This window comes from Nocardia sp. NPDC055050, from assembly GCF_053608345.1.
Genome location: NZ_JBSGVG010000024.1, coordinates 1 through 110,980, shown reverse-complemented (window position 1 = coordinate 110,980; position 110,980 = coordinate 1). Strand labels below are relative to the sequence as shown.

Sequence of the window (110,980 nt, the reverse complement as noted above, 5' to 3'; positions counted from 1 at the left end):
TGGCGCCGCGATACCCGCGGCGCCACCGGTTCGTCGACAAGCCCTAGGTGGGGGTTGCGTCCGGTGTCTCGGAGTCGACCATCGCCGGCACCCGACGCGTCCTGGTGGATCCGGCGGTCAGCAGGCGCAGCGCGTCCGCCGAGCTCGCATCGCGCGCGGTGTAGACCTCGAGCCGGTGGTCAGGACTGTCGGGCTGCAACCACACCTGATAGTCGACGTCGACACGGCCGACCGTCGGATGACGCAGATCCATCGGCCCGACGGTGCAATCGGCTACCTCCGCGCCGGCCCACAGTGTCGCGAAAGTCGTACTGCGCATGGTGAGCTCGCCGATCAGTTCGGCCAGACGCGCGTCGGTGGGGTAGCGCCCCGCGGTCAGCCGGAGGTAGCCCACGTGAATGCGGGCGAGCTCGTCCCAGTTCCGGTACAGATCTCTGGCGAGTGGATCGAGGAAGAACAGTCGCGGAATCGACGGACGTCGTGCGGGGTCGTCGGGCGCGGTGAAGTCGAGGTGCTCGCCGACGAGCGCGTGCCCGGCGTGATTCCAGGCGAGCACATCGCCACGGCGTCCGAGCACGACCGCGGGCATGGTGTCGCCGAGCGAGGTGAGCAGCCTGAGAACCCGCGGATGTGGTTGTTCCGGTTCGGCCCGGACCAGATGCGGCACGGCCGGTTGACCTGCGAGGTTGTGCAGGTGGGCCGTTTCGGCGGGATCGAGCTGGAGCACCCGGGCGATGGCGTCGATGACCTGCGCGGAAACGGTCCCGGCCTGATCTTGTTCGAGGCGCGTGTAGTAACCGGCGCTGACTCCGGCGAGCTGAGCGAGTTCTTCGCGGCGAAGTCCGGGGACGCGGCGGGTGACGCCGAAGGTGCGTAGGCCGATCCGCTCAGGGGTAGTTCGGTCGCGGCGGGACTTGAGGAACGTTCCGAGGCTTTCCAACTCCATCGTTCCGATCGTAGGCACCGCCGGGCTGTCCTGCCTATCCCGGCCGGGTGTACCCACGTCAGGGGTCTGGTTACCACTCGCGCGCGATCGCAGGGTGGGGACATGAATCGAATCGATATCGAGCTGCGATCCTGGCTGGGCCTGCTGGTGGTGCTCGGCCCCGTCCTGCTCGTCGCCATGGACGGCTCGGTGCTGTTCCTGGCCATGCCCGCCATCACCGAGGCGCTCTCACCCTCGGCCGACGAAGCCCTCTGGATCCTGGACAGCTACGGCTTCGCGGTCGGCGCCCTGCTGATCGCGTTCGGCACCATCGGTGACCGATACGGCCGCAAACGCCTGCTGATGATCGGCGCGGCGATGTTCGGCCTCGGCTCGGTGGGGGCGGCCTTCGCCACGAGCCCCGCACTGCTGATCGCCTTCCGTGTCCTGATGGGGGTGGCAGGCGCGACGCTGTTGCCGTCGGCGCTCGCCGTGCTCGGCACACTGTTCACCGACCCGCGCCGACGGGCGCAGGCCATCGGCATCTTCGCCGCCACCTTCGCCGCGGGTTTCGCGATCGGCCCGATCGTCGCCGGGCAGCTGCTGACCCGGTTCTGGTGGGGATCGGTGCTACTGATCAATGTGCCCGTGGTGCTGGTGTTCCTGGTGCTGGCGCCGATCCTGCTCGGTGAGGTGCGCGCGACCGGCCTCAGCCGCATCGACGTGGCGAGTGTGCTCACCTCGGCATCCGGACTTCTGGCTGCCATGTACGCGGTGAAACACGGCGCTGCGCAGGGCATATCCATTTCCTCGGTGACTGTGGGCCTGGTCGGTGTGGCGCTGCTCGCGTGGTTCGGCCGCAGGCAGGGGCGCATCGACAACCCGCTCATCGACTTCACCCTGTTCCGCAACCGGGTCTTCACGATCGCGATCGTGACCGGGTTCCTGCCGCTGGCGGCCTGGTCGGCGACCGCGTATCTGGCGGCGATGTACCTACAATCCGTGCTCGGCAGGTCCATCGCCGACGCCGCGCTGCTCGCGGTCCCCGGCGCGCTCGTGCTCACCGCGGCCGCCGTCGTCACCCCGGCCGTCGTGGCCCGCATCGGCCGGTCGGCAGCGTTGATCACCGCCCACTTCACGATCGCGATCGGACTGTCGTTGCTGTTGCCGACCAGCACCGGCAGCGGGGTCGGCTGGTATATCGCCGCGACGGCGGTTGCGGGCATCGGCTACGGCATCTCGTTCAGCGTGGTCGCCGAGATCGCCGTCGCCGCGGTGCCGGCCGAACGGGCGGGCGCGGCGGCCGCGCTGGCCGAGACCGGCAACGAACTCGGCAACGCGCTCGGTATCGCCCTGTTCGGTTCGCTGGCCGCCGTCTTGTTCCGCGTCCACGGTCCGGACCTAGCCCCGACCCTCGGCGAGACTCTGCACCTGCCCGGCCTCGCCCCCGCCGTACTCGACGACGCCCGCAGCGCCTTCGTCAGTGGACTGCACGTCGTCGCCGCCACCGCGGCCGTCCTGCACGGGGTCCTCGGCTCGGTGGCCCTCCGCGTTCTCCGTGGCGGGGCGCTCACCGCGGCGGATGCGGCGCCGACCGGATCGGCATCTCGTCGACGACGCCCGGCGGACAGCCGAAGCTGACGGATCTACGCTGCCGTCAGCCGAGGTGGGTCATGCCCGCCGCGACCACCTGGGCGACGTTCAACAGGTCGTCGGCAGTCGGGACGGGTAGGTCGTCGAGGGCGTGGAGGCGGTCGGTGCTGGCGATCGCGAACATGGCGGACACCCAGGCAGCGGCGCAGGCGTGGAGGGTGCCGGGGCGGACGGGGACGGGGGTGCTGGCTTGCAGAACCCTGGTGGTGACATCGAGGAGCTGATCGCGCAGGGCGCGGAGTTTGCGGCGCACGTCGGGGTGGGTGTCGGCTTCGCGCCACATGATCACCCGCAGGACCGAAGAGTGATGGTCGCGCAGGTTGATCGCGGTGTCGAGGTTGATCAGGCTGGCGGCCGGATCGCCGGGGGTCACCACGGCGGCGAGGTCGTCGATCGGGTGTTCGGGGACGCGTTCGCGCATGAGCGCGGACAGGATCGCGTTCTTGGTGGGGAAGTAGTAGAAGACCAGTCCTTTCGGCACATCGGCGGCCGCGGCGACGGCCGCGGTCGGCGTCGCGTCGAATCCCTGTGCGGCGAACAGGGTCTCGGCAGCATCCAGGATGAGTTGCCGGGCGTCGCCATCGCGTTTCGCGTTGCGGCGCCCGACTCGTCGGCCCGGCATCAGTGATGTGGAGCCATGTTGTGCAGGCGCTGGTTCATGGCAGGCACCGCGGCGACCGCCACCACCGCCGTCACCACTCCGACCACCCATGCGGTCCAGGACGCGCCGCGGAACGCGGTGAAGTCCATGGCCCACGGCGAGATGAACAGCAGCACGCCGAACACGCCCATCGCGTAGTCCGCGACCGTCAGATCGTCCCTGGCCATCTGGATCAGACCGGTCGCGGCGATGAGTACGCCGAGCACGATCAGGGTCCAGCGGGCGTTGTCGTTGGTGTCGAGCCACAGGGGCGACAGTGCGGTGAATGCGCCGAGCACAACGGCCAGAAAGTCCTGTGCGCGACTGTTGGTGAACATGGGAAATGCCTCCTCGTTGAGACGAAAATACCTCTGACCTCGGTCTACTCCTGATTGACCGCCCGGTCGACATCGGAAGCGGCACGGTTGTGTTGCGACGTGGGTGTCACAGGTGACCCGGCGCACTGGTACAAACATCTGGGGGCCGTAGTGGTCCGCGACACAGCAGAAACATGGCACGAGCGGTCAGCGACCGAGCATGCCGAGAGGACACAATATGAGCGCGCCCATCGTGATCGTCGGAGCGGGTCTGGCAGGCCTGCGCACGGCCGAGGAACTGCGCCGGGCCGGATACGAGGGCGGTGTGCTGCTGCTCGGCGACGAGACGCGCGCGCCGTACGACCGCCCGCCGCTGTCTAAGCAGTTCGTGCGCGGCGAGACCGACGACACCACCCTTCGCCCGCCGGAGTTCTTCGCGGACAAGAACATCGAGCTGCGCCTCGGTACCGCCGTCACCGGTGTCGACACCGCCGCGCGCACCGTCACCCTGGCCGACGGCGCCACCATCGCCTACGACCAGCTGATCATCGCGACCGGTCTGCGCCCGCGCAGGCTCCCCGGTCTTCCCCAGGTCGGGGGCGTACATGTGCTGCGTGCCCATGAGGACGCCGAATCCCTGCGCGCCGAACTGGACGGTGCGAACCGGGCATTGATCATCGGCGCCGGTTTCATCGGCTGCGAACTCGCCGCCAGCTTCCGCGCCGCCGGAGTCGAGGTCAGCCTCGTCGAACCCCAGCCGACCCCGCTGGCCTCGGTCCTGGGCGAGCAGATCGGTGGCCTGGTGGCGCGCCTGCATCGCGACGAAGGCGTCGACCTGCGCTGCGGTGTCGGCGTCGACACCCTGCGCGCCGACGATTCCGGCCGGGTGTGTGGCGCGGTCCTCACCGACGGCACCGACATCGACACCGACCTGGTCGTGGTCGGCGTGGGCTCGGTCCCCGTCACCGACTGGCTGGCCGACTCCGGTATCGAGCTGGCCGACAGGTCCGCGGGCGGTGGCGTGCTCGCCGACGAGGTCGGCCGTACCTCCGCCGACGCCGTCTGGGCGGTCGGTGATGTCGCCGCCTGGCAGCACGACTCCGGCGTCCGCAAGCGGGTCGAACACTGGACGAGCGCCGGTGAGCAGGCAAAATTGCTGGTCACCGCCCTCCTCGGCGGTACTCCGCCCACCATGGCCCGCGTCCCGTACTTCTGGAGCGACCAGTACGACATCAAGATCCAGGCCCTCGGCACCCCCTCGGCCGGCGACGACGTCACCGTGGTCACCGACGACGGCCGCAAGTTCCTCGCCTACTACTCCCGCGACGGCATCCTCACGGCCGTGCTCGGTGCGGGCCTGACCAGCCAGGTGATGAAACTGCGCGCCAAACTGGCCACCCCCACGCCGGTGGCGGACCTCCTCGCCGCGGCAGGCTGAGCCCGCTCGGGCCGGTGCGTCCATGGTCGCGATCGGCCGGGCTCGCCGCTGTAATACGGTGTAGCGGTGATCGTCGCGCTCATCGATTCCGGCCTCGGCCTGCTGCCTACGGCTTCGTGGTTGCGCAAGCTGCGGCCCGACGTCGACTTGCTGCTGCTGCTCGACCCCGATGGTGCGCCCTGGGGGCCCAAGCCGGAGCAGTGGGTGGTCGAGCGGGTCGTCGGCACGGCACGGCAGGCGATCGAGGCGGGGGCCGAGGTGATCGTGCTGCCGTGCAATACCGCGAGCGTCACCGCGTTGGCGCATGTGCGGGCGGAGGTGGGGGATTCGGTGCCGGTGATCGGCACGGTTCCCGCGATCAAACCTGCTGCCGCACAATGTAATTCGGTGGCCGTGTGGGCGACGGCGGCGACCACTGCCAGCCGCTACCAGGCCGATCTGATCGCCAGGTTCGGCGGTGACGCGAAGGTCGTCGGAGTCGCCTGCCACGGTCTGGCCGATGCGATCGACCGCGGTGACATCGTGGCGATCCGTGAGTCGATCGCCGACTCGGCCGCGCGCACCCCGGCCGACGTCGAGGGCGTTGTCCTCGGCTGCACCCACTACCCGCTGGTCATCGACGCCATCATCGCCGCACTGCCCGACGGAGTGCGCCTGTTCGACAGCGCCCAAGCTGTCGCCGCCCAGACCGTGCGCAAGATGGACGAACTCGGCCGCCCCACCACCGGCTCCGGCACCGTCACCGTCCGCACGAGCGGTCGGCCGGGCGAGTTGCCCTCCGGTGCAGCGACATTCGAGTCGGGCCGCCTCCTCGGCGCACTACCGGCCTGATCGGACGACGGGGAGCCTGCTCCGGCATGTCACCGCACCAGTGTTGAATGCGGAGGGAATCCGCCGACCCGGAGGTGCGTGTGTCCGAGCTTCCCACCGCTGCACAGGTGCGTAAGGCCCTCGCCGACCTGGCGAACCCCACTGACGCGCATCACCTGCAACGCTTCTTCAAGACCGGCCCCGGCGAATACGGCGAGGGCGACATCTTTCTCGGCATCCGAGTCCCCGTCACCAGAAAAGTGGCGAAACAGTTCCCCGCACTGCCGCTTTCGCAGATCGACGAACTCCTCGACAGTCCCCTCCACGAGGAACGCCTGGCTGCCCTGTTCATCCTCAACGCCCGCTTCGCGGCGGCATCGAAACCGCGTGCCCTCGACGACACGGCCCGCAAGGAGATGGTCGATCTCTACCTGGCGGCCGTCCGGCGCGGCCGGGTCAACAACTGGGATCTGGTCGACGCCTCCGCCGAGAACATCATCGGCCCCTGGCTACTCGACAAAGACCGCACGCTGTTGTTCGAACTGGCCGAACAGGATTCCCTGTGGGAGCGCCGGGTCGCGCTGTTGTCGACGTTCGCGTTCATCAAGGCGGGCGACCCGAGCACCACCTTGGAACTCGCCGAAATCCTTCGGACGGACCGCCGAGATCTGATCCAGAAGGCGCTGGGGTGGATGTTGCGCGAAATCGGCAAGCGCGTCGACCAGACCGCACTCACCGATTTCCTGAACCGGAACGCACCCGAACTGGGCCGCACCGCGTTGAGCTACGCGACCGAACACCTCGACCCCGAGCAACGCGCCGCCTACCGCGCCATGCGTTAGAACTGGATCCGCAGCCGATCGGTCACCGGCCGCGCCTGGCAGCCGAGGATGTACCCGTTCTCGATGTCCTCGGGATCGAGGATCTCCGAATTGGCCATCTCCACTTTGCCTTCCAGCACGGTGCAGGCACACGACCCGCACTCGCCCTCCTGGCAGGAGTAGGGCACGTCGAGGCCCTTGTCGAGCATGATGTCGACCAGCGTCTGCTTGCGGGGCCACGACATCTCGTGCACCTGGCCGTCGAGTTCCACCTCGACCGTCGCCGCGTCGGCCGCTTCGGCCTCGGACACCTCGGCGGGCGCGTGGTCGGCGAACGGATCTCCGGCGAGGGAGTTGAACACCTCGGCGTGGGTGCGGTTGCGCGGGACCTCGAGCGAGGCCAGCGCGTCGTGCACCAGGTCCATGAACGGCTTGGGCCCGCACATGAACGCCTCGTAGGCGGTGTAGGGCCGGACCAGGGTGGCCAGCATGTCGGCGGTCGGCAGACCGAGCAGCGGTTCGAGCCAGTGGATGACGGTGAGTCGCTGAGGATGCTTACCGACGAGATCGCGGAGTTCGTCCGCGAAGATCACCGAGGTCGCGTCGCGATTGGCGTAAACCAGCACGACCTTGCCCGAACCCTGCGACAGCGCCGACTTCAGGATCGACATCACCGGCGTGATTCCGCTGCCCGCGCCGAACAGCAGCATGTCCTCGTCGAGATCCTTGGGCGTGAACACACCTGACGGCGGCAGCACCTCGACCTCGTCGCCCGCGGCGATGTTGTCGCACAGCCAGTTCGAGCCGTATCCGTCCACGGTGCGCTTGACGGTCACCTTCGGCAGGTCATCGGTGAACGGCGAACTGGCCAGCGAATAGCAGCGGGCGACCGATCCGGTCTGCTCGCTCGGGATGCGCAGCGTCAGGAACTGGCCGGGGGAGTAGGCGAAGCGCTCGCGGAGTTCGGCGGGTACCTCGAAGACCACGGAGTGGGTGTCGGCCGTTTCGGCGATCACCGCGGCTACTCGCAGCACCACCGAGCGCGAGCCGTGCGGAACCTCGACTGTGGTCATGTCGTCCTCTCGGGCAAAACTAGAACGTGTTTCAGTTTCATGCTAGGCCGGGACGCGCCTGCAGGGCAAGCTGCGCCTCGAGTCCGGCGACCAGCACCTCCATCCCGAAGTCGTAGGAGTACTTGCCGCGCAGGTCGGACATGTACTTCGTGGCTCGGGCCACTGCCTCGGGCAGCAGCACGTCGGCGGGCGCGGAACGGTCGCGCGGGTTCACTCTGCTGCGGCCGAACAGGTAGGTGTGGATGGTCGCGTAGGCGGCCAGCACGTTGCGGTCGCTGAAGCCCGCGTCGAACAGGATCTCCATCACGGCGTCGATCAGGTCGAGCTGCTTGCCGAGCATCTGCTCGAGCAAGATGTCGCCCAGGCCGGGATGCGTGCGCAGTTTATCGTCTATCTGATCGATCAGATCGCGCAGGCGCACCTGCCACGGACCGGACTCGCGCGGCGGCTTGCGCACCCCGACCAGGGCCGCGCTGGCAACCAGATCGAGTAGCTCGCGCTTGTCGGCCACGTAGTAGTACGGCGCCATCGGTGACACCCCGAGCTCGCGCGAGAGCCGCCGCATCGAAAGCTTCTCGACCCCGTCCTCGCGCACCACTTTCAGTGCCGCGTCGACGATCTCTGCCTCCGACAGTGTCGAACCAGCACCCGCCCCGCCATGGTTACGCAAGCCTCTGCCTCACCTCTGCTGCCACCGGGCCATCAGCCCTTTCCCGTCCCTGCCTCCGGAAGTCTAGAGGGGTTCGCAGCCGAGGGGGGCGGGGTGTGCTCAGAGAAAGATTTTCCGATTCCGCCCTTTATGGCAGTCACTGACGTTAAGGTGCGAGGTGACCGGCAACACAATGGAGGTAGTCATGCCTGAGAACACCACGCCTGCGACCGTCGAATCCGACGAGGACCTGGTCACCGAGACGCTGATCGAAGAGGTCAGCATCGACGGCATGTGCGGCGTGTACTGACCATGCTGGACCTCGACACCCGTTGGACGCTGCACCCTCGGGTCTCGTTGCGCCCGGAATCCTTCGGCGCGCTGCTGTACCACTTCGGCACCCGCAAGCTCTCGTTCCTCAAGAGCCGCGATCTCGTCGATGTGGTCCGGTCGCTGCCCGCGCACCCCTCCGTGCGCGACGCACTGCGTGCCAAGGGCATAGACGCCTCCGACGCGCACGTCAAAGCGCTCGCGCAGCTGGCCGACACCGACATGATCGTGGCATCGCCCGGCCCGGTCACCGCCGCGCCGACAGCCTTGGCGGCGGGTGACGCCACCCAGGGCGGCAGGCTGATCGACCGTTTCGAATCGGGCCTCGCCGCACCGATCTGCCTCACCTGGGAACTCACCTACGCCTGCAACCTGTCGTGCGTGCACTGCCTGTCCTCGTCGGGTCGCCGCGACCCGAACGAACTGAGCACCGAGCAGTGCAAGGCGCTGATCGACGAGTTCGAGCGCATGCAGATCTTCTACGTCAACATCGGCGGCGGCGAACCGACTGTGCGCCCCGACTTCTGGGAACTGGTCGACTACGCCACCGCGCACAATGTGGGGGTCAAGTTCTCCACCAACGGCGTTCGCATCAACGAAGAGGTCGCCGCGCGTTTGGCGGCCAGCGACTACGTCGACGTGCAGATCTCCCTCGACGGCGCCGATGCCGCGGTCAACGACGCCGTGCGCGGTCCCGGCTCCTACGACACCGCGATCAAGGCGCTGTCGAACCTCGCCGCGGCGGGTTTCAAGGATGCCAAGCTCTCGGTGGTCGCCACCCGGCACAACATCTCCCAGCTCGACGAGTTCAAGGCCATCGCCGACAAGTACGGCGCCACCTTGCGACTCACCCGCCTTCGTCCCTCGGGTCGCGGCGCGGACGTGTGGGACGAGCTACACCCGCTGCCCGAACAGCAGCGCGAGCTCTACGACTGGCTCGTCCGCAACGGCGAGGGCGTCCTCACCGGCGACTCGTTCTTCCACCTGTCCGCATTCGGCTCGGCGCTACCCGGTTTGAACATGTGCGGTGCGGGCCGGGTGGTCTGTCTGGTCGATCCGGTCGGTGATGTCTACGCCTGTCCGTTCGCCATCCATGACCGCTTCAAGGCCGGAAACATCGTCGCCGACGGTGGTTTCGAGGCGGTCTGGACCGATTCGGAACTCTTCGCCGAACTGCGCGAACCGGTCGACGGCGGCGCGTGCACCAAGTGCTCGCACTACGACTCGTGCCGTGGTGGTTGCATGGCCGCGAAGTTCTTCACCGGCCTGCCCGCCAACGGACCGGACCCGGAATGCGTTCAGGGCTACGGCGAAGCGGCGCTGTCAGCGCCGGGACGCACCATTCCGCGCCCCGCCGTCGACCACTCGCGCCCGGTTCGCAGCCGAACCAGGGTGTCGCTGCCACTGACCGTGAAGCGGCCACCCGCCAAGGCGTGCAACGAGAGTCCGCTCGGCTGAGCCCATCCCGGTTGCCGGAAGTGCGCTGCCGATCTTGTTGACGCGTCCGGCAACCGGTCACAGCCGTATTTCGGACAGACTTTGGTCCTTTTTTGTGGGGTGATGATGTCTGCGGGGCCAACTGCGAATAGCATGCGAGGAATGCGCCATGATCGTCTGCCCGACGGCTTCGGGGTACGGATCGATCCACGGGTACGCGCATTTTCCGGGGGTCGGATCCTGATCGGAGGATCGCCCGCACGGATGCTGCGCTTGGCCCCGGAGGCCGCCGAGTTGATCGGCGACGGATACCTGGAGGTGACCGACACCAAGTCCGCGATCGTCGCGCGCCGACTGCTCGATTCCGGCGTGGCCAACCCGCGCCCGCGGCTCGAACCATCCCTCGACGACGTCACGGTGGTCATCCCGCTCTACAACAACGCCGACGGGCTGTTACGGCTGCTGGCAGTGCTGCGTGGGCACAATGTGATCGTCGTCGACGACGGCTCCGACGAGCCGGTCCGCATCCCGCCACGGCCGGGCCGCGGTCAGGTGACGGTGCTGCGGCACGAGAGCCCGCTCGGCCCCGCCGCCGCCCGTAATGCCGGATTGCAGGCGGCGACAACGGGCTTCGTGGCGTTCCTGGACTCCGATGTGGTGCCACGCAGCGGATGGCTCGAGGTCATGCTCGGACATTTCAGCGATCCGCAGGTCGCGCTGGTCGCGCCGCGCATCGTGGCCCTGGATTCCGAATCCAACGCGCTCGCTCGCTACGAACACACTCGCTCCTCACTCGACCTCGGCCGGCGCGAATCGGCGGTGCACGCCCGCGGCATCGTGTCCTACGTGCCCAGCGCGGCGCTGCTGGCCAGGCGCGCGGCGCTGCTCGGCGAGGGTGGATTCGACGAATCGATGCAGGTGGCCGAAGACGTCGACCTGTGCTGGCGCCTCGAACGCGCGGGCTGGCGGTTGCGCTACGAGCCCGCCGCGCACGTCGCCCACGATCACCGGGTCGCCTTCCGCGCCTGGTTCGGGCGAAAGCTGTTCTACGGCACGGGCGCGGCACCGCTCGGGAAACGGCACTCGGGCTTGGTCTCGCCGCTGTCGGTGCCGACCTGGACCGTGCTGGCCAGTCTGCTGTTCGCGACACTGTCGAAATGGGGTCTGCTCGGCGGACTCGTCACTCTGGCGACGGCCCTGGTCCGCCTGCGCCGGGTCTTCACCGAACTGGACAACCCGACCCGGATCGCGGCGGTCTACCTCGCGCGCGGTTACTTCGCCGGGATGTGGCGACTGGCTTCGGCGATGTGCCGGGACTATTGGCCGGTGACGCTCCTGGCGGTGATCGCGTCGAGCCGGATCCGCAAGATCGCCATCACGATGGCACTCGCCGACGGTCTCGCCGACTGGTTCACCCATCGCGACTCGGGCGGGCTCGACCCGGTCCGCTATGTGGCCTACAAGCGTCTCGACGACGTGGCCTACGGCACGGGCCTGTGGCTCGGCGTCATCCGGGCGCGCAGTTTCGAAGCGCTCAAGCCGAGCGTGCCGCCCCGCTGAAGCCGACTGCGTGACGAGCACTCTCATCGTCGGAGCCGGGTCGGCGGGTTGCGTGCTCGCCGCGCGGCTCAGCGCCGATCCGGCGCGTTCGGTGCGCGTCATCGAAGCCGGACCGGTTTTCCCTGCGCTGGGGGAGCTGCCCGTCGAACTGCTCGACCCAGGTCATCTCCCGGTCGGCCCCGAGTCTCGACTGGTGTGGCGGTATCCGGGAAATCTGGTGCGAGGCAAGCTGATCGGTGGTTCCGGTGCGATCAACGGCAGCTACTTCATCCGCCCACCTGCCGACGACTTCGCCGCCTGGAGCGTGGTGGCGGGCCCGCGCTGGTCGTTCGAATCGGTCCTTCCGGTGTTCTGTGCTCTGGAAGACGATGCGGAATTCGGCGCTGTGCCCGGTCACGGAATCGGCGGCCCGATCCCGATTTCACGAACCAGCGACCCCACCGAGTTCAGCGTCGAATTCGCGCAACAGTGCGTGGCAGCGGGATTCACCGAAATCCCCGATCTCAACGCACCGTCCGCGGATACCGGTGCGGGATTCGGGCGCGTGCCGTTGGCGATATCGCGAGGCCGCCGCGCCGGGCCCGCGATCACCCATCTCTTTCCCGCACTCCACCGAAGCAATCTGATCCTCACCGGCGAAACAATGGTGACCCGATTATTACTGCGTGGCACTCGGGTAGTCGGTGTGGAGTGGGCCCGCGGGCGAGAACGTGGGACGACGTATGCCGACGAGGTGGTGTTGTGCGCGGGTGCGGTGGAGTCGGCCGCGCTGCTGATCAGATCCGGGATCGGCCCCGAACCGCTGCTGCGCTCGCTCGGTGTTCCGGTGCTGCGACCCGCTCCGGTGGGCGGGTGGTGCACCGATCATCCGGAGATCGGCATCGAATTCGCCGGTGCGCAACCCGCGTGGTCGACCGTCGCGCTCGAATACGTCCTCGAAATGGACGACCTGGAACTACGTCCGTACACCGCGATGTTCACGCCGGGTCTTCGCCGGGTGGGGGTCGCCCTGATGCGTCCCGAGTCGACCGGCGAGCTGACCCTGGTTTCGACTGATCCGGCTGTCGCAGCCCGCGTCGACCACCGTTATCTCCGCGCCGAGCAGGACCGAGCCCGGTTGCGCGAGGCAGTGGCACTCACGGCGGATCTCCTGGGTCGGCGAATCGGACCCGTCGACGACTCCTGGCTGCGCGCCAACCTCGGCACGTCTCAACATCTTTCCGGTACCTGTCGCATGGGCCCCGCGGGGGACGAGCGCGCGGTGGTCGACGAACAGGGGCGTGTGCACGGCATCGAGGCGCTGACGGTGGCCGATCTGTCGGTCGTCCCGGTCCCGCTGCGGCGCGGCCCACAGGCCACCACAGTGATGCTCGCCGCGTCCATAGCGGACCACATGGTCGTGTGACGAAGTGACGATTGATACCACGATGTGACCTGCGGGACAAACCCTGACTTCTGGCGGTTGGCCTGATATCTGCCCGGTACAGTTTGTAGCGGGAAAGAAAGGCAAATGGTCAGCAATCTTGCAGGTGGGAGGCCCCCACGGCAGGCATCGGAGTCGGGCGCACAGCTCGGTGCTCTGGAAGCCTATGCCGCACAGGCCCATGGATTTCTCAGTGCCGGTGGTGAACAGCTTACCCAGCTGGCCGGTCTTCTACGTCCGCTCGTTCTCGAATCATGGCTGCGCAGTGTGCGCGGCGGTGTCGACCCGACGGACGTCCTCGACGGTCGCGGGCTGCGCGGCGCCGATCTGGAGCGTTATCGCGACGCCCACCCTATCGCCGCTCTCATGCCGCTGATCGACAAACTGCTGGTCCAGGACGCGTCGCACGCAGGATTGATCGTGACCGTGGCCGACCAGTTCGGTCGGGTGCTGTCGGTGCACGGTCATCCGGAGCAGGTCGCCGCCGCCGCCGAGATCGGCGTGCGCGAGGGCGACGATCTCAGCGAGCGCCGGATCGGCACCAATGCCGTCGGCCTCGTCGTGCGCACCGGCCGCGCCACCTGGATCCACGGACCCGAACATTTCCTGCATCGCATGCACCAGATCACCGGCGCCGCGGCGCCCGTGCACGAGCCGGACGGCCGACTGATCGGCGTTCTGATGATTGCCGGCGGGATGCGGGTGGCCAAGCCCGAAATTCTCGCCTTGGTCAAAGCCGCCGCGACCGCGGCCGAGATGGATCTGGTGCTGCGAGCCATGCGCGCGAGCCACGGGATCAAGGCGCCGGCTGCGGCGAACCGCGACGGCACCGGACAGGCCAGGCTCGGTCTGGACGTCTTGGGTCTGGGTCAACCTCAGTTGAGCATCGCGGGGGAGCGGGTGCCGCTCTCGCAGCGCCACGCCGAGATCCTGCTCTTGCTCACCGAACATCCCGAAGGTCTCGGCGCCGATCACCTGGCGCTGCTGCTGGACGACACCGATCTGGACAACGGCACGATCCGCGCGGCGATGTCGCGGCTGCGGTCGGTGATCGGCGCCTCGGTGGTCGGTTCGCGCCCATACCGTCTGCGCGTGCATGTCGCAACCGATGTGGAGGAGCTCCGGGCCGCACTCGACTCCGGTGATACCGCATCCGCATTGAACTTGTACGCGGGTCCGGTGCTGCCGCGTTCCTCGGCTCCCGGCATTTGCGATATCCGCGACGAGCTGCGAGTCCGGTTGCGGACCGCCGTGCTCGCCGCCCCCGACGCCGCCGTGCTGCGCCGATGGACCTCGTGTCCGGAAGGCCGCGACGATGCTGCCGCGTGGGCCGCCTACCGGTCGACCGTCGATCGCGATTCGCCGCTGTATGCGCAGATAGAAGCCAAGATCCGGGTCCTCGATCGGCGCATCGGCGCCGATGCAACGCAGATGCAACGTTTCGGCTCATAGTGTCCCGGTCTGAAGGTGTGGTGGCTCACATATGGATGGCCGATGTGTTGGAGCCCACACTCATGCCCTGGTCGTGGGTACCCGCCGGTACGGACTGGACGTCTGACCGATTTTTTTAGCGGAAAAAGTTTCTTTTTATTAACTGAGGGCCTACTGTCGGCACTGCATGGACAGGCGCCCATGTGATGTAACTGACAAAGCCGTTGGAGGAACGATCAACAGCTAGGCACCCGCGACGGACCCAGCGTCCGTTGCCTCGGCGACCCCTCGGTCGTCGATCTCGTCCACATGATCTGTCGGGGATCTTGCGCGAGTGTGGCGGCACGCCCACCGCGTTCATATCGAATCTTTCGCTGCGCGAGGTGTATTCGTGCTGCCCGAAAACATTCGATCTGCTGTTCTTTCGCGATACGAGGAGGCTCTGGTGCACGGTACGGAGTTGGGTGGGTTCAGTGCGCGACCACAGGAAGCGCGGGTCGTCGGTCTGCCGTTTCCGCTGACCCCGGCCCAGCTGGGTGTCTGGTACGCACAGCTGCTCGACCCCGATGTACCGATCACCATCGCCCAGTACGTCGATATCGACGGCGAGCTCGATGCCGCTGTGCTGCAGCAGGTTACGGCCGAGGCCGCGCACGCCTACGGTTCACCGCTGGTGCGCATCGGCGAGTTCGACGGTGTCCCGCACCAGTACGTCGACCACACCATCGCGGTCGAGCAGGAGCTGCCGCTGATCGACCTGCGCCACCACGACGACCCCGTGGCCGCCGCGCAGGAATGGATGCGCGCGGAATTCGGCGCCCCCATCGACCTGCTCACCGACCGGCTGGTGGCGGGCGCGGTGTTGCGCGTCGGCGAGACCCGCTGGTTCTGGTACCTGCGCGGCCACCACATCGTGCTCGACGGGTACGGCGCTTTCACCAACTCTCAGCGCATCGCCGAGCTGTACACCGCGCGGATGCTCGACACCCCGGCGCGCGAGGTGGTGCCGGGTGAGCTGTCGGCGCTGGTCGAGGGCGAACAGCGCTACCGCGAGAGCACCCGTTTCGTCGGCGATCGTGAGCACTGGGCTCAGCGGATCGCGGGCTTGGACAGCCCCACCGCGCTCGACGGCCGCACCGCGCCGCGTTCGGCGATCAACCTGGTGACCGGCGGGCGCCTGTCGGAAAAGCTGGTCGACCGTCTGGAAACCATTGCCGCCAGCGATGATTCGACCATCTCCGCGGTACTGCTGGCCGCCTTCGCCGCCTACCTGGGCCGCCTCACCGACCGGCCGGACGCGGTACTGAGCCTGCCCGTCACCGCTCGCACCACCGCGGTCATGCGCCGCTCGGCGGGGATGCTGTCCAATATCGTGCCGCTGCGACTTCCCACGGGTGCGGCGGGCTCACCCGCCACCTGGGGTGAACTGTTGCGCGCGGCCCGGGTCGAGGTGGCGGGCGCGCTGCGTCATCAGCGCTACCGTGCCGAGGACATCCGCCGCGACGCCGAGGACGACGGCCGCCCCGCCCGGCGCGCGCTGTTCGGCCCGCTCGCCAACTTCATGCTCTTCCGCAGTGACCTCACCCTCGGCACCACCACCGGCCGCTACCGGGTGCTGTCCACTGGCCCGATCGAAGACTTGAGTCTCAACGTCTACTACGGCGACCGCGACCGGGTGCACGTCGATTTCGAGGCCAACCCGCATCTCTACGACGCCGACACCCTGGCCAGGCACCACGCCCGCTTCCTCGGCTTCCTCGAGCGGCTGGCCGCTACCGACCTCGACACCGCGCTCGGCGCGATCGAGGTCGCAACCGAACTGGAGCTGCAGGTCAGCACCCGGATCTGGAACTCCACCCGATTCGACATCGACGCCGCGCTGGCCGAGCGTTCGGTGCCGGTCGCGACTCTGCCCGCCGTGTTCGAGGCCCAGGTCGCGCGCACCCCCGATGACGTGGCCGTGCGGATGGCGACGTCCTCGCACGCCGACGCTGGTCGGGACAACGCCGTCGTGTCTTCGGCGGACGCGACCCTCACCTATCGCGAGCTGGCGCAGCGGGCCAACCGGCTGGCCCGGCGGCTGCGCGCGGACGGCATCGGGCCGGAATCGCTGGTGGCGCTGAGTATTCGGCGCTCGCCCGAACTGGTGGTGGCGATGTACGCGGTGCTCGCCGCCGGCGCGGCCTACGTGCCGATCGACCCGGATCATCCGGCTGAGCGCATCGCCCACATCCTCGCCACCGCCGCACCGGCGGCCGTGCTCACGACCACCCGCGATAGTGCACCTGTCGACGGACGGCCGGTGCTGGCCGTCGACGCCCTCGATCTGAGCGACTACGACGACGCCCCGCTGACCGATGCCGACCGCACCGCGCCGCTGCGCCCCGGCCATCCCGCCTACGTCATCTTCACCTCCGGCTCCACCGGTCTGCCCAAGGGCGTCGCGGTCGAGCACGCCGCGATCGTGAACCGCCTCGTCTGGATGCAGCACACCTACCGCCTGCACGGGGTCGACGTGGTGTTGCAGAAGACGCCGATGACCTTCGACGTCTCGGTGTGGGAGTTCTTCTGGCCCTTGCAGATCGGTGCGACGCTGCTGCTCGCCGAGCCGGACGGCCACCGTGACCCCGGCTATCTGCGCCGCGTGATCAGCGAATACGGCGTCACTGTCGCACATTTCGTGCCCTCGATGCTCGAAGTGTTCCTGGCCCAACAGGAAATCGCCGAGCGCACCTCGCTGCGGCTGGTCTTCGCCTCCGGCGAGGCATTGCCCGCCGCGCCTGCCCAGCGGCTGCGGCTGCTGACGGGCGCTCGCCTGCACAATCTCTACGGCCCGACCGAGGCCGCCGTCGACGTCACCTTCCACGAGGTGAACGACAGCGACCGGGTCACGGTGCCGATCGGCGCGCCGGTGTTCAACACCCGGCTCCATGTTCTCGACTCACGGCTGCGGCCCGTTCCGGTCGGGGCTCCGGGTGAGCTGTATCTGTCGGGGGTACAGCTCGCCCGGGGTTATGTCGGACGTCCCGAGCTCACCGCCGGACGGTTCGTCGCCGCGCCCGCGGTGGTCGCCGCCGATTCCGGGCGTGTGCTGCCCGACGGTGGTTCCGGCAGCACTGCCACCCATCCACTGCCGGGTGAGCGGATGTACCGCACCGGTGACCTGGTCCGCTGGACCACCAACGGCGAGCTGGAATACCTGGGGCGCACCGACTTCCAGGTGAAGCTGCGCGGGCTGCGCATCGAGCTCGGCGAGATCGAGTCCGTGTTGGAGAGCGTGGACGCCGCGGCGCGCGCGGTAGTGCTGGTCCGGGACGACGCGGGCGTCGGCGAGCAGTTGGTCGCCTATGTCGTGGAAGCCGAGCCGGGCTCGGTGTCGATCGACGATCTGCGCGAGACCGCACTGCGCGCGCTGCCCGCCTACATGGTGCCTGCGGCGTTCGTGCTGCTCGAGGCCCTTCCGGTGAACGCGTCGGGCAAGCTGGACCGTAAGGCCCTGCCCGCTCCCACCCGCACGGTCGTCACCTACGCCGAACCGGTCGGCCCGGTGGAGCAGACGGTGGCCAGGGTATTCGGCGAGGTCCTCGGCCTCGACCGCATCGGCCGCGACGACGACTTCTTCGCCCTCGGCGGCAACAGCCTGGTCGCCACCCAGGTCGCGGCCCGCCTCGGCGCCGACCTCGGCTGCCGCCTCGGCGTACGCGATCTGTTCGGCGCGACCACCGTGGCCCGCCTCGCCGCCGCCATCGCCGATCGCGACGACACCGGCGTCTCGGCCCAGCTCCCGGTGCTCACCGCGGGCCCCCGCCCGGCGCTGATCCCGCTGTCGCCCGCACAGCAACGGATCTGGTTCCTCAACCGCTTCGATCCCTCGGCGCCCGGCTACAACATGCCGTTCGTCATCCGCCTGCGCGGCACCGCCGATCTCCCGGCCCTGGTCGCGGCCCTGCACGCGGTGGTCGACCGCCACGAGGCGCTGCGGACAGTGTTCCCCGCGGTCGGCACTCCCGGTGGTGAGGTCGCCGAGCAGGTCGTCCGCGATGCCGGGCTGGTCCGTCTCGGCGACCCCGTCGAAGTGCAGGCCGCCGACCTCGACGCGGAGCTCACCCGCTTCGCGCGTACCGGGTTCGACCTCGAACGTGAAGCACCGGTGCGTGCGGGCATCTTCGTTGTTCCGGCCCCCGACACAACTGTGGACAACTCGGCACCACGGACACCGAGCGTCGCGGCGCAGGAGTGTGTCCTCGCTGTCGTGCTGCATCATATTGCGGCAGACGGTGTTTCGCTGCAGGTGCTCGTCCGCGATGTGCTCACCGCGTACCGCGCCGCCACCGACGGCGTCGCCCCCGGCTGGTCGCCGCTGAGTGTGCAGTACGCCGACTACGCCCTCTGGCAGCGCGAGCTCCTCGGTGCCGAAACCGACCCGCAGTCGCTTGCCTCCCGCGAAATCGCTTTCTGGGAGCGGACTCTGGCTGGTCTGCCCGACCAGCTCGAGCTGCCCTCGCGTCGCCGGCGGCCGATCGAGCCGAGCATGCGCGGCGCCCGCACCGCCTTCACCATCGACGCCGATCTGCACCGTCAGCTCGCCGGGCTGGCCCAGCGGGCAGGCGCCTCGCTGTTCATGGTTGTGCACACCGCGTTGTCGGTGCTCCTCGCCCGACTGTCCGGCACCACCGACATCGCCATCGGCACCGGCGTCGCGGGCCGCGGCGACCGGGCCATCGACGACCTGATCGGCATGTTCGTCAACACCCTGGTGTTGCGCACCGAGGTCGACCCCGCCGCGAGCTTCGTCGCCGCGCTCGAGCACACCCGCGAAACCGACCTGGCCGCCTTCGCGCATGCCACCGTTCCCTTCGATCGCCTGGTCGACGTGGTCAACCCGGCCCGCTCGCAGTCCCGGCACCCGCTGTTCCAGGTGGCGCTGAACTTCCAGGCCGTCCTCGACACCACCTTCGACCTGGCGGGCTCGCCGGTGACGGTGCGCGAGATCGAGCTCGACATCACCAAGTTCGACCTACAGCTCACCCTCGCCGAACGACGCGGTGCCGCAGGTGAACCCGCAGGCATCGACGCCGTCACCCTGTACGCCGCCGACCTGTTCGACGCGTCCGAGATGCAGACCCTCGGTGCGCGTTTCGTGCGGCTACTCGCCGCGGCCGTCGCCGCGCCGGACACCGCGGTCGGCGACCTACCGCTGCTGTCGGCGCCCGAACACTCCCAGCTCACCGGCATGCGCGGCACACCGGTCACCGCCACCGGTCTGCTACCCGACCTCCTGGCCGGCGCGGTCGCCGCCGACCCGGATCGCGATGCCGTCACCGACGGCGACCGCACCCTCACCTACCGCGAACTCGACCGGGCGTCGTCACGCCTGGCCAGGGTCCTCATCGACAGCGGCGCCGGCCCCGACGACGTGATCGCCGTCGGCATCCCCCGCTCCATCGAGTCGGTGCTCGCGGTGTGGGCGATCGCCAAGTCCGGTGCCGCCTGGTTGCCCGTCGACCCGAGCTACCCGCTCGATCGGATCACCCATATGGTGACCGATTCCGGGGCCCGACTAGGTCTTACAGTGTCCGAGTCGCTGTCCGCGCTGCCCGGCCCGCTCGATTGGCTGGTCCTCGACGAGCTGAAGCTGATGGCCGAATGCGCCGGGCGTTCCAGCGATCCCGTCACCGACTTCGACCGCGTGCGACCCCTGCGCGCCCAGCACCTCGCCTATGTCATCTACACCTCCGGCTCGACCGGCCTGCCCAAGGGCGTGCTCGTCACCCAGGCGGGTATCGCCGGTTTCGCCGCCGAGGAAACCGCGCGCATGTTCGGCACCGCCGACGCCCGCGTCCTCCAGGTCGGCTCCCCGTCCTTCGACATCTCGGTGATGGAACTACTGCTCGCGGTGAATTCTGCCGCGACGCTGGTGATCGCCCCGCCCGGGCGGCACGTGGGAGCAGAACTGGCCCAGCTGCTTTCGGAACAGCGCGTCACGCACGCCCTGATGACCCCGTCCGGTCTGTCCGTGCTCGACCCCACCCCGCTCGACGCCCTTCGCATGGTGATGGTCGGCGGCGAAGCCTGCCCGCCCGACCTGATCGCCCGCTGGACCGCCGGACCCGTTCCCCGCGCGTTCGTGAACGCCTACGGCCCCTCCGAGACCACCGTCGCCACCAACATCAGCGCCCCGCTCACCGCCGATTCCCCGCTGACCCTCGGCACGCCGCTGCGCGGCATCACCCAGTGGGTCCTCGACTCCCGGCTGCGGCCGGTCCCTGTCGGCGTCGCGGGCGAGCTGTACGTCGCGGGTGCCCAGCTCGCGCGCGGCTATCGCTCCCGCGCCGCACTCACCGCGACCCGCTTCGTCGCCTGCCCGTGGGCGTCGTCGGAGCGCATGTACCGCACCGGAGACCTGGTCCGCTGGACTCCGGAGGGCACCCTCGACTACCTGGGCCGCAACGACGACCAGGTCAAACTCCGGGGTTTCCGCATCGAACTCGGGGAAGTCGAATCCGCCCTGCTCGCCCAGCCCTCGGTTCGTCAGGCCGCGGTGCTGGTGCGCGCCGACCCGCACCGAGGCGATCAGCTCATCGCTTATGTCGTGCCCGCTGTTGAGACCGACGAGCTGATCGATGCGCTCGCCGCCGCCCTGCGCGGCACCCTCGCCGCGCATATGGTGCCGTCCGCGTTCGTGGTGATCGATGCCCTGCCGCTCACCCCCAACGGCAAGCTCGACCGCAAGGCCCTGCCGGAGCCGGTGTTCGCCGCGCGTTCGTTCCGCGCGCCCGCCGCAGGCACCGAGTCCGTGGTGGCCCAGGTCTTCGGCGAGGTGCTCGGTGCCGCGCCGATCGGCGCCGACGACGACTTCTTCGCCCTCGGCGGCAACTCGCTCGTCGCCACCCAGGTGGTGTCGCGTCTGGGCACCGCGCTCGGCCGCACGGTCTCGCTGAAGTCGCTGTTCGAGGCGCCGACCGTCACCGCGCTCGCCGCCCTGCTCGGCACCGCGGACGCGGTCGCGCCGAGGCCCGCGCTGGTGGCAGGCGAACGGCCGCACCGGATTCCGCTGTCCTACGCGCAGCAGCGCATGTGGTTCCTGAACCAGTTCGACGCCGAATCGGTCGCCGACAATATCGCCGCCGCCATCCGCCTCACCGGCGTCATCGACTACGCCGCGATGAACGCGGCCGTCGCCGCGGTCTTCGCCAGACACGAGGCGCTGCGGACCCGCTACCCCGCCGTCGACGGCATCCCGTTCCAGCAGGTGCTCGACGCCGACCAGCTGACAATCACCCTCGAACCGCGCGCGATCGCCCCGGTCGACCTCGGCAACCGGATCCGCGCGCTGGCCGCCGTCCCGTTCGCGGTGGACTCCGAACCCCCGGTCCGCCTGCACCTGCTGCACACCGGCACCGACGAGCACGTCCTCGTCCTCGTGCTGCACCACATCGCCGCCGACGGCTGGTCGGTCGCGCCGCTGACCCGCGATGTGATGGTCGCCTATGCCGCCCACCTGGCCGCCGCAGCACCCCAGTGGACGCCGCTGCCGGTGCAGTACGCCGACTTCGCCCTCTGGCAGCGCGATGCGCTCGGCGCCGAGGACGACGCCGAATCCGCACTGTCACGCCAGCTCACGTTCTGGACGACGGAACTGGCCGACCTGCCCGACCTGCTCTCGCTGCCGAGTGATCGACCGCGCCCGGCCGTGGCCTCGGGACGCGGTGCGCGCCAGGCGTTCACGGTGCCCGCCGAGCTCATCGACCGACTGCGCGGCATCGGTGCGCGAGCCAATGCCTCGCTGTTCATGGTGCTGCACACCGCCTTCGCCACCACCCTCGCCGAACTGTCGGGTCAGCAGGACATCTCGATCGGCACCCCGGTCGCCGGTCGCGGCGACCAGGCGCTCGACGACCTGGTCGGCATGTTCGTCAACACGCTCGTGCTGCGCACCCGGATCCGCCCCGACGCCACCTTCGCCGAACTGCTCGGCACCGTCCGCGACAGCGACCTGCGCGCCCTCGCCAACGCCGACGTCACCTTCGACCGGCTCGTGGAGGTGCTCAACCCCGAGCGATCGACCGCCCGGCACCCGCTGTTCCAGGTGATGCTCGACTTCCAGAACAACTCCCGAACCGAACTCGAACTCGCGGGCCTGACCGCCACGGAGCTCGAGATCGATACCCACACAGCCAAATTCGACCTGCACCTCACGCTGCGCGAGACCACCGACGGCCTGCTCGCCCGCTTCGAGTACGCGACCGACCTCTTCGACGCGCAGACCATCACAGATTTCGGCACCCGCTTCCTGCGGACGCTGGATACGGTGACCGCCGATCCCGACGTCGTGATCGGCGACATCGACCTCCTCGACGCCGACGAGCGTATTCGCGTGCTCGGCGCCTGGAACGCCACCGAGTACCCGGTCGACGAACGCATGACGCTGGCCTCGCTGTTCGCGGCGCAGGCCGAGCGCACCCCGAACGCGACCGCGGTGACCCTCGAGGGCGAGTCGCTGAGCTATTCCGGGTTCGCGGATGCGGTGAATCGCCTTGCCCGCCTGCTGATCTCGATCGGCGTGCGCCCCGACCGCACCGTGGCAATCGGCATGCGCCGTTCGATCGACTCGGTCGTCGCCATGTACGCCGTCATCGCCGCCGGTGGCGCCTACGTGCCCCTCGACCCGGATCACCCCGCCGAGCGCATCGCCCAGGTGATCGCCGCCGCCGACCCGGTCTGCGTACTGACCCGCCGCAGCGACGACCTCGACCTCACCGGGGTGGAGGCGACGGGAGAGCACTGCGCGGTTCTCGATCTCGAGCAGGTCGACACCACCGACTACTCGGCCGAGCCGATCACCGACGCCGACCGCCTGGCCACGCTCACCCGGGACAACGCCGCCTACCTGATCTTCACCTCGGGCTCCACCGGCACACCCAAGGGCGTCGTCGTCTCCCATGCCGCGATAGTCAACCGACTGGTGTGGATGCAGGACGCCTACCGGCTCACCCCCGACGACGCCGTGCTGCAGAAGACCCCGGCCACCTTCGACGTCTCGGTCTGGGAGTTCTTCTGGCCCTTGCAGATCGGTGCCCGGCTCGTGCTCGCCCGTCCGGACGGTCACCGCGACCCCGCCTATCTGATCCGGCTGATCACCGACGAGCGGATCACCGTCGCCCACTTCGTCCCGTCGATGCTGTCGGTCTTCGTCGCGGTGCTCGACAGTGCGCACGCCGACGAGGCGACCACGCGGACCGCCGGGGACTGCGCATCGCTGCGGCTGGTGTTCGCCTCCGGCGAGGCACTGGCGCCCGCGCCCGCCCAGCTGCTGCGCGGGCTCACGGGGACGGCTGTGCACAACCTGTACGGCCCCACCGAGGCGGCGGTGGACGTGACCTTCCATGAGGTGATCGACGCCGATACCGTCACCGTGCCGATCGGTGCGCCGGTGCACAACACCCAGGTCTACGTCCTCGACGGCCGCCTGCGCCCGGTCCCGGTCGGCGTGCCCGGCGAGCTGTATCTGGCGGGCGCCCAGCTCGCTCGCGGCTACGCGGGCCGCGCCGACCTCACCGCCGACCGCTTCGTCGCCAACCCGTTCACCACCGCCGAGCGCATGTATCGCACCGGTGACCTCGTCACCTGGACGTCGGCCGGCGAGCTGGAGTACCTGGGCCGCACCGACTTCCAGGTGAAGCTGCGTGGTCTGCGCATCGAACTCGGCGAGATCGAAGCCGTGCTCTCCGGGGTTCCCGAGATCACCCAGGCCGCGGTGATCGTGCGCGACGAGACCCTGGTCGCGTATCTCGTCGCCGCACAGCATGTCGACGTCGATGCGGTGAAGTCCACGCTCAGCCGCACCCTGCCCGCCTACATGGTCCCCGCGGCCTTCGTCGTTCTCGACGAGTTCCCGCTCAACTCGTCGGGCAAGCTCGATCGAAAGGCGCTGCCCGCACCGAGTTTCGAGGCGGCTGTCTTCCGCGCGCCGTCCACCGAGGTCGCGCGCATCGTCGCGGCCACCTTCGCCACGGTGCTCGGCTTCCCCGCCGACCGCGAAGTCGGTCTAGACGACGACTTCTTCGCCCTCGGCGGCAACTCCCTCAACGCCACCCAGGTCGCGGCCCGCCTCGGCGCCGCCCTCGACACCCAGATCCCGGTTCGGCTGCTGTTCGACGCACCGACGGTGGCCGATCTGGCCGACCGGTGCACTGCCCTGCGCGGCACCGGCGGGCGGCTCGAACTCACCACTCGGGAACGGCCCCGGCGGATTCCGTTGTCCGCGGCGCAGCGCCGGATGTGGTTCCTCAACCGCTACCTCGCCGACGTCGACGGCATCGGCGACGCTGTCGACAACATCCCCGTCGCGCTGCGGCTCACCGGCGACCTCGACCTCGCTGCCCTCGAAGCGGCTCTCGCCGATGTGGTCGCCCGGCACGAAACCTTGCGAACCAGCTACCCGGAGGGGCCGGAGGGCGCCGAACAGGTGATCTCGGACGCCACCGCAATCACTCTGCGGCCCGAGGCGATCACCGAGACGGAGTTGCCCGAACGCCTGCTGTCGTGCGCCGCGGTCCGATTCGACCTCACCGCCGAGGTCCCGCTCCGCGCGGCCTTGTTCGCGCTGAACACCGACCACGTGCTGGTTCTGGTGGTCCACCACATCGCCGCCGACGGTTTCTCGCTCGGCCCGCTGGCCGCCGATCTGATGGCCGCCTACGCCGCGCGCCGCGCGGGCGCCACCCCCACCTGGACGCCGCTGCCCGTCCAGTACGCCGACTACGCCCTCTGGCAGCACGAAAACCTGGGCGAGACAGCCGATCCCGCGTCGCTCGCGCACACCCAACTGGCGTTCTGGCGCCATGGCCTCGCCGGTCTCCCCGAGCAGCTCGACCTGCCCACCGACCGTCCCCGCCCGGCCGAGTCCACCTTCCGTGGCGCCGTCCACCGCTTCCAGATCGACTCCGATCTGCACAGTGAACTGCGCGAACTCGCGCGCAAGCACGAGGCCACCCTGTTCAGCACGGTGCACGCAGCGCTCGCGGTCCTGCTGGCCCGCCTGTCCGGGGGCAGCGACATCGCCATCGGCACACCGGTCGCGGGCCGCGGCGAGGCCGCCCTCGACGGGCTGATCGGCATGTTCGTCAACACCCTGGTACTGCGCACCCAGATCGACCCGCGCGCCGAATTCGAAACGACCCTCGACGCCGTCCGGGCCGGCGACCTCGACGCCCTCTCGCACGCCGACGTCCCGTTCGAGCAGGTCGTCGATGCCATCGACCCGGCGCGAGCCCGCAACCGGCACCCGCTGTTCCAGGTGGCGCTGGCGCTACAGAACTTCACCGTTCCCGCGCTGGAGGCCGCGGACCTGCGCGTGGAATCTCTCGATTTCGACGCCGCCGTGGCGAAGTTCGACCTGCAGTTCACCCTCGGCGAATCCGACGACATCGATGGCCGCGCGAACGGCATGTCCATCGAGATCGCCTACGCCACCGATCTGTTCGACGAGGGCAGCGTCGCCGTGCTGGCCCGGCGCTTCACTCAGGTGCTGGCCGCCGTCGTCGCCGACCCGACCGTCGTGGTGGGCGACATCCAGTTGCTCAGCGCCGAAGAACAGCAGCGCACCCTGCACGATTGGTCGTCCACCGGCGAATCGGTGGCCGCCGCCGACACCATGGTGGACCGGTTCGCCCGCGTCGCCGCCCTCGACCCCACCGCCATCGCCGTGAAAGCGGGCGAGCGCGCGCTGACCTACGGCGAGCTCGATGCCTGGTCCAACCGTCTCGCCCGCCGACTCGTCGCCGCGGGCGTCGGCCCGGAATCGCTGGTAGCGGTCACCCTGCCGCGGTCGGTGGAGCTGCCGGTCGCTCTGCTCGCCGTACTGAAGGCAGGCGGGGGCTACCTGCCGATCGACCCCAACTACCCCGCCGATCGCATCGAATACGTCCTCGACGATGCCCGCCCGCAGTGTGCGATCACCAACGACGACACCGGCCTGGCGCACGACTGGTTCGGTGGTCCGGTCATCGATCCCGGCGCGGACAACCTGTCCGACTTCGGCACCGACGCCCTGACCGACGCGGACCGGCGTAGCCCGCTGGCTCCCGCCAACGCCGCCTACGTCATCTACACCTCCGGCTCGACCGGCCGCCCCAAGGGCGTCGTCGTCCCGCACACGAATGTCATCGCGCTGCTGGACAACACCGCGCAGCGCTTCGGCTTCGGACCGTCCGACGTGTGGACGATGTTCCACTCCTACGCCTTCGACTTCTCGGTGTGGGAACTGTGGGGCGCCCTGCTCCACGGCGGCTCGATCGTTCTCGTCGACTACTTCACCTCCCGTTCGCCCGAACAGTTCCGCGAACTGCTCCGCACCGAACGCGTCACCGTTCTCAACCAGACGCCGTCCGCGTTCCACCAGCTCATCGCCGCCGACCTGGCCGCGCCCGCACCCACCGAATACGCCCTGCGCACAGTGATCTTCGGTGGCGAGGCGCTCGAACCGCAACGCCTCGCCGGCTGGTTCGCCCGCTACCCGGACTCGCCCCGCATGGTGAACATGTACGGCATCACCGAGACCACCGTCCACGCCTCCTACCGGGAGATCACCCCGCACACCGGCTCGGCCAGTGTGATCGGCGGCGCGCTCGCGGGACTCACAGTGCGCGTGCTGGATTCGCGCCTGCGTCCCGTCCCGCTCGGCGTTCCCGGCGAAATCTACGTCTCCGGACCGCAATTGGCGCGTGGCTACCTGGGTCGACCCGACCTGACCGCGAGCCGCTTCGTCGCCGACCCCTACGGTCCTGCCGGATCCGTCGCCTACCGGTCCGGTGACCTCGCCCGCTGGACGGTCGTGGCCGACGACGCCACGGGGGCGCTCGCGTCGGCGCGCGCCACGCACGTCGACCTCGAATACCTCGGCCGCGCCGACCAGCAGGTCAACCTCCGTGGCTTCCGCGTCGAGCTCGGCGAGATCGAAGCGGCGCTGCTGCACAGCTCGATCGCACCTCGCGAAGTCGCCGTGCTGGTGCGGACCGACCTCGTCGACGAGCCGCGCATCGTGGCCTACGTGGTCGGGGAGTCCGACCACCTCGACACCGCCGCCCTGCGCAAGGAGCTGGCACGCACCCTGCCCGAGCACATGCTCCCGGCAGCCGTCGTGCCGGTCGCGCGCATTCCGCTCACGGTCAACGGCAAGCTCGATCGCGCGGCCCTGCCCGCCCCCGTCTTCGAGACCACCACCTACCGCAGGCCGACCACCGTCACCGAGCAGATCATCGCCGCCGTGTACACCGAGGTGCTCGGCCGTGCCGACGATCAGCCGATCGGCGCCGACGACGACTTCTTCGCCCTCGGCGGCAGCTCGCTGCTGGCAGCAAAGGCGGTGGCCCGTATCGGCGCCGCGCTCGACCGGCGCGTGGGTGTCCGGATGCTGTTCGAGGCGCCGAGCGTCGCCGAACTGGCCGCCGCGATCGACGCCCAGTCGAAGGTCGATCGCCCCGCGCTGGTCGGCCGGGCCCGCCCCGAGTTGCTCCCGCTGTCCCCGGCCCAGCAGCGGATGTGGTTCCTCAACCGCTTCGACCGCGCCTCGGTGGCCTACAACATCCCGTTCGCGCTGCGCCTGAGTGGGGCGCTCGACGTCACCGCGCTGCGCGCCGCGATGGCCGACGTGGTCGCCCGCCACGAATCGCTGCGCACCGTGTACCCGGAAGTCGACGGCACACCCGCGCAGTCGATCGTCGCTGCCGCCGAAGCGATGCCGACGCTGGCTCCACCGGTGAACACCGAAGCGGCCGTAGGCGACACGCTCACGCCGGTGGCGACCAGCGAGGCAGCGCTTCCCGCCGCGATTCGCGAACTGGCCGAGACCACCTTCGACGTCACCACCGAGATCCCGGTGCGCATGCGGCTGTTCCGGGTGGACGACACCGAATTCGTGCTGGCCGGCGTCCTGCACCACATCGCCGCCGACGGCTCCTCCATCGCCCCGTTCGTCGCCGACCTCATGCGGGCCTATACCGCCCGGCTCGCCGACACCGCCCCCGGCTGGGCGCCGCCCGCCGTGCAATTCGCCGATTACGCGCTGTGGCAGCGTGACCTGCTCGGCGACGAAGCCGACCCGGAATCCCTCGCCGCCCAGCAGGTCGGCTACTGGCAGACCCAGCTGGCCGGACTTCCCGACCAGCTGGCCCTGCCGACCGACCGTCCCCGCCCCGCCCGCCAGACCCTGCGCGGCGACAAGGTGAGTTTCACCGTCGACGCCGACCTGCACGCCGCGCTGTCCGCGCTCGGGCGCGACAACGGCGCCACCCTGTTCATGGTGGTGCACGCGGCGTTCGCGGCCCTGCTGGCCCGCATCTCCGGTACCGCCGACATCGCCGTCGGCACCCCGAACGCGGGCCGTGGCGAAGCCGAGCTCGACGAGGTCATCGGCATGTTCGTCAACACCCTGGTCTTGCGGACCCCGGTCGTGAGCGACGCCCCGTTCACCGAACTGCTCGCCACCGCGCGGGCCGCCGACATCGCCGCGTTCTCACACGCCGATGTGCCGTTCGAGCGGTTGGTCGAGGTGCTCAACCCCGCCCGCTCCACCGCGCGACACCCGCTGTTCCAGGTCGGCTACTCGTTCCAGAACCACGACCGCGCTCAGCTCGAACTTCCCGGCCTGTCCGTCTCCGCTGTCGAATTCGATGCCGGTGTCGCGCAGTTCGACCTGCATCTGTTCGCCCTGGACAACTACACCGCGGACGGCACCCCGGCGGGGATCGAGATGGCCCTCGGCTACGCCACCGAGCTGTTCGACGCCGAAACAGCCGAACGCTTCGCCGGTCAGCTGTGCCGGATCCTCGCATCCGTCAGCGGCGCGGCGGAGACCGCCATCGGTGACCTCGACATGCTCGGTGCCGACCGCGAGCTGCTGCTCGAAACATGGAACGACACCGCCCGTCCCGTCGAGTCCACCACCCTCGCCGAACTGGTTGCGCGCCAGAGCGACCTGACCCCCGACGCGCTCGCGCTGGTAGACGATGAAACCGGCGAGTCCCTGGATTACGCCACCTTCGACGCACAGGTCAACCAGGTCGCCAGGCTCCTGATCGCCGAGGGAGTCGGCCCGGAGCGCACCGTGGTACTGGCCATGCGCCGCGGCATCGACCTCGTCATCGCCATGCACGCCGTCGTCCGGGCGGGCGGCGCGTACGTGCCGATCGACCCCGACCACCCGGCCGACCGTATCGCCTACCTCGTCACCACCGCGGCGCCCCTGTGCGTGCTCACCACCGCCGCCGACGGACTGCCGATCGCCGTGGACGTTCCGGTCTTCGAGCTGGACCACCGCGCGCTGCGCGAACTCTCGACGGAGCCGGTGACCGATGCCGAGCGCATCGCCCCGCTGCGCCCCGAGCATCCCGCGTACATCATCTTCACCTCCGGCTCCACCGGCGTGCCCAAGGGCGTCACCGTCCCACACGCCGCGATCGTCAACCAGCTCGGCTGGCTGCGCGAGCGCTTCACCATGACCACCGCCGACCGGGTGCTGCTGAAGACCCCCGCCACCTTCGACCTCTCGGTCTGGGAGTTCTGGTCACCCCTCACCTCCGGCGGTGCCCTGATCGTCACCCGCCCCGGCGACGAACGCGACCCGGACCGCCTGCGCGCCACCATGACCCGGCACGGCGTCACGGTCTTGCATGCCGTTCCCTCGCTCGTCGGCATGCTCCTGGCCACCGAAGCGACACCCGCGCTGCCTGTTTCGTTGCGCGCCGTCCTCGCGATCGGTGAAGCCCTGCCCGCGGCGACGGCCACCGCGTTCCGTGCCGTCGGCGCCACCGCAGTCCTGCACAACCTGTACGGCCCGACCGAGGCAGCCGTCTCGATCACCGAATATGAAGTGGCGCACGATCTGTCGCACGTCGTGCCGATCGGTACTCCCGTCTGGAACAGCGCGCTCTACGTTCTCGACGCCCGGTTGCATCCCGTCCCGATCGGCGTCGCGGGCGAGCTCTATCTGTCCGGTGATCAGCTCGCCCGCGGCTACCACGGGCGCCATGCCCTCACCGCCGACCGGTTCGTCGCGAATCCCTTCGCCGACACCGGCTCGCGGATGTATCGCACCGGCGACATCGTCCGTCGGCGCGCCGACGGCACGGTCGAATACCTCGAACGCGCCGACTTCCAGGTCAAGATCGGTGGCTTCCGCATCGAACTCGGCGAGGTCGAAACAGCCCTGCTGCGCTGCGCCGAAGTCCGGGCGGCAGTCGCGATCGCCACGACCGACGAGCGGGCGGGTGCCCGCCTGATCGCCTACGCGGCGGTCGCGGACCTGGCCCCGGGCGACGAGCCCGCCATCGCCGCCCGCCTGCGCGGAGAGCTCGCCGCCGACCTGCCCGCCTACATGGTTCCGGCGGCGCTGGTGGTGCTCGACGCGCTGCCCCTCAACGCCAACGGCAAAGTCGACCGGAAGGCGCTGCCCGAACCGCAGTTCGCCGAAGCGGCCTTCCGCGCTCCGGTCACCGCGGTCGAACAGCTTGTCGCCCAGACGTTCACCGAGGTGATCGGCTGCGCCGCCGCCGGACTCGACGACGACTTCTTCGCCCTCGGCGGCAACTCGCTGATGGCAACCCGCCTGGCTGCCCGCCTCGGCGCCGCGCTCGGCGTCCACGTCGCCGTGGCCGCGGTCTTCGACGCACCGACAGTCGGCGCGCTGGCCGCGCACCTCGCCACCGCCGATCGCACCATCGCCCGCCCCCCGCTGACCAAGCGCACCGGCGAAGGGCCCGCGGTCCTCTCGCCCGCGCAGCAGCGCATGTGGGTGCTGCACCAGCTCTCGCCACAGTCCTCGGCCTACCACATCCCGGCCGCCATCCGCCTGACCGGCGAGCTCGACCTACCCGCCCTGCAGGCGGCCGTCGCCGACCTGCTGGCCCGCCACGACACCCTGCGCACCCGCTACCCGGACACCACCGACGGCCCGATCCAGCAGGTGATGCCCGCCTGGTCCGCCGCCGTCGACCTCACCCCTCTCCCGGTGGCGCCCGCCGATGTCGAAACCCGGATCGCGGCGCTCGTCGCGCAGCCCTTCGACATCACCGCCGCGCCCCCGATCCGGGTCGCCCTCTACCGCCTCGGCGACAACGAGCACGTCCTCGTCGTCGTGGTGCACCACGTCAGCGCGGACGGATACTCGATCGACCCGCTCACCCGGGACCTGGTGCGCGCCTACGTGGATCGCGGCCAGGGGCGCGAACCGGGCTGGGCCCCACTGATAATCCAGTACGGCGATTTCAGTGCCTGGCAGCGCGACCTGCTCGGCTCCGAGTCCGACCCCGGCAGTGTGCTCACCCAGCAGCTCGCCTACTGGACCCGCGAGCTCGCCGGCGCACCCGAACTACTGGCGTTGCCGACAGACCGCCCGCGCGCGGCCCGTCGTGAAATGCGTGGTGCGACGATCGAATTCGACATCGATTCCGCACTCACCACCCGCCTCGACGACGTGGCCCGCGCCAACGGAACCACCCTGTTCACACTGATCCACAGCGCGCTGGCAGTGCTGCTGGCCAAGCAATCCGGCAGCGCGGACATCACCATCGGCGCACCGGTCTCCGGTCGTGGCGCCCGCGAACTCGACGACCTCGTCGGCATGTTCGTCAACACCGTCGCCCTGCGCACCGAAGTCGACGCTCGCGCACCGTTCACCGACCTGCTCACCCAGGCGAAGCGCCGCGATCTGGCCGCGCTGTCCCATGCCGATGTTCCGTTCGAGCAGGTGGTCGACGCCGTGGGTCGCACCCGTACCGGCGCCTACACCCCGCTGTTCCAGGTGATGCTGACCTTCCAGAACATGCCGCCCGGCGGTATCGAGCTCCCCGGCCTCCACGTCCAAACCTTGGACCCCGGGCTCACCGAGGCCAAATTCGACCTGCATCTCACCGCCCTGCAGCGCTATCGCGACGACGGCGCGGTGGACGGCCTCGACATTCACTTCGGCTACGCCACAGACCTGTTCGACGCGTCGACGGTCCGGACCATGGCCGAGCGATTCCGCAAGGTACTCACCACCGTCGCCGCCGACCCCACCGTGGCGGTGCGCGCGATCGACCTGCGCACCGATGCCGAAAAGACCCCGACCACCTACACCATCGCCGATCTTCCGGGCCTCGTCGGCTCGGCAGCTCGGCTCGCGCCGGCGACCGTGGCATTCACCCACGGCGAGCACGCCATCTCTTACGGAGCACTCGACGCCAAGCTCGCCGCGGTGAGCAGGGCGATGGGCGCGAAGATGAAACCTGAAGCGTTGGTGAACGTCGCGCTGGCCGGCCTCGTGCCCGGCGTGCTCGCCGCACTCGGCGCGGCCGGTCTCACTTCGACTCTGCAAACACTGGTGACCGATGCTGCCGCGGTAATCGCCGGGACAGCGTCGGTTGACGACTCGGAAGGACAACTCTGATGTCGCACACGGATTCGGTCACGACCGCTGCCACCCTCGCCGCGCTCCTGCGTGACCTGGACGGCGATCGACCACGTGACCCGGCGACTCTGCTCGCCGCCTTCTCCACCTACGCCGACCGCGAACCCGACATCCTCGCGGTCCGCGACGGCGAAATCGGTCTCACCTACGGCGAACTGGCCGAGCGAGTCGATGCGTTGGCCGCCGCGCTCCTCGAGCACGGTGTCGGCCCCGAAACCACTGTCGCGGTGTCGCTCCCGCGTTCGGTGGAATTGGTGGTCGCTGTGCACGCGGTGCTCGCCGCCGGCGGTGCGTTCGTGCTGCTCGACCCCACCGGCCCCGGTGACGTGCAGCGACGCACTGCCGCGCTGGCCGCGCCCGCCTTGATCCTCACCAGCGACGGAACACCGCACCCCGCCGGGTTCCCGGTCGTGCACACCGACGCCACGGTCGACGTCACCCCCGATGAGCTACCGGGGCCGGGCGCGGACAACCCCGCCTACCTGGTCGTCGATGTCGTTGCCGCGACCGCCGTCGTCGTCGGGCATCGCGCGGCGCAGGCCAATTCGAGCTGGCGCCAGCGACTCTGCGGTATCGGTATCGGCGATTCGGTGCTCTGGCACGCACCGCTGGCCGGCCAGGCCGCGGTGGGGGAGATGCTGCTCGCGCTGCAAACCGGTGCCACGCTGGTGGTTTCGCCGTCGGCGGTGCTCGCCGACGCGATTGCCGAAACGCAGGTGACCGCAGCATGTTTCGATCATGCCGAGCTCGCCGAGCTGGCAGCACTGCCCGATGCCGAGCAGCGTCTGGACTCGCTGCGCGTGGTGCTCGGCTCGGGTGGGCCACTGCTCGCGGAAACCGCCGCCGCCCTGCGTGCGGTGAGCGGTGCGACGCTATGGCACGTCTACGGCAGGCCCGAGACGGCGGGCGAGTTCGTCGCGCACGAGGTGACCGGCGCCGACCTGGAGGTGGTCCCGTTCGGATCGGCCGCTGACGATGTCGAACTGCTGATCCTCGACGAGCACCTGTGCCCGGTAGCCGACGGCGAAATCGGTGAACTCTATGTCTCCGGTGTGCAATTGGCGCGCGGATACGTCGGCAGACAGGCCACCGCGGCGACCTTCCTCGCGAACCCCATCGGTCCGGTGGACGACCGCATGTTCGCCACCGGCGACCTCGTGCGCCGCAGGCCGCCGGGCGACGCCTGGACGGCCGAGATCGAATTCGTCGGCCGCATCGATGACGGGCCCTACGCCCGCGCGACCGGTCTCGCCGACGAACTACTGCTCGACGAGTTCGAAGCCCAAGCCGCCGCAACCCCTTTCGACCCGGCCGTCGTCCATGCGCCGACCGACGGCCCGACCTCGATCATCACCTACGGTGACCTCGACCGGCGCACCAATCAGCTGGCCCGGCATCTGACCGCGCTCGGCATCGGCCCGGAATCGGCTGTGCTCGTGGATGTCCCAGGTTCCATCGAGTTCGTGGTCGCGGCATACGCGGTCCTCAAAGCCGGTGGGACCGTGGTACCGATCGACACCGCGAACCCCCGGCTCCCACCGATCGTCAACCCGGCCCTGGCCCTGACCATCGCCGCCCGCGAGCACCTCGGCACCTACGACATCCCGACGGTGACGGTCGATCGGGCATCTCTGTCCAACTATTCGAGCGAACCCATCGCCCGCGGCGAACATCGCGCTCCGATCCTGCCGCAGCACCCCGCCTTCGTGCTGTTCCCCCCTGGCGCAACGCACAGCGTCACCATCAGCCATGCCGCCGCCGTGCACCGGGTCACCGCCATGCAGGCCCGCCACCACCTCACCACTCGCGATGTCTATCTGCACCAATCCCATACCGGCGACGCCACCGCTTGGCACGGCTACCTGTTACCCCTGCGAGTCGGCGCGACCGTCGTCCTCACCGAACCGCCCGACCCCACCCGGTTAGCCGCCCTCATCGCCGCCTACGGCGTCACCGTCACCGACTTCACCCCCCACTTCCCGCCCGCCCGCACCAGCCACAGCGACCGCCTGTTCCGCACGAGCGAGCTCGCCCACCACGAAATCGAAGGCACCCCAGCAGCATTAGCCCACCTCGGCACCCTCCTCGGAAAGGCCACCCCATGACCAACCCGTTCGACGACGACAACGCCCAGTTCTACGTCCTGGTCAACACCGAAGGCGAACACTCCCTCTGGCCCACCTTCGCCGCCGTCCCCGGCGGCTGGTCGGTAGCCTTCGGCGCCGCCCCCCGAACCTCCTGTCTCCACTACGTGGAATCCCACTGGCTCGACATGCGCCCCAACTCCCTCATCGCCGCCATGTCCAACAAACCCTGAGGGATCAGCCCGCCGCAGATTTCTCGGGTTGGCTGGGAACGGGTGTCGTCCGGATGTTGCGGACGCCAGCAACGATCTGGTCCACGTCTTCCTCGGCGAAGAGATGGTCCGGACAGATCGGCGCATGCGATTTGAACGGTGTCTCGTAGCATTCTCATGCTTGAAGGCGGAGCGATGAACTGAATGAGCTACTGTCCCCCCACGTCGGGCAATCTGTTCCGGACTTTCGCGGCGTGCGGTCGTTCGAACGGCCAACGGAGAGCGATGATGTCGACAATGTTGCCAATGGTCGGAATATCGGCCTCCAGTGTCGGTGGGCGTGGATGGTCCAGGAAAGCATCGATATCATTGAGGACCAAACTTGCATCGAACTCACTCATCGTTGCAGCGGCATTCTTCACCGCGTCGATCTGTGACCTATCTCCGGTTCGGTAGGCGGCGAGACGAACCTGCAGTCCGAGATCGGGGTCGTTCTCGAGCTTATTGACAAGGGCTTCCATATTATTGTCGGGGTCATTGATCGGGGTCTGACCCAAAGAGTGAATCGCGTACCTGCGAACCTCGTCCAGCTCGTCGTCATCGTCCGCACATGTGAACAACGCCGCTGTCGAACTTCCCGGATAGCGTCCCAATGCTTCCGCCGCCGACGCCCGGACTATCCATGAATCGTCGGATCGAAGATGCGATGTCAGCGGTCCGACGGCAGGCGCGAACTGGATCATAGTGAGCGCTTCGGCCGCTTCGGTGCGAACGAGCTCGTCTGGATCTTCGAGCATCCCGACAAGTAATGGTCCAACGTCGTCGACGGAGGCTCCGCCAAGGAACCCTGCCGCGCGGACCGCCTCGCTTCGAACTGCAATATCCGAACTTCCGAACAGAGGGAGCACCAGATCAATCTTTGATTGATCATCTTCCTTGATCAGTTCGATCAGCGCGGCTACCTGCCTGCCGGAGCTGAGAGATTCGACAGGGTCACCCGAGTCGTCTTGCATGCTTCCTCGCCTTCGAGTTGTCCAAGCTTTCTCTGGACATGAGATCGCGCATTTCCTATTCGATACACCTATCGGCGACGAGTTGCTTCCCGCCCGTGGCCATTTCGGCGACGAAGGCGCCGACCAGGGCAATTGCTGTGAGCGATGCAATGTCGTCTAATGCTGACCGGACCCCCTAACGGATAGCTGCGTCCGCTGCCATCGTGATTCTGACGCCGAGTTGCAGGCTCTGGAAGAGTCTGACCGTAGCGGGGTGCGGGTACCTGTCAGACGGTCGGACTAGCTTCGCGGCTATGGGACTTTCAGTGGGAACCGGGGGGCTGGCGTTTGCCGTGGCAGACGGCGGCGACCCGGAGTATCTCGATGCGTTGACCGAGCAACTGCGTGCGCTCAGCGAGCTACTGGTGCGGGAGGGGCTTGCTCCGCACGATGAGCCGAGGGTTGCGGGACCGGCGGTGGACCGCGCTCGGATAGGGAGCGTGCCCTACTCTTTCGTGCATTATCTGCGGCGCGCGTATGCCCGAGCGCGTGAGTATCCCGAGCAGCCGCTGACACCCGTCGCCGACGGAGACAGCGCTTCGGATGATCCCGCCATCAACCTGGTCGGATCCACCTTCGACTCCCACCTGATCTGCCATTCGGATTGCGAAGGGTTCTACGTACCGGTCGATTTCGACGACGTGCTTTTCGTCGGCGAGGATGTCGACATCGCCGGTGGCATGGTCGGGTCGAGCAGTGCGCTGATGCGCGAACTCGTCTATGTCGCACCGTATTTGGGTGTCGAGCTGGTCGATGGGGTGCTCTCCGACGCCGAGATCGGCAGGATCCGGACGATGCTGGACAGCGATTCGTCGCACCCGTTCGACCGGGAGTTGATCACCTGGTTGCTGCTGTTCGAGGCCGCGAGGGTGTCGATCGAGAACGGCACCGTTGTCGAGTTCGGGTGATCGGACAATCCGTGCCCGACTCAGTCGACCAGGGTCATCGGCGGCGGCTCCCACTTTCCGTCGAGGGCGTTCTCGCGCGGTGCGTAGAGGCGGAGGGTGAGGGAGAAGTCGCCGGTGGCGGGGATGGGGAGCCAGTTGCCGGTGGGGACGGTGGGACGTGGGTCCTGGTGCTGGACGGCTAGTTCCACAGATCCGTCGGGGGCGGGGACAACGGCGGGGAAGTGACCTACCGAGTAGATCGTGTCGGGGTTGGGGACCAGGAAACCTTGCGTGTCGTAGGCGGTGATCGAGGTGAAGGCGTGGACAGGAGGCCATCGGCCCGGTTCGAAACGGATTCGGTAGCGCAGTGGGTTGCCCCGGTCGTCGGTGGTGGGGGCGTCGCGGTTCGCGTAGAGCACGTCACGAATGGGGGCAAGGGCGGGGGAGCGCTTGGTGGTGGCCGCGCGGCGGAGGTAGTCGGTACCGAAGGTGCCGAGGTCGACGGGGATCTCCCAGCCGTTGACGGAGCGGGCGGTGGGGTCTGTCCAGTCGGCGATGCGGCGGTGGGCCTGGCGCACCGCCTCGTCGAGGATTTCGGCGGGCTGGTCGTCGAGGACCCCGCCGGGCTGGACACCGATCGTGGCCAGTTGCGTCATCAGTGGCGCGTCGGCGGCAGCGGGGGGATCGGTGAGCATCAGCCGGCACAGGCGGTTGAGATAGGTGCGGCCGTCCAACGCGGCGATCCGCTTCGTCGGTGGCTCCGGTCCACGGTCTATCGCGTGGACGCGGCTGACCGTCCCGGCGAGTTCACCGCGATCCCACGCGCTGAGCGGGATCAGCTTCATCTTCTCCTGCCACTGGTTGACCGTCGGCGCGTCCCCGGTGCCGTTGATCTGGACCCGCGCGACGATCGTGCACATCGACGACGGCATGTGCAGCCGGGTCACGTTCGCGGGCAGTACACCGGACCACTGCGGCCCGGTGAGGACGTAGGTGAAGGGCGCGCCGTCGGCGTCCACGGTGGTTCGCGGGGTCTTGCTGGTCAGGTCGTGCACGGTGTTCGCCCACCCGTCGACCAGCTGGAACAGCCAGAACCGGTCGGGTTCCATCCCCGGGATCTGGAGCACGATCGGCTCTTCGGTGATATCGAGCCACGCCTGCGAATACACCATGTCGTGGCTGAGCCTGGCCACCCCGCGATCGTCGGGATCGGGCAGCACGCTGTGATCGAAGCCGTTGATCGGCCCGCTCGCCGCGCGCATCATGTCCAGCAGGATCATCGGATAGCCGTAGATGTAGGCGTCGATCGCCCGGGCGAGCAGATCCGGGCGACCGGTGGTGCGGATCGGCTCGGGAACCGATGCGTCACCGCATCCGGGCAACGCCGCCGCGGCGGTGGCCGCGGCGGCGAGCCCGAGCAACGATCGCCTGGTCAGCGCGCTCGCGCGAGAATCCATGCACGCTCCGTTCGAAGGCTTGATCGCCGAGCCTATGACGAGTCAGCAACACACCGCCTCATACACAACGGGTGAATTGCCTCAACCGAGCAGCACCCGCCGCATCAGGAATCCGACCCTGGCCCGGCCGGCGATCGGGTCGTCGCCGAAGCGCTGACCGAGGTCGATGACCATCGCGAACGCCGCGTGCACCAGGAAACGCGCCTCGGCCGCGGAGAGCTCCGGCCGCATATCGCGCACCAGCCGCGCCCACTCCTGCACGCTCAACCGCTGGATATTGCGCAGGACGGCACGTTCCTCGGCGGGCACGTGCCCGAATTCGGCGTAGTAGACGACGGCCAGCGCTCGCTCGTCGAAGGTGTCGGCGACGAATTGCTCGACCAGCACGTCCAGCGCGGCCCCGCTGTCGGGCGTGCTCGCCACCGCGGGGCCGATCGCCCCCGACACCCGGTCGGCCGCGCGCCGAAAGGCCGCGGCGAGGATGTCGCTCTTGCCGCGATAGAACCGGTACACCGCCGACGCCGCCGACAATCCCGCCGCCGAGGCGATGTCCTCCACGCTCACATTCGGATAGCCGCGTTTGTGGAACAGCTCCACCGCTTTGCGCAGCAGCAGTTCATGTTTGAACGAGTCGGGAATCTGGACGCGGGCACCCTGCTCCGAAACGATTGCGGCAGGCGGCAACGCGGTGTCGGTGAGCGCCAAACATGCCGAGCCGAGCAACTTGTTCAGCGTGCGAAGGGGCAGCGCGGCGTGATGATCGGCGATGCTGGTGACCACGCCGAAAATCGCCGTGGAGACCATACGCCGCTCGGCCGTGGTCAATTCGGGACGCAGGATCGCCAGCTGTTCGTCGAGCGCGACCAGCACCGAACCCTGTTGCTCGTCGAGCACCACCCGATCCGCCGGCTCGAGGTAGCGGCCCTCCCATCGCACCAGCCGCACCGTCGCCCGATTCTCGACGGTCGCGCCGATCAGCCCGGTCAGCATGTGCCGCAACCGTTGCGCCGCGGGCAGGGTGTCCTCGGCCGACACCACGATCGATGCCGTGAACGCCTGCCCGACCCGAAGTAACTCCTCCCGGAACAACGCGTACTTACTGGGGTAGTGCCGATACAGCGCGGCCGAACTGATTCCCAGCCCGGACGCGATGTCCTCCATACTCACCCCGTGATATCCGGCTGCGCCGAACGCCACCGCCGACGACGCCGCGATCTGCGCCCGGCGATTCTTCGGCCGCCGCCGAACTTCAGTCCCAGCTACCCCACGCGCCCCACGAGACTCGCTGACATTCATAGTTCAAGTGTATTAGCCCTTGTCGGGTGGGCTTATCCGGGCATACCAGTCGAGGAGTGCGGGGTCGTCGACGGCGCTGCGTTCGACGACGCGAGCGGGATCGGCGCCCTGGAAAAGCTTTTTGATGGGGACTTCCAGCTTCTTGCCGGTTCGGGTGTGGGGGATGCCGGGGGCTTCGCGGATCTCGTCGGGAACGTGGCGCGGGGAGACCTCGGTGCGGATCGCGGTGGCGAGACGGGTTTTCAGGTCTTCGGTGAGTACCGCGCCGGGGGCGAGCACGACGAACAGGGGCATCCAGTAGCCGCCGTCGGGTTGCTCGGCGCCGATCACCAGGGCCTCGGCGATCTCCGGAAACTGTTCGACGACCTGGTAGATGTCGGCGCTGCCCATGCGGATGCCGTGGCGGTTGAGCGTCGAATCGGAGCGACCGTGCACGACGATGCTGCCGTGTTCGGTGAGGGTGATCCAGTCGCCGTGGCGCCATACGCCGGGGTAGGTGTCGAAATAGGCCGCGTGGTAGCGCTTTCCGTCGTCGTCGCGCCAGAAGCTCACCGGCATCGACGGCATCGGCGCGGTGACCACCAGCTCGCCGACCTCGCCGCGCACGGGGTTGCCCCGCTCGTCGAAGGCATCGAGGGCGACGCCGAGATACGGCGCCGACAGCTCACCCGGCCATACCGGCACGGTCGGGGCGCCACCGACGAACGCCGACACCACATCGGTGCCGCCGCTGATCGAGTTCACCTGAACATGCTCTCCGGCATTCTCGTTCAGCCACAGCGCGCTCGACACCGGTAGCGACGAACCGGTGATACCCACGGAGCGCAGGGCCGAGAGGTCGTGCTCGGCGCGTGGCACCGATCCCGCCTTGACACAGCCGAGAACATAGCCGGGGCTGGTCCCGAAAACGGTGGCGCCCACCTGGGCGGCGATGCGCCACAGCGCATCCGGCCCGCCCGCGGTCGGGCTGCCGTCGTAGGTGACGACGGTGGTGCCGGTGAGCAGACCCGCTACCTGGAAGTTCCACATCATCCAGCTCGGGCTGGTGTACCAGAAGAACGTGTCCTCGGGGCCCATGTTCGATTGCAGCGCTACGGCTTTCAGATGCTCGAGCAGCACGCCGCCGTGGCCGTGGACGATGCCCTTGGGCAGCCCGGTGGTGCCGGAGGAGAACACGATCCACAGCGGATGATCGAAATCGACGGGGACGGTTTCGATCACACCGAGTCCGGCATCGGCGACCGAGTCCGTCCAGGACAGCGTGTCGGGTACCTCGCGTCCGAGTTGCGAGACGACGACGGTGGCGCGCAGGCCGGGCAGCCCGTCGCGCAGTGCCGCGATGTCGGCCCGTTTGTCGTGTTCCTTGCCGCCGAACCGGTAGCCGTCGGCGGTGACCAGCACCGTCGGGTCGAGCTGGCCGAGCCGGTCCAGCGCGGCCTTGGCCGAGTAGTCCTGACCACAGGCGCTCCACACCGCGCCGATACTGGCGGTGGCGAGGAAGGCGACGATCGCTTCCGGAATATTGGGCAGGTAGCCCACCACCCGGTCGCCCGCCTCGACGCCCTGCTCACGCAAGGTGCGCGCGAAAACCGTGACCTGCTCGATCAATTCGGCCCACGACACCTCCCGCGGCTCGGCTTCTTCGTGCAGGGCGATCACCGCGGGGCGGCCGAACTGGGCCATCCGGATGATCTGGTCGACATAGTTCAGCCGGGTGCCGGGAAACCATTGCGCGCCCGGCATCTCCCGCGAGCCGAGCACCTCGCCGGCCGTCTCGCCGAGCTCGAAGTAGTCCCACACGGCCTGCCAGAAGCCGGCGACGTCGTCCACCGACCACTGCCACAGGGCCTGGTAGTCGGGGTACGGGTCGCCGGTTCGCGTGGTGACGAAGGCGGCGAAGTCGGTGATTCGGGCCGACGCGATGTCCTGCGCGCTCGGTACCCATTGCGGTTGCACTCCGATGTCCTCCTCGAACTGGACTACTTCGTGTATCGGGGGGTGGATTACCCGATGATCAGCTGGGCACGCCTGCGCGCCGGACGATCTGTTCGGCATGCCGGAGCACCGGTGCGTCGACCATACGGCCCTCGAACGCGAAGACGCCGCGATGGTTGGGCACCTCCGCCAGCACTCGATGCGCCCAGTCGAGCTCGGTGGGGTCGGGTGCGTAGCCATCGCGGATCACGGCGACCTGACTCGGGTGGATGGCGACCTTGGCGTCGAATCCGACGGCGACCGCATCGCTCGTCTCCGCGGCGAGGCCGTCGAGATCCTTGATGTCGAGGTACACCGAGTCCAGCGCGAAGCGCCCGAAGGCCTTGGCCGCCAGCAGCGTCGATGAACGCACCTGACGGGCGACATCGCGGTAGCTGCCGTCGGCGTGCCTGCTCGAGTTGCCACCGAGTCCGGCGACCAGATCCTCGGCACCCCACATCACGCCGATGGCATTGTCTGCCTGCACCGACTCGGTGATCCGCACCGCGCCGAGCGGCGATTCGACCAGCACGATCACTTCGTAGCCGTCGAGGCTGCGAACCTGGTCGGCCGACTCGCATTTGGGCAGCATGACCCGGCGGTAGGCGGTCTGCGCGAGCGCGGCCAGATCGGCCGCGTAGTCGTCGGTGCCGGCCGCGTTGACCCGAATCACGGTGTGCTGCGGGTCGAGCGGGGTGTCGATGAGCGCCTGCCTGGCCGCGGTCTTGTCACCCGCCGCGACACCGTCCTCGAGATCGAGGATCACCACATCGGCCACCGCGGCGGCCTTGGCGAAGCGTTCGGGGCGATCGGCCGGGCAGAACAGCCACGCGGGACCACTCGGCTGCCAGCTCATACTGCGTCCTTTCGGCGGGTGGCCGCTCATGCCTGCGGCGCCTTGCGGACCAGTGTCTTGCGTATCGCGGTCGCCACGATCACGCCGTGCTGGTTGCGTGCGGTGTGGGCCAGGCTGACGATGCCCTCGCCGGGACGGCTCTTGGATTCGCGCTTGTCGGTGACCAGCGTTTCCGCGTACATGGTGTCGCCGTGGAACAGCGGTGCGGGCGTGGTCATCTCGGAGAAACCGAGGTTGCCGACCAGGGTGCCCTGGGTGAGCTGGGCGACGGAGAGCCCGACCAGCGTCGACAGCGTGAACATCGAGTTCACCAGGCGCTGGTTGAACGGCGGCTGCGCGTCGGCGAAGGCCGCGTCCAGGTGCAGGGCCTGGGTGTTCATGGTCAGCGTGGTGAACAGGACATTGTCGGCCTCGGTGATGGTGCGGCCGGGCCGGTGCTCGTAGATCGTGCCGATCTCGAACTCCTCGAACCACAGCCCGCGCTGGACCACCCGCCTGACTTCGCTCACAGACCCAGCTCCCTTGCGATCAGCATCAGCTGTACCTCCGTGGTGCCCTCGCCGATTTCCAGGATCTTGCTGTCACGGTAGTGCCTCGACACCGGGTATTCGTTCATGAAGCCGTTGCCGCCGAAGATCTGGGTGGCGTCGCGGGCGTTGTCCATCGCGGCCTCGCTGGCGACCATCTTCGCGATCGAGGCGGCCTTCTTGAACGGCTTGCCCGCCAGCATCAGCGCGGCGGCGTCGTAGTAGGCGGTGCGCGCGACGTGGGCCCGCGCCTCCATCCGGGCGATCTTGAACGCGATGGCCTGATTGCGGCCGATCGCCTGTCCGAAGGCCTGGCGTTCACCCGCGTAGCGCACGCTCTCGTCCACACAGCCCTGCGCGGCGCCGACGGCCAGCGCGGCGATGGCGATGCGGCCCTCGTCGAGGATGCGCAGGAAGTTGGCGTAGCCGCGACCGCGCTCGCCGAGCAGGTTCTCCTGTGGCACCCGCACGTCGGTGAAGCTCAGCGGGTGGGTGTCGGAGGCGTTCCAGCCGACCTTGTTGTAGGCGGGCTCGGCCACGAAACCCGGGGTGGAGGTCGGCACCAGGATGGTGGAGATCTCCTTCTTGCCGCCTGCCTGTCCGGTGACCGCGGTGACGGTCACCAGGCGGGTGATGTCGGTGCCGGAGTTGGTGATGAACTGCTTGCTGCCGTTGATCACCCAGCTCTCGCCGTCCTGCACGGCGGTGGTCCTGGTGCCGCCCGCGTCGCTGCCCGCGTCGGGTTCGGTGAGTCCGAAGCCCGCCAGCGCCTGCCCGCTGGTGAGCTGGGGCAGCCATTCGGTGCGCTGCTTGTCGTTGCCGAAGCGGTAGATCGGCATGGCGCCCAGCGACACCCCCGCCTCGAGGGTGATGGCCACGCTCTGGTCGATCTTGCCGAGTTCCTCGAGCGCCAGGCACAGGGCGAAGTAGTCGCCGCCCATGCCGCCGAACTCCTCGGGGAACGGCAGGCCGAACAGGCCCATCTCGGCCATACCCGCCACGACCTCGTACGGAAAGCTGTGTTCGGCATCGTGTTTCGCCGACACCGGCGCGACGACCTGGTTGGCGAAATCGCGCACGGTGAGGGCGAGCTGGCGGTATTCCTCCGGCAGCGAACCGGTGGACAGGTAGTCGGTCATGCGGGGGTTCCTTCGGGCTCGGTCGGTGCCGCGGCGGTCTCGGCGACGGCGGGTTCGGTCGCGGCTGCGGCGACGACGGTTTCTGCGGGGTGGGCGATGACGCGCACCAGCACCTGGTCCAGTTTCACCTGGGCGCCGGGGAGGGCGAGCACCTCCACCGTGCCTGCCACCGGCGCGGTGAGCGCGTGCTCCATCTTCATGGCCTCGATCACGATCACCGGATCGCCGACGGCGACGGTCGCGCCGTTCTCGACCGGCGTGGCGATCACCGAACCCGGCATGGGACTGCGGATTTCGGCGTCACCGACGTGGGCGGCGTCGCCACGCACGCTCGCCTCGGCGACCTCGCGCAGCACGGCGAGCCCGCCGTCGTGGCTCACCCACAGCTGGCCGTCGGCCTCGGCGATGCGGTAGGTGCGTCGCAGCCCGTCGAGCGTCGACGCGAGACCGTCGGCCGAGACGGTGGCGGTGAGCGTGCGCGGTTCGGGGTGACTCGCCGGTTCGCCGGACTCCGGCTCGTCGAGCCACACGGTCGCCGAAGCCGGTGTGCCGGTGATGAACACGTGGCGCGCCTGGTCGCCCGCGGACAGTCTGATCGATGTCGGGGCGGGTTCGCCGAGGCGCCATCCCGACGGGGTCGACCAGGGGTCGCCGCCGGTGGCGGGCCAGCGTCGCAACCAGTGATGTGTCGCGGCGGCGATGAATTCGTCGTCGGTCACCTCGGCGGGTACGAAGTCGGCGACGCGGCGATCCAACAGCGCGGTGTCGAGACGGCCGGCCTGTACATCGTCGTCGGCGAGCAGGAAACGCAAGAATTCGATATTGCTTGTCACGCCAAGCAACACGGTCTGTTCCAACGCGCGGTCCAGCGCGGCGAGCGCGTCGGCGCGAGTATTGCCGCGCGCGATCACCTTCGACAGCATCGGGTCGTAGTCGCTACCGACCACGGTGCCCACCGAGAGCCCCGAATCCACCCGCACGCCGGCGCCTTCCGGCTCCGACAGCGCCAGCACGGCACCGCCGGTCGGCAGGAACCCGCGACCCGGGTCCTCCGCGTAGACCCGTGCTTCGATCGCGTGCCCGACGAGGTGGATCTCGTCCTGGGTGCGCGCCAGCTTCTGGCCCGCGGCGACCCGCACCTGGCATTCCACCAGGTCGACACCGGTGACCATCTCGGTCACCGGATGCTCCACCTGCAGACGGGTGTTCATCTCCATGAAGAAGAACTCGTCGGGCTGGTCGGCCGAGACGATGAACTCTACGGTGCCCGCGCCCACGTAGTCCACGCTGCGGGCGGTATTGCAGGCGGCGGTGCCGATCCGGGCCCTGGTCTGCGCGTCCAGCAGCGGCGAGGGAGCCTCCTCGATCACCTTCTGATGCCTGCGCTGCAAGCTGCATTCGCGCTCACCCAGGTGCACCACATTGCCGAACTTGTCGGCCAGGATCTGCACCTCGATATGGCGGGGCCGGTTGACGAACCGCTCCAGGAACAGGGTGTCGTCGCCGAACGCGGCAGCGGCTTCGCGCCGGGCACTCACCAGCGCGGCGGGCAGATCGGCGGGGTCGGTGACCCGGCGCATGCCCTTGCCGCCACCGCCTGCCGACGGCTTCACCAGCACCGGGTAACCGATGTCCGTTGCGGCGGCGATCAATTGGTCATCGGTCAGGCCGGGTTCGGCGATGCCGGGCACCACCGGAACCCCGAACGCCGTCACCGTCTTCTTCGCGGTGATCTTGTCGCCCATCACCTCGATGGCCTTGGCCGGCGGGCCGAGGAACACGATGCCCGCATCGGCCAGTGCCGCCGCGAAGGCCGAATTCTCCGACAGGAAGCCATAACCCGGGTGTACCGCCTGCGCGCCCGAACGTACGGCGGCATCGACGACCTTCTCGATCGACAGGTAGCTCTCGCGCGCCGGCGCCGGTCCGAGCCGCACCGCGACATCGGCCTCACGCACGTGGCGCGCGTCGGCATCGGCGTCGCTGTACACCGCGACCGAGCGAATGCCCATGTCGCGCAGGGTCTTGATCACACGCACCGCGATCTCGCCGCGGTTGGCGACCAGGACGGTGTCGAATTCGACGAGATGGTTCTTGTTCAGCATGTCGCTCACATCCGGAAGACGCCGTAGGAAACGGGTTCGAGCGGCGCTTGCGCGCACACCGAAAGGGCAAGACCGAGCACGGTTCTGGTATCGGTCGGCGCGATCACGCCGTCGTCCCAGAGGCGCGCGGTCGCGTAGTAGGGGTTGCCCTGGGTCTCGTACTGTTCGCGGATCGGGGCCTTGAACGCCTCCTGATCCGCCTCGGACCACGGCTTGCCCGCGCTGTCGAGCTGATCACCGCGCACCGTCGACAGCACCGACGCGGCCTGTTCGCCACCCATCACCGAGATGCGCGCGTTGGGCCACATCCACAGGAAGCGTGGCGAATACGCGCGCCCGCACATGGAGTAGTTGCCCGCGCCGTAGGACCCGCCGATCACGACCGTGAGCTTCGGCACCCGCGCGCACGCGACCGCGGTGACCATCTTCGCGCCGTGCTTGGCGATGCCGCCGGCCTCGTAGTCACGGCCGACCATGAAGCCGGTGATGTTCTGCAGGAACAGCAGTGGGATCTTGCGCTTGTCGCACAGCTCGATGAAATGCGCGCCCTTCATGGCGGATTCGGCGAACAGCACGCCGTTGTTGGCGACGATGCCCACCGGATGGCCGTGAATGCGGGCGAACCCGGTGATCAGGGTTTTGCCGTATTCGGCCTTGAACTCCTGGAAGCCGCTCTCGCCGTCGATGATCCGGTCGATCACCTCGTGCACGTCGTAGGGCGTGCGCGGGTCGACGGGGACCACGTCGTAGAGCTCGTCCTCGGCTTTGGCGGGCGGGGTACTCGGCAGGACCTCCCACGGTGCTTCGGGGCGCGGGCCCAGCGTGGCGACGATATTGCGGACGATCCGCAGTGCGTCGCGGTCGTCGTCGGCCAGGTGATCGGTGACCCCGGAGGTGCGTGAGTGCAGCAGGCCGCCGCCGAGGTCCTCGGCGGTGACGATCTCGCCGGTCGCCGCCTTCACCAGGGGCGGGCCGCCCAGGAAGATGGTGCCCTGGTCGCGCACGATCACGGCCTCGTCGGCCATCGCGGGCACGTACGCGCCACCGGCGGTGCACGAACCCATCACCGCCGCGATCTGGGCGATGCCCTTGGCGCTCATGTTCGCCTGGTTGAAGAAGATGCGGCCGAAGTGCTCGCGGTCGGGGAACACCTCGTCCTGGTGCGGCAGGAAAGCGCCGCCGGAGTCCACGAGATACACGCACGGCAGGTTGTTCTGCGCGGCCACCTCCTGCGCGCGCAGGTGCTTCTTCACCGAGATCGGGTAGTAGGTGCCGCCCTTGACCGTCGCGTCGTTGGCCAGGATCAGGCACTCGCGGCCCGCGATGCGGCCTATGCCGGCGATCACGCCGGCGCCGGGGCACTCGTCGCCGTAGATGCCGTTGGCCGCCAGCGGGGACAGTTCGAGGAACGGACTACCGGGGTCGAGCAATTGGTCGACGCGCTCGCGGGGGAGCAGCTTGCCCCTGGCCACGTGCCGTTCGCGGGACTTCTGCGGACCACCGAGGGCGGCCGTGGCCAGCCGCTGCCGCAGATCCGCGACCAGGGCGCCGTGCGCGTCCCGGTTGCTCGTCGCGGCCACGGTGCCGTCTTCGGTCTCGTGCGTAACCGTCATCACGCCACTCTTCCCATTCGGTTAATCGATAATAACTGAAATTCAGGTTAATCTTGACTAACCAAGTTGTCCAGAGGGGGCGGCCACGATGTCGACTACCGAGCCTGTCCAGGCGACCCGCCGCGAGCAGCTCAAGGCCCAGCGGCGCGAGCAGTTGCTGGCCGCGGGCGCCCGTCTCATCGCCGACCGCGGCTTCTTCGGCGTGCGGCTCGACGACCTCGGCGCGGCGGTCGGCATCAGCGGCCCCGCCGTCTACCGGCACTTCGCGAACAAAGAGGCGCTGCTGGTCGAACTCCTGGTCGGCATCAGTGAGCGCCTGCTGTCGGGCGGTCGCGCCGTCGTCGACGAATCGCCGTCGGCCGTTGCGGCGCTGACCGCGCTGGTCGACTTCCACCTCGACTTCGCCTTCGGCAACCCCGAGCTCATCCGCATCCAGGACCGCGACCTCGACAATGTCCCCGCCAACGACCGCCGTGTCCTGCGTCGCACCCAGCGCCAGTACGTCGAGATCTGGGTTGGTGTCCTGCGCGAACTGACCCCCGGGCTCCCCGAGGAAACCGCCCGCATCCAAGCCCACGCCGCCTTCGGCCTGATCAACTCGACCCCGCACAGCGCCTCCGCGGCGAGTGCGTCGAGGGCCCGGCCGGTGCTGCGGCAGATGGCCCTGGCGGCATTGACGGCCGGCTAGTTCGCTTCGGCGCCGGGTCGGTCGAGCTGGTTCCGGAGCCAGCCGGGGCCGACGGATTCGGCGCCGTGGGCTTCGACACGGGTGCGGAGCTCGCGGTCGGCGGTGACGACCGTGATCCGTTCGTAGGAGTCGGCCCCGGCGACCACGTCCACGATCTTGTCGTCGCCCGAGCGCTCGGCGAGGACCACCTCCATCCGCGGCGCGGCGGGCGCGGCACCGTCGGCAGCGGCCTTGGCCGCCCCTTCGAGGACGACCGTGACTTCGGTGTTGTCAGGAAGCCGGGTAGTCAGGTCCGCCACGTCGGCGAGAAATCGCCGAGCAGCACCCGCCCTGTCCTTCCACCATCCGTTGGCGCGCGACCCGATCACATTGGCCGCATCCACCACGACGAGATGCCTCGGATCGCTCATCGACCCAGTCTGCCCGCCGTCGTCGGCTGCGCCGAACGGGCGCGCTGGACTCTCGCCCGGCGGATGACGGGGCCGAGAGTCCAGCGGCAGCACGGTCAGGCGTCAGGCAGGCGCGGGGACGGAGACCGTGGTGAGGCGGCCGTCGGTCATGCGGTAGACCGCGTCCATGGTGTGCAGGTGGGTCGGGTCGTGGGTGACCAGGATGGTGGCGGCTCGGTGTTCGCGGGCGATGGTGGTGATCAGGGCGATGATCGCGGCGCCGCGTTCGGAGTCGAGGGCGCTGGTCGGTTCGTCGACGACGAGCAGGGCCGGGTCGTTCATCAGGGCGCGGGCGATGTTGACGCGCTGGCGCTGGCCGCCGGAGAGCTGGGCGGGGCGTTTGTGGGCGTGGTCGGTCAGGCCGACCGCGTCGAGAAGTTCTCTCGCGCGGGTACTGGTCGCGTGGCGTGATGCGCGTTTCGGGCCGCCGAGGTGGGCGGTGACTTCCAGTTGCTCGATCGCGGTCAGCGAGGGGATGAGGTTCGGCTGCTGGAAGACGATGCCCATCGACTTGCGGCGGGCGGTCGCCGCGGCTCGTCGGCTCAGCGTGGCGAGATCTGTGGTGCCGGACTCGGTGTCGAGCACGACCGTGCCCGAATCGGGTCGGATCAGGGTCGCGGCGACGGCGAGCAGGCTCGACTTTCCTGAACCGGACGCGCCGGTCACCGCGGCGATCGTGCCGCCGGGCACGTGCAGGTTCACCCGGTCGAGGGCGGTGAGACGGTCGGTGCCGTCGGGGTAGGTGAGGGTCACGTCGGTGAGAGTGAGTGCCACAGTGGATCCTTCGTTCGGTCGCGCAGCGCGGTGGATCGGCAGCGCGACTGCGGCATCGGTGCGGGCGACGGTCGTCATGGGATCGTCAGCGGGTCGCGCCGAGCGCGGTCAGTGGGTCGGTGGTGAACAGGAAGCGCAGGGCGACAGCGGCGCCGACCAGGCCGAGGACGATCAGGGCCAGCGCGGGGACCAAGGTTGTCGCGGGGCTGAGCACGAAAGGCATCGCCTCGCCCAGGAACAGTGAGGCGAGGGCGGTGATCGCCAGGCCCGCCGTGACACCCGCGGTCAGGACGATCGCGGCCTGGGCGAGGGCATCACGGACCAGGGAACCGGTGGTCGCGCCGAGCGCCTTCAAGGTGGCGATATCGGGTTGGCGCTGCACGGTCCAGACCGTGAAGAAGGCGCCGATCACCAGGGCCGAGATGGCGAACAGCAGCACGGTCATCAGGGTGAGTGAGCTGTTCTCGGCCTGGTAGGAGCCGATCGCCTGGACGGCATCCTTCGCGGGCAGCGAGTGCGTGCCTGCTTCGGCGTCGAGGCCGCCGGGGGCCTCGCCGGTCACCGCGAGCACGGTCGCGGCACCGGCGCGCGGGCTGGCCGCTTGCCAGTCCTGCAGGCTCGTCCAGATCACGGGGGTGTGGCTGTACCACTCGTCGCCGGCGACGTCGGCGACGGTGAACTCGTGCCCTGCCAGCAGCACGACGTCGCCGGTGCCTGCCGACAGCTCGCGAGCCGCCGCCGAACTCAGCACCACGGCGCCGGGAGCGGTAGCAGGGCGATTGCTGAATGCCGATGGGTCGCCGCCGAACAACGCGACCTGCGTCGGACTCGCACCCGCGTGCTCGGCCCTGGTGCGCGAGATGCCGATCGGGGTCGCGTCCGCCGATTCCCACTGCGCGATCTGCTGCTCGGTGAGTACCGAGGAGTCGAACGACGGGTCGGCCCCGGTTTCGGCGAAAACGACCCGGTCGGCGTCGATGCCCTGGACAGCGGAGATGTTCTGGTGCGCCAGCCCAGCGGTGAGGCCACTGAGGAAGCTCACCAGCACCGCCACCAAGAACACGACGGTGGTGATGAGCAGGAAGCGGCCACGGGCGGCCCGCAGATCTCGGAGTGCGACGAACATGACTCCACTCTGTCGTTCTCGTCCGTCGACGCCATCGCACCGGCGCACGAATCGCCGTCCATCCAAGGTCTGGCGGCGTTTACATCTTTCGATGGATGCCCGCGTGGTTGCCGCACATAAGCTGGTCGACGTGCACTCGTCCCCCCTGACCCCGGTGGTCACCACCCTGCGCTTCGGCCTGCATGTGCTGGTGACGGTGCTGGCGGTGGTGGTCGCGGTGCGCGCGTTGCTGCCCGGCGGCGGCGGTCACGGTGTCGCGGTGGTCGCGCTGACGGTGGTGTGGTTGCTGGTGTATTTCGCGGGGACCGAGTTCCCGCGCTCACGTTCGCATGCGTATCCCGATGCGGCGGTGTGGGTGTGGCTGGCGGCTCTGACCGTGTTGTGGCTGGTCATGCTCACGCTCACCGCTGATGCGGTTTACCTGGCGTTCGGGCTGTTCTTCGTCTACCTGCACCTGCTGCCACGGCCGTGGAATCTGGTCGCGGTGGTGTCGGCGACGGCGGTCGGTGTGATCGGGTTCGCGGCGCATCGTGGTTGGTCCGCGGGTGCGGTGGTGGGGCCTGTTCTCGGCGCGCTGGTGGCGATCGGGATCGGGCTCGGCTACCAGGCCCTGCGCCGTGAGGCGGTCGAGCGGGAGCGGCTGATCGACGAATTGATCGGCACCAGAGCGATTCTCGCGGAACAGGAACGGACAGCGGGCAAGCTCGCCGAGCGCGAACGCTTGGCGAAGGAGATCCACGACACCGTCGCCCAGGGCCTGAGCAGCATCCAACTGCTCCTGCACAGCGCTGAGCAGGCCGCACCGGATCATCCTGCGCTGGACCGTATTCGGCTCGCGCGTGAGACCGCCGCCGAAGACCTGGCCGAAACCCGAAGGCTCATCGACGAATTGTCGCCCGCCGCGCTGGACGGGCAATCACTGGCCGAAGCGCTGGAACGCATTTGTCTGCGCGCGCAGTCGCCGACACTGACCACGCAGCTGCTCGTCGAGGGTGAGCCGGAGCGACTGCCGATGCCGGTCGAGGCGGCGCTGGTGCGGATCGCGCAGAGCGCGGTAGCCAATGTGGTGCAGCACGCGCAGGCTGAGCGCATGCGGGTCACCCTCACCTACGACGACACCGACGCGCACTTGGACATCGTCGACGACGGCATCGGCATCGAGCCGGATATGTTGCGCCACCGCCGATCCGGCGCGTTCGGCCTCGCCGCCATGCGCAGCCGCGTCGAGCAACAAGGCGGTGCGATGACCGTCGAATCCGAACCGGGCCACACCGCAGTGTCGGTGACCTTCCCGCTCGGCGCGGCCTCATGATCCGCCTTCTCCTCGCCGACGATCACGCCATCGTCCGTGCGGGCCTGCGCGCTCTCCTCGACTCCGCCGCCGACATCACCGTTGTCGGTGATGTCGCGAATGCCGATGCGGCAGTGGCCTTTTGCGCCGCCACCCCCGTCGACCTGGTCTTGATGGACCTGCGTTTCGGCGACGGTCGCTCCGGCGCCTCCGCCACCGCCGACCTGCGCGCCCTGCCCACCCCGCCGAACGTCCTCGTCGTCACCAACTACGACACCGACGCCGACATCCTCGGCGCCATCGAAGCGGGAGCCGTCGGCTACCTCCTCAAAGACACCCCACCCACCGAACTCCTCGCCGCCGTCCGCGCCGCCGCAGCGGGCGAGAGCGTGCTCTCCCCAACCGTCGCCTCCCGCTTGATGACCCGAGTCCGCCGAGCCGACACCACCCTGAGCCCCCGCGAAGTAGAAGTCCTGCGCCTGGTAGCCGCAGGCCTGTCCAACCGCGACATCGCCAAACAACTCTTCCTCAGCGAAACCACCGTGAAGTCCCACCTCGTCCACATCTACGCCAAACTCGGCGTGAAGTCCCGCACCTCCGCCGTCGCCACGGCCCGCGAAAGCGGCGCGATCTAACTGTCGACATGCTGATTCACCTTCGGCGCCCCCGCCGCCGCTGCGCTTACCCTGGGCGTATGGCCTCTCTGTCTGATCCCAAGGTGCGCGAATTTCTTTCCCATGGAACGCGAACGGGCAAGGTGGCGTTCGCCGCGGCGGACGGGCGTCCGCTGGTGACGCCGGTGTGGTTCGTCGTCGAAGGTGACGAGCTGGTTTTCAATACGGGTAAGAACACGGCCAAGGGGCGGGCTTTCGCGCGTGATCCGCGGGTCGCGGTGTGCGTCGACCTCGAGGAGCCGCCGTACGCGTTGGTCGAGGTACAGGGGACGGTCACCCTGTCCGAAGATCTCGATGAGCTCGTGCGGACCGCTACCGCCATCGCCGCCCGGTACATGGGTCCGGACAAGGCGGAGGAATTCGGTCAGCGCAACGGGGTCGCGGGCGAACTCGTGGTGCGGGTGCGGCCGACGAAGATCATCGCGCAGTTCGATATGACGGGCTAGCGGGCGCCGGTCATCGGGACCGCGTCGGGGCCGGGCGGGGTGGGGTCGTACGGCGGGGGGTCGGTGCGGTCGAAGAGCGGAGACGAGCAGGTCGCGCCGACTTCCGGGGTGGTGTACGGGTTTTCGCGGAGGGCGACGACGAACTGGTCGATGCGTTCGTCGGTGGCGGAGTCGACGGTGAGCTGGTGACCCCACGACTGCAGTGAGATCGGGTGGTTCATGTCGGGGATGGGCGACATGAGGGTGTACTGGCGGTCGGTGACCCTGGCGCTCAGCGCCGCCTGATCCTGCGCGCTCACCTTCGCGGGGTCGTAGGCGATCCACACCGCGCCGTGTTCGAGCGAGTGGACCGCGTTCTCGGTGCGCAGGGCCTTCGAATAGACGACGCCGGTGCAGGCCGCCCACTGGGCGTCGTGCGGTCCGCCCACCGGGGGGATCGACGGGTAGGCGACTCGCTGGTTCGGCCGCACGTGCTGCTGCCCGGGCGCGATCTCGGTGACGACGACGCCGCGAATCTGTAGCGAGGGGTCACGGTTGTCCGAGGACGGGGCGAAGCTGTCCGCGGTGGCGGTCGCCTGACCGGCGACCTTCTCACCCGAGCACCCGGTCGCCAGCGTGGCGGCCACGACCACGACCGCGCAAGCGCCTGCGCCGCGCACCCCACCGGACCTACTCGAAACCCGCATCGCGGACCCCCGTCTCCTCGTCGCCGACACCTGCCGTCCGACACAGAACCTACTTGTCTCCCCGCGCCGGGGGCACTCCTAGACTCCCGACTATGACTGTGCACTTCATCGGGGCAGGCCCCGGCGCCGCCGACCTGCTCACGGTGCGAGCGGTCAACCTGCTGCGCGACAGCCCCGTCTGCCTCTACGCGGGCACCTACCTCGACCCCGAGGTCCTCGCCCACTGCGCGCCCGGCGCCGAACTGATCGACACCCAGCACCTGAACCTGGACCAGATCATCGACCACCTCGTGCGCGCCACCGAGGCGGGCAAGGACGTGGCCCGGCTGTGTTCGGGTGATCCCTCGCTCTATTCGGCCCTCACCGAGCAGACCCGCAGGCTCGACGCCCGCAAGGTGGCGTGGGACATCACCCCCGGCGTTCCCGCCTACGCGGCCGCGGCGGCGGCCCTCGGCACCGAACTGACCGTCCCCGAGGTCGTCCAGTCGGTAGTCCTCACCCGGACCCAGGCGCGCTCCACCGCGATGCCGCACGGCGAGGCGCTGGCGAACTTCGCCGCCACCGGTGCCACGCTCGTCCTGCATCTCGCGATCACCCGGATCAGTGTGCTGGCGCAGGAGCTGGTCGCCGAGTACGGCACCGACTGCCCCGTCGCCGTCGTCTATCGCGCCAGCCAACCCGAACAGCTCGTCCTGCGCGGCACCCTGTCCGACATCGCCGATCAGGTGGCGGCGGCCGGGCTGCGTCAAGCCGCGGTGATCCTGGTCGGCCGCGCGCTGGCCACGTCCATCGACTGCGCCCAGTCGCACCTCTACGACCCGGCCAGGGCCCGGTAACACCCACTCCAGCACAGCAGACCAATCGGTGTGATCCATCACTCAGTTGCCGCAGTGCACAGGTCATCCAGCGGGGATGTGAGAACGCAGACAAGCGTCAGCAAACGTGGGTCGCAGGCTTTACCTGGGCCGATGCTCGGCGGCTATGGAGGTGGTTGGTTGCGGGGCGAGCGCACCGGTAGATTGGTGCGATGGTTTGCGACGAGTAGACCGGCGCTGGCGGCCGGACGGTCAGGTGCATGGTCTCGGCCGTGTAACGAGACCAGCCTGGGTGACAGATAGTGCCAATGGACATTTTTGCCTGATTGATTCGAGAACTGAACCCGAGACGCGGGCGCCACGCTTATTCAGGTGGGCGCTCGCGTTCCGGTGTCGTCGGGGAGCGCCTGACCGGGTGTTCCGGAAGCGAGGTTTGGGTTGGACCGGCTGGATTTCGGCGGAAACGGCGAAACTGGTGACGGACGTGGAGGCTCCTCGGAGTACTTCCCGCTTTCGCCCGCACAGCTGGGTATCTGGTACGCGCAGCACGTCGACCCACAGGTGCCGATCAACATCGCCCAGTACGTCGACCTGCGTGGACGCCTCGATGTCGCCGTGCTCGAGCGCGCGAGCGCCGACGCGGCCACCGACCTCGAATCGGGCTGGCTGCGCATCGTCGAGATCGACGGTGAGCCGATGCAGACCATCGACCCCACTCAGGACGCGACGCTGATCTATGTCGATCTGCGTGGCGAGGCCGACCCCGAAGCGGCCGCCGCCGCGTGGATGCGGGCCGAGTACAGCCGCCCGCTCGACATCGTCAACGACCGCCTCGTCCAGGCCGCCGCGCTGCAGCTCAGCGATGACCGCTGGTACTGGTATGCCCGCGTCCACCACATCGTGCTCGACGGTTTCGGCGCCAACAACTTCGTCAACCGCACGGCACAGCTCTATACCGCCGAGGTCACCGGTACCCCGGCCCCGCCGAACAAAGCCACCGATCTGCGTGCGCTCTACGAGTCCGAGCTCGTCTACCGCGACAGCACCCGCTTCCAGTCCGACAAAGAGCATTGGGCCCAGCGGGTAGCGGGCCTGGAAGAAGGCAGCAGCCTCACCGGCCGCTCGGCCCCGCCCTCGCCGGTCAACGACGTCACCAGCGCGGCGCTGAGCACCGCCCAGGACGAGCTGCTCACCGCGGCGATCGCCCGGCACGACAGCACCGCCGCACCGCTGCTGATCGCCGGTTTCGCGGCGTACCTGGCCCAGATCACCGGCACCTCCGACGTCATCCTCAGCCTCCCGGTCACCGCCCGGACCACCGCGGTGATGCGCCGCTCGGGCGGTGTGACCTCGAACATCGTCCCGTTGCGCCTGCGCGTGGGCCACGACACCACGGTCGCGCAGTTGCTGCGCTCGGTGACCACCGAGGTCTCCGGCGCCCTGCGCCACCAGCGCTACCGCCACGAGGACATCCGCCGTGATTCGGCGGGCGAGGGCATGGTCTCCACGGAGTTCTTCGGCCCGTGGGTCAACATCATGCTGTTCGACAACCACCTGAGCTTCGGTGACATGGAGGGCACGCTCAACGTGCTGTCCACGGGCAGCATCGAAGACCTGGGCGTCAACTTCTATCAGTCGCACGGTGGCACTCGCTCCCACATCGACTTCGAGACCAACCCGAACCTGTACTCGGCCGCCGACGCGCAGACCCATCACGGCCGGTTCCTGGAGTTCTTCGACCGGTTCCTGGCCGCCGACGCCGAACTGCCGGTGTGGAACCTGCCGGTCACCGGCACGGCCGAGCTGGAACGCTCGCTCACCGAGTGGAACGACGCGGCACACGAGGTCCCCGCGACCACCCTGCCCGCGCTGCTCGACGCGCAGATCCCGCTGACCCCGGACAACATCGCCCTGGACTTCGAGGGCGAAACCCTCACCTACGCCGAATTCGGCGCGAAGGTGAACCGGCTGGCCCGCTTCCTGATCGCCGACGGCGTCGGCCCGGAATCGCTCGTGGCGCTCGGCATGCGCCGCTCGCTCGACCTCGTCATCGGCATGCACGCCGTGCTGCGGGCCGGTGGCGCGTACGTGCCGATCGACCCGGATCATCCGGCCGACCGCACCGCCTACATCCTCGAGTCCGCGGCACCGGTCTGCGTCCTGACCACCACCGGCGACGACCTCGACCTGCCCGGCACCGTCGCCCGCGTCGAGATCGATCGACTCGACACGACCGGTTTCGACGCCACAGCTCTCACCGACGCCGACCGCCTGTCCCCGCTGCGCCCGGACAACACCGCCTACGTCATCTACACCTCGGGTTCGACCGGTCGCCCCAAGGGCGTCGCGGTCACCCACCACGCGATCGTCAACCAAGAGCTGTGGATGCTCGACGAATACCGGTTGACCGCCGACGACGTCTACTTACAGAAGACCGCCACCACCTTCGACGTGTCGCTGTGGGGCTACTTCCTGCCGCTGATGGTCGGCGCGAAACTGGTCATCGCCAGCCCCGACGGCCACCGCGACCCGCTCTACGTCGCGGACATGATCGAACGCCACGGCGTGACCGTGACCGACTTCGTCCCGTCGATGCTCACCGTCTTCGTCTCGCATGCCACGCAGGTTCAATGCGCCTCGCTGCGTGCGGTTTTCGTCATCGGTGAGGCGCTGCCCCCGGAGACCGCCGCGGGTCTGCGCGCGATCTCCGACGCCGGCCTGCACAACCTGTACGGACCCACGGAGGCCGCGGTCTCGGTCACCTACTGGGAGGCCACCGAAGCCGACACCACGCAGGTGCCGATTGGTATCCCCGAGTGGAATGTCGAAGTCTACGTACTGGATTCACGGCTGCGCCCGGCCGCGATCGGCGCCCCGGGTGAGCTGTATCTGGCCGGTCGACAGCTGGCCCGCTGCTACCGCGGCCGCCCCGACCTGACCTCGGACCGCTTCGTCGCCAACCCCGTCGGCGCCCCCGGCGAGCGCATGTACCGCACCGGCGACCTCGTGCGCTGGAACGCCGAGGGCGTGCTGGAGTACATCGGCCGCACCGACTTCCAGGTGAAGTTCCGCGGTCAGCGCATCGAGCTCGGCGAGATCGAGACCGACCTGCTCGCGCACCCGACCGTGAGCCAGGCCGCGGTGCTCGTGGTCGACACCGCGACCGGCCAGCAGCTCGTGGCCTACATCGTGCCCGCGCCGGGCCAGTCCGCCGACCCGGCGACGCTGACTCGTTTCGTGTCCGAGAAGCTGCCCGCATACATGGTGCCCGCGTCGATCATGGTGCTCGACGCGTTCCCGCTCAACACCTCGGGCAAGCTGGATCGCAAGGCGCTGCCCGAACCCGTCTTCACCGCTGCCGCAGGCGATTTCCGCGCACCGCGCACCCCGGCCGAGCAGATCGTGGCCGGCATCTTCGGCGATGTGCTGAGCCAGGAACGCGTCGGCGCCGACGACAACTTCTTCGAACTGGGCGGCAACTCCCTGGTCGCCACGCAGGTCGTCGCCCGCATCGGCGCCGCCTTCGGTATCCAGCTGGGTGTGCGCGCGCTGTTCGAGACCCCGACCGTGGCCGGACTCGCCGCGCGGGCCGAATCCGTCACCCCCGCCGATGTTTCCGCCGCGCGTCCGCCGCTGGTCGCGCAGCCGCGTCCCGAGCAGGTGCCGCTGTCGCTGGCCCAGCAGCGGATGTGGTTCATCAACCAGTTCGACCCCACCGCACCCACCTACAACCTGCCGTTCGTGGTGCAGATGAAGGGCAGCGTCGACGTCGACGCCCTGATCGCCGCGCTCAATGATGTTGTGGTGCGCCAGGAATCGCTGCGCACGATCTTCCCCGACGCCGACGGCGGTTTCCAGCACGTACTCGGCGCCGACGAGTTCGACCTCGGCATCGCGGTGACCCCGATCGACCAGTCGCGGCTGCGCGACGAGCTGATCGACTTCGCCTCCACCGGCTTCGATGTCACCCTGGAACTGCCGATCCGCGTGCAGATCTTCAAGGTGGCCGGTGGAACCGCCGAGTCCAACGGTCACGGTGCGGGCACCCCGGAATACGCGGTCGCCTTCGTCGTGCACCACATCGCGGCCGACGGTTTCTCTTTCGGCCCGCTGGCCCGCGATGTCGCCACCGCCTACCTGGCTCGCGCCGCGGGCCAGGCTCCGGCCTGGCTGCCGCTGCCGGTCCAGTACCGCGACTACACCCTGTGGCAGCACGAACTGCTCGGCGCCGAATCCGACCCGGCTTCGATGGCCGCGCGTCAGCTCGACTACTGGAAGAGCGCCCTCGAGGGCCTGCCCGACCAGCTCGACCTGCCCAGCGACCGCCCGCGCCCGCAGCAGCAGAGCTTCCGTGGCGCGCGCGTCGGTTTCGAGATCGACGCCGAGACCCACGAACAGCTCGCCGCCGTGGCCCGTGCCAACGGCGTCACCCTGTTCATGGTGGTGCACGCCTCCCTCGCGGTGCTGCTCGCGCGCCTGTCGGGCACCACCGACATCGCCGTCGGTACCCCCATCGCCGGTCGTGGTGAGCAGGCCCTCGATGACCTGATCGGCATGTTCGTCAACACCCTGGTGTTGCGTTCCGACGTCGATCCCACCCAGCCGTTCACCGAATTCCTCACCCGCACCCGCGAAACCGACCTGAGCGCGTTCGCCAACGCGGATGTGCCGTTCGAGCGGCTCGTCGACGTGCTCAACCCGTCGCGCTCGCAGGCCCGCCATCCGCTGTTCCAGGTGGTGCTGTCGTTCCAGGAGATGTCGCACGGCACCCTGGAGCTGCCCGGTCTCACGGTCACGGCCGACGAGGTCGAGGTCGACATGGCCAAGTTCGACCTGCAGTGGACCCTCACCGAGGAACACACCGGCACCGGCTCGCTGTCGGGCATGACCGGCGTGCTCACCTACGCCATCGACCTGTTCGATCAGTCGACCGTCGAAGAGCTGCTGCTGCGCTGGCGCCGCGTGCTCGACGCGATCCTGGCCGACCCGGCTGTCACCGTCGGCGCGATCGACGTGCTCGACGACGCCGAACGCGCCGACCTGGTCACCCGCTTCGGCGCCCCCGCCGCGGTGGCGCGCACGCTGCCGCAGCTGATCGCCCAGGCCGCCCGCGACACCGAGGCGACCGCCGTGGTGTTCGAGGGGACCGCTGTCTCCTACGGCGAACTCGATCGTCGCTCGAACCAGTTGGCGCGCTTGCTGATCCAGCAGGGTCTGGGCGCCGAGGATTTCGTCGCCGTCGCCGTGCCGCGTTCGCTGGAATCGGTGCTCGCCGTGTGGGCGGTCACCAAGACCGGTGCCGCGTTCGTGCCCGTCGACCCGAACTACCCGGCCGACCGCATCGCCCACATGATCACCGATGCCGGTGTGTCCGTCGGCATCACGGTCACCGGTGAAGCCGATGAACTCCCTGATTCGGTGGGCTGGGTGGTGGTCGACGACATCGACCTCACCGGTATTTCCGATGCCCCCCTCGCGCCGCGGGAACTGGTGCGCCAGACCGATCCCGCGCAGCCCGCGTACCTGATCTACACCTCCGGTTCCACCGGTGTGCCCAAGGGCGTCGTGGTCACCCACGCCTCCGTCGCCAACTTCTGCGCCGAGCAGATCGACCTCTACTCGCTCGACTCCACCACGCGCGCACTGCATTTCGCCTCGCCGTCGTTCGACGCCTCGGTGCTGGAAATGCTGCTCGCCATCGGTCGCGGCGGCACGCTCGTCGTCGTCCCGCCGGGTGTGTACGGCGGTGAGGAACTGCGCGACATCCTCATCACCGAACAGGTCACCCACGCGTTCGTGACCCCGGCCGCGCTGGCCACCTTCGACGCCCGCGGCCTCGATCACCTGCGGGTGCTCGCCGCGGGTGGTGAAGCGGTCCCGTCGGAACTGGTCGCCAAGTGGGCCGTGCGCCTGCCCGATGGTTCGCGCCGCATGCTGGGCAATGTCTACGGGCCCACCGAGACCACCATCGCGTCCAACCTCAGCGAAGGGCTGATCCCGGGGGAGCGGGTCGTCATCGGCGGCCCCATCCGCGGCGTCCACACCCTGATCCTCGACGACCGACTTCGCCCCGTGCCGGTCGGTGTCGCGGGTGAGCTCTACATCGGCGGCGTCGGCATGGCGCGTGGGTACCACGCGCGCGCCTCGCTCACGGCCGACCGTTTCGTCGCCAACCCCTACGCCCCCGGTGCGCGGATGTACCGCACCGGTGACGTGGTGCGCTGGACCGCCGACCGCAACGTGGAGTACGTCGGCCGCTCCGACTTCCAGGTGAAGGTCCGCGGTTTCCGTATCGAACTGGGCGAGATCGACTCCGCGCTCGCCTCGCACGAGACAGTCGACTTCGCGGTCAGCATCGGTCACAAGAACAAGGGCGGCAGCACCTCGCTGGTGTCCTATGTCGTGGCGGTGCCGGGCAGTTCGATCGATATCGCCGAACTGACCGACCATGTCGCACAGCGTCTGCCCGCGTACATGGTGCCCTCGTCGATCATGGTGCTCGCCGCGGTCCCGCTGACCGTCAACGGCAAGCTCGATCGTCGCGCGTTGCCCGCGCCGGTGTTCGAGGTGCGCGAGTTCCGCGCGCCCACCACCCCGATCGAGCAGATCGTCGCGCAGATCTTCGCCGACGTGCTCGAACTGGGCCGGGTCGGTGTCGAGGACGACTTCTTCGAACTGGGCGGCAACTCGCTGATCGCCACCCAGGTCGCGTCCCGCATCGGCATCGCCCTGGACACCCGGGTCCCGGTCCGCATGCTGTTCGAGGCCCCCACGGTGGCGGCGCTGGCCGCCCGGGTGGAGTCGCAGGCCGGTGACGGCGCGCGCAAGGCGCTGGTCGCCCGCGAACGCCCCGACCGGGTGCCGCTGTCGCTGGCCCAGCAGCGCATGTGGTTCCTCAACCGCTTCGACACCGCGTCGGCGGTCAACAACATCCCGGTCGCGATCCGGCTGTCCGGTGACCTGGACGTAGCCGCCCTGCAGGTCGCGGTCATCGACGTGATCGACCGCCACGAGTCGCTGCGCACCGTGTTCCCCGACTCCGGCACCGGCCCCGTGCAGGTGATCCTGGACGCCGCGCAGATCGTTCCCGACCTCACCCCGTACCGGGTGACCGAGGACAACCTCATCGATCACCTGATCGATCTGGCGTCCATGGCGTTCGACGTGACCAGCGAAGTGCCGCTGCACGCACGGCTTTTCGAGGTGTCGGAGTCCGAGTACGTGCTCGGCATGGTGGTGCACCACATCTCCGCCGACGGCTGGTCGATGGCGCCGCTCTCGCGCGATGTGATCATGGCGTACGCGGCCCGCACCTCGTGGGAGGCGCCGACCTGGGCCGAACTGCCGGTCCAGTACGCCGACTACTCGCTCTGGCAGCGTGAGGTCCTCGGCTCCGAGGACGATCCGCAGTCGTTGATTTCCTCCGAGATCGCTTACTGGGCAAAGGAACTCGCGGACCTACCCGACGAGCTGGTCCTCCCGGCCGATCACCCGCGCCCGCCTGCCGCGTCCTACCGTGGCGGCACGTACAGCTTCGTCATCGCGAGCGAAACCCAGCGTGCCCTGGTCGAATTGGGTCGCCGCTACAACGCCTCGCTGTTCATGGTCATGCACAGCGCCCTCGCGGTGCTGCTGGCCCGTGCCAGCGGCTCCAGCGATATCGCGATCGGTACCCCGGTGGCGGGCCGTGGCGATCAGGCGCTCGACGACCTGGTCGGCATGTTCGTCAACACCCTGGTGCTGCGCTCACAGGTCGACGGCGCCACCCCGTTCGCCACGTTGCTCGCCCAGGCCCGCGAGACCGATCTGCAGGCCTTCGCCCACGCCGACGTGCCGTTCGAGCGCCTGGTCGAGGTGCTCAACCCGGCCCGTTCGCAGTCGCGCCACCCGCTGTTCCAGGTGATGCTGTCGTTCCAGAACAACAAGCAGGCCTCGCTGCAGCTGCCCGGTCTCGCGGTGAGCGGAATCGATTACGACCCGCAGCTGGCCAAGTTCGACCTGCAGCTCACGCTCACCGAGGTCCAGGACACCGACGGTGGCGTCGGCGGTATGGCGGCCGAATTCTCGTACGCGCTCGATCTTTTCGACGAATCGACGGTCGCCGCGTTCGCCCGCAGGCTCGACAACATCTTCGCCGCGGTGGTCGCCGATCCCGAGGTGTTCGTCGGCGACATCGATCTGCTCGCGCCCGAGGAGCACGCGCAGGTCCTCGTCGACTGGAACGACACCGCGCACGCCGTCCCGCACGCGACGCTGATGTCGCTGTTCGACGCGCAGGTGGAGCGGACCCCGGACGCCGTCGCCCTGGTCTTCGAGCAGCAAGAGCTGTCCTACCGCGAGCTGCAGGAGCGGGCCAACCGCATCGCGCGCCGCTTGATCTCCGACGGCGTGGGCCCCGGTGACAATGTGGCACTGGCGATCCGGCGTTCCACGGAGTTGGTCGTCGCCATGTACGCGGTGCTGCAGACCGGCGCCGCCTACGTGCCGCTCGACCCGGATCAGCCCGCCGACCGCATCGGCCACATCATCGAGACCGCGCAGCCGCGACTGGTGCTCACCAGCCGCCGCGACGCGTTCGAGTCCGACGGCGTCACCGTGCACGCGGTCGAGAACATCTTCTCGCCCGCCGACTTCAGCGGTGCGCCGATCACCGATGCCGAACGCGTGCAACCGATTCGGGCCACCAACACCGCCTACGTGATCTTCACGTCCGGCTCGACCGGCCGCCCCAAGGGCGTCGCGGTGGATCACGCAGCGATCGTCAACCGCCTGCTGTGGATGCAGCACGAGTACCCGATCGACGCCGCCGACGCCGTCTTGCAGAAGACCCCGGCCACCTTCGACGTGTCGGTGTGGGAGTTCTTCTGGCCCTTGCAGACCGGTGCCCGCCTGGTCGTCGCCAAGCCCGACGGCCACCGCGATCCGGTGTACCTGGCCCAGATCATCGCCGAACGCGGCATCACCACCGCGCACTTCGTGCCCTCGATGCTGTCGGTGTTCGTCTCGACCCTCGGCAGCAACGGCAACGGTGACGCGGTGCGCCTGCGACAGGTGTTCGCCTCCGGCGAGGCGCTGCCCGCGCCCACCGCACAGCGCCTGCGCGAGCTCACCGGCGCCCGTCTGCACAACCTGTACGGTCCCACCGAGGCCGCGGTCGACGTCACCTATCACGAGGTCGTCGACGCCGATGTGGAGTCGGTGCCGATCGGGCGCCCGGTGTGGAACACCCGGGTGTTCGTGCTGGATTCGCGCCTGCACCCCGTGGCGCCCGGTGTTGCGGGAGAGCTCTATCTGGCGGGCGATCAGCTGGCTGTCGGCTATCTCAACCGGGCCGACCTGACCGCCGACCGCTTCGTCGCCAATCCGTACGGCGCGGCGGGCTCGCGCATGTACCGCACCGGTGACCTCGTCACCTGGACCGCGGTGTCGGGCGAGAACGGTCTCACCTACGGCGAACTGAACTACCTGGGCCGCACCGACTTCCAGGTGAAGCTGCGCGGTCTGCGCATCGAACTCGGTGAGATCGAGGCGACCCTGCTGGCGCAGCCGGGTGTCGCGCAGTCGGTCGTCGTCGTGCGCTCCGACGCGCACGCCGGTGACCAGCTCGTCGGTTACCTGGTGCCAGAGGTGGACTCGGCCCTCGACGTGGCCGCGGTGAAAGCGGGCATCACCACCGAACTGCCCGCCTACATGGTGCCGTCGGCCCTGGTCGTGCTGGATGCCTTCCCGCTCAACGCGTCCGGCAAGCTCGACCGTAAAGCGTTGCCGGCGCCCGTGTTCGAGGCGAAGGTGTTCCGTGCGCCCTCGACCCCGATCGAGGAGATCGTCGCCGAGATCTTCGCCGACCTGCTCGGCGCCGAACGCGTGGGTGTGGACGACGACTTCTTCGCCCTCGGCGGCAACTCGCTCGTGGCCACGCAGGTCGCGGCGCGCCTGAGCACGGCGCTCGACACCGAGGTCGGCGTGCGCACCCTGTTCGAGGCGCCCACCGTCGGCGCGTTGGCCGCCCGCGTGGAATCGCACGCGGGCACCGGTCTGCGCGCCGAGCTCACGGCCCGTCAGCGTCCCGAGTATCCGCCGCTGTCGCTCGCGCAGCAGCGCATGTGGTTCCTGAACCGCTTCGACGTCGCCGACACCGGCACCTACAACATCCCGGTCGCGGTCCGCCTGCAGGGCCTGCTCGACCTGCCCGCGCTGCGCGGCGCGGTCGCCGACGTGGTCGCCCGCCACGAAACCCTGCGCACGGTCTACCCGGTGTACGTCGCCCCCGAGTCGGGGCGCGCCGCCATGGCCGACGGCACCGCCTACCAGAAGGTGCTCGCCGCCGCGGGCTCGATTCCGGACGTCGAGCTGATCGAGGCCGACGAGACCGACATGGCGATCTCGCTCTACGAGTTCGCCCGTCGCGGTTTCGACGTCACCGCGAACGCGCCGGTGCGCCTTCGGGTCTACGAGCTCAGCGAGCGCGAACACGTGCTGGTGATGGTGGTCCACCACATCGCCGCCGACGGTTTCTCGCTGCGTCCGCTGGTGCGCGACCTGATGACCGCCTACGTGGCCCGCACCGCGAACACCGAACCCGGCTGGCCGCCCCTGAACATCCAGTACGTCGACTACGCGCTGTGGCAGCGCGAGATCCTCGGCGACGAAACCGATCCCACCTCGCTGATCTCCGAGCAGCTCGAGCACTGGCGCGGCGCGCTCGCCGATCTGCCCGACGAACTGCGTCTGGGCCACAAGTCGCGGCCCGCGCAGGCCAGCTACCAGGCGGGCACGCACCGCTTCGAAGTGCCGGGCGAGCTCGTCGAGGCATTGAACCGGGTCGCCCACGAGCACAGCACCACCCTGTTCATGGTGGTGCACAGCGCTTTCGCCGTCCTGCTGTCGCGGCTGTCGGGCACCCCCGACATCGCCATCGGCACCCCGGTCGCGGGCCGTGGTCAGCAGGCACTCGACGATCTGGTCGGCATGTTCGTCAACACCCTGGTGTTGCGCGCGCAGGTCGATCCGGGCGCCACCTTCGCCGAGTTGCTCGGTCAGGTCCGCGAGCACGATCTGGCGGCCTTCGCGCACGCCGACGTGCCGTTCGAGCGCCCGGTCGAGGTGCTCAACCCGGCGCGCTCGCAGTCGCGCCACCCGCTGTTCCAGGTGATGCTCTCGTTCCAGAACCTGGGTCGCACCACCCTGGAACTGCCCGGCCTCACGGTCTCCGAGCTGGGCATCGACCAGCACATGGCGAAGTTCGATCTGCAGCTCGCGCTCAGCGAGGTCCCCGCGGACGACGACAGCCACATGGATGCCGAACTCGTCTACGCGACAGATCTTTTCGACGCGGGCTTCGCCGCGACCTTCGGCGCCCGCCTGCTGCGCGTGCTCACCGCCGTCGTGGTCGACCCCTCGGCTCCCGTCGGTGACATCGAGCTTCTCGACTCCGCCGAGCGCACCCTGGTGCTCGATCGCTGGAACGACACCGAATTCGCCGTCGACGCCGCGCTGAGCACGCCGAGTGACGACGAACCGGCCACGCTGCACGCGCTGTTCGAGGCGCAGGTCGCCCGGACCCCCGACGCGGTCGCGCTCACGTTCGAGGGGACGAGTCTGTCCTATGCCGAGTTCGCGGGCCGCGTGCGTCAGCTGGCGCGCTGGCTCAAGGACGCCGGCGTCGGCCCGGAATCGTATGTGGCACTCGGTATGCGGCGCTCGATCGATCTGCTGGTCGGCATGTACGCCGTGTCCGCCGCCGGTGGCGCGTACGTACCGCTGGACCCCGATCACCCGGCCGAGCGCATCGAGCACATCCTCGAGACCGCGCAACCGGTCTGCGTGCTCACCTCCGGCGAGAGCCTGCCCGCGGCCGCCGGTCGCGAGGTCCGCATCGACCAGCTCGACCTGTCCGGCCACTCCGCCGAGCCGGTCACCGACGCCGACCGGCACCGCCCGCTGCGCTCGGGCAACACCGCCTACGTCATCTTCACCTCCGGCTCGACCGGTCGCCCCAAGGGCGTCGCGGTCAGCCACGCGGCGATCGTCAACCGCCTGGTGTGGATGCACGCCGCCTACGGCCTCGCCGCCGCCGACGTGGTGCTGCAGAAGACCCCCGCCACCTTCGACGTGTCGGTGTGGGAGTTCTTCTGGCCCTTGCAGGTCGGCGCGCGCCTGGTGGTCGCCAAGCCGGACGGGCATCGCGACCCGGCCTACCTGGCCCGGCTGATCGTGGCCGAACAGGTCACCACGGTGCACTTCGTGCCGTCGATGATGGCCGTGTTCGTCACCGAACCGCTGGCCGCCGAGTGTGTTTCGCTGCGCAATGTGTTCGCCTCCGGCGAGGGTCTGCCCGCGCCGACCGCGCAGCGTCTGCGCGAATTGACCGGCGCCGCGCTGCACAACCTCTACGGCCCCACCGAGGCCGCGGTCGACGTGACCTATCACGAGGTCACCGATGCCGACATCGAAACGGTGCCGATCGGCGCCCCGGTGTTCAACACCCGTCTGTACGTGCTGGATTCGCGGCTGCGGCCGGTTCCGGTGGGTGTCGCGGGTGAGCTCTACCTCGCGGGCGTGCAGCTGGCCCACGGGTATGTGGGTCGTGCCGACCTGACGATGGATCGTTTCGTCGCCGACCCGTTCGCGCCCGGCGAGCGCATGTACCGCACCGGTGACCTCGTCACCTGGACGCCGGCCGGCGAGCTGGAGTACCTGGGCCGCACCGACTTCCAGGTGAAGCTGCGTGGTCTGCGCATCGAACTCGGCGAGATCGAGGCGGCGCTCACGGCGCTGCCGGAGATCGCCCAGTCGGTGGTCGTGGTCCGTGCCGACGAGCACACCGGCGATCAGCTGGTCGCCTACGTCGTCCCGCAGACCGGCGCCACCGTGGACACCGACGCGGTGAAGGACGCACTCGGCGCGGAGCTGCCCGTCTACATGGTGCCCGCCGCGTACGTGGTGCTGAACGCGTTCCCGCTCAATGCTTCCGGCAAGCTCGATCGCAAGGCGCTGCCGTCTCCGGTGTTCGCCGCGCGCACCTTCCAGGCGCCGGTCACCCCGGTGCAGCAGATCGTCGCCGCAACCTTCGCCGAGGTGCTCGGCGCCGGTCAGGTCGGCCTCGACGACGACTTCTTCGAACTCGGCGGCAACTCGCTGGTCGCCACCAGGGTCGCGGCCCGGCTGTCGGAGGCGCTCGATACCCAGGTGCCGCTGCGCGCGCTGTTCGAGGCGTCGACGGTGGCCGCGCTGGCTGCTCGGGTCGAAACACACACCGGTCGTGGTGGCCGCATCCCGTTGGCTCCCCGCCCGCGGCCCGAGCTGGTGCCGCTGTCGCAGGCGCAGCAGCGGATGTGGTTCCTCAACCGCTTCGACAACCGCACCGCCGTCAACAACATCCCGGTCGCGATCCGCCTCACCGGTGACCTCGATGTCGCCGCGCTCGAGGCGGCCATCGCCGACGTGGTCGCCCGGCACGAGTCCCTGCGCACCTTCTACCCGGCAGCCGATGTGGCCTCGGGTGCGGTCGAGGAAGGCGCGGGCTACCAGCAGATCCGGCCCGCCGACGAGGTCCGTTTCGCGCTGGCCGCCCAGCCGGTCGCCGCGAGCGACGTGGTGGCCAGGGTGATCGAACTGGCGAGCGTGCACTTCGACGTGACCCGCGAAGTCCCGTTCCGCGCGAGCCTGCTGCGCGTCGACGACCGGAACCACGTGGCCGTACTGGTCATGCACCACATCAGCGGTGACGGTTTCTCGCTGCGTCCGCTGCTGCGCGATGTCGTGATCGCCTACACCGAGCGCACCCGCGGTGAGAACCCCGCCTGGACGCCGCTGGAAGTCCAGTACGCCGACTACACCCTGTGGCAGCGTGAGATCCTCGGTGCGGAGTCCGATCCCGAATCGGTCGCCGCGAGCCAGCTCGCCTACTGGACCGAGCAACTGCGCGATCTGCCCGATCAGCTCGAGCTGCCCGCCGATCGGCCGCGCCCCGAGGTCGCCACCAACGCCGGTGACCTGCACCGCTTCTCGGTCGACGCGCACCTGCACCACGCGCTGACCGAGATCGCCCGCGCCCGCGGCGTCACCCTGTTCATGGTGATGCACGCGGCACTGGCCACCTGGGCCGCGCGCCTGTCCAACAGCACCGACATCGCCATCGGCACCCCCATCGCCGGTCGCGGCGAGCGCACGCTCGACGACCTGGTCGGCATGTTCGTCAACACCCTGGTGCTGCGCAGCGAGGTCGACTCGAGCGCGAGCTTCGGCGACCTCCTGGATCAGATCCGCAAGGTCGACCTGTCCGCCTTCGCCAACGCCGATGTGCCGTTCGAGCGCCTCGTCGACGTGCTCAGCCCCACCCGTTCACAGGCGCATCACCCGCTGTTCCAGGTGGCGCTCACCTTCGAGGCGGCCACCGCCGCCGACGCGGGCACCATCGCACTGCCCGGCCTCGATCTCGAGGTCGTCGACTTCGATCCGGGCACGGCGAAATTCGACGTGCAGCTCACCGTGGGCGAAGCCGCCGACGGCTCGCTCGCGCTGTCGTGGAACTACGCCACCGATCTGTTCGACGCCGAAACCGTCGCCGCCTTCGGCGACCGCCTGGTCCGCATCCTGCGCAGCGTCGCCGAGAACCCCGACGTGATCGTCGGCGACATCGACCTGCTCGGCGAGGCCGAACAGCGTGATGTCGCGCAGCGCTGGGTGTCCTCCGGTCCCGACGCCATCGGTCTGCCGGTCATCCACGACGCCAGCACCCCCGCCGGCTACCGGCGTGGCCTGTTCGGCAACAAGCACACGACCCTGGTCGATCTGTTCGACGCCGCGGCCGCCGCCTACCCTGACCGGATCGCCGCCAAGTTCGGCGTCGAGTCGCTGACCTACGCCGAGCTCGATCGCCGTGCGAATGTGCTGGCGCGCAGGTTGATCGACGACGGCGCAGGCCCGGAATCGCTGGTCGCGGTGATCCTGCCGCGTTCGCTCGATCTCGTGGTCGCGCTGCTCGCCGTCGTGAAGACCGGTGCGGGCTACGTGCCGGTCGATCCGACCTACCCGGCCGAGCGCATCGCCTACGTGCTCGAGGACTCGCGCCCCACCAGCGTCGTCCTCGATTCCACCGTCCAGGTGCGGGTGCCCGAGCACCTGCCCTCGGTGGTGCTCGACGGATTCGCCGTGGAAACCGGCAATGTCGAAGACGCCGACGACGCCCCGATCACCGACGCCGACCGGCTCGCCCCGCTCTCGCCGGACAATGTCGCCTACGTCATCTACACCTCCGGCTCGACCGGCCGCCCCAAGGGCGTCGCGGTCGCGCACCGCAATGTGGTGCGCCTGTTCGCCAACACCGATCGCGACTTCAGCTTCGGCCCGCGCGATGTGTGGACGCTGTTCCACTCCTACGCCTTCGACTTCTCGGTGTGGGAGCTGTGGGGCCCGCTGCTGTTCGGCGGCTCGCTGATCGTCGTCGACTACTACACCTCGCGTTCGCCCGAACAGTTCCTGGAACTGCTGCGCGTGGAACAGGTGACGGTCCTCAACCAGACACCGTCGGCGTTCTACCAGCTGGCCGAAGCCGACCGCAACGCCGGACCGGGCCTGGAACCGCTGGCCCTGCGCTATGTGGTGTTCGGTGGCGAGGCCCTCGAGCTGCGCCGCCTGTCGGATTGGGTCGCGCGCCACGGTGACAGCTCGCCGACGCTGGTCAACATGTACGGCATCACCGAGACCACGGTGCACGTGTCGTTCCGGGCGCTGGACGCGAAAACCATTGCCGCCGCCGCCGGTTCGGTGGTCGGCCGGGCGATCGCGGGTCTGGGTGTGTACGTCCTCGACAACCGGTTGCGGCCGGTGCCGGTGGGTGTCGCGGGCGAAATGTATGTCGCCGGACCGCAGTTGGCGCGCGGCTACCTCGGTCGCCCCGACCTGACCGCCACCCGCTTCGTCGCCAATCCCCTCGCGGGCCCGAACCAGGGTGGCTCGCGCCTGTACCGCTCGGGCGACCTCGCGCGCTGGAACCGCTTCGGCGAACTCGAATATCTCGGCCGCGCCGACGACCAGGTGAAGGTTCGCGGCTTCCGCATCGAGCTCGGTGAGATCGAAGCCGCCGTGCTCGCGCAGCCGGGCATCGCCCAGGCCGCGGTCATCGTGCGTGAGGATCAGCCGGGTGACCAGCGGATCGTCGCCTACGTGGTCGCCGAGGGCGACCTCGAACCCGACCTCGAGACCATCCGCAGCGGTGCGGCCGAACAGCTGCCCGCCTACATGGTTCCGGCGGCGCTCGTGCGCCTCGAGTGGATCCCGCTGACGGTCAACGGCAAGCTGGACCGCCGCGCGCTGCCCGCTCCCGCGGTGCAGGCGCGGGCCTTCCGCGCGCCGGTCACACCGGTGCAGGAAGCCGTGGCCGCGGTCTTCGCCGATGTGCTCGGCTTGGATCGCGTCGGTGTCGACGACGACTTCTTCGACCTCGGCGGCAACTCGCTCATCGCCACCCGCGTGGTCGCCCGCATCGGTGCGGCGCTCGGCGCGACGGTCCCGGTGCGCGCGCTGTTCGAAGCGTCCACCGTGGAAGCCCTCGCGGCACGGGTGGAATCGCACACCGGCGGCACCGCCCGCGCGGCGCTGGTTGCCCGTGAGCGGGCCGAAGGGGAACTGGTTCCGCTGTCGTTCGCGCAGCAGCGCATGTGGTTCCTCAACAAGTACGACACCACCTCTGCCGCCTACAACCTGCCCGTCGCGATCCGCCTCACCGGCGAACTCGACACCGAGGCACTGTCTTTGGCGCTGGCCGACCTGGTCCGCAGGCACGAGTCGCTGCGCACCCGCTACCCCGAACACGGCGGCACCCCGGTACAGCAGATCGTCGCCGCGGAGCGCATTTCGCTGGACCTGCGCCCGATCGCGATCGCGCAGGACGAGCTGTTCGAGACCGTCACCGAGTTCGTCTCCACCGGTTTCGATGTGGCCGAACAGGTTCCGATGCGCGCCCGCCTCTTCCGGGTCGCCGCCGCAGGCCACACGGGTCGCACCGCTGACACGGAGCAGGCCGCGGGTGCCGAGCACATCGATGGTGGGGTCACCGAACACGTCTTGGTCGTGGTCGTGCACCACATCGCCGCCGACGGTTTCTCGATCGCGCCGCTGACCCGCGATGTGATGCGCGCGTACACCGCCCGGGCCCAGGGCGCTGCCCCCGGTTGGGCGCCGTTGCCCGTCCAGTACGCCGATTTCGCGATCTGGCAGCGCGCCGTACTCGGCACCGAGGACGACGCCGACTCGCTCATGTCGCGCCAGGTCGGTTACTGGCAGTCCCAGCTCGCCGGTGTCCCCGACGAACTGACCCTGCCGTTCGACCGCCCGCGTCCGGCCATCGCCTCGCTGCGCGGCGCCACCGTGCACCGCGAGCTCTCGCCCGAACTCGTCGCCGCGCTCGACGAGATCGCCCGCCGCCAGGGCGCGTCGCTGTTCATGGTCATGCACACCGCCCTCGCGGTGTTGCTGGCTCGCCTGTCCGGCTCCGACGACGTCGCCATCGGCACCCCCATCGCGGGTCGCGGTGAGCAGGCCCTCGACGACCTGGTCGGCATGTTCGTCAACACCCTGGTGCTGCGCACCGGCGTGCGCCCGGCCGAGACGTTCACCGACCTGCTCGAGCAGGCCCGCAAGACCGACCTCGACGCCTACGGCAACGCCGACGTGCCCTTCGAGCGCCTGGTCGAACTGCTCGCGCCCGAGCGCTCGCAGTCGCGCAACCCGCTGTTCCAGGTGATGCTGGCCTTCCAGAACCTGGACCGCACCACCCTCGAACTGCCCGGCCTGGCAGTGTCGGCGCTCGACCTCGACGAGAGCGTTGCCCGCTTCGACCTGCAGTTCACCCTCTCCGAGCTGGGCGAACCCGGCCACGGCGGGATGGCACTGGCACTGAACTACGCCACCGAACTGTTCGACGAGGACACCGTCGCCGGCATCGCCGTGCGCTGGCAGCGAGTCCTCGAGGCCGTCGCCGCCGATGCCGACATCACGGTCGGCGCGATCGACGTGCTCGACGCGGCAGAACGGTCCGACCTGGTGTTCCGGGTCGGCGAACCGCCGGTGCCCGCACGTACCCTGCGCAACCTCCTGGCCGACGCCGTCGCACAGAACCCGACCGGCACCGCCGTCGTGTTCCAGGGGACCAGTGTTTCCTACGCCGAGCTCGACGAACGCTCGAACCGTTTGGCGCGCTTGCTGATCGCCGAGGGCATCGGCGCCGAGGATCTCGTCGCGATCGGCGTTCCGCGATCGGCCGACTCGGTGCTGGCAGCGTGGGCCGTCGCCAAGACCGGCGCCGCTTTCGTCCCGGTCGACCCGACCTACCCCGCCGACCGCATCGCCCACATGGTCACCGACTCCGGTTCGCCGCTGGGTATCACTGTCGCCTCTGTGCTGGGCGGACTTCCGGACATCGCGCCGCGCGATGCCGCCGGTATCGAATCCACGCCGCACGCGACGGCGACACTCGACAGCTCGGCCGCGGATGCTGCTGCCGCTGGCTGGCTGGTACTCGACGAGCTCGACCTCGCTCGTTTCGACGGCGGGCCGATCGCCGACGACGAGCTCGTGCGGGCGACCACCCCCGAGCAGCCCGCCTACGTCATCTACACCTCCGGCTCGACCGGCGTGCCCAAGGGCGTCGTCGTCACCCATGCCGGTCTCGCGAACTTCGGTGAGGAGCAGGCCGAGCGCTACGCCCTCGATACCGGCACGCGCGCACTGCATTTCGCCTCGCCCTCGTTCGACGCCTCGATCCTCGAACTGCTGCTGGCCCTGGCCCGCGGTGGCGCGCTGGTCGTCGTCCCGCCGGGCGTCTACGGCGGCGACGAGCTGTCCGAGCTGATCCGCACCGAGCGGGTCACGCACGCCTTCATCACCCCCGCCGCCCTGGCGACCTTCGACCCCAGCGGCCTCGATTCGCTGCGCGTCCTGGTCGCCGGTGGCGAAGCGGTCCCCGCCGATCTGGTGTCGAAGTGGGCAGTTCCCTTGGCGGATGGCACAACTCGCGCCTTCCACAACGGTTACGGCCCCACCGAGACCACGATCATGACCAACATCAGCGCCGCGCTGACGCCGGGCGAGCTGGTCACCATCGGTGGGCCGACTCGCGGCATGCGGTCGCTGATCCTGGACGCCCAGCTCCAGCCCGTTCCGGTGGGTGTCGCGGGTGAGCTCTACCTGTCGGGCATCCAGCTGGCCCGTGGGTATCACGCCCGCGCCGGACTCACCGCCGACCGGTTCGTCGCCGACCCGTTCATTCCGGGCGAGCGGATGTACCGCACCGGCGACGTGGTGCGCTGGACCGCCGAGCGCACCGTCGAGTACGTCGGTCGTTCCGACTTCCAGGTCAAGATCCGCGGCTTCCGGATCGAACTGGGAGAGATCGACTCCGCCCTCGCCTCGCACGAGACCGTCGACTTCGCCACCACCGTCGGCCACAAGAGCACCGCGGGCGCCGTCTCGCTGGTCGCGTATGTGGTTGCCGCGCCGGGTCATTCGATCGATGTCGCCGCACTGACCGCGCACGTCGAGGATCGTCTGCCCGCGTACATGGTGCCGTCGTCGATCATGGTGATCGACCACGTGCCGCTCACCCCGGTCGGCAAGCTCGACCGAAAGGCTTTGCCGGAGCCGGTGTTCGCCACCGAGGTCACCTTCCGGGCCGCGCGCAACCCGATCGAGCAGACCATCGCCGAGGTCTTCGCCGAGGTGCTCGGGGTGGAACGCGTGGGCGTGGACGATTCGTTCTTCGCGCTCGGCGGCGATTCGATCGTCTCCATCCAGCTCGTCTCCCGGGCCAAGGCTCGCGGCGTGCTGTTCTCCCCGCGCAACGTCTTCGAGCAGCGCACCGTCGCCGGCCTGGCCTCGGTCGCCGAAACCGCCGATGTCGCGGCGGCTTCCGCGATCACGCTGGCAGAGCTGCCGGGCGGTGGCGTCGGCGAGATGCCGCTGACCCCGGTCGTGCGGTTCATGGCCGAGCGTCCCGGTTCGTTCGACCGGTTCAACCAGACCATGGCGCTGGAACTGCCGGTCGGCATCGACCGCGCGGGCATCGCCGCCACCGTCGGCGCGGTCATCGACCGCCACGACATGCTGCGCTCGCGCCTGCACCAGGTCGACGGCCGCTGGGTCGTCGACACCGCCCCCACCGGCACTGTCGACGCCACCGCGCTCATCGACCACACCTCGTTCGACCCCGCCGTCTCCGATGCCGAACTGGTCGAAATCGCCGCCACCGCGCTGGATGCCGGCCTCGACCGCCTCGACCCGGCCAACGGCGTCGTCGTGCGCTTCGTCTGGCTGGAACCGGAGCTGAACGCAGGATCAGCCACCGCGGATGGGCTCACCGCCGCGGGCACCAATGCCACCGCGGAGGGGTTGGCGGTCACGCAGACCAGCGATGCCGCCGCGACCGGTGGTGCCGCCGGTTCCGCCAACGCCCGTCGGGCCGGTCGCCTGATCGTCGTCGCCCACCACCTCGTGGTCGACGGTGTTTCGTGGCGCATCCTCGTGCCCGACTTCGTGTCCGCGTGGGGTCAGCTCTCCGCCGGACAGCAGCCGGAACTCGTCGCACCCGCCACCTCCATGCGGGCATGGGCGCACGCCCTCGCGGACGAGGCGCGCACCACCGACCGTGCCGCAGAACTCGACTTCTGGCGTGAGGTCGTCGCGACCCCCGACCCGCTGCTCACCGAGCGGCCGATGGACCCGGCGGTCGACGTCTCCGGTGTCGTGGAGAAGCTGCCGGTCGAGGTGTCCGCCGAGGTCACCAAGGCCCTGCTCACCACCGTCCCCGCGCTGTTCCACGGTGGCGTCAACGACGGTCTGCTCACCGCGCTGGCGCTGGCCGCCGCCAAGTGGCGCTCCACCCGGACCGGTCCCGGCGCGCTCGGCAACGGCCACCGCGCCGACCCGAGCGGCGACGCGGTGCTGGTGCGTCTGGAAGGCCACGGTCGCGAGGAAGAGGTCGCGCCCGGCGCCGACCTGTCGCGCACCGTCGGCTGGTTCACCGCCATCTTCCCGGTCCGCCTCGACCTGGCCGGCATCGACATCGATGCCGCGCTCGCCGGTGGTCCGGCGCTGGGACAGGCCGTCAAGGCGGTCAAGGAACAGCTGCTCGCGGTGCCCGACAAGGGCATCGGTTACGGCCTGCTGCGGTACATGAACGCCGAGACCGCCGTCGAACTGCCCACGCAGCTCCCCGGCCAGATCAGCTTCAACTACCTCGGCCGCGTCGCCGACAGCGACGTCCCCGACGCGCTGCGCGGCTTCGGCTGGATCCCCGCGCCCGAGCTGGCCGCCCTCGGCGGCGCCTACGACGCCGACATGCCCGCGATGGCGCCCCTCGATGTCAACGCGATCGTCGTCGGCGACAAGCTCAGCGCCAATATCGGCTACCCGAGCACCCTGCTCGCCGAGGCCGAGGTCCGCGAATTCGCCGACCTGTGGATCACCGCGCTGGAAGCCGTTGCCCGGCACGCCAATTCGGCCGACGCGGGCGGCCACACGCCGTCCGACTTCGCCCTCGTGCGCTCCACCCAGCGCGATATCGACACCTGGGAGAAGCGCTACCCCGAGCTGACCCAGGTGTGGCCGCTCGCCGCCCTGCAGGCAGGTCTGTTCTTCCACGCCCGGCTGGCCGCCACCTCGGTCGACGTCTACACCGCCCAGGCCGTCCTCACACTTACCGGTCGCGTCGACGCCACCCGTCTGCGTGCCGCCGCCCAGGCGCTGCTCGACCGCCACGAAACCCTGCGCACCGCGTTCGTCACCGACCACGACGGCAACGCCGTGCAGGTCGTCCTCGACACCACCCGCGTGGCCTGGACCGAACACGACCGCATCGAGACCGGCGAATTCGCCGACCTCGTCGAGGCCGACCGCACTGCCCGCTTCGACCTGGCCAACCCGCCGCTGATCCGCTTCACCCTGATCCAGATCGCCGAGCACGAATGGCGCTTCGTGGTGTCCAACCACCACATCCTGCTGGACGGCTGGTCGACGCCGCTGGTCATGCGCGACCTGCTCGCCCTCTACGCCCTGCACGGCGACGCGAGCGCGCTGCCCGCCGTCCGCTCCTACCGACACTTCCTGGAATGGGTCGGCCGTCAGGATCATTCGGTCTCGGTCGAAGCCTGGTCGCACGCGCTGCGCGGCGTCACCGAGCCGACCATGCTGGCCCGCCCCGACGCGAGCCGCGAGATCGCCGCCCTGTCCGACGAGTACCTGTTCGACCTCGACGAGCCCACCACGGCGCGGCTCGTGGCGCTGGCCGCCGACCTCGGCGTCACCCCGAACACCGTCCTGCAGGTGGCCTGGTCGATCGTGCTCGGCCGGATGACCGGCCGCGACGACGTGCTCTTCGGCACCACCGTGTCGGGTCGTCCCGCGCAGCTGTCCGGCGTGGAATCCATGGTCGGCCTGTTCATCAACACCGTCCCGGTGCGCGTGCGTTTCGACGCCGCCGAATCGGTGCGCGACGTGCTCACCCGCACCCAGGGCGAGCAGGCCGACCTGCTCGACCACCACTACATCGGCCTCGCCGAGATCCAGTCGGCGGCCGGCGTCGGTGGCCTGTTCGACTCGCTCGTCGTCTTCGAGTCCTACCCGGTCGACGCCGAGGGCATCAAAGCCCAGGCCGCCGATATCGACGGCATGGCCGTCACCGGTCTCGACGCCGCCGACGCCACCCACTACCCGCTGTCGCTGATCGCGCAGCTCGACACCCAGCTGCGCATCCGCGCCGGCTACCTCAGCGATCTGTTCGACACGGCCACCGTGCACCGCATCGCCGAGCGCCTGATCCGGGTGCTCACCGCGATCACCACGGAACCGGCTGTCGCCGTGGGCGATATCGAACTGCTCGATGCCGCCGAACGCGAACTCGTCGTGCGCGAGTGGAACGCCACCGCGCACGAGGTCGACCAGCGGGCCACCCTCGTCTCGATGTTCGAGGCCCAGGTTGCCCGCACGCCGCAGGCCACCGCCCTGTCCTTCGAGGGCACGAGTCTGTCCTACGCCGAGTTCGCCCAGCGGGTCTACCGTCTGTCGCGCTGGCTGATCGACCGCGGCGTCGGCCCGGAAACCTATGTGGCGCTGGGTATGCGCCGCTCGCTCGATCTGGTGATCGGCATGTACGCGGTGAGCGTGGCCGGTGGCGCCTACGTGCCGCTGGATCCCGACCACCCGGCCGAACGCACGGAATACATTCTGGCGACGGCGGATCCGGTGTGTGTGCTCACCTCGGGCACCGATCTGGAGATCGACACCGCACAGGTCCGCATCGATCTGCTCGACCTGGACGGCTACACCGATACCCGCGTCACCGATGCCCAGCGCACAGCCCCGCTGCGTCCGGCGAACACGGCGTACGTGATCTTCACGTCGGGTTCGACGGGTCGTCCGAAGGGTGTGGCGGTCAGCCACGGTGCGATCGTCAACCGTTTGGTGTGGATGCAGGAGGCTTACGGTCTGACCGAGGCCGATGTGGTCTTGCAGAAGACTCCGGCGACGTTCGACGTGTCGGTGTGGGAGTTCTTCTGGCCCTTGCAGATCGGCGCGAAGCTGGTCGTCGCGAAGCCGGACGGCCATCGTGATCCGGCGTACCTTGCCGAGATCATTCACACCGAGGGCGTCACCGTCACCCACTTCGTGCCGTCGATGCTCGCCGTGTTCGTCGCCGACGCCGCGGCCGCGCGCTGCGCGTCGCTGCGGATGGTGTTCGCCTCCGGTGAAGCGTTGCCGCCCAAGCCCGCTCACCGTTTGCGCGAGCTGACCGGCGCCGCCCTGCACAACCTGTACGGCCCCACCGAGGCCGCGGTCGACGTCACCTTCCACGAGGTCGTCGACACCGACGTGGACACGGTGCCGATCGGTGCCCCGGTCTTCAACACCCAGGTCTACGTCCTCGACGCGCGTCTGCGCCCCGTCCCGGTCGGTGTCGCGGGTGAGCTCTACCTCGCCGGTGTGCAGCTGGCGCGCGGCTACGTCGCCCGCCCGGACCTGACCGCCGATCGCTTCGTCGCCGACCCGTTCGGCGACGACGGCGAGCGCATGTACCGCACCGGCGACCTCGTCGCCTGGACCGAACAGGGCGAGCTGGAGTACCTGGGCCGCACCGACTTCCAGGTGAAGCTGCGTGGCCTGCGCATCGAGCTCGGCGAGATCGAGTCCGCGCTGACCGGCCTCGACGAGGTCGCTCAGTCGGTGGTCGTCGTCCGCGGCGATCAGCACACCGGCGACCAGTTGGTCGCCTATGTCATCCCCGCGACCGGCCGCACCGTCGACATCGAGGACGCACGCGAGGAACTGGGCGGCAACCTGCCCGCCTACATGGTGCCCTCGGTCATCGTCGTGCTCGACGAGTTCCCGCTCAACGCCTCCGGCAAGCTCGACCGCAAGGCGCTGCCCGCGCCGGTGTTCGAGGCCGCGGTGTTCCGCGCCCCGACCACCCCGGTCGAGGAAATCGTCGCCGCCACCTTCGCCGGTGTGCTCGGCGTGGATCGGGTCGGCCTGGACGACGACTTCTTCGCGCTCGGCGGTAACTCGCTGACCGCCACCCAGGTCGCCGCCCGCCTGTCGGCCGCGCTGGACACCGATATCGGCGTGCGCGAACTGTTCGAGTCCTCCACCGTCGCCGGGCTGGCCGCGCGGGCCGAGACGCACTCCGGTGCCGAACGCCGCGCGCCGCTGGTGCCGCAGCAGCGCCCCGAGCGGGTGCCGCTGTCGCTGGCCCAGCAGCGGATGTGGTTCCTCAACCGCTTCGACCCCGAGTCCGCGGTGGACAACATTCCCGCCGCCGTCCGGCTGTCGGGCCTGCTCGACCGCCAGGCGCTGCAGGTGGCCGTGGCCGACGTGCTCGCCCGCCACGAATCGCTGCGCAGCTACTACCCGGAGGTGTCCGGCGCCGGCTACCAGGTGATCGTGCCGACCGGCAAGGTCATCCCCGACCTCGCGCCGATCGAGACCACCGCCGCCGAACTGCCGCAACGGCTTTCGGAACTGGTACGCACCGCGTTCGACGTCACCGCCGAGGTGCCGTTCCGCGCGGCCCTGTTCGAGGTGAGCCCCACCGAACACGTGCTTGCCCTTGTCGTGCACCACATCTCGGCCGACGGCTTCTCCATGGGCCCGCTGACCCGCGACGTGATGACCGCCTACAGCGCCCGCGTCGAAGGCGCCGAACCGGCCTGGCGTCCGCTGGAAGTCCAGTACGCCGACTTCGCGCTGTGGCAGCGCGCCGTGCTCGGTGACGAGGACGACGCGAAATCGGTGATCGCCCAGCAGATCTCGTACTGGGGTTCGACCCTGGACGGCCTGCCCGAGCAGCTCGACCTGCCCGCCGACCGGCCGCGCCCGGCGGTCGCCAGCGGCCGCGGCGCCACCCACACCTTCGAGATCGACGCGAAAACCCATGCGGCCCTGACCGAGCTGGCCCGCACCCGCGGCGCGACGCTGTTCATGGTCTCGCACGCGGCGCTGGCACTGCTGCTCTCGCGCCTGTCCGGCGAGCACGACATCGCCATCGGCACCCCCATCGCGGGCCGTGGTGAGCGCGCGCTCGACGACCTGATCGGTATGTTCGTCAACACCCTGGTGCTGCGCACCGAGATCGACAGCGACGCGAGCTTCGCCGACCTGCTCGGTGCGGTCCGCGCGAGCGACATCGCCGCCTTCGGCCACGCCGATCTGCCGTTCGAACGCCTCGTCGAGATCATCAACCCTGCCCGCTCGCAGGCCCGCCACCCGCTGTTCCAGGTCATGCTGGCCTTCCAGAACACCGGCCAGACCAGCCTGGAACTGCCCGGCCTCACCGTGAGCGGCGTCGATCTGCCGATCGACGTGGCCAAGTTCGACCTGCAGGTCGTGCTCACCGAGAAGCCGGGTGAGGCATCGGGCATCGTCGCCGAGCTGATCTACGCCACCGACCTGTTCGACGCGGCGACGATGGACCGCTTCGGTGCCCGCTTCGCCCGCCTGCTGGCCGGCATCGCGGCGGCGCCGAACCGCGCCGTCGGCGATCTCGCGCTGCTCGACTCGGCGGAAACCGCGCTGGCCGTGCACGGTTGGAACGACACCGCCCGTGAGCTGTCCGAGGCGGGCACGCTGGTGGACGAGTTCGCCCGCCAGGCCGCGGCCACGCCCGACGCGGTCGCGATGGTCGACCCCGCCACCGGCGAAACCTTGACCTACGCCGAATTCGCTTCCCGGGTGCACCGGCTGGCGCATCGCCTGATCGAGGCCGGCGTCGGCCCGGAGTCCCTGGTCGCCCTCGGCCTGCGCCGCAGCATCGACCTGGTCGTCGCCGCCTACGCGGTGCAGGAAGCGGGCGGTGGCTACGTGCCGCTGGACCTGGACCAGCCCGCCGACCGCATCGCGTACGTGCTGGAGACCGCCGCACCGGTGGTGGTTCTCACGACGACTCGCGACGGCTTCGAGGATGCCGCACCGACACTGGTCATCGACGCGCTCGATCTCTCGGCGTACCCGGAGACTCCGGTCACCGATGCGGATCGGATCGCGCCGCTGCTCCCGCAGCACCCGGCCTACGTCATCTTCACCTCCGGCTCGACCGGCCGCCCCAAGGGTGTGGCCGTGGCGCACTCGGCCGTGGTGAACCAGATCCGCTGGATCACCGGCGAATACGGCATCGGCGCCGGCGATGTGGTGCTGTTCAAGACGCCCGCCACGTTCGACGTGTCGGTGTGGGAGCTGTTCGGCCCGCTGAGCACCGGCGGCCGGATCGTCGTGGCGAGCCCCGATGGTCACCGCGACCCGCAGTACCTCGCGGATGTCATTGCCGCGCAACGGGTCACGATGACTTCGTTCGTGCCGTCGATGCTCACCGTGTTCGCGGGCAGCATCGATCAGGCCGCGGTCGAGGGCGGAGCTCTGTCCTCGCTGCGCGCTCTGCTGATCGCCGGTGAGGCATTCACCGCCGATACGGTCGTCGCATTCCGCAAGGTGAGCGACGCGGCGCTGTTCAACCTGTACGGCCCCACCGAGTTCACCGTCCACGCGACGCACGGCCCGGTCGCCGACCAGGTCGACGGCGCCGTCCCGATCGGTGCGCCGGTCTGGAACTCGCAGGCCTACGTCCTGGATTCGCGCCTGCACCCCGTGGCCGCCGGTGTCGCCGGTGAGCTGTACCTGGCCGGTGCCCAGCTGGCCCGCGGCTACTTCGGCCGACCGGACCTCACCGCCGATCGCTTTGTCGCCGACCCGTTCGGAACCGACGGCGAACGGATGTACCGCACCGGTGACCTCGTCCGCCGCGACGAGAACGGCGTCATCACCTATCTCGGCCGCACCGACTTCCAGGTGAAGCTGCGTGGTCTGCGGATCGAGCTCGGCGAGATCGAAGCCGCGCTCACCGCGCACAACACCGTGACGCAGGCCGTGGTGGTCGTGCGTTCGGACGCTCGCATCGGTGACCAGCTCGTCGGCTATGTCGTCCCCGCCGTGGGCGAGACCACCGATATCGACGTTCTGCGCGCGCAGCTCGCGGCGCAACTGCCGTCCTACATGGTGCCGGCCGCGTTCGTCGTGATCGACGAGATGCCGCTGAGCGCCAACGGCAAGCTCGACCGTCGTGCCCTGCCCGAGCCGGTGTTCGAGGCGCGCGAGTTCCGTGCGCCGCGCACGCCGATCGAGGAGATCGTCGCCGCCACCTTCGCCGAGGTGCTCGGCCTGTCCGGTGATCGCGCGGTCGGCCTCGACGACGACTTCTTCGACCTGGGCGGCAACTCGCTCATCGCCACCCAGGTGGTCGCCCGCCTCGGTGCCGCCCTCGACACCCGCGTCCCCGTGCGCGCCCTGTTCGAGGCGCCCTCGGTGGCCGCGCTGGCCACCAAGGTCGAGGTCCACGCGGGCAGCGGCAGTCGCCGCGAGCTCGTCGCCGGTGCGCGCCCGGACCAGATCCCGCTCTCGCTCGCCCAGCAGCGCATGTGGTTCCTCAACCGCTTCGACAGCGCGACCGGCGTCAACAACATCCCCCTCGCGGTCCGTCTGACCGGCGACCTCGACATCGACGCCCTGCGCCAGGCCGTCGCCGACGTGGTCGACCGGCACGAGGTGCTGCGCACCGTCTACCCGGAGACCGCCGACGGCCAGGGCGTGCAGGTCGTGCTGCCCGCCGGGCAGATGCCGATCTCGCTGCACCCGATCACCGTCGGCGAGGACGAGATCCGCGATCGCATCAGCGAACTCGTGCTCGCCGGATTCGATGTGACCGCCGAGGTCCCGGTGCGCGCCGAACTGCTGCGCATCGCGGGCTCGATGGACGGCTCGCACCCCGACACCCACGTGCTGGTCTTCGTCGTGCACCACATCTCCGGCGACGGCTGGTCGGTGCGCCCGCTGGCCCGCGACGTGATGATCGCCTACGCCGCCCGCTCGCGCGGTGAGGCGCCCGGCTGGACCCCGCTGCCCGTGCAGTACGCCGACTTCGCCCTGTGGCAGCGCGAAACCCTCGGCTCCGAAGCCGATTCGGCGTCGATGATCGCGCAGCAGGTGGCCTACTGGTCGCAGAACCTGGCCGGGCTGCCCGACCAGCTCGACCTGCCCGCCGATCGGGCCCGTCCCGCCGTCGCGTCCAATCGCGGTGGCGTGCACGAGTTCTCCATCGACCCGGCCCTGTCCGCCGGACTCAACGCGCTGGCCCGCGAACACGGCGCCAGCCTGTTCATGGTCGTGCACGCCGCGTTCGCCGCACTGCTGGCTCGCCTGTCCGGCAGCGACGACATCGCCATCGGTACCGCCGTCGCCGGTCGTGGTGAAGCGGTGCTCGACGATGCCATCGGTATGTTCGTCAACACCCTGGTCCTGCGCAGCGCGGTCGACCCGGCCCAGCCGTTCACCGAGCTGCTCGCGCAGACCAGGGAGAACGACCTCGCCGCCTTCGGCCACGCCGACCTGCCGTTCGAGCGGCTCGTGGAGATCCTCAACCCGGCCCGTTCGCAGGCGCGCCACCCGCTGTTCCAGGTGATGCTGTCCTTCCAGAACACCGGTGAGGCGTCCTTCGAACTGCCCGGCCTCGAGGTCGCGGGCGTGCCCCTCGACGTGGTGACCGCCAAGTTCGATCTGCACCTGAACCTGGCCGATCGTCACCGTGCCGACGGTTCCGCCGACGGCATGACCGCCGAATTCGCCTACGCCACCGACATGTTCGACGCCGACACCATCGCGGTCCTCGCGCAGCGCCTGGTGCGGATGCTGACCGCGGTCGTGGCCAAGCCCGCCCGCGCGATCGGCGAGGTCGAGCTGCTGGCCCCGGCCGAATACCGTCAGGTGGTCACCGACTGGAACGCCACCGAGCATCCGGTCGACCAGGCCGCCACGCTGGTGTCGATGTTCGAGGCACAGGCCGCGGCCAGCCCGCGCGCGACCGCCGTGACGTTCGAGGGGACGAGTCTGTCCTACCGCGAGTTCACCGCGCAGGTGAACCGCCTGGCCCGCCACCTCATCGCCCAGGGCGTCGGCCCGGACACCATGGTCGCGCTCGGCATGCGCCGCTCGCTCGACCTGGTGATCGGCATGTACGCGGTGAGCGTGGCCGGTGGCGCCTACGTGCCGCTGGACCCGGATCACCCAGCCGAGCGCACCCACTACGTGCTCGAGACCGCGGCGCCGGTGTGCGTACTGACCACTGTCCGGGACGAATTCGACGCCGGCTCGACCACCGCGCTGAACATCGAAGGCCTGGATCTCTCGGGTTACTCGGATGCGCCGGTCACCGATGCCGAGCGGATCGCGCCGCTGCGTCCGGCGAACACGGCGTACGTGATCTTCACGTCGGGTTCGACGGGTCGTCCGAAGGGTGTGGCGGTCAGCCACGGTGCGATCGTCAACCGTTTGGTGTGGATGCAGGAGGCTTACGGTCTGACCGAGGCCGATGTGGTCTTGCAGAAGACTCCGGCGACGTTCGACGTGTCGGTGTGGGAGTTCTTCTGGCCCTTGCAGATCGGCGCGCGGCTCGTTGTCGCGAAGCCCGATGGTCACCGCGATCCGGCCTACCTCGCCGAGATCATCGCCACCGAAGGCGTCACCACCGCGCACTTCGTGCCGTCGATGATGTCGGTCTTCGTCGCCGAACTGGCCGAATCCGCCGCCGTGGCGCTCGCCGACGGTGCCGAGGTCTCGAGCAGCCTGCGACTGGTGTTCGCCTCGGGTGAGGCGCTGCCCGCGCCGACCGCCCAGCGGATGCGCGCCCTCACCGGCGCGGCCCTGCACAACCTGTACGGCCCCACCGAAGCCGCCGTCGACGTGACCTTCCACGAGGTCACCGATGCCGACACCACCTCGGTGCCGATCGGTGCGCCGGTCTTCAACACCCAGGTGTACGTGCTGGATTCGCGTCTGCACCCCGCGCCCGTCGGCGTCCCCGGCGAGCTCTACCTGGCCGGTGTCCAGCTGGCGCGCGGTTACGTCAACCGTCCCGACCTCACCGCCGACCGCTTCGTCGCTGATCCGTTCGGCGAGGACGGCGCCCGCATGTACCGCACCGGCGACCTCGTCGCCTGGACCGCGGACGGCGAGCTGGAATACCTGGGCCGCACCGACTTCCAGGTGAAGCTGCGTGGTCTGCGCATCGAACTCGGCGAGATCGAGTCCGCGCTCACCGCGCTGCCCTCGATCGCCCAGTCCGTGGTCGTGGTCCGCTCCGACGAGCGCCTCGGCGACCAGCTGGTCGGCTACCTGATCCCGGCGGCCGGTGCCAGCATCGACCTCGACGCCGTGCGCACCGAACTCGGCGGCGCGCTGCCGGCCTACATGGTCCCCACCGCCTTCGTGATCCTGGATGCCTTCCCGCTCAACGCCTCCGGCAAGCTCGACCGCAAAGCACTGCCCGCGCCGGTGTTCGAGGCGAAGGTGTTCCGCGCGGCGTCCACCCCGATCGAAGAGATCGTGGCGGGCACCTTCGGCGACGTGCTCGGCGTGACCCGCGTCGGCGCCGACGACGACTTCTTCGAACTCGGCGGCAACTCGCTGCTGGCCACCCAGGTCACCGCCCGCATCGGTGCCGCCCTGGACACCCAGCTCTCGGTGCGCGACCTGTTCGAGGCTTCGACGGTCTCCGCGCTGGCCGCCCGCGCCGAGCACAACGCGGGCTCCGGCCGCACCCGTCCGCGCCTGACCGCGGGGGAGCGGCCCGCCGTCATCCCGCTCTCGCCCGCCCAGCAGCGCTACTGGTTCCTCAACCAGTTCGACACGTCCACCTCCGCGGTCGACAACATCCCCCTGGCCGTCCGCCTCACCGGTGAACTCGACGTGCCCGCGCTCGAGCAGGCCATCGGCGACGTGTTCGCCCGCCACGAAATGCTGCGCACGACCTACCCGGGCTCGCCGGACGGCCCGCACCAGGTGATCCTGCCCGTCTCGCAGAGCCGCGCCGTGGTGCACCACATCGCGGTCACCGAGGCCGAATTGCTCGGTAGTGTCATCGAATTCGCGATGACCACCTTCGACGTCACCCAGGAGGTGCCGCTCAAGGTCGCGCTGTTCGAACTGAACGCCACCGACCACGTGCTCGCGTTCACCGTGCACCACGTCTCCGCCGACGGTTCCTCGATGGGCCCGCTGGCGCGCGACATCATGGCCGCTTACGTGGCCCGCGTGCAGGGTGAGGCGCCGCAGTGGGCGCCGCTGCCCGTGCAGTACGCCGACTACGCGCTGTGGCAGCGCGAAGTCCTCGGCGACGAGACCGATCCCGAATCCCTCGCGGCCAAGCAGGTCGCCTACTGGAGCGAAGCGCTCGCCGGGCTGCCCGACCAGCTCGAACTGCCCGCCGACCGGCCGCGCCCGCCCGCGCAGTCGTTCCAGGGCCAGGCCATCCGCTTCGAGATCGACCCGGAACGGCACGCGGCCCTGCACGAACTGGCACGGGCGAACAACGCCTCGCTGTTCATGGTCGTGCACGCCGCCCTCGCGGTGCTGCTGGCCCGCCTGTCCGGCACCGACGACATCGCCGTCGGCACCCCGATCGCGGGCCGTGGCGAGCGTGAGCTCGACGACCTGATCGGCATGTTCGTCAACACCCTGGTGTTCCGCACCGCCGTCGACCCCGGCGCCTCCTTCGCCGAACTGCTCGCCGACGTGCGCAACCGCGACCTGGAAGCCTTCGCCAACGCCGACGTGCCGTTCGAGCGTCTCGTCGAGGTGCTCAACCCGGTCCGCTCCACCGCCCGCAACCCGCTGTTCCAGGTGGGCCTGTCGTTCCAGAACCTGGCCGACACCACCTTCGAACTGCCCGGCCTGACCGTCAGCGCCGTCGACTACGACTCGCAGCTGGCCAAGACCGACCTGCACGTCACCCTCTACGACCGCTACACCGACGACGGCGCACCGGCCCAGCTGGTCACCGAATTCGGTTACGCCATCGACCTGTTCGACGAGTCGACGGTCCAGAGCTTCGCCGACCGCTTCCTGCTGGTGCTCGACGCGGTCGCCGCCGACGCCACCATCCCGGTCGGCGACATCGACCTGCTCACCACGCCGGAATCCGAGCGGATCGTCACCGCGTGGAACGACACCGCGCACGCTGTCGACACCGACGCCACCCTGGTATCGCTGCTCGATGCGACAGTGGCGGCCACTCCCGAGGCCATCGCGCTGGTCGTGGACGAGCCGGAATCCGAGGCGGTTGCCGCCGGTGCCGAATCCGGTAGTGGCACCGCTGCAGTCGGTCGGGTCGTCGCAGGACGCCGCGAGCTGACCTACGCCGAGCTCGACGCCGAGGTCAACCGTCTCGCGCGGCACCTGATCTCGCGCGGGATCGGCACCGAAGACCGGGTGGCTCTTGCCATCCGCCGTTCCGCCGAGCTGATCATCGCGATGTACGCAGTGGCGCGCACGGGCGCGGCGTATGTGCCGATCGACCCGGATCAGCCCGCCGAGCGCACCGACTACATCCTGGAGACGGCTGCACCGGCTGTCGTGCTGACGACGGCGAACGCCGAATTCAGCACGGCGGCAGCCGAAGTGGTGGTCCTCGATGACCTCGACCTGAGCGATGTCAGCGATGCCGCGATCACCGGGCGCACCCTGGTCCCCGCGAACACCGCGTACGTCATCTTCACCTCCGGCTCGACCGGCAAGCCCAAGGGTGTAGCGGTCTCGCACGGCGCGATCGTCAACCAGTTGCTGTGGGAGACGGCCGAATTCGGCATCGGCGCCGACGACGCGGTGCTGCTCAAGACGGCCGCCACCTTCGACCTCTCGGTCTGGGAGTTCTGGACCGCCGCCGTCGCGGGTGCCCGTCTGGTGGTCGCCACCGCCGACGGCCACCGCGACCCGGCCTACCTCAACGACCTGATGCGGGGCACCGGCGTCACCACGCTGCATGTGGTGCCGTCGATGCTCGACGCGCTGCTCACCGAATCCGGTGCCGCACTGCCGCGGACGTTGCGCCGTGTCCTCGCCATCGGTGAGGCGCTGCCCGCCGCGACCGCCCAGCGTTTCCGCACGGCCAACACCGCCGCGCTGTTCAACCTGTACGGCCCGACCGAGGCCGCGGTCTCGATCACCAGCCACGCGGTGACCGACGCGGACACGGTCTCGGTGTCGATCGGCGCGCCGGAGTGGAACAGCCGTGTCTACGTGCTGGATTCACGCCTGCGTCCCGTTCCGGTCGGTGTCTCCGGTGAGTTGTACCTGGCCGGCGCCCAGCTGGCCCGCGGCTACTACGGTCGCGCCGATCTGACCGCCGACCGATTCGTCGCGGACCCGTTCGCGGTGACCGGCGAGCGCATGTACCGCACCGGTGACCTGGTGGCCTGGAATGCCGACGGCGAGTTGGACTACCGGGGCCGCACCGACTTCCAGGTGAAGATCCGCGGCTTCCGCATCGAACTCGGCGAGATCGAGGCCGCGCTGCTGCGTCAGCCCGGCATCACCTCCGCGGCGGTTCTCGCGCACACGGATCCCGTCGTAGGCGATCGCCTGGTCGCCTACGTCGTCGCCGGAACCGCCGCCGACAAGGCCGCGGCAACCAGCGCTGTGAACTCGGCGACCGCTGACGCCGCGACCGAGAGCACCCCGGCTCGCTCGGCTGACCGCGCTGAGCTCGACAAGCTGGCCCTCCGTGCCGCGCTGGCCGCCGAACTGCCGTCGTACATGGTTCCGACCGTGTTCCTGCAGCTCGACGCGCTGCCGCTGAACGCCAACGGCAAGCTCGACCGCAAGGCTCTCCCGGAGCCCGAGGTCGAGAAGGCGGTGTTCCGCGCGCCGGTGAGCCCGAGTGAACAGCTCGTCGCGGCTACCTTCGCCGAGGTCCTTCGTCTCGACGTCCAGCCGCGACCGGCGGGCCCGGAGGCGGTAGCGAAGCGTGACCACGCAGGGCCCTCGGGAGCGGCTGCATCCGGCTCAGCCAAGCGGTTCGGTCTCGATGACGACTTCTTCGCCTGGGGCGGTAACTCGCTGCTGGCGACGCAGGTCGCCGCTCGCCTCGGCGCGGCACTCGACACCCGCATTCCCGTGCGCCTGCTGTTCGAGGCGTCCACGGTGGCCGCGCTGGCCCAGCGGGTCGAGCAGCACGCCGAGACCGGCGATCGCAAGGCGCTGACCGCGGGTCCGCGCCCCGAGCACATCCCGCTCTCGCTCGCGCAGCAGCGGATGTGGTTCCTCAACCGGTTCGACACCCAGTCGGCCGCGTACAACGTGCCCGTCGCGGTCCGCCTCACCGGCGACCTCGACGTGAACGCGCTGCGTGCGGCGGTCACCGACCTGGTGACCCGCCACGAGATCCTGCGCACGATCTACCCACAGACCGAAGCCGGTGCGGCACAGGTGATCCTGTCGCCCGCGCAGGCCGCGCCGGAACTGATCGAACGCACCGTGGCCGCCGAACAGGTGGAATCGGCTGTGGCGGAACTGATGTCGACGATGTTCGACGTCACCGTCGAGGTCCCGCTCAAGGTGGCACTGTTCCGCGTCGAGAACACCGACGACTTCGTGCTCGCCCTGGTCGTGCACCACATCTCCGGCGACGGTTCCTCGGTCGCCCCACTGACCCGCGACCTGATGACCGCCTACGCGGCCCGCTCCATGGGCTCCGAGCCCGGCTGGGCACCGCTGGCAGTGCAGTACGCGGACTACAGCATCTGGCAGCGTGATCTCCTCGGCAGCGAGGACGACGCCGACTCGATGGCGTCCAAGCAGGTCGCGCACTGGAAGCAGGCCCTCGCGGACCTCCCCGATCAGCTCGACCTGCCCGCCGACCGTCCGCGCCCCGCGGTGCAGACCTTCGCCGGCAGCAAGGTCGACGTCCAGATCGACGCCGACACCCACCGCGCGCTGGTCGAGCTGGCTCGTGCCGAGGGCGCGACGCTGTTCATGGTCGTGCACACCGCCCTCGCGGTGCTGCTCGCCCGCCTGTCCGGCACCGACGACATCGCCATCGGTACCCCGATGGCCGGCCGTGGCGAAGCCGCGCTCGACGACATGATCGGCATGTTCGTCAACACTCTGGTGTTCCGCACCAAGGTCGACGGCGGCGAGGCGTTCACCGAACTGCTCGCCCGCCAGCGTGAAGACGACATCGCGGCGTTCGCCAACGCCGATGTGCCGTTCGAGCGCCTGGTCGAGGTGCTCAACCCGGTGCGCTCCACCGCGCGTCATCCGCTGTTCCAGGTGGGTCTGTCGTTCCAGAACCTCAGCCGCGCCACCCTGGAACTGCCGGGCCTGACGGTCTCGGGCCTCGACATCGCCACCGAGCTGTCGCAGTTCGATCTGCACCTGATCGCCACCGACCGCTACGGCGATGCCGGTGAGCCCGAGGGCATCTCGGGTCTGTTCACCTACGCCACCGACCTGTTCGACCACGCCACGGTCGAAGGTTTCGTGGAGCGTTTCGTCCGGCTGCTCGGCGCGATCGTCGCCACCCCGCGTACCGCGGTCGGCGATATCGAGCTGCTGGCCCCGGCCGAGCGCACCCAGATCCTCGACGCCCGCAACGCCACCACTTACTCGGTCGACACCGAGGCCACCCTGGTCTCGCTGCTCGACGTGTCCGTGGCCGCCGATCCGAAGTCGACCGCGCTGGTCACCGACGACGGTGCCCAGCTCACCTACGCCGAACTCGACGCGAAGGTGAACCGCCTCGCACGGCACCTGATCTCGCTGGGTGTGGGCCCGGAGTCCCGTGTCGCGCTGGCGATGCGCCGCTCGGTGGACCTGGTTGTCGCGATGTACGCGGTGGCCAAGTCCGGTGGCGCGTACGTGCCGGTCGACCCCGATCAGGCGGCCGAGCGCACCGGCTACATCCTCGAGACGGCGGCACCGGTCTGCGTGCTGACCAACGCCGAGTTCGCCACTGATGTCGCACCGGTCGTGCGGATCGACGAGCTCGACCTGGAATCGATCGGCACCGCACCGATTTCCGATGCCGAGCGCACCGAGCCGTTGCGTCCGGAGAACACCGCGTACGTGATCTTCACGTCCGGTTCCACCGGCCGCCCGAAGGGTGTCGCCGTTCCTCACGGCGCCATCGCCAACCAGCTGCAGTGGAAGCTGATCGAGTTCGGCATGGACGCCGCCGACGCGGTGCTGCTCAAGACCGCCGCCACCTTCGACCTCTCGGTCTGGGAGTTCTGGTCGGCCGCGGTCTGCGGTGGCCGCTTGGTGATCGCCTCGGCCGACGGCCATCGCGACCCGGCTTACCTCAACGAGCTGATGTCGCGCGAGTGGGTCACCACCCTGCACGTGGTGCCGTCGATGCTCGACGCGCTCATCACCGCGGGAATGCCCGATTCGCTGTGGCGGGTCCTGGCCATCGGTGAGGCGCTGCCGGGTTCGCTGGCCCAGCGCTTCCGCGCCGAGTTCAGCCGTACCGAGCTGTTCAACCTGTACGGCCCGACCGAGGCCGCCGTCTCGATCACCTCGCACCGGGTGAACGCCGCCGACCAGGTGTCGGTCTCCATCGGTTCGCCCGAGTGGAACAGTCAGGTCTACGTGCTCGACGAGCGTCTGCGCCCGGTGCCCGACGGGGTCGCCGGTGAGCTGTACCTGGCGGGCGCGCAGTTGGCTCGCGGCTACTACGGTCGCCCCGACCTGACCGCCGATCGCTTCGTGGCCAACCCGTTCACGCCGGGCACTCGCATGTACCGCACCGGTGACCTGGTGGCCTGGCACAACCGCGAACTCGACTACCGCGGCCGCACCGACTTCCAGGTGAAGATCCGCGGCTTCCGGATCGAGCTCGGCGAGATCGAGGCCGCGCTGCTCGCGCTGCCCGAGATCGCCCAGACCGCGGTGATCGCCAAGTCCGATCCGCGCACCGGTGACCGTCTGGTCGCCTACCTGGTCGGCTCGGATATCGAGGTGGCACAGGTCAAGTCGACGCTGGCCGCCGGTCTGCCGTCGTACATGGTGCCCGCCGCGTTCGTGGTGCTGGACGCGCTGCCGCTGAATGTCAACGGCAAGCTCGACCGCAAGGCGCTGCCGGAGCCGGAGTTCGAGGCGCAGACCTTCCGCGCGCCGTCGACCCCGATCGAGGAGATCGTGGCCGGCGTGTTCGCCGATGTTCTCGGCGCCGAACGCGTCGGTGCCGACGACGACTTCTTCGCCCTCGGCGGCAACTCGCTGCTGGCCACCCAGGTCGCGGCCCGCCTCGGCGCCGCTCTGGACAGCCGGGTGCCCGTGCGCCTGCTGTTCGAGGCGTCGACGGTGGCCGGGCTCGCGGTGAAGGTCGAGCAGGGTGCGGGTGCCGGTGGGCGTCGCGCGCTGGTCGCCGGTCCGCGCCCGGATCAGGTGCCGCTGTCGCTCGCGCAGCAGCGCATGTGGTTCCTGAACCAGTTCGACACTGCCTCTTCGGTGAACAACATCCCCGTCGCCGTTCGCCTGTCGGGCGCGCTGGACGTGGCGGCGCTGCAATTGGCCGTCGCCGATGTGCTCGCACGGCACGAGACCCTGCGCACGGTGTACCCGTCGACCGACGGCACGCCGCACCAGGTGATTTTGCCGGTCGAAGGCAACGTTCCGGATCTGACGCCGGAAACCGTTGCTCCCGAACAGGTGCGCGACAAGATCGCCGAACTGATCACCACCGGTTTCGACGTGATCGACGAAGTTCCGTTGCGTGCGAAGCTCATGCAGGTCGCCGACGAGGAATTCGTCCTCGTCTTCGTGGCCCACCACATCAGCGCCGACGGTTGGTCCATGGGCCCGCTGACCCGCGACGTGATGATCGCCTACGCCGCCCGTGCCACGGGTGAAGCACCAGGCTGGGCGCCGATGCCGGTGCAGTACGCCGACTTCAGCGTCTGGCAGCGCGAGGTGCTCGGCGCCGAGACCGACGAGACCAGCCTCATCGCCCAGCAGGCCGGCTACTGGAAGCGCGCGCTCGCCGGTGTTCCCGACGAGCTGAACCTGCCCCTGGATCGCCCGCGTCCGAGCACGCAGTCGTTCGCCGGTGGCCGGGTGCTGTTCCCGATCGGCGGCGACATCCACGCCGGACTGTCCGCCATCGCTCGCGAGCAGAACGCGACGCTGTTCATGGTCGTGCACACCGCGCTGGCGGTGTTCCTGGCACGCATGTCGGGCACCGAGGACATCGTCATCGGTACCCCGATCGCGGGCCGCGGCGAAGCCGAACTCGACGACGTGATCGGCATGTTCGTCAACACCCTCGCCCTGCGCACGCAGGTCGGCGGACAGCTCACCTTCGCGGAGCTGCTGACCCAGGCCAAGGAAGCCGACCTGGCCGCCTTCGCCCACGCCGACATCCCGTTCGAACGCCTGGTGGAACTGCTCAACCCCGAGCGCTCCACCGCGCGGCACCCGCTGTTCCAGGTGGCGCTGTCGTTCGAGAACCTGCCCGACGCCGGCTTCGAGCTGCCCGGCCTGTCGGTCTCGGCCGTCGACTTCGACGTCGACACCGCCAAGTTCGACCTGCTGCTCACCGTGCGGGAAGCCGCAGCTGGTGATGACGCGGGCGCCTACGCCGAGTTCTCCTACGCCAGTGCGCTGTTCGACCAGTCGACCGTGGAGAAGTTCGCGCAGCGCTTCCAGCGTCTGCTCGCCGAGGTCGTCGCCGACACCACCACCCCGGTCGGTGACCTCGAACTCCTCGACAGTGCGGAGCGCACCGAACTGCTCACCCGCACAGGCGGTCCCGCCGCCGCGGTCAGCACCCTGCCGGAGCTGCTGGCCCAGGCCGTGGCAACCAACCCGACGGGTCAGGCCATCGTGGCGCCGGGCGAGTCGGCCTCGCTGACCTACGCCGAGCTCGACGCGGCGTCTTCGCGCCTGGCGCGGGTGCTCATCGAGCGCGGTGCGGCACCGGAGACCGTCGTCGCCATCGCCATGCAGCGTTCGCTCGACACGACCCTGGCGATCTGGGCCGTCAGCAAGACCGGCGCGGCGTTCCTCCCGGTCGACCCGAAGTACCCGGCCGAGCGCATCGCGCACATGATGTCGGACTCCGGTGCGGCACTGGGCATCACGGTGTCCGCCGAGGCCGACCACCTGCCGACGCCCGTGCTGGGCGACTGGCTGACCCTCGACGACGCGGCCACCGAGGCCGAGGTCGCCGCACAGTCCGAGGCCCCGATCACCGAGGCCGATCGCCGTGGCGAAGTCCGCCCCGGCAACACGGCTTACATGATCTACACCTCGGGTTCGACGGGTCTGCCCAAGGGCGTCGTCGTCACCCATGCCGGTGTGCCCAACTTCGCCGCCGCCCAGGTCGCGCAGTTCGGTCTCGACAAGAACGCGCGGACCCTGGCGTTCGCGTCACCGTCGTTCGACGCGTCGATCCTCGAGTTCCTCCTGGCCGTCGGCTCGGCGGGCACCCTCGTGATCACACCGGTCGGTGTGGTCGGCGGCGAGGAGCTGGCCGACATCATCGCCGGCGAGCAGCTGACCCATGTGTTCCTCACCCCGCTGGTCGCGGCGTCGATGGAACCCGCGGCACTGGCCGGGCTCGAAGCGCTGATCGTCGGTGGCGACAAGGCTCCCGTCGACCTGGTCGCGAACTGGCACAGCGCGGGTACCGACCCGGCGCTGCACCGGTTCTACAACGCCTACGGTCCCACCGAGGCGACCATCGCCACCAACCTGTCCGATCCGCTGCTGCCGGCCGACACCATGAACATCGGTGGCCCGATCGCGGGCGCGACCGTGTACGTGCTCGACAGCCGCCTGCGCCCGGTCCCCGAGGGCGTGGCCGGTGAGCTGTACCTCGGCGGTGTCCCGCTGGCGCGCGGCTACCACGCGCGCCACGGCCTCACCGCCGAACGTTTCGTGGCCAGCCCGTACGTGGCAGGCGAGCGCCTCTACCGCACCGGTGACGTCGTCGCCTGGCGCACGGTGCACGGCAAGCCGGTCGTGGAATACGTGGGCCGCAACGACTTCCAGGTGAAGATCCGCGGTTTCCGCATCGAACTGGGCGAGATCGACGCGGTCCTCACCGCGCACGACAACGTCGAGTTCGCCGCCACCATCGGCCGCAAGACCGACGCGGGCGCCACCATCCTGGTGTCCTACGTCCGCGGCAACGTGGATCCGGCCGCCCTGGTCGAGTACGCGGCGCAGCACCTGCCCGCGCACATGGTGCCCGCCGCCGTGATGGTCCTCGACGAGATCCCGCTGACCCCCGCGGGCAAGCTCGACCGGCGCGCACTGCCGGAGCCGGTCCTCGCTCCGCGCGAGTTCCGCTCGCCGACCAGCGAAATCGAGGCGATCATCGCCACCGTCTTCGCCGAAGTGCTCGGCGTGGACGCCGTGGGCCTGGACGATTCGTTCTTCGCCCTCGGCGGCGACTCGATCCTGTCCATCCAGCTGGTCTCGCGGGCCAAGGATCGCGGCGTGCTGTTCAAGCCGCGTGATGTGTTCGACAAGCGCAGCGTGGCAGGGCTTGCCGAGATCGCCGTGCTCGCGGGCGACGCCGAACAGATCGTGCTCGAGGAACTGCCGGGCGGCGGTGTCGGCGATATCCCGATGCTGCCGATCATGCGCCAGATTCTGGCGAGCGGTTCCACCTACGACCGGTTCTCCCAGTCGATGGTGCTGCGTCTGCCCGACAACATCACCGCCGTTGTCCTGCACGCCACGATCGGCGCGGTCTTCGACCACCACGATGTGCTGCGCTCGCGAGTGGCGAAGGACGCCGCGAACGGGTGGATCTTCGAGGCTCTGGCACCGGGCGAGGTCGACGTGACCACGCTCGTGCGCCGGGTCGAGGTCGCCGGTGACATCGCCGACGATCAGCTGTCCAAGCTGGCCAGCGTCGAATACGACGAGGCCATGGGCCGTCTCGACCCCGCGAACGCCGCCATGGTGCAGTTCGTCTGGTTCGCCTTCGGTGAGCCCGCCGAAGGTCCGCGCCGGCGCGACGCCCTGCTCATCGTCGGCCACCACTTCGTGATCGACGGCGTCTCCTGGCGCATCCTGATCCCGGATCTCGGCATGGCCTGGGGGCAGATCGCGGCGGGCCAGCAGGTGACGCTGCCGGTCAACGGCACCTCGATGCGTCGCTGGGCGCACAGCCTGGTCGAGCAGTCGACCGATCGTCGCGCGGAACTGCCGTTCTGGCGCGAGGTGTCGGCCACCGTCGATCCGCAGCTCGGCGCGCGGGCCTTCGACCCGCAGGTCGACACCTTCGCCACCGTCGACCGGGTACAGGTCACCCTCTCGCCCGAGGTCACCGACGCGGTCCTCACCGCGATCCCGGGCCTCTACCACGGCGGCGTCAACGACGGTCTGCTCACCGCGCTCGCGCTGGCCGTATCCCGTTGGCGTGGAGACGAATCCGGCACCGCGGCCCTGATCAAGCTGGAAGGCCACGGCCGCCAGGAAGAGATCGTGGCCGGTGCGGATCTGTCGCGCACCGTCGGCTGGTTCACCACCGCGTTCCCGGTCCGGCTGGACCTGGGCGGTGCCGACCTCGACGACGCGTTCGCCGGTGGCGCCGCGCTCGGTGACGTCATCAAGTCGGTCAAGGAGCAGATGCTCGCGGTGCCGGACAAGGGCATCGGCTTCGGCATGCTGAAGTACCTCGACGGTGCCGATCTGCCGAGCGTGGGCCAGATCAGCTTCAACTACCTCGGTCGCGCGAGCGCCGGTGAGATCCCGGCCGAACTCGCCGAACTCGGCTGGGTGCCGGTGGCGGATCTGGGCCAACTCGACGCCGAGATGGACCTCGACATGCCCGCCAACGCGACCCTCGACATCAACGCCATCGTCAACGACGGCGACGAGGGCCCGCAGCTCGGCGCGAACATCGCCTTCCCGAAGGGTCTGCTCACCGCCGACCAGGCACAGGAGTTCGCTGATCTGTTCGTGGCCGCGCTCACCGCGCTCGCCACGCACGCCCAGCGGGTCGACGCGGGTGGCTTCACCCCGTCCGACATGTCCCTGGTCCGGGTCGGCCAGTCCGATCTCGAGCTGTGGGAGCGCGACTACCCGGCGCTGTCGGAGGTGTGGCCGCTCTCGCCGCTGCAGGCGGGCCTGATGTTCCACGCCATGCTCAGCTCGGCGACCGTCGACGTCTACACCGTGCAGGCCGTCCTCGACCTCACCGGCACCCTCGACACCGAGCGCCTGCGCGGCGCCGCCCAGGCCGTGCTCGACCGGTACCCGAACCTGCGGACCGCGTTCGTCACCGATTCGGCCGGTCAGCCGGTACAGGTGGTGCTCTCCGAGCTCGAGGTGCCGTGGCGTGAGGTCGACCTCACCGACCTGCCCGAAGACGAGCGGATGCCGCGCATGCGCCAACTGCTGCAAGCCGACCAGGCGAACCAGTTCGACATGGCCACCGCGCCGCTGATCCGCTTCGGTCTCTACAAGATCGACGAGGAGCACTCGCACCTGGCGATCACCGTGCACCACATCCTGGTCGACGGCTGGTCCATGCCGCTGCTCATGCGCGACCTGCTCGTGCTCTACGCGGTGCACGGTGACCTCACCGCGCTCCCGCGCGTGGCGTCCTACCGCAACTTCCTGTCCTGGCTCTCGGGCTGGGATCGCGAAGTGTCGCTGCAGGTGTGGGCCGACGCGCTGGCCGGGGTCGAAGGCCCCACCCAGCTCGCGCCCGCGCCGCGCACCGAGGAACGCTACGAGCTCGGCAAGGTCATCGTCGAGATCGACAACGACCGCACCAGGGCGCTCGGCAAGTTCGCCGGCGAGCTCGGGGTCACCGTGAACACGATGCTGCAGACCGCGTGGGGCATCGTCGTCGGTCGCCTCACCGGGCGCGACGACGTGGTGTTCGGCGCGACCGTCTCGGGTCGCCCGGCGGAACTGCCCGGCGTCGAGTCGATGGTCGGCCTGTTCATCAACACCCTGCCCGTGCGCATCCAGATCGACGACCGGATGACCGCGGAGAAGCTGACCCAGCGAGTGCAGTCCGAGCAAGCCGAGCTGCTCAGCCACCACTTCGTCGGTCTGTCCGACATCCAGCGGGTGGCGGGCATGGGCTCGCAGTTCGACACGCTGGTGGTGTTCGAGTCCTACCCGATGGACAAGGACGCCGTCACCGCGGCGAGCTCGATCGACGGCATGCAGGTCACCGGTGTGGGCCTCGACGACGCGACCCACTACCCGCTCACCCTGGTGGTGATGGCCGAGTCGACCATCGAGATCACGATGAAGTACCTGACCAGTACCTTCACCGCCGACGAGGTCCGCACGCTGTCGCAGCGCCTGCTGCGGGTGCTCGACGAGCTGCTCGACAACCCGTCCGGTCTGGTCGGCGACATCGACATCCTCGATGCGAGCGAACGCGCTCAGCTGCTCGCCGATTCCGGTGTGACAGCCGCTGTTTCGGCTCCGGTTGTTTCCGGTGTCGGCGCGCAGACGGTGGCCAAGATCCTCGCCGAGGTCGTCGAAGCCGATCCGCAGGCTCCGGCGTTGCTGCGCGGTGACAGCGAAATCGCCTACAGCGCACTGGATCGCAAGTCCTCCCAGCTGGCCCGGGTGCTCATCACGCGCGGTGCGGGTCCCGGCGACGTGGTCGCGATCTCGCTGCCGCGCAGCGTGGATTCGGTCCTGGCCGCCTGGGCGGTCCAGAAGGCGGGTGCCGCGGTGCTGTTCGCGGGCGAGCTCTCCGGCGTCGAGATCGCCGCCGCGGGAGCTCTTTTCGGGATCAGCGCGTCGCCGGTCGCCGGGGTGGCGGGTCAGTGGCTGATCCTGGGCGACGTCGAGGACGAGATCGCCGCGGCCGCGGCCCATCCCGTCTCCTACGCCGACCGCGTCCGTCCCCTGGCCGAGGACCACCCGGCCTTCGTGCTGGTCTCGGGCGAGAACACCACGGCCCTCGCCCAGTCCGACGCGGTGGCCCTCGCCGAGCGCCTGCGCGATGAACACGCCATCGACTACGAAGGCACCACCTACACCACCCACGCCTCCGGCCCCGCCGCGGTCCAGGAATTCCTGGCCTCGTCCACCGCGGGCGCCCTGTCGGTCCTGCCCGACGCCTCGGTCGAAGACGACCTGGCCGAGGGCGAGGTCACCCACTGGTTCGTCGTGGCAGGCGATCCGACCGATGCGGCCGAGGGTGAAGTGACGGTGATCGTCGCCGAATAGTCCGCCGCTACTCGCCTACCGGAGCGCTCGGTAGGCGAGTAGTTGTGGCGCAGGTGCCCTCGTCGGCCCTATCCTGGGTGCAGGAACAAGGGGAGGGCCTATGACCGATCAGCACGACGACCAGACCGATCCACGAGCGCAGTGGCGACAGCTTCCGCCCGCTCCCGCGGAGTGGATCGAGGAAACCCCGGCCAACACCCAAGCCACCGATCTCGGACTCCCCGCGATCGACCTCACCGAGGAATTCGTCCGCAAGTACGGCATGTGATGTAGTTCCCCCCGATGTGACGTGGGGTCCTTCTTTCCGAAATGTGCTCGAAGCAGAACCGGGATAAGGTCCGGGTTCGCTTCGGGAAAAGGAAGGGAGCGGTTGCCATAACGCTTCGGATTTGGCTGAGCAGTGCGGGTGCGGCCAGCGTTCAGGTCATGCGGTTGCTACGGGAGAACCCTGATGGGGTCGAGGTCACTGTTTTCGCCAGCAATGTGGATCCGAGTGCGGCAGCTCTCTCGGCGTGTGATGTGTCGGCGATCGAACCTCGGTATGTCAGCAACGAGGAGTATGCGCAGTTCGCGCTCGATTTCTGTCGGACACATCGCATCGACGTGCTCATTCCGCCGCGACGGCTCGACGCACTGGCGGGCCGCGCGGCGGACTTCGCCGCGGTCGGTACCAGTCTGATGTGTTCGCCGCTGTCCGCGGTGACGGCGCTGACCAGCAAGGTTCTCACCTACGAGATAGCCGGTGCCGCGGGAATTCCCGTACCGCCGTGGCGCGAGGCGGCCGACGTCGATGAGTTCTACGCGGCTGTCGACGAGCTTTCGCTCACCGGGGAGACGCTGTGCATCAAGCCCAGCGGTGAGTACTCGGCGTTCGGCTTCCGCATCCTCGACGACCGCCCGCTGACCATGGCGAACCTGCGGGTCGCGCCCCGGCCGGTGGCCTCGGTCGAGGCGGTCGCGGGGGCGATGCGGCGGGCGGCGGAAGAGGGCGAAGCGGTGCCGCCGCTGCTCGTGATGCCGTTCCTCGAAGGACCGGAGATCAGCATCGACTGCCTCTCCGCGTCGGGAGGCGAACTGCTGATGGGTATTCCGCGGGCCAAGCAGGGACGTTTCCGCATCCTGCTCGACGATCCCGCGCTGGTCGACATCGCGCGCCGACTCGTACGGCATTTCGAACTGGCCTATCTGACGAATGTTCAATTGCGTTATCGCGGTGGCGAACCGGTGCTGCTCGAGGCGAATCCACGCCCCTCGGCGGGCCTGTTCCACACGTCGTTCGCTGATGTGAACCTGCCATGGGCCGCGGTTCGGCTCCTGCTGCAAGGGGATTCGGGATTGCGCCGACTGCCGCGGCTCGGCGCCTGCCTCGCCGTGGCGGAAGCGGTGATGGAGGTCGCGCCGCAATCGGACGGTCAGTTCCCCGGTGCCGTGCGCAGGAGCGCGGACCTGGTGCCCGGTTGATCGGCTGCCGGAGTCGGTCACTCGCCGGTGGTGAACAGGCCCCGCTTCATCGCGACGATGACCGCGTGGGTGCGGTCGTTGACGTCGAGTTTGGCGAAGACGCGCAGTAGATGGGTTTTGACGGTGGCTTCGGCGATGACGAGGCGCCGGCCGATCTCGGGGTTGGACAGGCCGTCGGCGACCGCGCGCAGGACGTCGATTTCTCGCGGTGTCAGGGTGACCGGCTCGGGGCGGCGGATGCGGGCGACCAGGCGTTCGGCGACCCGGGGCGCCAGGACGGTCTGGCCGCGGGCGGCGGCGTGGATGGCGTCGACGAGTTGATCGCGGGTGGTGTCCTTGAGGAGGTAGCCGATGGCGCCCGCTTCGATGGCGCGTTCGATCTCGGCATCGGTGTCGTAGGTGGTGAGGATCAGGACGCGGGTTCCGGTGCGGCGCACGATGTCGCGGGTCGCGGCGACGCCGTCCAGAACCGGCATTCGTAGATCGAGCAGCGCAACATCGGGGCACAGCCGTTCGGCGAGATCGATGGCTTCCGCGCCGTCGGCCGCCTCGCCGACGATCCGGATGGACGGTTCGGCCTGCAACAGCGCGACGAGACCCGCCCGCATCACGAGGTGATCGTCGGCGAGGATCAGGCGCAGGGGCTCGGTCACGTCGGTCCGGTCGCGGGGAGAAGGGCGAAGATCCTGGTGCCCTCGCCGGGCGAGCTGGTGACGGCGAATTCGCCACCGAGTTCGGCCAGCCGGTTACGCATCCCGTTCAGGCCGAATCCACGAGCCTCGTGCGGTGCGAAACCGATTCCGTCATCGGTGATCTCGAGTTCGGGTCCGGCATCGGTGTGGGAGAGAACCACGCTCACAGTGCTCGCCTTCGCGTGCTTGCTCACGTTGGCCAGTGACTCCTGCGTGCAGCGCAGCAGGCCGATTCTGGTGGGTTGGTCGCAGACGACGTCCGCCAGTTCGGCGTGCACGGTCAGCCCGGTGTCTTCGACGAAGCTATCGAGGACCCGGCGCAGCGTCTGGGCGATCCCGGTGCTGTCCGCGGGAGTTCCGCCGACCAGCACCCTTGCCTCGGTGAGGTTCTCGCGGGCGGTGCGCTCGATCGACAACAGCTGTTTGGCGGTGGCCGCCGGATCGGTGCCGATGCCGTCGCGGGCCGCCTCGGCCAGCACGACGATGGAAGCGAAGCCCTGGGCGAGCGTGTCGTGGATTTCGCGGGCGATCCGTTCGCGTTCCTCGGCCGCGCCCTGCCGCTGGTGGGCGGCGGCCAGATCCGATTGGGTGCGTTCCAGCTCGGCGCCGAGGGCGCGAGTACGTTCCGCGCCCTGCCTGATCACCTGGTCCATCCACAGCCCGAGCAGGACGCCGCCCGCGTATCCGAGCAGGGTGAAAGTGGCATTGCCGGGGGAGAAGATCGGTCCGGTGAGATTCCCGATGAGGGTGGCTACCGCCGCCGCGCTGAGGTAACCGACCGCGCGGCGCGGTGTCGGAGTGTAGATCCAGAACAGCGGAATGGAGACGATGAAGAAGGCCGCACCGCCCTCGAGCAAGATCGCTGTCATGCCGAGGACGGCGACCAGCAGGCACAGAAAGCCGGTGGTGCCGACGACGCGGTGACGCGGAAAGGTCGTCAGCGCCAGATAACTCGCGGCCAGCGCCGTGATCAGGATCCACGTCGAGTACTTCGTCACATCGGTGCGATCGTGCACGGCGATCACGGGCGGGCCGAGGCCGAACAGCACCCAGCATCCGGCGTACCACCGGCGCAGAATCCGCATCCGGGTCGGCCTCTCCTCCATTTCGCTCAGCCTACTTTCACCGGCTCGGCGGTGCGGGCGGAGCGGGCGGGCCACCAGGTGCGATCACCCAGCAGCAGCAACATCGCGGGCAGGATCACGATCCGGATCACGAACGCGTCGAGCAGGACCGCCGCCGCGAGGGCGAAGCCCATCTGCTTCATCTCCATGATGTGCAGCGGAACGAAGCTCGCGAACACTGTGACCATGACGAACGCGGCGCTGGTCACCGCGCTCGCCGAACCGCCGACGCCGGCGAGTACGGCCCGGCGGGTCGGCACCCCGGCGCGTGCGAGCTCGCTGATGCGGCTGAGCACGAAAATCTGGTAGTCCATCGACAGTCCGAACAGGATCACCAACAGCAGCAGGGGGACTCGGGAGCCGATCGAGCCGGTCGAATGGAAGTCGAGCAGGCCCTCGGCCCAGGTGTTCTGGAAGACCGCGGTCAACAGGCCCAGCGATGCGCCCGCCGAGAGCAGATTCAGCACGACACCGATCGATCCGAGGACCACGGAGCGGAACGTCACGACGGTGAGGACGAACGTCACCAGCAGCAACGTCGCGATGATCAGGGGCAGCTTCTGTTCCTGGTGGCGCGGGTAGTCGGCATAGCGAGCGACATCACCGGTCACCGCGGAGTCCACGCCGGAGAGGGTGCCGACGGTTGCCGGTAGGTAGTCCGTGCGCAGGCGTTCGAGTGACTGTTGGGCCGCATCGTCGCTGACGTGGTGCTGGACGGGCAGTTCCAGCAGGCTGACCCGGCCGTCGGGGGAGGTGCGCAGTTCGGTTTCGCCCGCGAGGGCGGGATCGGACTCGGCTCGTCGGGCCAGTGCGCGCAGCGCGTCGGTGACCTCGTCGGCTCGCTGCGGCTCGGCCGCCACCACGACCTGGTGCATCGACTTCAGCTGAGGGAACGCGGTAGTGAGCCGATCGAACGTTTGCATGGCGGGGATGGAGCGCGGATGGGTCTCGCGGCCCATGTCGGTGAGGTCGAGGCCGAGCAGTGGCACGGTGAGCGTGAGCATGGCCAGCACCGCGACGGTCAGTGCGGCTACCGGGCGTGCGGCGGTCAGTCGCAGCAGGGAACCGGTGAGTCGGCCGGTGCTCTCTCGCTCCGGTGCCGAGGGCTTGCGGGCCGCGCGCCGCTCGGCTCGATCGGTCAGCACTGTCAGCAGGGCGGGCAGTGCGGTGAGCGAGCTGGCCACCGCGACCAGGGTGACCAGAATCGCGGCGGTCGCGATCGAGGAGAAGACCACGTCGTCGGCGAGATACATCGTCGCGCTGGAGACCGCGACGGCGATCCCGGAAACCACCACCGCGCGCCCGGAGGTCGCCGCGGCCAGTTCCACCAGCGCCCGTGAACTGAGCGCGCCGCCCGCGCGGGCCCGCTCCTCGCGCGCCCGCTTCAGATAGAACAGGGTGTAGTCGACGCCGACCGCCATCCCGATCAGCAGAATGATGTTCGTGCCGACACCGTTGTCGGGGAACAGGTGTGAGGCGGGCAGCGACAGCCCGATTGCCGCGACGATCGACGATATCGCCAGCAACAACGGCACCAGAGCCATTGCCGCCGAACGGAACACAACGAGCAGGGTGAGCAGGGTGATCGGCAGCGCGATCATCTCGGTTCTCGCCAGATCGCGCCCGCGCAAGACTTCGACGCCGCTGCTGATGGAGGGACCGCCGGTCTGCTCGACCTGTAGGTCCGGGTATGCCCGCTGTACCTGATCGGTTTGCGCACGCAGCGCGGCCACGTGCTTCTTGGCATCGAGTTCGGCGCCCGCCATGGTCACGTCGACGCGCAGCACCGTCCCATCCGGTGAATACACCGCAGCATCAACGGATCTGACCTCGGGCAGTGTCAGCATTCGGTCGATGACATCCTGAGCGGCGTTGTGCGCGGCAGTTCCGCCGCCGGTGATCAGCACCCGTTCCATCGGCGCCTGCTGCAATCCGCCCGAGGTCGCGAGCGCCTCACCGCGGCCCGCCTCGCCGATCCAGAAGTCCTCGGTGGCTGCGGGTTTCCCGCCGATGCCGACCCCGATTCCGACGCACAACGCCACGAAGACGAACCAGCCCACAATGGCCCGCCACGGATGGCGCGCGCTGGCAACGGCGATCAATACCAAGCGATTTCGCATGTCGTCGATGCTGCTCGGGTGGCCGGTGCCGTAGACAGCATCGACCGGTCGAACTTCGTGTCCACCGATCGGTGGACAACCTCTGGCCACATTCCGGAACGGTGTATTCGGTGGCACGAAGGTCACGGGTCGGTAACATTCGTTTTCGCGGTATCACGCCGGGAAAACCGCCGGCTTCCGCGGCAGGGGACGTTTCGCGGGCGACCGTCGAAGCCCGGAAGTGACAGTTCCGCGATGCCACTGCGTCTGACGTAATGCTTTCTTGCCTGGAGTTTGCCCTCGTCACAGCGAAGACTGAGGGAGCGCGCAGCTAGGAACCAACCAACCGAGTTCACCCGAGAGAAAGGACTCCCCATGTCCGCGAAGATCAGCAAGGCGGCCGCCGCTGCCGCCATCGTTCTGGCTCTTGGCGCTGTCGCCGCTCCCGCGGCCTCGGCTGCCGTGCCCGCGCCTCCCACAGCATCGGAAGTCGGATCGGTGGCATTGTGCTTCCCGTTGGGCAGCGTGGAGATCTGTATCTGATCACCACGCCGTTGTCAGCGGGGGAGCAGACCGGCCAACCCCTCGAGAAGTAGCTCGAGGCCGAAGGTGAAATCAGCCGCGCCGGAGTGGGTTCCGGCGATGACGCGCGCGGCCAGCGCGTGCATGTGGGGATGGGTTTCGGCGGGAACGAGCGGAAGGAATTGTTGTGCCGCCGAAGCGTATTCGGAGGGGTCGAGAGGGAAGTTGATGGCCTGGACGGTGAAGCCGTAGATGTGGCTGTCCAGGGCATTCCAGGCTCGGTCGGCCTGTTCGTAGGTGAAGCCCGCGGTGATCAGGCAGCCGAGGGTGGCGTCGACGTAACGCAGCATGGCGGGGCCGACGTTGATGCGGGAGCCGAGCAGGCCGGTGGCCCAGCGGTGGCTCAGCAGGACCTCGTGGGCAGAGGCGGCGCGGCGGCGGAGTTCGGCCTGCCAGTCGCCGCCCGCACGGGGGACGTAGATCTCCGCGACCACCAGGTCGATGATGCTGTCGTAGAGGTCGTCCTTGTTGGCGACGTGGTTGTACAGCGACATCGCCTCCACGCCGACGGTCTTGGCGAGGTTGCGCATCGACAGGGCGGCAAGGCCCTGCCGGTCGGCGAGGTCGATGGCGGCGCGTAGGACGCGTTCCCTGGTGAGTGGGGTGCGCGTCGGCATGGGCGTCCTCTCCTTGACCTACTTACGGCGTAAGCGTACCGTCTCATCTCAGAGACTTACGCTGTAAGTGCGAGAGGAGGGACAGTTCTCATGACCGATGTCGATACCGCCTCGATGACCGCCTGGATCGCGCCCCGATACGGCGGGGGCGAGGTGTTGCGGACCGAGATCGTGCCGAGGCCGACGCCGGGGGACCGGGAAGTGGTGGTCCGGGTGCGGGCGGCGTCGCTGTGCAGCGGGGACCTGCATCTGCTCACCGGGACGCCGTACCTGCTGCGGCTCGGGTTCGGGTTGCGCAGGCCCAAGCGTCGGATGATCGGGCAGAACTCGGCGGGCGAGGTCGTCGCGGTGGGTGCCTCGGTCGCTGAATTCCGGGTGGGCGATCAGGTTTTCGGTGCGGTCCCCAGCGGCGGGTTCGCCCAGTACGTGTGCGCGGACGCGGGTTCGTTCGCCGCTGTCCCCGCTGGGTTGAGCCTGGAAGACGCCGCGGCGATACCGGATTCGGGAATGACGGCCTTGCAGGGGCTGCGCGACATCGGCAAGGTCGGGCCGGGGCAACGGGTGCTCGTGAACGGTGCGTCCGGTGGGGTGGGCAGTTTCGCGGTGCAGATCGCGAAGGTGCTCGGCGCGCACGTGACGGCGGTGTGTAGCACCCGGCATGTCGACATGGTGCGCGATATCGGTGCCGATGTCGTAATCGATTACACCACAGACGATTTCACTCTGACAGACGTGCCTTACGACGTGATCTTCGACCTCGCGGGCAACCGTGAACTGCGCGAAATCCGTCGCGCGCTGGCCGTGGACGGTGTGTTCATCTCCTCCGCCGCCGCGCCGGGCAACAATTGGTTCGGCCCGATCCGATGGCTCGGTCAGGTGGCACTCACCGACCTGTTCGCGCGACAGACCCTGAAGGCACTGCTCATGCGACCCGCCACCGCCGACCTGCGATACCTGGCCGAATTGGCCGTCTCCGGAAAGTTGCGGCCGGTGATCGAGCGGCGGTTCCCCTTGTCCGACACGGCCCTTGCCATGGCCGCGTTCGAGCAAGGGCACGCGTCGGGGAAAACTGTTCTCATTGCCTGACCTCGCTCAGTCGGTGAGTTCTCCTGCGGTGCGCCAGGATTGGCGTTCCTCGGCGAAGGCTCCCGCCTGCAGGGCGCGGAAGTCGGTGATGGAGTCGGCGTTGTCCGCCAGGAACGTGCGATAGTCGGCCAGGCGGAAGTCGCCGTTCTCGGTGGTGATGTCCACCTTGCCCGCCGCGAAATCCGCGCGAAGGTCGAGTAGCTCGTCCGCCTCGACCGGGTGCCAGCGGATGCGGTCGAAATAACGCAGAAGCCACGGGGTTTCGGGGTCGGTGGAAAAGCGGTCGACGCCGGGGCCCGCAGTGCCGCTCGGGCGTGCCCGGTGGTTCCAGACCTGGGTGGTGCGCCCCACGAATTGGTAGCCGCCCGGGCCTTCCATGCCGTAGATGCACAGGTAGGCGCCGCCGATGCCGACCGCGTTCTCCGGGGTCCAGGTGCGGGCCGGGTTGTATTTGGTGGTGACGAGGCGGTGGCGGGGGTCGGTCGGGGTGGCCACGGGGGCGCCGAGGTAGACATCGCCCAAGCCGAGGACCAGGTATTCGGCATCGAAGACCGTGTTGTAGACATCCTCGACGGAAGGCAGGCCGTTCATGCGTCGGATGAACTCGATGTTCCACGGGCACCAGGGGGCGTCGGCGCGCACGCCGTGCATGTAGCGGGTGATCGCTTCCCTGGTGGAGGGGTCGTCCCAGGACAGCGGGAGATGGACCGTGCGACTCGGGACGACCAGCTGATCGGAATTCGGCAGCTGCGCCTCGGCCTCGGCGAGGAGGTCGAGCAGGCGGGGGATCGGCAGGACAGCGGGGTCGACCCTGATCTGGAGTGAGCGAATCCCCGGGGTGAGCTCGATGACGCCACGCAACCCGATCGCGATGAGGTGCTGGTGCAGGGCGTGGACGCGGGCCCGAAGTCCGAGATCCAGGGTGAGCGTGCCGTATTCGACGAGCACGCCGTCGTCGCCTTGGCGGCGGTAGGTCACGCCGGTCTCGTCGTCGACTTCGGTGCGGCGCAGGATGCCGTCGTCGCCGTCGCGACCTGCCGAAAGGACGGTGCCGAAGCAAGCGCGTCGACGAGCGCCGAGTTCCGCCGCGGGGGCGGCGTGTTCGGAACGGATGGGGACGAAGCGGACCTTGTCGCCCGGCGTGAGTTGGCCGAGTTTCCAGCGATCGGCGGCGACGACGGTGACCGGGCAGACGAATCCACCCAGGCTGGGGCCGTCCGGGCCGAGCAGGATCGGAGTATCGCCGGTGAAGTCGAGGGCGCCGACGGTGTACGCGTTGTCGTGGATGTTCGACGGATGCAAGCCCGCTTCGCCGCCGTCGGTGCGGGCCCACTCGGGCTTCGGGCCGATGAGGCGGACGCCGGTGCGATCGGAGTTGAAGTGGACTTCGTAGTCGGTTCCGATGATGGTGTCGAAGTCGTCGCGGGTGAAGAACTCCGGTGCGCCGTGGGGGCCCTCGGTGACGGCGAGTTCCCAACGATGCGCGAAGGCGGGCTGGTCGGCCATCGGGACGGCGGGGGCGCGGCGGGTCGACGGCGCGCCCAGCGTGAGCGAATCGTCGGCGCGCAACGCGGCACCCGTTCCGCCACCGAACTTGCCGAGTGTGAATGTCGCTGCGCTGCCCAGGAACTCGTCGACATCGATACCGCCCGCGATCAGGATGTAGGTGCGCATGCCGGGGCCCCGGATCGCGCCGACATCGAGCACGCCGCCCGCCGGGACCTCGACGGTCCGCCACTGCTCGACCGGGACGCCGTCCACCCGGACATCGGCGACCGCGCCGGTCACACACACCCACGTCGGCTCGGCGAACCGCAACGCCGGTCCGCCCAGCGTGCACTCCAGCCCGGCCGCGCCCTCGAGGTTGCCGAGCACGCGATTGCCCAGGCGGAACGACAGGTCATCCATCGGCCCCGACGGCGGAACTCCGATGTGCCAGTACCCGATTCGTCCCGGCCAGTCCTGCACGGTGGTCTGCATTCCGGGACGGACGACATCGAGGCGCCGCCGACTGGGCGCAGGCGCCGCCGGGGTGTCCGAAGTCGGCTCGGTCGCACTGGTGCCTGTCGGGTCGACCGTGCTCGCGGCGCGCGACTCGGCCGGGCCGACCGCCTGCTTCGTGGTCGAGTCGATGACACCACTGGGCGCGGGGAGCTTCGTCGGGGCCAGGTCGGCAGCGGGATCGATGGGGGTGTCGGTGAGGCTCATCGGGTCACCACCATGCGGACCGGGGTGGGGTCGAAACCGTTGCAGGGGTTGTTGATCTGGGGGCAGTTGGAAACCAGGACCAGAGTGTCGATCTCGGCCCGGAGGGTGAGCTTCTTGCCGGGGGCGGACAGGCCGTCGACGATGCCGAGCGTGCCGTCGGGTTCGACGGGGACGTTCATGAACCAGTTGATGTTGGAGACCAGGTCGCGTTTGCCCAGGCCCCATTCGAGAGCGGCGGTCAGGAAGTTCTCCACGCACGCGTGCTGGTGGCGGGTGTGGTGGCCGTAGCGCAGCGTGTTGGATTCCTGGGAGCAGGCGCCGGCGATGGTGTCGTGGTTGCCGACCTCGTCGGCGACCACCGTCATCAGCGGGGTGCCGCCTTCGGTCCGCAGGACGCTGCCGGTGGTGAGGAAGATGTTGCGCTGGGCGGCGATGGTGGCCTGGGCGCTGTAGCGGTCGGTGCGATCGGCGGCGGAGTAGAGCAGGCAGTCGACGGCCTGATTGCCGTGCAGGTCGATGATGTCGAGGTGGTCGCCCGCGCGGACGACGGCCGACCACGGCGCCCGGGCGGGGACGGTCTCGTCGAGGACGACGGTGCGGGTGGCGGTCATGCCGGAACCTCCGTGTTCAGTGCGGCCGTCCAGGCGGCTTCGGTGTTCTCCACGGCCCGGCGGTATTCGGGGTCGTCGTTGCGGGTGTCCAGATCCGCGGGGGAGGACCAGGCGAGAAGGTCGAGGTCGCCGGTGGGGCGGTCGTCGAGGGGGTGCGGGGCGTTGGCGACCAGGAGGGTCAGGGGGAGGTGGACGATGAGGTCGAGGGTGGCGCCTGCCGGGCCGTTGCCGGTGGGCTCGATCGCGCCGTCCACCGCGACCACGGCTCCGCGGAACACGGCGATCGAGGGGCCGATATCGCGCGGCTCCAGACCTTGTTTGGCACCTGCCAGGTGGAGTTGGTGGCGGCCCTCGGTGGTGGGGCCGCAGAGGGTGTCGTGGTGGCCGTCGGAGTCGGCGAGGACGGTGGCCAGGACCCGGCCTTGGTCGGAGAGCAGTGGATGGCCTGCGCTGAGGTAGGCCTGCCACGGGACTTTCACGGTGTCGGCGACATTCAGCCGTTCCCAGGGGGATTCGGTCCGTAGTAGGAACAGGTGGGCGCAGGTGGTGCCGGTGGGGTCGCTGAGGCGCACTCGAGTGCCTCGGCCGAGCGCGATGTTCGCGTAGCCGCCTGGGGGGATGCGTTGTGCGGCAACGATTTTTGTGGGGTCTATGTCAGGGGGTGTGTCGGGGGTGGTGATGGTCGCTGCTGCGGCTTGGGCGCGTGCGTGGGCGCGGGCGCCGGTGGTGGAGTGGGTGTTTGTCATCGTTGACCTCCTGGGATGACCTGGGTTCGGTAGTCCCAGGACGGTTTGACGCTGTGTTTGTTGGCGCGCTGGCGCGCGCGTGTCCGCGGCCCTGAGGGGCCGCCGGTCAGGCACCGGGG

General features: G+C 69.1%; 48 protein-coding genes. 23 read left to right on the top strand and 25 right to left on the bottom strand.

Going from position 1 to position 110,980, the window contains the following annotated elements; all coding sequences use genetic code 11:
* Positions 1-43 precede the first annotated feature (43 nt).
* Positions 44-946 (bottom strand): helix-turn-helix transcriptional regulator, encoded by a 903-nt coding sequence (locus ACWGCN_RS23585; RefSeq protein WP_452459146.1) that lies wholly within the window; start codon positions 944-946, stop codon positions 44-46.
* A 102-nt stretch (positions 947-1,048) separates the two neighbouring features.
* Here ACWGCN_RS23585 and ACWGCN_RS23580 point away from each other — a divergent pair, with 102 nt between their 5' ends.
* A complete protein-coding gene (locus ACWGCN_RS23580) occupies positions 1,049-2,566 on the top strand; it encodes an MFS transporter (RefSeq protein ID WP_387445744.1) in 1,518 nt (505 codons plus the stop codon).
* A gap of 16 nt (positions 2,567-2,582) precedes the next feature.
* Here the strand turns inward: ACWGCN_RS23580 and ACWGCN_RS23575 are convergent, their stop codons facing one another.
* Both ACWGCN_RS23575 and ACWGCN_RS23570 read right to left on the bottom strand, forming a co-directional pair.
* Positions 2,583-3,200, bottom strand: coding sequence for a TetR/AcrR family transcriptional regulator (locus tag ACWGCN_RS23575; protein ID WP_378990890.1), 618 nt, complete (start codon positions 3,198-3,200; stop codon positions 2,583-2,585).
* Positions 3,200-3,556 carry an SPW repeat domain-containing protein gene (locus ACWGCN_RS23570; RefSeq protein WP_452459145.1) on the bottom strand — a complete coding sequence of 119 codons (357 nt, stop codon included), beginning with the start codon at positions 3,554-3,556 and terminating at the stop codon, positions 3,200-3,202. Before ACWGCN_RS23570 ends, ACWGCN_RS23575 begins: the two co-directional genes overlap by 1 nt.
* Positions 3,557-3,773: 217 nt before the next feature.
* On the opposite strand from ACWGCN_RS23570, the gene ACWGCN_RS23565 reads away from it, so the two are divergent.
* The 3 genes from ACWGCN_RS23565 to ACWGCN_RS23555 all read left to right on the top strand — a co-directional run bounded on the left by ACWGCN_RS23565 (position 3,774) and on the right by ACWGCN_RS23555 (position 6,625).
* On the top strand, positions 3,774-4,973 hold the full coding sequence (locus tag ACWGCN_RS23565) for an NAD(P)/FAD-dependent oxidoreductase (protein ID WP_452452903.1): 1,200 nt from the start codon (positions 3,774-3,776) through the stop codon (positions 4,971-4,973).
* Positions 4,974-5,039: 66 nt separating this feature from the next.
* The gene (locus ACWGCN_RS23560) at positions 5,040-5,804 is read left to right on the top strand and encodes a glutamate racemase (RefSeq protein WP_378990886.1); all 765 of its coding nucleotides are present in this window, start codon (positions 5,040-5,042) and stop codon (positions 5,802-5,804) included.
* Positions 5,805-5,884: 80 nt separating this feature from the next.
* Positions 5,885-6,625, top strand: a complete 741-nt coding sequence (locus ACWGCN_RS23555) for a DNA alkylation repair protein (protein WP_378990885.1) — start codon at positions 5,885-5,887, stop codon at positions 6,623-6,625.
* On the opposite strand, the gene ACWGCN_RS23550 is transcribed toward ACWGCN_RS23555, so the two are convergent.
* Positions 6,622-7,677, bottom strand: a complete 1,056-nt coding sequence (locus tag ACWGCN_RS23550) for a 2Fe-2S iron-sulfur cluster-binding protein (RefSeq protein WP_449969311.1) — start codon at positions 7,675-7,677, stop codon at positions 6,622-6,624. The genes ACWGCN_RS23555 and ACWGCN_RS23550 overlap by 4 nt on opposite strands.
* Positions 7,678-7,714: 37 nt before the next feature.
* Positions 7,715-8,347, bottom strand: coding sequence for a mycofactocin system transcriptional regulator MftR2 (gene mftR2 / locus ACWGCN_RS23545; RefSeq protein WP_378990881.1), 633 nt, complete (start codon positions 8,345-8,347; stop codon positions 7,715-7,717).
* Positions 8,348-8,531: 184 nt separating this feature from the next.
* Here mftR2 and mftA point away from each other — a divergent pair, with 184 nt between their 5' ends.
* The 8 genes from mftA (at position 8,532) to ACWGCN_RS23505 (ending at position 35,272) form a co-directional block, all read left to right on the top strand.
* Positions 8,532-8,636, top strand: a complete 105-nt coding sequence (gene mftA / locus ACWGCN_RS23540; protein ID WP_101468422.1) for a mycofactocin precursor MftA — start codon at positions 8,532-8,534, stop codon at positions 8,634-8,636.
* Positions 8,637-8,638: 2 nt separating this feature from the next.
* Positions 8,639-10,114 carry a mycofactocin radical SAM maturase gene (gene mftC / locus ACWGCN_RS23535; protein WP_378991230.1) on the top strand — a complete coding sequence of 492 codons (1,476 nt, stop codon included), beginning with the start codon at positions 8,639-8,641 and terminating at the stop codon, positions 10,112-10,114.
* Between the two features lie 141 nt (positions 10,115-10,255).
* Positions 10,256-11,653, top strand: coding sequence for a mycofactocin biosynthesis glycosyltransferase MftF (gene mftF, locus ACWGCN_RS23530; protein WP_358060798.1), 1,398 nt, complete (start codon positions 10,256-10,258; stop codon positions 11,651-11,653).
* A gap of 10 nt (positions 11,654-11,663) precedes the next feature.
* Positions 11,664-13,058, top strand: a complete 1,395-nt coding sequence (gene mftG, locus ACWGCN_RS23525) for a mycofactocin dehydrogenase MftG (protein WP_452459144.1) — start codon at positions 11,664-11,666, stop codon at positions 13,056-13,058.
* 105 nt (positions 13,059-13,163) lie between these two features.
* A complete protein-coding gene (locus ACWGCN_RS23520) occupies positions 13,164-14,528 on the top strand; it encodes a GAF domain-containing protein (protein WP_378990877.1) in 1,365 nt (454 codons plus the stop codon).
* A 424-nt stretch (positions 14,529-14,952) separates the two neighbouring features.
* On the top strand, positions 14,953-32,934 hold the full coding sequence (locus tag ACWGCN_RS23515) for a non-ribosomal peptide synthase/polyketide synthase (protein WP_452459143.1): 17,982 nt from the start codon (positions 14,953-14,955) through the stop codon (positions 32,932-32,934).
* A complete protein-coding gene (locus ACWGCN_RS23510) occupies positions 32,934-35,060 on the top strand; it encodes an AMP-binding protein (protein ID WP_452459142.1) in 2,127 nt (708 codons plus the stop codon). Before ACWGCN_RS23515 ends, ACWGCN_RS23510 begins: the two co-directional genes overlap by 1 nt.
* Positions 35,057-35,272: an MbtH family protein gene (locus ACWGCN_RS23505; protein ID WP_056814159.1), complete on the top strand. Its 216-nt coding sequence runs from the start codon at positions 35,057-35,059 to the stop codon at positions 35,270-35,272. Before ACWGCN_RS23510 ends, ACWGCN_RS23505 begins: the two co-directional genes overlap by 4 nt.
* Positions 35,273-35,460: 188 nt before the next feature.
* Here ACWGCN_RS23505 and ACWGCN_RS23500 read toward each other — a convergent pair whose 3' ends face one another.
* A complete protein-coding gene (locus ACWGCN_RS23500) occupies positions 35,461-36,264 on the bottom strand; it encodes a HEAT repeat domain-containing protein (RefSeq protein ID WP_452459141.1) in 804 nt (267 codons plus the stop codon).
* A gap of 203 nt (positions 36,265-36,467) precedes the next feature.
* On the opposite strand from ACWGCN_RS23500, the gene ACWGCN_RS23495 reads away from it, so the two are divergent.
* Complete coding sequence (locus ACWGCN_RS23495; protein ID WP_452459140.1) at positions 36,468-37,211, top strand: hypothetical protein; 744 nt, start codon at positions 36,468-36,470, stop codon at positions 37,209-37,211.
* 20 nt (positions 37,212-37,231) lie between these two features.
* Here the strand turns inward: ACWGCN_RS23495 and ACWGCN_RS23490 are convergent, their stop codons facing one another.
* From ACWGCN_RS23490 to ACWGCN_RS23455, 8 genes are all read right to left on the bottom strand, one after another.
* Positions 37,232-38,647: a DUF1254 domain-containing protein gene (locus ACWGCN_RS23490; protein WP_452529099.1), complete on the bottom strand. Its 1,416-nt coding sequence runs from the start codon at positions 38,645-38,647 to the stop codon at positions 37,232-37,234.
* A gap of 81 nt (positions 38,648-38,728) precedes the next feature.
* Positions 38,729-39,943 (bottom strand): TetR/AcrR family transcriptional regulator, encoded by a 1,215-nt coding sequence (locus tag ACWGCN_RS23485; protein ID WP_452458121.1) that lies wholly within the window; start codon positions 39,941-39,943, stop codon positions 38,729-38,731.
* Between the two features lie 12 nt (positions 39,944-39,955).
* Positions 39,956-41,899: an acetoacetate--CoA ligase gene (locus ACWGCN_RS23480; protein WP_452458120.1), complete on the bottom strand. Its 1,944-nt coding sequence runs from the start codon at positions 41,897-41,899 to the stop codon at positions 39,956-39,958.
* Positions 41,900-41,957: 58 nt separating this feature from the next.
* Positions 41,958-42,773 (bottom strand): HpcH/HpaI aldolase/citrate lyase family protein, encoded by an 816-nt coding sequence (locus ACWGCN_RS23475; RefSeq protein WP_452458119.1) that lies wholly within the window; start codon positions 42,771-42,773, stop codon positions 41,958-41,960.
* A 26-nt stretch (positions 42,774-42,799) separates the two neighbouring features.
* Positions 42,800-43,282, bottom strand: a complete 483-nt coding sequence (locus tag ACWGCN_RS23470; protein ID WP_449969335.1) for a MaoC family dehydratase — start codon at positions 43,280-43,282, stop codon at positions 42,800-42,802.
* Positions 43,279-44,439, bottom strand: coding sequence for an acyl-CoA dehydrogenase family protein (locus ACWGCN_RS23465; RefSeq protein ID WP_266293533.1), 1,161 nt, complete (start codon positions 44,437-44,439; stop codon positions 43,279-43,281). The genes ACWGCN_RS23470 and ACWGCN_RS23465 overlap by 4 nt, the downstream gene beginning before the upstream one ends.
* Positions 44,436-46,544: an ATP-binding protein gene (locus ACWGCN_RS23460; RefSeq protein WP_378990859.1), complete on the bottom strand. Its 2,109-nt coding sequence runs from the start codon at positions 46,542-46,544 to the stop codon at positions 44,436-44,438. The genes ACWGCN_RS23465 and ACWGCN_RS23460 overlap by 4 nt, the downstream gene beginning before the upstream one ends.
* Positions 46,545-46,549: 5 nt before the next feature.
* Positions 46,550-48,157, bottom strand: a complete 1,608-nt coding sequence (locus ACWGCN_RS23455; RefSeq protein WP_379312420.1) for a carboxyl transferase domain-containing protein — start codon at positions 48,155-48,157, stop codon at positions 46,550-46,552.
* A gap of 88 nt (positions 48,158-48,245) precedes the next feature.
* On the opposite strand from ACWGCN_RS23455, the gene ACWGCN_RS23450 reads away from it, so the two are divergent.
* Positions 48,246-48,845 carry an SACE_7040 family transcriptional regulator gene (locus tag ACWGCN_RS23450; RefSeq protein ID WP_378990855.1) on the top strand — a complete coding sequence of 200 codons (600 nt, stop codon included), beginning with the start codon at positions 48,246-48,248 and terminating at the stop codon, positions 48,843-48,845.
* On the opposite strand, the gene ACWGCN_RS23445 is transcribed toward ACWGCN_RS23450, so the two are convergent.
* The 3 genes from ACWGCN_RS23445 to ACWGCN_RS23435 all read right to left on the bottom strand — a co-directional run bounded on the left by ACWGCN_RS23445 (position 48,842) and on the right by ACWGCN_RS23435 (position 51,194).
* Positions 48,842-49,255 carry an NYN domain-containing protein gene (locus ACWGCN_RS23445; protein WP_452458118.1) on the bottom strand — a complete coding sequence of 138 codons (414 nt, stop codon included), beginning with the start codon at positions 49,253-49,255 and terminating at the stop codon, positions 48,842-48,844. The two genes, ACWGCN_RS23450 and ACWGCN_RS23445, sit on opposite strands and share 4 nt — an antisense overlap.
* 102 nt (positions 49,256-49,357) lie before the next feature.
* Positions 49,358-50,068 (bottom strand): ABC transporter ATP-binding protein, encoded by a 711-nt coding sequence (locus tag ACWGCN_RS23440; protein ID WP_452458117.1) that lies wholly within the window; start codon positions 50,066-50,068, stop codon positions 49,358-49,360.
* 85 nt (positions 50,069-50,153) lie between these two features.
* Positions 50,154-51,194, bottom strand: coding sequence for an ABC transporter permease (locus ACWGCN_RS23435; RefSeq protein WP_378990853.1), 1,041 nt, complete (start codon positions 51,192-51,194; stop codon positions 50,154-50,156).
* A gap of 130 nt (positions 51,195-51,324) precedes the next feature.
* On the opposite strand from ACWGCN_RS23435, the gene ACWGCN_RS23430 reads away from it, so the two are divergent.
* The 3 genes from ACWGCN_RS23430 to ACWGCN_RS23420 are packed head-to-tail and all read left to right on the top strand — an operon-like array spanning position 51,325 to position 53,605.
* Positions 51,325-52,506, top strand: a complete 1,182-nt coding sequence (locus tag ACWGCN_RS23430; protein ID WP_452458122.1) for a sensor histidine kinase — start codon at positions 51,325-51,327, stop codon at positions 52,504-52,506.
* Positions 52,503-53,120 carry a LuxR C-terminal-related transcriptional regulator gene (locus ACWGCN_RS23425; protein WP_387445765.1) on the top strand — a complete coding sequence of 206 codons (618 nt, stop codon included), beginning with the start codon at positions 52,503-52,505 and terminating at the stop codon, positions 53,118-53,120. Before ACWGCN_RS23430 ends, ACWGCN_RS23425 begins: the two co-directional genes overlap by 4 nt.
* A gap of 59 nt (positions 53,121-53,179) precedes the next feature.
* The gene (locus tag ACWGCN_RS23420; RefSeq protein WP_379312415.1) at positions 53,180-53,605 is read left to right on the top strand and encodes a PPOX class F420-dependent oxidoreductase; all 426 of its coding nucleotides are present in this window, start codon (positions 53,180-53,182) and stop codon (positions 53,603-53,605) included.
* Here ACWGCN_RS23420 and ACWGCN_RS23415 read toward each other — a convergent pair.
* Positions 53,602-54,291 carry a DUF3105 domain-containing protein gene (locus ACWGCN_RS23415; protein ID WP_378990848.1) on the bottom strand — a complete coding sequence of 230 codons (690 nt, stop codon included), beginning with the start codon at positions 54,289-54,291 and terminating at the stop codon, positions 53,602-53,604. The two genes, ACWGCN_RS23420 and ACWGCN_RS23415, sit on opposite strands and share 4 nt — an antisense overlap.
* Positions 54,292-54,383: 92 nt before the next feature.
* On the opposite strand from ACWGCN_RS23415, the gene cobM reads away from it, so the two are divergent.
* The 4 genes from cobM (at position 54,384) to ACWGCN_RS23395 (ending at position 101,096) form a co-directional block, all read left to right on the top strand.
* The gene (gene cobM, locus ACWGCN_RS23410; RefSeq protein ID WP_452458116.1) at positions 54,384-55,127 is read left to right on the top strand and encodes a precorrin-4 C(11)-methyltransferase; all 744 of its coding nucleotides are present in this window, start codon (positions 54,384-54,386) and stop codon (positions 55,125-55,127) included.
* Between the two features lie 417 nt (positions 55,128-55,544).
* Positions 55,545-99,635 carry a non-ribosomal peptide synthase/polyketide synthase gene (locus tag ACWGCN_RS23405; RefSeq protein WP_452458115.1) on the top strand — a complete coding sequence of 14,697 codons (44,091 nt, stop codon included), beginning with the start codon at positions 55,545-55,547 and terminating at the stop codon, positions 99,633-99,635.
* Positions 99,636-99,735: 100 nt separating this feature from the next.
* Positions 99,736-99,903 (top strand): hypothetical protein, encoded by a 168-nt coding sequence (locus tag ACWGCN_RS23400; RefSeq protein ID WP_452452944.1) that lies wholly within the window; start codon positions 99,736-99,738, stop codon positions 99,901-99,903.
* Positions 99,904-99,944: 41 nt separating this feature from the next.
* The gene (locus ACWGCN_RS23395) at positions 99,945-101,096 is read left to right on the top strand and encodes an ATP-grasp domain-containing protein (protein WP_378990841.1); all 1,152 of its coding nucleotides are present in this window, start codon (positions 99,945-99,947) and stop codon (positions 101,094-101,096) included.
* Between the two features lie 17 nt (positions 101,097-101,113).
* Here the strand turns inward: ACWGCN_RS23395 and ACWGCN_RS23390 are convergent, their stop codons facing one another.
* Genes ACWGCN_RS23390 through ACWGCN_RS23380 form a run of 3 tightly spaced genes read right to left on the bottom strand, consistent with a single transcriptional unit; the run spans position 101,114 to position 105,032 of the window.
* Positions 101,114-101,749, bottom strand: a complete 636-nt coding sequence (locus ACWGCN_RS23390; RefSeq protein WP_378990839.1) for a response regulator — start codon at positions 101,747-101,749, stop codon at positions 101,114-101,116.
* Complete coding sequence (locus ACWGCN_RS23385) at positions 101,746-102,894, bottom strand: sensor histidine kinase (protein ID WP_452458114.1); 1,149 nt, start codon at positions 102,892-102,894, stop codon at positions 101,746-101,748. Before ACWGCN_RS23385 ends, ACWGCN_RS23390 begins: the two co-directional genes overlap by 4 nt.
* 5 nt (positions 102,895-102,899) lie before the next feature.
* Positions 102,900-105,032: an MMPL family transporter gene (locus ACWGCN_RS23380; RefSeq protein ID WP_452458113.1), complete on the bottom strand. Its 2,133-nt coding sequence runs from the start codon at positions 105,030-105,032 to the stop codon at positions 102,900-102,902.
* Positions 105,033-105,386: 354 nt separating this feature from the next.
* On the opposite strand from ACWGCN_RS23380, the gene ACWGCN_RS23375 reads away from it, so the two are divergent.
* On the top strand, positions 105,387-105,554 hold the full coding sequence (locus ACWGCN_RS23375) for a hypothetical protein (RefSeq protein ID WP_378990835.1): 168 nt from the start codon (positions 105,387-105,389) through the stop codon (positions 105,552-105,554).
* Between the two features lie 14 nt (positions 105,555-105,568).
* Here the strand turns inward: ACWGCN_RS23375 and ACWGCN_RS23370 are convergent, their stop codons facing one another.
* Positions 105,569-106,210 (bottom strand): TetR/AcrR family transcriptional regulator C-terminal domain-containing protein, encoded by a 642-nt coding sequence (locus tag ACWGCN_RS23370; protein ID WP_452458112.1) that lies wholly within the window; start codon positions 106,208-106,210, stop codon positions 105,569-105,571.
* Between the two features lie 90 nt (positions 106,211-106,300).
* On the opposite strand from ACWGCN_RS23370, the gene ACWGCN_RS23365 reads away from it, so the two are divergent.
* Positions 106,301-107,296, top strand: coding sequence for an NAD(P)-dependent alcohol dehydrogenase (locus ACWGCN_RS23365; protein ID WP_452458111.1), 996 nt, complete (start codon positions 106,301-106,303; stop codon positions 107,294-107,296).
* Positions 107,297-107,302: 6 nt separating this feature from the next.
* Here ACWGCN_RS23365 and ACWGCN_RS23360 read toward each other — a convergent pair whose 3' ends face one another.
* From ACWGCN_RS23360 to ACWGCN_RS23350, 3 genes are read right to left on the bottom strand one after another with little or no spacing between them, the layout of a single operon-like run.
* The gene (locus tag ACWGCN_RS23360) at positions 107,303-109,504 is read right to left on the bottom strand and encodes a 5-oxoprolinase/urea amidolyase family protein (protein ID WP_452458110.1); all 2,202 of its coding nucleotides are present in this window, start codon (positions 109,502-109,504) and stop codon (positions 107,303-107,305) included.
* Entirely contained in the window at positions 109,501-110,115 is a 615-nt protein-coding gene (locus ACWGCN_RS23355) for an urea amidolyase associated protein UAAP2 (protein WP_379318434.1), read from the bottom strand. Before ACWGCN_RS23355 ends, ACWGCN_RS23360 begins: the two co-directional genes overlap by 4 nt.
* The gene (locus ACWGCN_RS23350; RefSeq protein ID WP_452458109.1) at positions 110,112-110,861 is read right to left on the bottom strand and encodes a DUF1989 domain-containing protein; all 750 of its coding nucleotides are present in this window, start codon (positions 110,859-110,861) and stop codon (positions 110,112-110,114) included. Before ACWGCN_RS23350 ends, ACWGCN_RS23355 begins: the two co-directional genes overlap by 4 nt.
* Positions 110,862-110,980: the final 119 nt, after the last annotated feature.

Excerpts from the sequence above, each read along its gene's own strand:
- ACWGCN_RS23355 (WP_379318434.1), bottom strand. The coding sequence starts at position 110,115 with ATGACCGCCACCCGCACCGTCGTCCTCGACGAGACCGTCCCCGCCCGG.
- ACWGCN_RS23565 (WP_452452903.1), top strand. The coding sequence starts at position 3,774 with ATGAGCGCGCCCATCGTGATCGTCGGAGCGGGTCTGGCAGGCCTGCGC.
- ACWGCN_RS23585 (WP_452459146.1), bottom strand. The coding sequence starts at position 946 with ATGGAGTTGGAAAGCCTCGGAACGTTCCTCAAGTCCCGCCGCGACCGA.
- ACWGCN_RS23445 (WP_452458118.1), bottom strand. The coding sequence starts at position 49,255 with ATGAGCGATCCGAGGCATCTCGTCGTGGTGGATGCGGCCAATGTGATC.
- ACWGCN_RS23465 (WP_266293533.1), bottom strand. The coding sequence starts at position 44,439 with ATGACCGACTACCTGTCCACCGGTTCGCTGCCGGAGGAATACCGCCAG.
- mftA (WP_101468422.1), top strand. The coding sequence starts at position 8,532 with ATGCCTGAGAACACCACGCCTGCGACCGTCGAATCCGACGAGGACCTG.
- ACWGCN_RS23570 (WP_452459145.1), bottom strand. The coding sequence starts at position 3,556 with ATGTTCACCAACAGTCGCGCACAGGACTTTCTGGCCGTTGTGCTCGGC.
- ACWGCN_RS23510 (WP_452459142.1), top strand. The coding sequence starts at position 32,934 with ATGTCGCACACGGATTCGGTCACGACCGCTGCCACCCTCGCCGCGCTC.
- ACWGCN_RS23420 (WP_379312415.1), top strand. The coding sequence starts at position 53,180 with ATGGCCTCTCTGTCTGATCCCAAGGTGCGCGAATTTCTTTCCCATGGA.
- ACWGCN_RS23485 (WP_452458121.1), bottom strand. The coding sequence starts at position 39,943 with ATGAATGTCAGCGAGTCTCGTGGGGCGCGTGGGGTAGCTGGGACTGAA.
- ACWGCN_RS23385 (WP_452458114.1), bottom strand. The coding sequence starts at position 102,894 with ATGGAGGAGAGGCCGACCCGGATGCGGATTCTGCGCCGGTGGTACGCC.
- mftC (WP_378991230.1), top strand. The coding sequence starts at position 8,639 with ATGCTGGACCTCGACACCCGTTGGACGCTGCACCCTCGGGTCTCGTTG.
- ACWGCN_RS23550 (WP_449969311.1), bottom strand. The coding sequence starts at position 7,677 with ATGACCACAGTCGAGGTTCCGCACGGCTCGCGCTCGGTGGTGCTGCGA.
- mftF (WP_358060798.1), top strand. The coding sequence starts at position 10,256 with ATGCGCCATGATCGTCTGCCCGACGGCTTCGGGGTACGGATCGATCCA.
- ACWGCN_RS23435 (WP_378990853.1), bottom strand. The coding sequence starts at position 51,194 with ATGTTCGTCGCACTCCGAGATCTGCGGGCCGCCCGTGGCCGCTTCCTG.
- ACWGCN_RS23395 (WP_378990841.1), top strand. The coding sequence starts at position 99,945 with ATGTGCTCGAAGCAGAACCGGGATAAGGTCCGGGTTCGCTTCGGGAAA.
- ACWGCN_RS23575 (WP_378990890.1), bottom strand. The coding sequence starts at position 3,200 with ATGCCGGGCCGACGAGTCGGGCGCCGCAACGCGAAACGCGATGGCGAC.
- ACWGCN_RS23370 (WP_452458112.1), bottom strand. The coding sequence starts at position 106,210 with ATGCCGACGCGCACCCCACTCACCAGGGAACGCGTCCTACGCGCCGCC.
- ACWGCN_RS23580 (WP_387445744.1), top strand. The coding sequence starts at position 1,049 with ATGAATCGAATCGATATCGAGCTGCGATCCTGGCTGGGCCTGCTGGTG.
- ACWGCN_RS23520 (WP_378990877.1), top strand. The coding sequence starts at position 13,164 with ATGGTCAGCAATCTTGCAGGTGGGAGGCCCCCACGGCAGGCATCGGAG.
- ACWGCN_RS23500 (WP_452459141.1), bottom strand. The coding sequence starts at position 36,264 with ATGCAAGACGACTCGGGTGACCCTGTCGAATCTCTCAGCTCCGGCAGG.
- cobM (WP_452458116.1), top strand. The coding sequence starts at position 54,384 with ATGACTGTGCACTTCATCGGGGCAGGCCCCGGCGCCGCCGACCTGCTC.
- ACWGCN_RS23425 (WP_387445765.1), top strand. The coding sequence starts at position 52,503 with ATGATCCGCCTTCTCCTCGCCGACGATCACGCCATCGTCCGTGCGGGC.
- ACWGCN_RS23380 (WP_452458113.1), bottom strand. The coding sequence starts at position 105,032 with ATGCGAAATCGCTTGGTATTGATCGCCGTTGCCAGCGCGCGCCATCCG.
- ACWGCN_RS23365 (WP_452458111.1), top strand. The coding sequence starts at position 106,301 with ATGACCGATGTCGATACCGCCTCGATGACCGCCTGGATCGCGCCCCGA.
- ACWGCN_RS23350 (WP_452458109.1), bottom strand. The coding sequence starts at position 110,861 with ATGACAAACACCCACTCCACCACCGGCGCCCGCGCCCACGCACGCGCC.
- ACWGCN_RS23415 (WP_378990848.1), bottom strand. The coding sequence starts at position 54,291 with ATGCGGGTTTCGAGTAGGTCCGGTGGGGTGCGCGGCGCAGGCGCTTGC.
- ACWGCN_RS23455 (WP_379312420.1), bottom strand. The coding sequence starts at position 48,157 with ATGACGGTTACGCACGAGACCGAAGACGGCACCGTGGCCGCGACGAGC.
- ACWGCN_RS23505 (WP_056814159.1), top strand. The coding sequence starts at position 35,057 with ATGACCAACCCGTTCGACGACGACAACGCCCAGTTCTACGTCCTGGTC.
- ACWGCN_RS23490 (WP_452529099.1), bottom strand. The coding sequence starts at position 38,647 with ATGGATTCTCGCGCGAGCGCGCTGACCAGGCGATCGTTGCTCGGGCTC.
- ACWGCN_RS23400 (WP_452452944.1), top strand. The coding sequence starts at position 99,736 with ATGACCGATCAGCACGACGACCAGACCGATCCACGAGCGCAGTGGCGA.
- ACWGCN_RS23375 (WP_378990835.1), top strand. The coding sequence starts at position 105,387 with ATGTCCGCGAAGATCAGCAAGGCGGCCGCCGCTGCCGCCATCGTTCTG.
- ACWGCN_RS23460 (WP_378990859.1), bottom strand. The coding sequence starts at position 46,544 with ATGCTGAACAAGAACCATCTCGTCGAATTCGACACCGTCCTGGTCGCC.
- ACWGCN_RS23360 (WP_452458110.1), bottom strand. The coding sequence starts at position 109,504 with ATGAGCCTCACCGACACCCCCATCGATCCCGCTGCCGACCTGGCCCCG.
- ACWGCN_RS23475 (WP_452458119.1), bottom strand. The coding sequence starts at position 42,773 with ATGAGCTGGCAGCCGAGTGGTCCCGCGTGGCTGTTCTGCCCGGCCGAT.
- ACWGCN_RS23450 (WP_378990855.1), top strand. The coding sequence starts at position 48,246 with ATGTCGACTACCGAGCCTGTCCAGGCGACCCGCCGCGAGCAGCTCAAG.